This is a genomic window from Pseudomonas sp. C2B4, assembly GCF_013359695.1.
Taxonomy (GTDB): domain Bacteria; phylum Pseudomonadota; class Gammaproteobacteria; order Pseudomonadales; family Pseudomonadaceae; genus Aquipseudomonas.
Map to the genome: position 1 here is coordinate 1 of NZ_JABFMU010000016.1, position 108,525 is coordinate 108,525.

Here is a 108,525-nt window from a genome sequence, read left to right on the forward strand (position 1 = left end):
GTGAGGGTCAGCAGCTCTTCGCCGCTGACCAGCGACACCGGGCAGCCGTGGGTGGTGGTGTGGGCGGCGGTGTCGGCGCTGTCGCCGTTGGGGTTGGTGGCTTGCTTCGGGGCGTCGTCGTGGGGTTCGTCTTTTTTTACGGTGGTATTGTTGCGAGCGCTCCAGCGCACTTGCATCCGGCCTTTTTTCAACCCTGCCGCGACACCCCGGGCAGCAATTTTTTTATAGCGGTCGACGTAGCCGATGAAAGTGCTGATGATCGAGAACATCGCCTCGACCAACCGCCCTACCGCACTGATCAACAGCGCGCCACGGCGTGCCAAACGCATCGTCAGATAAGCAACACCCGCCCCGGCAGCGGCAAAGGTCAGGACAACAGCGATCAAAATGTCGATCAGCAGTTCCACCACCCGCATCGACACGGCCTTGGCGGTTTCACCCGCAATCACGCTGGGTGGCAGCATTTCCAGCCAGAGACTGGCAGTGCGCAACAGCAGACATAGTGCCGCCTCGTCACTGGCCAGCAGCTGGATTTTCGCCATTGCCTCCGGTACTTTTAGCGCCAGGTCCATCAACTGGTCAGCGCTGCTACTCAGTCGATCAATAAACTTGCCTGGATCCTGCAGAATGTCCGACAGCAGATTGATGCTGTCCCATACGCCCTCGATCGCAGCCCAACTGCCGGCCAGCATCCCGTTACCCACCGCCAGTGAAGACGACTTCGACCATTGCGGCCTGAACTCCTCCCACTCACTTCGCAGCCACTTATCCAGTGCCTGCGTCAGCCCGTCATAGGATTGGAACAGCTCTGCCACCTCCTCCGGCGTGACCTCGCTCTGCACCCACACACGGTAGAACTTGCCCGCTTCGCCCCTGAACTGCCCCTTGCCGTTTTCATCCAGCGTGACCGGCGTCGACTGACCGCCATCTATCGCGATCACATCGACCTGAATGTTCCCCAGCGGAACGTCATACACCGACTCGAACTTGCTCTCGATCTGCAGGATCCCGCTCTTCGGGCACTGCGCCACAGTCGAGATAAAGTCGTCATCCGTGCTGCTGACAACCGTACGGGTGTTGCCCAGCGTGATCACCCGCTCCATGCCCATCAGTGAAGGCAGGTCAGCAGCGTGACTGAGCCTGTCGGCGGTCTGGTTGAACCAGCGCGAGAGCTGTTGGCGGTAGAGCGTCAGCGTGTTCTGAAAATGGTCGAGTTCCTGCTCGATCCGGGCGATGTGATCCATCCGCCCACCGACAGGTAAGGCGTTGGGGAAAACCGGGTCGGACATGGGCAATCTCTCGCACAGGAAATAGGGCGCGAGGGACTTTGCGGGGGATCAGTGAGGAAAGAAGTCAGGCGAGGAGGTGTTTCGTGTAGGGCGATTCGCTAAAACTTTTTCACCCAAAAAAAGTGGCGCAGAAGTCTCCTCCTGCGCCACTCGGTTGTGTCAGATAAATCGGCGTTATTGCGTGGAATCGCGGGAAGCCAATTCCTGAAGCTTGATCTGTGCCAGCGGATGCCCAGCCTTAGCGGCAATGCCCCAGAACCGCGCCGCTTCAGCCGGATCCGGCGCCTTGCTCGAGGTCCCGGCGAGGCTGATCACACCCACCTGATAAGCCGCTTTGCCATCACCGGCCAATGCCGCCAGGCGCAGCAAACGAACACCCTCTTCGCGTGCCCCCAGACCGACGCCACGAAAGGTCAGGATGTGGCCATAGAAACTCTGGGCGCCAACATCGCCCAGGTTCGCCATGCGGGCGAACTGGCCTTCAAGCCAGCTCCAGCCTCGGGGTTGGCGTACAAACCATGACCAATGAAACAACCGGCGTGCGAGCCAGTAACTGACCCTCGCCTTGAGTCGAAAAAACACTCAGGCCTCCGCCGATTCGGGGTACTCGTATTCGAACACCCGCACCACTTCCGAGGCATGCCAGGAAGCGGCAGCGACACCATCGGAGGGTCCGGAAAATCGCCCGAGACGCTCCACGCATTCAAAGAAACCCGTGCGTGGCAGGCGACTGGCACCCTGACTGATCACCAGCGAACTGCGCAAGGGTTGTTCGGCCTTGGCGTCAAGCGCCGCCAAATGTTCAAGCGCGGCGGTCAGGGTTTGCATGGCGGGCGTGGGGAGCTGCAAACGCTCCAGCAATGCCCGATAAGTCAGGAGGTGACGCTGACGGCGCGCCTGATCCAGCTCGCCCAGCAATCCGTCCCAATGTTGACGACTGATGCGTACGCTCACGATTCATCCCTCCACCCTGGCACCGTCAATTCCCAGGCCAGGCTGCGGCGAATCGCTGCGTCAGGCTGACGCTCGCCACTCTCGATCATGGCCAGATAAGACGGGCTGATGCCTACCGTGCGGGCGAGCGCCTCGATGGCGATGCCCTTCCCTTCGCGCAAACTGCGTAGTTGATCAAGACCTGGAAGAATCGGGTCCTGGGTTGCCGCAATCGGCGCTGGGGTCGGTTGCGACGGTGCTTCGTTGATGCCTGCTGCTTTCAGTAAAGCCTGATACTGAGCCCACGGCAGAACCGCGTATTCTGGTTCGCCTTCGCGTGTAATTATCTGAATATCCATGACTACCCCGTAGGACAACAACACTTAGCGAGTCGGCACTTTTCCCTAGAAGTGTAATCCTAACAGCGGCCAAGGTCGCGGGGGGTATCTATCTGTGGGTGAGACTTAATCGGCTCAACGTTTTTTCGGTCCCTGAAGCTGAAGTTGTTCAGGCGTATCGGGCAAGCGTTCGACCACGGCGAGCTTTTCGGGTACCTGACGTTTGCGCCAGGCGCGGAAGGCATTGAGTTCATCGTCGAGGACTTTCATCAACCAACCCAGCACAGCGATGTCATCGAGCATGCCGAACATGGGAAGGAAATCCGGAATGGCATCCAGCGGGCTGAGGAAGTACATCAGACCTGCCACAACCGAGATCACGGCCTTGGGACTGATCGCCCGATACTCACCGCGCCAGTACGCCAGGCAAAGGGCCTGCAACAGGCGCAAATCATCCTTGAGCTTGCCCAGTCGGTTACCCTGACTGGCACCTTTGCTTGCCACCGCGAACAACAAGGTCGGCAAGCGCCCACGTGCGAGCAGGCGTCCAGCCAACGGCAGGAAACGAGCAAAATTCCAAGGTGCTTTCATGAGTTCCTCCCGCGCAAATGTTATCCACACAAATTGTGGATAACCTTGTGAACAGAGCTGCTTTTCACGGCTGAAAGCCCCACTGCACAAGGGCTGAGCTTAGATCGGGCGTTTTTTACTCATCAAAAAAAACCCAATATTTCATTGACTTGGCGGTCTGGCGAGGTTAGCGCCGGTCCTACAATGGCTATGACTCCAGCCTGCATCATCTGTTCGTTTTGTTTACCCGTACCGGACGCCAGATGCAACAACGCCCCGCATAAGCGAGGCGTTGTTTTTGAAGCAGACGCTAATTACTTGGCGGCTTCTTCTTTCGCTGGATCTTTGATCGCCAGCAGTTCCAGGTCGAACACCAGCACCGAGTTGGCTGGAATCGCCGGGCTTGGGCTTTGCGCGCCGTAGGCCAGTTCGCTTGGAATGTACAACTTGTACTTCTCGCCGACGTGCATCAGTTGAAGGCCTTCGACCCAACCCGGAATCACACCGCTGACCGGCAGATCGATCGGGCTGCCGCGCTCGACGGAGCTGTCGAAAACGGTGCCATTGGTCAGCTTGCCGGTGTAGTGAACGGTCACTACGTCAGTCGGCTTGGGCTGAGCGCCATCGGCTTTCTTTTCCACTTCATACTGCAGGCCGGAAGCGGTGGTCACGACACCCGCTTTCTTACCGTTTTCCTCGAGGAACTTCTTGCCGGCAGCTGCCGACTCTTCGCTCATCTTGGCCATACGCTCTTCAGCACGCTTTTGCAGTGCAGCGAAGGCTTCAACCAGCTCTTCGTCTTTGAGCTTCTGCTCTTTCTTGCCGACGGCATCTTCGATGCCCTGGGCTACGGCTTTGGAATCCAGGTCATCCATGCCTTCCTGAGCCAGGCTCTTGCCCATGTTCAGGCCAATGCCGTAGGAAGCTTTTTGCGCCGGGGTTTTCAGCTCTACGCTGGTCTGCGAGTCGCAACCCGCAAGTACCAGGCTAACCAGGGCCACCGCCGCCGCCAACCGATGCTGTTTCATGCTATTTCCTTGTTCATTCGCCTAAAGGGCAATCGAGTAAAGCCGCGAGCTTATCAGGCGGCCACGACCAATGGCTACCGGCATGAGAGCCAGAGATTTCTGATAAGTTCAGGTGTTTAAACGCTTTTCGCAGTGTAGATGATGAAACTTCTGTCATCTCGTTCCCACACAAGCAAATTCTCCCCCCTCACATCTGGCGTAATGGCCACTTGCCGCCCACCTGGCGCTCAGGCATAACAGAGTTACAAATCGACAAGGAAGTTCATCTTGCGCCTCTTTCTCCGCTTGCTGGCTCTGATCGTTGCCCTGTTGTTAGTGGGCCTGGCCGTGGTCTTGTACTACGTCGTCAACCCGAAGCTGCCGTTCTGGACGCCCCCACAGCAGGTGCATTACCTGGAGCAATGGAGCGCCGCCGACCGCGAGACCTATTACTTCACGCCCCAAGGCACTCAGGTCAAAGGTCTGCGTTACGAGTGGTTCAAAGCGCTCGAATTGCCCCTCTCAAAACAACGCTTCGCCGCCCCCGAATACCTCGCGCGCTTCGGTTTCCTGATCGACCCTGACCAGAAACCCACACCTAAAAACCCCGACAAGCTGCCGGTGGGCTTCGCCCGGCATCAGAATCCCGGCAGCACGGATACATTTCTGGATATTACCTGCGCCGCCTGCCACACCGGTGAGCTGCGCTTCAAGGGTCAGGCCGTGCGCATCGATGGCGGATCGGCCCAGCATGTTTTGCCCTCCAGCGTTCCTACATTGAAAGGTGGCAGTTTCGGACAAGCCCTGGTGGCGAGTCTGTTCGTGACTTACTACAACCCGTGGAAATTCGAAGATTTCGCACGCGATGTCCTTGGTTCCGACTACGAAGCCCGACACGAAGAACTGCGCAAGGAGTTCAAGAAGTCCCTCGACACCTTCCTGAAAGTCGCCTGGAACGACACCCATCGCGGGCTCTACCCGACCGAGGAAGGCCCGGGACGTACCGACGCGTTCGGACGCATTGCCAACGCCAGTTTCGGTGACGCCATTTCCCCCGCCAACTATCGCGTGGCCAATGCCCCTGTCGACTATCCGCAACTGTGGGACATGTGGACCTTCGACTGGGTGCAATGGAATGGATCGGCGCAACAGCCCATGGCACGCAATATCGGCGAAGCCCTGGGCGTCGGCGCCACGCTGAGCTTTTTTGACAAAAACAGGCAGCCGCTGATGGGCGATGATCGTTATCCGTCCAGTGTCCGAGTGCGCGATCTGCATCTGATCGAAGAAACCCTGCAACGGTTGGAACCACCCGCCTGGCCGGAAGCACTGCTGGGGACAATCGATAAACCCCTGGCTGCCAAGGGCCGGGCACTGTTCGGCGAGAACTGCGCCGGCTGCCACGTACCGCGCGTTACCCAGGGCGAAGGACGATACGTGCAACACCTGAAAATGCTTCCGGTGGACTACATCGGCACCGATCCTGGCGCCGCCAACAACATCGCCGACCACCGCTTCGATCTGACGGCGTTGCAGTGGGATCAAAAAGAACTCGAACAGCTTGATGTTGACCCCAAGCCCACCGAACCGCTGGATTTGAGCCAGATGTCGGTGGCCAAAGGACTGGCTTATGTCACGGCCTTTGTCGAAAACCGGGCGTATCGCGACGCCGGCATCACCCCGGCCGAGCGACCGGAGATGGACGGCTTCGGCCTGCCGATCGGTGTCCGCGAGTTGCGCGCCTACAAGGCTCGCCCCTTGGCCGGTGTATGGGCGACAGCTCCGTTTCTACACAACGGTTCGGTGCCAAGCATCTATCAACTGCTCTCGCCGCAGGATGAGCGCGCGACGACGTTCTATAAAGGCACCTTCGAATACGACCCGAAACACCTGGGTTATCGCACCGAAGCCTTTACCAATGGCTTTGTGTTCGACACGCGCATCACCGGCAATCACAACAGCGGCCACGAATTCCGCTCCGGAAAACTCGGCAACGGCGTGATTGGCCGCCTGCTGCAGCCGCAGGAGCGCTGGGCACTGCTGGAGTATCTGAAAGTCTTGGGCGGGCCATTGGAGTCGCAACTGCCATGATCAAAAGGAATGCCCCATGCTGAAGACTCTCTGGCTGCGCCTGGGCGCTTTTCTTGGCAAGACGCTGCTATGGCTGTTGGGCCTTGGGCTGCTCGGCTGGGCGCTGGCCACCGCGTGGTTCGCCTGGCAACACCGCGGACCGGTATCAGCGCAAGAACTGATCCCGGACGGTGAAGCGGCAATGACTCAGGAGATCATCCAGACTGCCGTGCGCATCGTCGACCAGCACCGTGAAAGCACCCGTTATTTACGCGATGCTCATGCCAAGGCCCACGGTTGCGTGAAGGCTGAAGTCCAGGTGTTGCCGGATCTGGCGGACAACCTTCGCCAGGGTGTTTTCAGTGAGCCCGGTAAAACCTGGCAAGCGACCCTGCGCCTGTCCAATGGCAATGCCTATCCACAGTTCGACAGCATCCGCGATGCCCGGGGCATGGCGATCAAACTGCTCGATGTCCCCGGCAAACAGCTGCTGAGCGATCAGCAACAACGAGGCGAACAGGACTTCGTGATGTTCAGCCATCCGAATTTCTTCGTCAGCGATGTTGCCGAGTATCGTCAGAATGTCGCTGCTCAGGCGGATGGCAAAAAGATGATGGCGTTCTTTCCGGGCTGGGACCCACGTTCGTGGCAGGTTCGCCATTTGTTCATCGCCCTGGCAACGCTGTCCCCCGCCCCACCCAGCCCAACCCAGACCACCTATTTTTCGGTTTCACCCTACAAATTCGGTGAGGCCAATGCCAAGTTTCGCGTGATGCCCGACCCTGAAAGCTGCCCCGGCTACACCTTGCCGGCACAAAATCAGAAGCTGCCGAACTTCCTGCGCAGCGCATTGAATCAGCAGTTATCCACAGATCGGGTGCCTGCGTGCTTCGTGTTGCAGATCCAGCGCCAGGACGCGAACAAGTACATGCCGATCGAAGACACGAGCATCGAGTGGCGCGAAAGCGATTCTCCCTTCCAGACCGTGGCGCGGATCACCGTACCCGCGCAGGACTTCGACACGCCGGCGCTGAACCTGCGATGCGATAACCAGTCGTTCAATCCATGGTTTGGCCTTGAGGCACACCGCCCCATCGGCGGCATCAACCGGTTGCGCAAAGCCGTTTACGAGGCCGTCAGCGATTACCGACACGCTCGCAATGCCGGGCAATAAACCCACTGAAACGAAAAAAGCGACCCAAAGGTCGCTTTCTCATTGAGGCCGGCATGGAAAGCCAAACCCCGGACAGCAAAAAGCCCGCATCAAGCGGGCTTTTTGTGTGGTGACCTGGCGTTCAGTGTTCCATGTTACCGAATATGGCGCAGCGGACGGGACTCGAACCCGCGACCCCCGGCGTGACAGGCCGGTATTCTAACCGACTGAACTACCGCTGCGCGTAGCGTTGAAAGTGGTGGGTGATGACGGGATCGAACCGCCGACATTCTGCTTGTAAGGCAGACGCTCTCCCAGCTGAGCTAATCACCCTTTACCTTCGTTGCGGGGCGCATTGTGCCACAAATTTTCATAAAGTGTTGATTTAATTGATAATTTTTTCAAAAAAATCTGAAAACCGGTGAAACGACGCGTCCTGCAGAAACAACCATCAAACTGCAGACAGAAAAAAACCCGCATCAGCGGGCTTTTCCGTGGTGACCTGGCGTTCAGTGTTCCAGGTTACCGAATATGGCGCAGCGGACGGGACTCGAACCCGCGACCCCCGGCGTGACAGGCCGGTATTCTAACCGACTGAACTACCGCTGCGCGTAACACTGAAAACGAATGGTGGGTGATGACGGGATCGAACCGCCGACATTCTGCTTGTAAGGCAGACGCTCTCCCAGCTGAGCTAATCACCCTTCGCTTCGGTGTGGCGCGCATTCTACGGAGCGACCCTACCTCTGGCAAGCACTTTTTTAATTAATTTTTTCATGCCTTCCAAAGGCTTAGAGAAGGGTTGGCCTATGGCACACGGAGGACAATAATGCCCGCCTTTGTATATAAGGAGAGACTCACCCCATGTGGTTCAAAAACCTGCTTATCTATCGCCTGACCCAAGATCTGCCTGTTGATGCCGAGGCGTTGGAAACTGCACTGGCCACCAAACTGGCGCGCCCATGTGCAAGCCAGGAGTTGACCACCTACGGTTTCGTCGCACCGTTCGGCAAGGGCGAAGATGCACCGCTGGTACACGTCAGCGGCGACTTCCTGCTGATCAGCGCGCGCAAGGAAGAACGCATTTTGCCGGGTAGCGTCGTGCGTGACGCAGTGAAGGAAAAGGTCGAAGAGATCGAAGCCGAGCAAATGCGCAAGGTCTATAAAAAGGAACGCGACCAGATCAAGGATGAAATCATCCAGGCGTTCCTGCCGCGCGCCTTTATCCGTCGCTCGTCGACCTTCGCCGCCATCGCGCCGAAACAGGGCCTGATCCTGGTCAACTCGGCCAGCCCGAAACGCGCCGAAGATTTGCTGTCCACCTTGCGAGAAGTGATCGGTACGCTGCCGGTGCGTCCGCTGACCGTGAAGATGTCGCCGACTGCCACCATGACCGAGTGGGTCACCACCCAGAAAGCCGCGGAGGATTTCTTCGTACTGGACGAGTGCGAACTGCGCGACACCCACGAAGACGGCGGCATCGTGCGCTGCAAGCGTCAGGATCTGACCAGCGAAGAAATCCAGCTGCACCTGAGCACCGGCAAAGTGGTCACTCAGCTGTCGCTGGCCTGGCAGGACAAGCTCTCCTTCGTCCTCGACGACAAAATGGTGGTCAAGCGCCTGAAATTCGAAGACCTGCTGCAAGATCAGGCGGAACAGGACGGTGGCGACGAAGCCCTCGGCCAACTGGATGCCAGCTTCACCCTGATGATGCTGACCTTCGGCGACTTCCTGCCGGCGCTGGTTGAGGCGTTGGGTGGGGAAGAGACACCGCAGGGCATCTGATTGCCTTGATCCTTGGCGTTTGAAAAAGATCGCAGCCTGCGGCAGCTCCTACATAAGGATTCGCATTTCTCTGTAGGAGCTGTCGCAGGCTGCGATCTTTTTTGTAAGCAGCGTATGCTTAGCTCCCTAACGCTTTTCATATAACAAGGATCAAGCCATGCGTGCATTGGCAGCACTGAGCCGTTTTGTCGGCAACACTTTCGCTTACTGGGTTCTGATTTTCGCCGTCGTGGCGTTCCTGCAACCGGCATGGTTCATCGGCCTCAAAAGCGCCATCGTGCCGTTGTTAGGGCTGGTGATGTTTGGCATGGGCCTGACCCTCAAGCTCGAAGACTTCGCCGAAGTCGCTCGCCATCCGTGGCGCGTGGCATTGGGTGTGGTGGCGCATTTCGTGATCATGCCCGGTGTGGCGTGGTTGCTCTGCCAGGCTTTCCATTTGCCACCTGAGATTGCCGTCGGTGTGATTCTGGTCGGTTGCTGCCCAAGCGGCACTTCGTCGAATGTGATGACCTGGCTGGCACGCGGCGACTTGGCACTGTCGGTGGCCATCGCCGCCGTCACCACCCTCCTCGCCCCGCTGTTGACCCCGGCACTGATCTGGCTTCTGGCTTCGGCCTGGCTGCCGGTCTCGTTCATGGAGTTGTTCTGGTCGATCCTGCAAGTGGTGTTGCTACCGATCGTGCTGGGCGTCGTGGCTCAGCGCCTGCTCGGTGAGCGTGTTCGCCACGCTGTTGATGTACTGCCGCTGGTGTCGGTGGTGAGCATCGTGATCATCGTCACCGCCGTAGTGGCTGCCAGCCAGGCGAAAATTGCCGAATCCGGTTTGCTGATCATGGCCGTGGTCATGCTGCATAACAGCTTCGGTTACCTGCTGGGTTACTTCACCGGGCGCCTGTTCAAGCTGCCATTGGCCCAGCGTAAATCCCTGGCCCTGGAAGTCGGCATGCAGAACTCCGGGCTGGGTGCCGCGCTGGCCAGTGCACACTTTTCGCCACTGGCGGCGGTGCCTAGCGCGTTGTTCAGCGTCTGGCACAACATTTCCGGAGCGCTGCTGTCGACGTACTTCCGTCGCATGAGCGAGAAACAGGACCGGGAAATCGCTGCGCAGCACGCCACCGACTGAATCCGAAACTTGATCCCCGGATTAATGCTGGGCACTATATTGCGCAACGCGGGGACGACCTCGCGGCTCGATCGAGTCATTAATCTGGGGACGACCCCGTCAATCGATGGAGGTCTCTCATGTCCTGGATCATTCTGTTTTTCGCCGGCCTGTTCGAAGTCGGCTGGGCCGTCGGCCTGAAGTACACCGACGGTTTCACCCGTCCGCTCCCCACCGCCCTCACGGTTGCGGCCATGGCTGTCAGCCTTGGCCTGCTGGGCCTTGCCATGAAGGAATTGCCACTGGGCACGGCCTATGCGATCTGGACAGGGGTGGGTGCCGTGGGGACGGTGATTGCCGGGATCATTCTGTTTGGCGAATCGATGGCGCTGGTGCGGCTGGCCAGTGTGGCGTTGATCGTGACCGGGTTGGTTGGGCTCAAGGTCAGCGCTTAAGCGACTACCGCTTTCGCGAGCAGGCTCGCTCCCACAAGGGGTTGGGGTGTATCAGCAGTTTTCAACACACCACCGAACCCTGTGGGAGCGAGCCTGCTCGCGAAGAGGCCCACCCATTCACCGACTATCTGACAGTCCCACGCAAATCCCCCACCAACGCCTGCAACCTCGCAGGCTCCGCCACCTCGACCGCCACCGCCGGCCCCGCCACCAACGTCACCCGCGACCACAACCGGCGAAACAGTCCCTTGCCCGGATCACGACTGAAGAAACTCCCCCACAGCCCCTGCAAGGCCAACGGAATCACCGGCACCGGCGTCTCTTCGAGAATCCGCGTCAACCCGCCCTTGAACTCGTTGATCTCACCATCGGCGGTCAATTTGCCCTCCGGGAAAATGCACACCAACTCACCGTCCTTCAGATACCGGGCAATGCGCGTGAAAGCTTGTTCGTAGATCTGGATATCTTCCTGACGTCCCGCAATCGGAATCGTCCCGGCCGTGCGGAAGATAAAGTTCAGCACTGGCAGGTTGTAGATCTTGTAGTACATCACAAAGCGAATCGGCCGACGCACCGCACCGCCAATCAACAAGGCATCGACAAACGACACGTGGTTGCACACCAGCAGTGCCGCGCCTTCATCGGGAATCAGGTCCAGGTTGCGATGCTCCACGCGATACATGGAATGGCTGAGCAGCCAGATCATGAAACGCATGGTGAACTCGGGGACGATCTTGAAGATGTAAGCGTTGACGCCGATGTTCAGCAACGACACCACCAGGAACAACTGCGGGATCGACAGCTTGGCCATGCTGAGCAGGATGATCGAGACGATCGCCGACACCACCATGAACAGCGCATTGAGAATGTTGTTGGCGGCAATCACCCGCGCCCGTTCGTTTTCGACGGTGCGCGACTGGATCAGCGCGTACAGCGGCACGATGTAGAAACCACCGAAAACCCCCAGGCCGAGGATGTCGATCAACACCAGCCAGGTGTGGCCAAACCCGAGTATCTCGATCCAGCCATGCCCCGCAGCGCTGTCCGGAATGCCCCCGGAATGCCACCACAGCAAAAGCCCGAACACGGTCAGGCCAAAGGAACCGAATGGCACCAGGCCGATTTCGACTTTGCGCCCGGAGAGTTTCTCGCAGAGCATCGAACCCACCGCAATACCGACCGAGAACACCGTCAGAATCAACGTCACCACGGTTTCGTCGCCGTGCATCCATTCCTTGGCATACGCCGGGATCTGCGTCAGATAAATCGCCCCGACAAACCAGAACCATGAGTTGCCGACAATCGAGCGCGACACCGCCGGGGTTTGGCCCAGGCCCAACTTCAGCGTGGCCCAGGACTGGCTGAAAATGTTCCAGTTCAGACGCATTTGCGGCGAAGCCGCCGCCGCCCGAGGAATACCGCGACTGGCCAGGTAACCGAGCACGGCGATACCGATAATCGCGGTGGAGACGACCGGTGCGTAGTGAGTGGACGACATCATGATCCCGGCACCGATGGTCCCGGCGAGAATCGCCAGGAAGGTGCCCATTTCCACCAGGCCGTTGCCGCCGACCAACTCGTCTTCACGCAGGGCCTGGGGCAGGATCGAGTATTTCACCGGCCCGAACAGCGCCGAGTGCGTACCCATGGCGAACAGCGCCACCAGCATCAGCGACAGGTGATCAAACATGAAGCCGATCGCGCCGACCGCCATGATGGCGATTTCCCCCAGCTTGATCAGACGGATCAACGCGTCCTTGGCGAATTTTTCCCCGAACTGGCCCGCCAGGGCCGAGAACAGAAAGAACGGCAGGATGAACAACAGCGCGCACAGGTTGACCCAGATCGAACGGTCACCTTCGATCGTCAACTTGTACAGAATGGCGAGGATCAACGACTGCTTGAAGATGTTGTCGTTGAACGCCCCGAGAGACTGTGTCACGAAAAACGGCAGGAAGCGCCGGGTGCGCAGCAAGGTGAATTGCGAGGGGTGACTCATCTTCCATGTGTCCCTGATTTTAGAGTGAGGCCTGGATACAGTGATTGGAATGCCGTACGTCGATCCAGGCCACACATTACCTAAAATCCGCCGGTCATTTCTTCAATCCTGCAATGCACGGCGAGACAAACAGCTCACCCCGCCACGCGCCCTGCACGGTGCGCTTGCCGACAATCAGCCACATCACGGCCAACAACGACACCAATACACAGCCGAAGACACTGAAAAACGCCAGGTGCAACGTGCTGGCCAGTTTCAGCGTTGCCAGAGAATAGACGCCCAACGGGAAGGTGAACCCCCACCAGCCGAGATTGAAAGGAATGCCGGCGCGCAGATAGCGCAAGGTGATCAGCACCGCCATCAGCATCCACCACAACCCGAAGCCCCACAACGTGATGCCGGCGACCAGCCCCAGGCCCGCAGCAATTTCACCCATGCCCGGCAAACCGTTGGCGGCGAATATCGCGGGAGCATCGGCCCCCAGCAGCAACATACCCAACGCTCCGGTGCCAATCGGACCGAGCGCCAGCCAGCTCGAAGCAGCCATGTTTTCGTGGGGCAGTTTATGCAGCGCCATGCGCAGCAGCAGAATGGTCAGGATGCTGAACGCCACCGGCAGGGAAAATGCCCAGAGCACGTAGCTGGTAACCAGCATTACCAGTTGCGCATGGGCATCGGCCAGGTGCGGCGCCAGCAGGCCACCGCTGGCAGCCGCGACTTCCGCCGCCACGACCGGCAACAACCAAACGGCCGTCATCTGGTCGATGCTGTGTTCCTGGCGGGTGAACATCATGTAGGGAATCAGCACCCCGCACGCCAGTGACATCGCCACGTCCAGCCACCACAAGGCTTCGGCCAACTGAATCACGCCATCCCCCCAGCGCGGCAGGCCGAACACAAGGAAGCCGTTGATGATGGTCGCCAGGCCCATGGGGATCGTGCCGAAGAACATCGAAACCGTGGAATGACCGAATATCCGTCGCGCCTCATCGAAAAACAGCACCCAACGTGCCGCGTACAACGCGGTGAACAACAGAAACAGCACGATATTCAGTTGCCACAGGGCCTCGGCAATGGCGTGCACAACGGGATTGGCCAAGGGCAACTGCGCCAATGCCAGTGCCAGTACACCGGTGCCCATGGTGGCTGCGAACCAATTGGGCGTGAATTGGCGGATGACCTCACGCGGGTGCTGCAAATGGCGGAAAGGTTTGATACCGGGTTTGGCGATGTTGGGGCATGTCATGGCGAACTCCTGTCCTCTGGTGAGGTAGAGCCCATCATAGATCCAGATCGAATATCGATATAACGGGTAATATCTCTAACTGTTATCTACTTTGTAGATATAAATATTAGTCCATATCCGTGAATAGCTGCGCCAACCAGTCGATGAAGACCCGCACGCGATTGCTCAAGTGACGGTTGGGTGGGTACAGGACATGAAACGGGTAACGCGCCGGTTGCCAGTCCTGAAGAATCGGCACCAGATCGCCGCGCTCGATGTGGGCCTTCACGGTGTAGGTAAAGGTGTGAATCACCCCGAGGCCTGCCAGTCCCGCCGCCAGGTGTGCATTGCTTTCGTTGACACTGATGATGCCACGCCCCTGGACCTCGATTTTCTCGCCATTGCGCTCGAACCGCGCCGGCATCACCCGCCCGGTGCGGGCCGAGTGATAGCTGATCATGCGGTGATGTTTGTCCAGTTCCCGAGGGTCGCTCGGAATCCCGAAACGCGCCAGATAGGCCGGGGTGGCGCAAGTAGTCCAGGACGACAGGCCCAACGGACGCGCTGCCAGTGACAACTCGACCAAAGGACCGCCGCGAATCACACAATCGACATTTTCGCTGATCAGGTCCACCGGACGATCGCTGACGCCCAGATCGATCTGGATGTCCGGGTAACGCTCATGAAAATCCGGAAGCGCCGGAATGATCAGGATACTGGCCACCGAGCCCCCCACATCGACGCGAATCCGCCCCCGGGGCCGCCCTTGAGCGGCGGCAAAACTGTTATCCAGATCCTCCAGCTCGACCAGCAGTTGCAGGGCGCGCTCGTAGTAGGCCATACCATCGGCCGTGACCGTCAGCCGGCGGGTGGTGCGTTGCAACAGGCGCACACCAAGGTGCTCCTCCAGTTCGGCCACCAGTTTGCTGACCGAGGTTTTCGGCAAATTCAGGGAATCGGCGGCGCGGGTAAAGGACCCTGCCTGTACGACACGGACGAAGACACGCATGGCCAGCAACTGATTCATCGCGAATCCTCAGTGGAAGTGCCCTGAGTATTGTCCACAACCATGTACAAACAAACCTGATTCAGGTGATTTTTCAGCCGAATCTGCCGGCATAGAGTGAGGTCAATGGCGCACATCAGGGCCAAGTAACTCCTCACGACTATCGGAGATTCACCGCATGAGCAGCACTCTCAAAGGCAAAGTTGCACTGATCACCGGCGGCACCACCGGCATTGGCCTGGCCTCGGCCCAAGCCTTCGTCGACCAGGGCGCGACGGTGTTCATCACCGGGCGCCGCCAGGCTGAACTGGATGCCGCGGTCAACAGCATCGGCCAGAACGCCACCGGCATTCAGGGCGACGTGTCGAACCTGGCTGACCTTGACCGGATTTTCGATGTGATCAAGGCCAAGGCCGGCTATCTGGACATCGTCTTCGCCAACGCCGGTGGCGGAGACATGCTGCCGCTGGGCGCGATCACCGAAGAACACTTCGACCGGATTTTCGGCATCAACGTCAAAGGCCTGTTGTTCACCGTGCAGAAGTCGCTGCCACTGCTCAAGGATGGCGGCTCGGTGATCCTCACCGCCTCCACTACCGCAAGCCAGGGCACGGAAAACTTCAGTGTCTACAGTGCCAGCAAGGCGGCGGTGCGTAACTTTGCCCGCTCATGGTTGCTTGACCTGAAGGCACGCAAGATTCGCGTGAATGTGATCAGCCCCGGGCCGATTCACACCCCCGGCCTGAGCGACCTGGCGCCACAAGACCAACAGCAAGGCCTGCTCGATCATTTGGCCAGCCAGGTGCCGATGGGTCGCCTCGGGACGCCATCGGAAGTGGGCAAGGCCGCAGTGTTCCTGGCCTCGGATGACAGCAGCTTCATCAATGGAATCGAGCTGTTTGTGGACGGCGGGTTCGCGCAGATCTGATCCCGGGAAAAGCGGCGCCTTTCAAGGCGCCGCTTTTTTATGACTGGCCCGTAGCGCTGCAAGCACTGACCGTGCGCTGGCGCAGCATCGCGAACAAGGCACTGAGCGACAGGATGATCAGCACCGCGCAATAGCCATCGGTGGTGTTGACCAGGCCAAAGACGCGCGTGAGGTTGCCGGCCAGCAACGACGGCAGGCAAAACGCCAGATAACTGAGCACGTAGTACGCTGACATCAATCCGGCCCGCTCATGAGGTAACGCCAGCGGAACCAGGGTGCGTACCGTACCAAGGAAACCGGCGCCGAAGCCGCAACCGGCGATGAGTGTGCCAATGAAAAACAATGCAAGACTGGCGCTGTGTACGCCGATCAAAATCAGGATGACACCCAGCGGCAACGAGCTGGCGCCCAGCCGCAGGCCCAGGGTCGCCGGCCGATTGCGCAGGGTGAAAATCATCAGGGCGCCGGTCATGGTCAACGTCGCCACGGTCGATCCGCCGATCAGATTCGACGTCGAGCCTGTCGCCGATCGCACCAACGAGGGTGCGAGAGAGGCGAAGAAACCGCCGAGCGCCCAGGTCGCCGTGTTGAGCGGCAGCAACCGCCACAAAGTCGAACGCGCCTGGACCGGCACATGCAGGGTCGGCCGCAATGAAGACCACGCGCCGGGCTGTGGCGAAACGCTTTCCGGCAAACGCCAGACGTACAGGGCCTGCATCACAAACAGGACCAGCAACAGCCAGTAGGTCAGGTGCAACGGTGCCGGTGCGAACTCAGCCAGCAGACCGCAACCCAATCCACCCAACGCCATGCCCATCAAAGGAGCCACGCTATTGACCAGCGGCCCCTGCTGGCGGTCGGTGTCCAGCAGTGTCGCACTCAATACAGCGGTCGCCATGCCGGTGGCAAAGCCTTGCAGCACCCGGGCGCTGATCAGCCAGGCAACACTGTCGGCGTAGATAAACAGCAGCATCGCCACGCTATTGAGCAGCACCGCTGTGAATATCACGGGCTTGCGCCCCAGATAATCAGAAAGCGAACCGACCGTCAGCAGCGCCACCAGCAGACTGAGGGCATACACGCCGAAAATCAGGGTCAGCACGGCCGCCGAGAAATGCAGTTGCTCCTGGTACAAGTGATACAACGGCGTCGGCGCCGTGGAAGCCGCGAGAAAACTGAGTAAGGTGATTGCCAGAAACCACAGGCTGGCACGGTTCGAATGAGGCATCGACATGGGCACGCTCCGCAAAAGCTAATTTTTTGCTTTTGCGGAGTGTGCTACCGGTTTGCGCTTAAAGCAAATTCTTTGTGTTAAGGTCCGATTCATGGCATTTCAGGACCGGAGCTGGCTCCGGTGCAACACAGGAAACACAGGATGACCGCCCCCACATTACGACCCGGTGGCCGCAGCGCCCGGGTGCAGGAATCGATTCATACCGCCGTGCGCGAACTCCTCGAAGAACAGGAACGCGCCACTGTGACGGTGCCGCAGATCGCCGCGCGCGCGGGCGTGACGCCCTCGACTATCTATCGGCGCTGGGGTGATTTGTCGGCATTGCTGGCGGACGTTGCGCTCGCCCGCCTGCAACCGGAAACCGAATCGGCCAAGACCGGCAGCCTGCAAGGCGATGTACGGGCGTGGGCGGAGCAGTATCTGGACGAGATGAGTTCCGCGCCCGGCCGCAACATGCTTCGCGACGTGCAAGCGAGTCTCAAGCCGAGCTATTGCGCAACGATCATTGGCGGGCAACTGCAGGTCATCCTGGATCGATACCCGGATGAGCCCAAACCCAGTGTCGATCGACTGATCAACGTGGTCGCTGCGCCTATCGTGTTCCGCATTCTGTTTTCCGAGGCGCCGATGGACGTCGAGGAATTGCATCGGTTGATCGAGATTGCGCTCAATCAGTGATATCGCTATTCGCGAGCAGGCTCGCTCCCACACTTGACCGGGATCACTGTGGGAGCGAGCCTGCTCGCGAATAGGCCCGCATAAACACTGGAAATCCAACTGACACTCCCACCTGCGACACCCCGCCACGTCACGACCTTGGTCGACACTGACTAACCCCTGCCATCGTGCGAGACTGTCTGTCCGGGCGGGAAGCCCGGGTGTCTTTGGTTGCCGGGAGTTCCCATGTCGCTGTCCAGCGGGCTGATTGCCGCCGTCGCCCTGGCCTATATGGCCATCATGTTCGCCATCGCCTTTTACGGTGACCGGCGCAGCGCGCCTTTGCCGCCGCGGGTGCGTGCCTGGGTGTACAGCCTGTCGCTGGCCGTCTATTGCACAAGCTGGACCTTCTTCGGCGCGGTGGGCCAGGCGGCCGAACAACTCTGGTCGTTCCTGCCGATTTACCTCGGGCCGATCCTGCTGCTGATCGGTGCGCCGTGGGTCTTGCAAAAAATGGTGATGATCAGCAAACAGGAGAACATCACCTCCATCGCCGACTTCATCGCCGCACGCTATGGCAAATCCCAGTCGCTGGCGGTGGTGGTGGCGCTGATCTGCCTGGTGGGCGTATTGCCCTACATCGCCTTGCAACTCAAGGGCATCGTCCTCGGGGTGAACCTGTTGATCGGTGCAGGCGCCGACGCCATGGGGGTTCGTGCGCAGGACACGGCACTGGTGGTGTCACTGGTGCTGGCGTTGTTCACCATTGTCTTCGGGACCCGCAACCTCGACGCCACGGAACACCACCGGGGCATGGTGCTGGCGATTGCGTTCGAGTCGCTGGTGAAGCTGTTCGCGTTTCTGGCGGTGGGTGCCTATGTGACCTTCGGCTTGTATGACGGTTTTGATGACCTGTTCGACCAGGCCATGCTCGCGCCTCGCCTGGAGGAATACTGGAAGGAAACCATCAACTGGCCCTCGATGGTGGTGCAGACCGGGGTGGCGATGATGGCGATCATCTGCCTGCCGCGACAGTTCCACGTCACCGTGGTGGAAAACATCGATCCTCAGGACTTGCGTCTGGCCAAGTGGGTGTTTCCTGCCTACCTCGCCCTGGCGGCCTTGTTCGTCGTCCCCATCGCGTTGGCGGGTCAGATGATGCTGCCCAGCTCAGTACTGCCGGATTCCTTCGTCATCAGCCTGCCGCTGGCCCAGGCCCACCCGGCCCTGGCATTGCTGGCCTTTATCGGCGGTGCTTCAGCGGCCACCGGCATGGTGATCGTGGCCAGTGTCGCGCTGTCGACCATGGTCTCCAACGACATGCTGTTGCCCTGGCTGCTGCGCCGCAACAACGCCGAGCGCCCGTTCGAAGTGTTCCGCCAGTGGATGTTGTCGGTGCGCCGCGTAAGCATCGTGGTGATTCTACTGCTGGCCTACGTCAGCTACCGCCTGCTGGGCTCGACCGCTAGCCTGGCAACCATCGGCCAGATCGCCTTCGCCGCCGTGACCCAACTGGCGCCGGCCATGCTCGGTGCGCTGTACTGGAAACAGGCCAACCGGCGCGGCGTATTCGCCGGTCTCGCCGCTGGCACGTTCCTCTGGTTCTACACCCTGATCCTGCCGATCGCCGCCCATAGCCTGGGCGTTTCACTGAACAGCTTCCCGGGCCTGGCCTGGCTGCACAGCAACCCATTGAACCTGCCGATCACTCCGCTGACCCAGGGCGTTGTGCTGTCCCTCGCCGGTAACTTCACGCTATTCGCCTGGGTCTCGGTGCTGTCGCGTACACGGGTGTCGGAACACTGGCAGGCCGGCCGCTTCATCGGCCAGGAAATCAGCGCTCGCCCCAGCGCGCGTTCGATGCTGGCGGTGCAGATCGACGATCTGCTGCAATTGGCAGCACGTTTTGTCGGCGAGGAGCGCGCCCGCCAGAGCTTTATCCGCTTTGCCTATCGCCAGGGCAAAGGCTTCAACCCGAACCAGAACGCCGACGGTGAATGGATCGCCCATACCGAACGTTTGCTGGCCGGTGTCCTGGGTGCCTCATCGACCCGTGCGGTGGTAAAAGCCGCCATCGAAGGTCGGGAGATGCAGCTGGAGGACGTCGTGCGAATCGCCGACGAAGCGTCAGAGGTGCTGCAATTCAATCGTGCGCTGCTGCAGGGGGCGATCGAGAACATTACCCAGGGCATCAGCGTGGTTGACCAGTCGCTGAAGCTGGTGGCCTGGAACCGCCGCTACCTGGAGCTGTTCAACTATCCGGACGGTTTGATCAGCGTCGGCCGGCCGATTGCCGACATCATTCGCCATAACGCCGAGCGCGGCCTGTGCGGTCCCGGCGAAGCCGAAGTGCACGTCGCCCGCCGTCTGCACTGGATGCGTCAGGGTCGCGCCCATACTTCAGAGCGATTGTTTCCCAATGGCCGGGTGATCGAACTGATCGGCAACCCGATGCCCGGCGGCGGTTTCGTCATGAGCTTCACCGACATCACCCCATTCCGCGAAGCCGAACAGGCGCTGACCGAAGCCAACGAAAGCCTCGAACAGCGAGTGGCCGAACGCACCCACGAACTGTCGCAGCTTAACGTGGCCCTGACGGAAGCCAAGGGCACCGCCGAGGCGGCCAACCAGTCGAAAACACGTTTCCTGGCAGCGGTGAGCCATGACTTGATGCAGCCTTTGAACGCTGCGCGACTGTTCTCTGCCGCCCTGACCCATCAGGAGGATGGCTTGTCCGGCGAGGCGCAAAAACTGGTGCAGCATCTGGACAGCTCACTGCGCTCAGCCGAAGACTTGATCAGTGATTTGCTGGACATTTCCCGCCTGGAAAACGGCAAGATCAATCCTGATGCCAAGCCATTCGCGCTCAATGAACTGTTCGATACCCTCGGCGCCGAATTCAAGGCGTTGGCCCGGGAGCAAGGATTGGAGTTCCGGGTGCGAGGCAGCACGCTGCGCATCGAAAGCGACATCAAACTGTTGCGCCGCATCCTGCAGAACTTCCTGACCAACGCCTTCCGCTATGCCAAGGGCCCGGTATTACTGGGTGTTCGCCGTCGCAAGGGCGAGCTGTGCCTGGAGGTCTGGGACCGCGGACCGGGCATTCCGGAAGACAAGCAGCAGGTGATCTTCGAAGAATTCAAACGCCTCGACAGTCATCAGACCCGCGCCGAAAAAGGCCTGGGGCTGGGCCTGGCGATTGCCGACGGGTTGTGCCGCGTACTGGGCCATACCCTGCGCGTACGTTCGTGGCCGGGGCGTGGCAGTGTGTTCAGCGTCAGCGTACCGCTGGCACGGGCGCAAGCGGCGTTGCCGGCCAAGGCGGCTGAACTCAACGGCAAATTGCTCGGCGGTGCGCAGGTGCTGTGCATCGACAACGAAGACAGCATCCTGATTGGCATGAACAGTCTGCTGACCCGGTGGGGTTGCCAGGTCTGGACCGCACGCAACCGCGATGAGTGCGCGGCGCTGCTCGGCGACGGCGTACGGCCACAATTGGCGCTGGTGGATTACCACTTGGACGATGGCGAAACGGGGACCGAGTTGATGGCCTGGCTGCGTACCCGATTGGGCGAGCCGGTGCCGGGCGTGGTGATCAGCGCCGACGGTCGACCGGAGACGATGGCCCAGGTGCATGCGGCGGGGCTGGACTATCTGGCCAAACCGGTGAAGCCGGCGGCGTTGCGGGCGTTGTTGAGTCGGCATTTGCCGTTGTAGGGTTTACGGTGCGGTGCTGCATCTGACGCCTTCGCGAGCAGGCTCGCTCCCACAGTTGATCGGTGGTACTCACAGAACCAAAGTGGGAGCGAGCCTGCTCGCGAAGCTTTTCCGGTTATTCCGGTAACTCGACCAACCCATCCACATCCGTCATCGCCCGCTCCAGCAAATCCGCCGGCAAGCTTTTGCTGGCCCTCGCCCCGAGCAACTTGAGCTGTTCACTGCGGCTGACCAGATTGCCACGCCCCTCTGTCAGCTTGTTGCGCGCTGCACTGTAGGCTTTATCCAGTTGCTGCAGGCGATTGCCGACTTCGTCCAGATCCTGAATGAACAGCACGAATTTGTCGTACAACCACCCGGCCCGCTCCGCGATCTCCCGGGCGTTCTGGCTTTGTCGCTCCTGTTTCCACAAGCTGTCGATAACGCGCAAGGTCGCCAACAAAGTGGTCGGGCTGACAATCACGATATTGCGATCGAACGCCTCCTGGAACAGGGTCGGCTCGGCCTGCAACGCGGCAGAAAATGCCGCTTCGATCGGAACGAACAGCAGGACGAAATCCAGGCTGTGCAAGCCATCGAGTCGCTTGTAATCCTTGCCGGCCAGCCCTTTGACGTGATTGCGCAAGGACAGTACGTGCTGCTTGATGGCGATCTGGCTGATGCCTTCGTCTTCAGCCGCCACGTACTGTTGATAAGCCGTGAGGCTCACTTTGGAGTCGACCACCACCTGTTTGTCGCCAGGCAAATAGATGATCACGTCCGGTTGAAAACGCTCGCCATCCGGACCTTTGAGATTGACCTGGGTCTGATACTCGCGGCCCTTCTCCAACCCGGCATGCTCAAGCACCCTCTCCAGAATCAGTTCGCCCCAGTTACCCTGGGTTTTCTGGCCTTTCAGGGCTCGGGTCAGGTTGGTGGCTTCATCACTCAGGCGCAAATTGAGTTGTTGCAAGCGCTCCAGCTCCTTGGCCAGCGAAAAGCGCTCCCGGGCCTCAGCCTGGTAACTTTCCTCGACGCGTTTCTCAAAAGACTGGATGCGTTCCTTCAATGGATCGAGCAATTGTCCCAGGCGCTGCTGACTGGTTTCGGCAAAACGCTGCTCGCGCTCATCGAAAATCTTCCCCGCCAGTTCGGCGAACTGCGCGCGCAGCTCGTCCCGCGAGCCCTGCAGATCGTTGAGGCGTTGCTGATGGCTTTCCTGTTGCTCACGCAGCTCGGCGTTGAGCGAGGCGGCCTGGGCGTCCAGGCGCCGCAATTCGGCGTCTTTACCCGCGCGTTCGATATTCCAGGCATGGGAGGCGTCGCGGGCATCGTCGCGTTCGATTTGCAGCAGCTCGACTTCGCGACGCACCGCGGCCAAGTCTGCTTGCCGGGCGGCATTGGCCTGACCGAGATCAGCGATTTCATCGCGACAGGCTTCCAGTTGCGCATTCAAGCCATCCTGCGCCAGATACGCCGTGGCCAGGCGCTCTCCCAGCAGCGCCACCTCGGCCTGCGCCGTGCTCGCCTTGCGTTGAAGTTGCCAGGCCAATACCAGTAACGGCAGAGCAGCGCCCGCCAGACCGAGCAATACGCTGGTCAAGTCCATAGCCATAGCCATTCCTGCCATTGAAATAAAGCTCGAAGGTTAACCAAGGCGCCAGGACTTGGACAGCTCAGTCTTCGATCAGGCCCAGTTCCTGCTGCGCGCGCAGATCCCCTGCCCGAGCGGCCTGACGCAAGAGATCCTGGCCGATCCGGCGGTCTCTCGCATTCCCGCATTCGCGGCACATCAACTGGCCAAGACGACTTTGCGCTTCCACGATCCCTTCACGGGCCGGCTGCTTGAGCAGTCGTCCGGCGATGTGTTTGACGTTCGTACTTTCGCCCAGGCGCGGGCTGTCCAGCAGCCATTCGGCCACGCGCATTGAAATGCGCTTGGGGGGTACAGGGGACGTTTTGGGAGTGGAGGAACCGGAAGGTGTACGAAACTTCATAAAGCACTGTGGGTAGATCGGAAGGCGCGCCACTCTACTCTTTTTTTCTTACAGGTAAAGGTGAAAAATCCCGGCACGCCCGTCCTAGAGCAAGCGCTCGGGACAATCCACAGAAGCTGTGGATAACTCAGTGGACAACCGCCCTTGAAGTCGCTCAAAGCCGTGTGGAATGGGGCCTGCAGTCAAACTGACGATTTTTTCACCAGTAAAAAAAAGCGATGTTTTTCATTGACTTAAATTTTGGTTACAGGCACCCACTGCACTTGAAGGCTAGATGACAGAGCGGTTACAGCCTGCGCAATTAATGTGCACAAGTACCTTCGTGGTGGTTATATCGGTGCCCTTTTTCGACGCATTTTTTTCTCCTGCCTGGGGATAAACCCGGGCAAACCCTTGATCCTGACTGCTCGCCACTGGTCGAATCACCCATACCGCCGGTCGGAATCCGGTCCATTACCGGGCGTTTCTGAAGCCTCTGATCCTGGAAAAATGACTGAGTGCCGATGCAAATGACCTGAGCGACCGATCTTTTTGGCTAACACACTTCCCTTCGACAGTTCAATCCGTTAGTATCCGCGGCGTTAGTACCAAGCTGAAAGTCAATTCTGGTCGAACAAATCCCCCCGGTCAGCCTTCCCAAAGGAAGCCTTCCACCGAACAAGCGGGATCGACCACCTCGATGGTTTCCAGGTAACTCCAGCGCCAACATTGCCTTTGAATCGAAAACAAAGGGTGTTGCAAAGCTCATTACTCTGACCGAACCAACCTGCAAATTGATCAGGATCTTCACCCCGGGCCCAGAACCTTTGCCCTCGATGTGTTGCCTGCCCTCCTAAGTACCTACCTGCCAGCCCAAGCGCGCCAATTATCAGCGCTTCAAACTGGCTGCTTTGTTCCAGTCGGGTTCTTCGTTCGACCAATGGTGGTCGTCGTTACTGGAACGTTTTAATTTTGCACGGCTCTTATCCGTGTCGCTTGTAGGAACACCCATGACTATGTCTACTCAAATCCATGCACAGGATGCCATTCGCACCCTAACCAACGCTTTTGCACCAATGAACTGCCTGATCATGGCCGCTCGCAAAGGCTGCTTCAGCTTTACCCTGGTCAACGAACACGGCATCGCCCGTCACAGCGAACGCCTGTACCCCGATCAATACTCCAGCGCTGAGCCGCTGCAGGCCGTGATCGAGCGTACCCGTCAGGCACTGGTTGCCTGAGACGCCAGCAAGGCTGAAACATAAAGGCCCCGCCCGAAAAGCGGGGCTTTTTGTTGCCCGCGATTTCACATCGCTGACTATCCGGTAAAGCACCAACCGATATAACGGTTATAACTGGAAGCTGGAAATATTTTAAAAACAGGCCTTTACGTAGCGAATATGACACTACACTTCAACTCAAGCGGCCTGTGCCGCTTCCGGCGAGCCTGAGTCGATTCACCGCTGCCAACGCTACCTTCAGGTTTCGCCGCCCATTTCATGTTTCGAGGGTTTTATGGGTATCGCTGCCAGCGAACTGTGCCGCTATGTGATCCGTCCGACCTTGATCTACCTGGGACGCCATAGCGCAACCGCCGAAGCCCTGCTGCTGGGCATTGCCGCCAGCCAGTCAGCCCTGGGTTCAGCACTGCACGACCGGCGTGGACACGGCCTGTACCGCATCGCCGAACCCCGCCATCAAGCACTTTGGGACCACTACCTGGCACTCGACCCCGAGCGCGCCAGCCTGGTTCGTGGCCTGGCCAGCCAGCATGCCTTTCTCAGTGGCCCACACCTGGAATTGACCGTCAACCTGCGTTACGCCACAGCCATTGCCTGGCTGCTGGTCGAAGAACAGAACACTCCCCTCCCCGAAGCAGACGACTTGTTGGGAATGGCCAGAATCTGGCGTCAGACCTTCCAACCCCAGGGTCGCCTGAGAGACTTCACCTACGCCTGGCAAACCTGTGTTTCACCGCTGAATCAGGTAGCCTGCTAACCACCCCTGGATCCAAAGATCGCACAACAGGTCGCGAATCTGGTCGGATTGTCCTACAAAACCGCTCTAAATCAAGCGATACAGCCTATGGCGCTGGGACGAAAATGTTGGTAATTTTCGCCCCGGTGATCACCAGGAGTTCTAATAATGAAAAAAGTAATGCTCAAAACCACCATTAGTCTCGCCGTTGCCATGGCATCCACCCAGATCTTCGCAAGTGGCTTTGCCCTTAACGAACAAAGCATCAGCGGAATGGGTACTGGTTTTGCCGGGCGTTCTTCTTCTGCCGACGACGCATCCACAGTTTTCGGCAACCCTGCCGGCATGTCTCGCCTCAAGCGCGAACAAGTCACCGGCGGTGTTGCATTTATCGACGCACACACCGACATCAGCGATGCCAGCTCCCGTCCGAACGGCGGCACCAACAAAGGCGACATGGTCCCTTTCATGGGCGTGCCGATGGGCTACTACGTCAAGCCAATCGATGACCAGTGGGCGGTCGGTTTCGGCGTCTACGCGCCATTCGGCCTGGTCACCGATTACGAGAACGGCTTTGCCGGCCGTTACTTCGGCAGCAAGAGCGAAGTTCAAATCGTGACCCTGCAGCCAACCGTCAGCTACGCCTTTAACGACAAGGTGTCGATCGGCTTCGGTCCGACCATCAACCGTATCGACGGTAAGCTGGAATCGAGCCTGTCGCTGGATCCTCGCGCACCGGACGGTGAAGTCAAGATCAAGGGTGACGACACCGCACTGGGTTACAACATCGGTATTCTGGTGCAAGCCACCGACAGCACTCGCGTCGGCCTGACCTACCACTCGAAAGTGAAGTACAAGCTCGACGGTGACACCAAGGTCAACTACGGCCTGCTGGCAGCGCTGGGTCAGAACCCGAACCAGAAGTTCGATGCCTCACTCGACATTACGACACCTGAGTCGGTTGACTTCTCTGTGACCCATCAGCTGAACGACCAGTGGACCCTCTATGCAGGCAGCACCTGGACTCGCTGGAGCCGCCTGAAAGAAATCTCTGTCGAAAACGAAGGCGTACCTGCAGCGCTGGCCGCACGCGGGTTTGGCACCATCACTGAAGAGCAGAACTGGCACGACACCTGGGCGCACGCCATTGGTGCTTCCTACCAGCTGAACAAGCAGTGGGTACTGCGTACCGGTCTGTCCGTTGACCAGGCGCCGACCAACAACGAAAACCGCTCCCCTCGTATCCCGACTGGCGATCGCACGATCTTCAGCCTGGGTGCCGGCTGGAGCCCGACCGACGACCTGACCATCGACGTGGCGTATTCGTACCTGAAGGAAGAGGACGTCAAGATCAACAACAGCAACGGTGCTCCTCGCAACCAGAGCTACAGCGCCAAGTATGAAAACTGGGCGAATGGTTTCGGTATCGGTGCAACCTACCGCTTCTGATGATCCTCGGCGAGCCTGAACCCCTCGCCGCCTGAATCGAAAAAGCCCCGCGCTCTTGTACAGAGGCGGGGCTTTTTAGTGGCTGTGTAGGAGCGAGCTTGCTCGCGATGGACGTTAACGATAACGCGTGCTTCTGAATAAACGCGTCGGCCTTGAGTCCATCGCGAGCAAGCTCGCTCCTACAGGGTTTAAGCCGTTTCAGATCATGGAGTGGAAGCCAATGGTGGGGATGCCAGGGCTTTCTCTACAGCCTCGATAAACTCAGGATCATCCGGCTTGGTCAGGCTGGAGAAACTGGCAATCACCTTGCCCTGGCGATCGACCACGTACTTGTAGAAATTCCACTTCGGCGCACTGCTCTGTTTGGCAAGGACCTTGAACAGCGGCGTGGCATCGTCGCCGCGGACTTTCTGCGGCTCGGTCATGGTGAAGGTCACGCCGTAATTGACGTAGCACACCTTGGCGGTCTCGGCGCCATCCTTGGACTCCTGTTTGAAGTCATTGGAAGGCACGCCGATCACCTCCAGCCCCTGGTCCTTGAACCGCTGATTCAACGCCTCGAGGCTTTTGAATTGCGGTGCGAAACCACAAAAGCTGGCGGTATTGACCACCACCAGCGGCTTGCCGGCAAAGCGTTGGCACAAATCGATGGACTCATTGGCGCGCAACTTGGGCAATGAACCTTGCAGCAGCGCCGGGCACTCTGCCGCCTGAGCCAATCCGGTAAACGCTACCAGTAACGCGGGAACTGCAAACCAGCGCATCAGCATGTCGGTGCTTCTCTGTGAGGAATCGTCAGGCTCGAAGTTACTCGCCCTGACATCCTGCTAGCAAGCCTCTGCCTGGCAAGCCCCGTTCTAGCAAGCACCCATGCCCAACTGCATCAAGGCCAGCCCGCCCTGATGCCAGCCCCACCACGCCAGGGCCAGCAGCAAGGCACAGACAGCTAAAAGTGTGATTCGCGGCCAGAGACTGTTCATGTCGCACTCATTGAGGTTTGCAGACGTGCCACCGGTTGCTCACGCACCGGCCAGTTGAGGGCGGCGGCCATCAGGCTCAGGAGAATCGCTACCTGCCAGATCAAGTCATAACTCCCGGTTCGATCGTACACCACCCCGCCCAGCCAGCCGCCGAGGAACGAGCCGAGCTGGTGGAACAGGAAAACTATCCCACCGAGCATGGACAGGTTTCGTACGCCGAACAAGGTCGCGACCGTGCCGTTGGTCAAAGGCACCGTCGACAGCCAGAGGAAGCCCATGGCCATGCCGAACAGATACGCGGTGGTCGTGGTAACGGGTGCCCACAGGAACAACAAAATCACTACCGCCCGTAACAAATAAAGACCTGTGAGCAACCGTGGCTTGGACATGCGCCCGCCCAGCCAGCCTGCGGTGTACGTGCCGAAGATATTGAACAGGCCGATCAGCGCCAACACCGTGGTACCGACGGAGGCTGGCAGATGTTGATCCACCAGGTACGCCGGCAAGTGCACGCCAATGAACACCACCTGGAAACCGCAGACAAAAAAGCCGAACGCCAACAACCAGAATCCCGAATGGGAACAGGCTTCGCGCAGGGCTTCGGACAGGGTTTGCTCATGTCCCAGCACCGGCAGGGGTTTGTCCTTGAGCATGCTCACCAGCGGCACGATCAGCGCCACCAGCAACCCCAGCGCGAGCAGGGCCGCCGACCAGCCGAGCCAGCCGATCAACCCCAGCGTGCCGGGCAACATGGCGAACTGGCCGAACGAACCGGCGGCGCTGGCAATGCCCATGCCCATACTGCGCTTCTCCGGTGGCACCGCGCGCCCGACCACGCCGAGGATGACCGAAAACGAAGTACCCGACAGGCCGATACCGATCAACAGGCCGGCACTCAACGACAAGGTCACTGCCGAATCGGACAAGCCCATGAACACCAGGCCCAGGGCGTAGAAAACACCACCGATGAGTACCACTTTCGCCGCGCCAAAGCGGTCGGCCAGCGCGCCGGTAAAGGGTTGCGCCAGACCCCAGATCAGGTTTTGCAGGGCAATGGCGAAGGCAAAGACTTCACGCCCCCAGCCGAACTCGGCGCTCATTGGCGCCAGGAACAGCCCGAAGCCATGTCGCACTCCCAGAGACAACGCAAGAATCAGCGCACTCCCCAACAGCACCCAACCGCACGTACGCCACATCGATGTCATTCTTGTTCTCCGGTCGCGGGTATATACCCGCTTAAGATCGAACAAACCGGCATCACGCCAGTTCGTCCAGCAACTTCAATAACGTTTCGCGCTTTTCCGCGCCCAGGCGCTCAACCAATCGCTGTTGCGCGGCCTCCCAGGCCGGTAAGGCTGCTTTTAGCCGCTCGGCCCCGGCGTCGGTCAGCAGAACGATGCGATTGCGCATGTCCTCGCCTTCCACCAGCGTCACCAAGCCATCGCCCTCCAGTACCCGAAGATTGCGTCCCAGGGTGCTGCGATCCAGGCCCATGGCTTCGGCCAAAGTGGAAATGCTCGGTTGATTCAGGCGCTGCAGATTGCACAGTAAAGAATACTGCGCGACGTTGATCCCGAAGCCATCGAGAGCGCCGTCGTAATGCCTGCTGACGCCACGGGCGGCGCGACGCAGGTTGATGCATAAACATTGGGAGTCGAGCATGGTGCGTGTATATACCCGCGGTTGAATGAATGCAAATTTATGTTACATCAACCCGCTGTAGGAGCGAGCTTGCTCGCGATGGACGTCAACGATAACGCGTGCTTTCTGAATAAACGCGGTGGTCTTGAGTGCATCGCGAGCGAGCTCGCTCCTACGGGACTAGCGCCAGCCCTACGAGCACCGCCATCTCGAGCAACTCCAGCAAGGCCCCCGCCGTATCGCCTGTCGTTCCACCCAAGCGCCGTAGCATCACTTGCCTCAGCCAGACAGATAGAAGCACCGCCAGCACCACAGCGACAACACCGGCAAAGCCAGCAATCACTACACAAACCACCCCACTGGCCACCAACACCTGCTTGCCCGCCAATCGCGGAAGATGATCGGCCAGCGCCTGCCCCAAACCACCAGGACGCACATAAGGCGTGGTCAGGAACAGTCCCAGCAATGCACTGCGCCCCAGCAATGGAACGATGATCAACGCCACGGCGTGCTGCTGCTCGATCAATGCCAGCAACGCGGCGAACTTCAACAGCAGCACCAACACCAGGGTAACCACCGCGATCGGCCCGCTGCGCGGGTCTTTCATGATGGTCAGTGTGCGCTCACGGTCACCGAAACCGCCCAGCCAGGCATCGGCGCTGTCGGCCAGCCCGTCCAGGTGCAGGGCACCGCTGAGCAACACCCAGACCGTCAGCAACAGCGCGGCATGCAACAACGGCGGCGTGCCCAGCAACAGCCAGTTCGACGCGCACAAGATCCCGCCGAACAACAAACCCACCAGCGGATAAAACAGCAGCGACCGCCCCAACTCCTGCGGTGCCGGCATGCCCGGCAAACGAATCGGCAGGCTACTCAGGAACTGCAGGGCGATCCAGAACGGCAGCATGATCAGTGGACTTCCCTTAACAAACCATTGGCCTGCACCGAAAGCTTGAACAACGCACCATGTCCCACTTCAACATTGAGCAACTGTTCCCGGGGCAAGCCCCGTGCCCGCGCCAGCAACAACCGCATGACCCCGCCATGGCTGATCAGCAACACGCGCTCGCCGGCGTACGCTGTCTGCAAACGCTCGACCGCCGATAACACTCGCTCCGAGAAGTCGGCTACCGGCTCACCCTGAGGCGGGGTGAATGAATAGGGATCAGCCCAGAACAGGCCCAAGGCCTCGGCATCCGTCTCCATCAGCGCCGCGGCGCTCCGCCCTTCCCAGCGACCGAAGTGCAGTTCCTGCAGATTCCGATCGAACGCCACCGGCAAACCCATCTGCCCGGCAAGCTCTTCAGCGAATCGCGCACAACGCTGCAACGGCGAGCTGATCACTCGGTCCCATGGGCCCTGCTCCATCACTGCTGCGCGCATCTGCTGCCAGCCCTTTTCGGTCAGCGCATCGTCGAGGCTGCCGCGCAAGCCGCCCCCCAGTTCGGTTTCACCGTGACGCAGCAGGTCCAGGCGAAAGGTCATGCCGGACGATCCGCAACCGCGGCTTCGGCGAATGTCGCCATTTGCCCGTGCAGGTCGCAGGCCAGGCGCAGCAAGGGCACGGCCAGTGCGGCCCCGCTCCCCTCGCCCAGACGCAAGCCGAGATCGAGCAGCGGCTCGGCGTCCAGGGTTTCCAACACATGACGATGACCTGGCTCGGCGCCACGATGACCGAACAGCAACCACTGTCGGCAGTCAGGATTCAAGCGCACGGCAACCAAGGCCGCGACGCTGCAGATGAAGCCATCCACCAGAACGGCGATGCCCTCCTGGGCGCACGCCAGATAAGCGCCGACCAGTGCGGCGATCTCAAAACCGCCCAGGTTGAACAGGGTTTGCAACGCATCGCCGCGCTGTGCCCCGTGCAGGGCCAATGCGCGCTCGATCACCTCAGCCTTGTGGCTGACCCCCGCCGCATTCAACCCGGTGCCCGGGCCGGTCAGGTGCACCACCGGGCAATCCAGCAAGGCACAGGCCAGTGCACTGGCGGCGGTGGTGTTGCCGATCCCCATCTCGCCACCGATGAATAATTGCGCACCGAGCGCTTTCGCCCGCAGCACACTGTCTCGACCGGCCTGCAACGCCAGTTCGCCTTGAGCCACGGTCATTGCCGGCCCTTGTGCAAAATTCGCCGTGCCCGGGCCGACGTTCAGGTGCCGCACCCCCGGAAGATTCAGCGATGGCGTTACCGTTCCCAGGTCAACCACCTCAAGGGAAGCGCCCAACTGCCGCGCCAACACGCTGATCGCCGCACCGCCGTTGACGAAGTTGTGCAGCATCTGCCCGGTGACTTCCTGGGGAAACGCCGACACCCCTTCGGCCACCACGCCGTGATCGCCGGCGAAAATCGCAATCCATAGCTGATCGAGGCGCGGCTTGACCTGCCCCTGCAACCCGGCCAGTTGCACCGCCACCGCTTCGAGACGACCGAGCGACCCGGCGGGTTTGGTCAGTTGCTGCTGACGCGCCGCAGCCAGTTCGATCGCTACGGCATCCACCGATTTGCACGGGTCCAGCCACCAGGATTGGCTCATAACGCAGTTCCTTTCAAAGTCAGGGGCAGGCCGGCGACGGTCAGGACGACTCGCTGACAACGCTCGGCCAGAGCTTGATGCAGCCAACCGGCTTCATCGACATAGCGGCGAGTCAATTCGCCCAGCGGCACGACACCCATACCGGTCTCGTTGCTCACAAAAATGATTTCCCCCGGCAACGACTCCAGGCACTCCACCAAAGCATCACGCTCAGCGTTCAGACGCTCGGCATCGCCCTGCATCAGCAGGTTGGTCAGCCACAGGGTCAGGCAGTCCACCAACAGGCAATGATCGGCGTGGGCGTTTTCGCGCAGGACTCGGGCCAGTTCCAGAGGTTCTTCGATCAAGGCCCATTCGGCCGGACGACGGGCGCGGTGATGGGCGACCCGCTCGTTCATTTCGCCGTCCAGCGGTTGGCTGGTGGCGATGTAGGTCACCCGGAGTTGGCTGTCTGTTGCCAGTTTTTCAGCCAGGCGACTTTTGCCGGAGCGGGCGCCGCCGAGAATCAGTTGGAGCATGGTTCATTCCTTAAAAGCTTCAGTGTTTCGGCTGCCGCATTCGCGAGCAGGCTCGCTCCCACATTGGAATGCGGTCTACTGTGAGAGCGAGCCTGCTCGCGAAGAGGCCGGAACAGTCACCCTAGATTCCACAGAGCTCCCGCAGCAGTCCGGTATCCAGATGCTTCTCCACCAGATCCGCCAAGCGCTCGATGTCCCGCTCGCGCAATCCGTGGTAATCCACATCCTGCACCGCCTGCAATCCTGCCCAGCGCAACAGCGCACTGCACGCCGCCGGCGACTCGAACAGGCCATGCAGATAGGTGCCGAAAATCTGCCCATCGACACTTTGCGCACCGTCGCAGCGTCCGTCATCCAGTTGCACTGCCGCGTTTTCCAGCGCCGGCCCGGTGGTCACGCCAGCGTGGATTTCATAACCGCTGACGTCAGCGTTTTCCAGCGCCAGGCGCCCGCGCACATTGCGCAGTTGCTTCTCTGCTTCGAGTTGCGTTTCGAACGCCAGTAATCCCAACCCAGTGCTGGAACCCGGTGCGCCTTCAAGGCCCAGCGGATCATGCACCTGCGCGCCGAGCATCTGCAGGCCGCCGCAGATGCCCAGCACTTTTCCACCGTAGCGCAGGTGCCGGGAGATTGCGGTTTCCCAGCCATTGGCCCGCAGGTGCGCAAGGTCGCTGCGCACGCTTTTCGAGCCGGGAAGAATGATCAGGTCAGCCGGTGGGATCGCCTGGCCAGGGCCGATGAATTGCAAGTCCACTTGCGGGTGCAGGCGCAGCGGATCGAAGTCGGTGTGGTTGCTGATACGCGGCAGCACCGGTACTACCACTTTCAACACCTGCTCGGCCTTATCGGTCTGGCGCTGATCGATACCGTCCTCGGCTTCCAGGTGCAGATCCATCACGTAAGGTAAAACGCCGATCACCGGTTTGCCGGTGCGTTGTTCCAGCCAGTCCAGGCCGGGTTGCAACAAGGCAATGTCGCCGCGAAAACGGTTGATGATGAAACCCTTGACCCGCGCCTGCTCGCTGGGCGACAGCAATTCCAGCGTACCCACCAAATGGGCGAACACCCCGCCACGGTTGATGTCTGCGATCAGCACCACCGGGCAATCCACTGCTTCGGCGAAGCCCATGTTGGCAATGTCGCCGGCTCGCAGATTGATCTCGGCAGGTGAACCGGCCCCTTCGACCATCACCACCGGATAGGCCGCACTCAACCGTGCATGGGAGGCCAGCACCGCTTGCATGGCGATGGCCTTGTAGTCGTGATAGGCCACGGCGTTCATGGTCGTGACGGCACGGCCGTGGATGATCACCTGAGCGCCGGTGTCGCTGTTGGGCTTGAGCAGCACCGGGTTCATGTCGGTGTGCGGTTCGAGAAAAGCAGCCTGGGCCTGCACCGCTTGCGCGCGACCGATCTCGCCACCGTCGGCCGTCACCGCGCTGTTGAGGGCCATGTTCTGCGGTTTGAACGGCACCACGCCGACACCCTGACGTGTGGCCCAGCGACATAGCGCAGTCACCAGTGTGCTTTTACCGGCATCCGATGTGGTGCCCTGCACCATCAAGGTGGTCATGAAAATTCCTTGGCAAAATCGTCGAATGCGGCGGCGAGGCGCGCCCAGTCCGTTTCATCGGCCGGCAAGCCGAAACGCAAGCTGCTGTTTTGCGTGAACAGGCGCAGCAGAATGCCGCGTCGTGCCATGAATTCATGCAGCTCTTCGGCGCGCTCGGTGATCAGCCACTGGAACAAGGCACAACCGCCCTGGGGTTTGAAGCCATACTGCTCGAGCAACGACGCCAAGCGTTCGCTGGCGTCCTCGGCGCGCACCCGCTGCCGCGCATGCCCTTCGGTATCGCGCAAGCATGCCTGGCCCAGCACCCGGGTCGGCCCGCTCACCGCCCAAGGCCCGACCTGTTCGGCGAGCAATTTGAGCAACTTGCGCTCGGCCAGGACAAATCCCAGACGCACGCCGGCCAGGCCGAAAAACTTGCCGAACGAACGCAGCACGATCAAACCGACCTGATGGGCAAACGGCGCCACACTCAGGTGCGGCGTGTTGTCCATGAAGGCTTCGTCCACCACCAGCCAGCCACCGCGCTGGGCCAGCCGCGAATGCCAGTCGAGCAATCGGGCGGGGGTCAGGCTCAGCCCCGTGGGATTGTTCGGGTTGACCACCACCAGCACATCGAGGCTGTCGACGAAGAAGTCGACCTCCTGCTCCAGCACTTCGCGCACGATGTAGCCATTGCGGCGCCAGGCTTCGGCATGTTCGGCATAACAGGGGGACAGTACGCCGACCTTGCCTGCACGGCGCAAACGCGGCAGCAACTGGATCGCCATTTGTGAACCGGCCACCGGCAACGCGTGCAGGGTGCCGTAGTAATCGCAGGCGGCCTGCTCCAGCCCGTCATCGGTTTCCGGCAGCCGCGCCCAGGCTCGCAGCGGGATGTCCGGAATCGGAAACGGCCAGGGCGCCAGGCCGCTGGACAGGTCTAGCCAATCGGCTTCCTCGATGCCGTATTCGAGCGCCGCCTTGCGCAACCGTCCACCGTGCTCAAGCATAAAATTCAGCCCCCACGCAGAGAATCAGCAGCCATAACCATACCCCGCGCTGGACCAGTTGCCAGCCGCGGTCGATGGAGTCGGCGTCTGCCGGCACACCTTCGCCCAGTTGCGGACGTTCATGCCGTTCGCCGTGATAAATCGCCGGCCCACCCAACTCGACACCCAACGCACCGGCACCGGCGGCCATCACCGGACCGGCATTCGGGCTGTCCCAGGTCGGGCCCTGGGTGCGCCAGCATTTCAAGGCGAGTCGGGTTTTGCCCAGCAGCGCGTAGGTCAACGCTACCAGCCGCGCCGGAATGTAATTGAGCACATCGTCAATCTTCGCCGCGGCCCAGCCGAAACGCTCGAAGCGTTCGTTGCGATAGCCCCACATCGCATCCAGGGTGTTGCTCAAACGGTAGAGCACCACGCCCGGCGCTCCGGCCACGGCAAACCAGAACAGGGCGGCGAACACGGCGTCACTGCCGTTTTCCAGTACCGACTCGGTGGCGGCACGGGCGACTTCGGTCTTATCCAGCTCACTGGTCTGGCGGCTGACCAGGTAACCGACACGAGTGCGCGCCAGATCAAGATCATCGCTGCGCAAGGCCTTGGCAACCGGTTCAACATGTTCGCCGAGGCTGCGCATGCCGAGGGCGCAATACAGCGCGAGAATCTCGACGACCCAGCCGACATAGGGTGCCCAGGAAAATGTCGTGGCCAACAATGTCAGGGGTAATACGGCGATGACCCACGCGGTGACGCCATGACTGCGCCAACCGCGACCACCACCATTGAAACGCTGCTCGATACGGTCGGCAAAACGGCCGAACGCCACCAGCGGATGCCCGCGCTTGGGCTCGCCCAACAGCGCATCCAGCGCCACGGCGGCGACACTCAACAACGCCACACTCATGGACGCACTCCCCAAAAATTCTCGTACAACAGTTCACTGAGCGGACGCTCTTGCGCCCAGCCTTCAAGCACCAGCATGGGTGCCGGATAAAAGGCCTTGACCGGTCCCAGGCACAAAATGGCCAACGGCTTGGCACCGGGCGGCAGGCCCAGCAAGTCCGCCAGCGCTTGCGGCTCGAACAGCGAGACCCAGCCCATGCCGAGCCCTTCAGCGCGGGACGCCAGCCACAGGTTCTGGATCGCGCAGGACAAGGACGCCATGTCCATTTCCGGCAAAGTGCGTCGACCGAAGATATGCCGTTCGCGATCATCCATCAGCGCGGCCACCAGCACCTCGGCGCAGTCGTTGATGCCTTCGACCTTCAGTTGCATGAATTCGTCGGTACGTTCACCGAGGGCTTCGGCGGTGCGGATGCGTTCTTCTTCCACCAGCCCCTGGATCTTGCCGCGCAAGGTACGGTCGCTGATGCGAATGAAACGCCAGGGCTGCATCAGGCCGACACTCGGCGCCTGGTGCGCGGCTTCAAGCAGGCGACGCAGCAGCTCGGGCTCGACGGTGCCGCCGCTGAAGTGGCGCATGTCGCGGCGTTCGCCGATGGCTCGGTAGATTGCTGCGCGCTCCGCTTCGGAAAATGCGTTGTCGGTCATGGCCTCTTCGCGAGCAGGCTCGCTCCCACATTGGACCGCGTTTCTTCAGTCAGAACACTTTCTACTGTGAGAGCGGCGGTGCGACGATTCGACTTGCTCGCGAAGGCGGCCCCACGGTCAGGCGCAAAGAGCGAGGCAATCGCCGACGGATTGGACGGAAAATAAAAATGTACATAAGAAGCGGTCATCCGCCCCTCACGATAAACCGCCTCCGCCCCACGTCCGCCGTTGGGACTCAAGCCACGGGCAATCGGCGTCAGTTCAGTGGTGGTCAGCGAATGATGATAGGTATGTCCGCGCAGCGAACCTTCCGGCAGTTCGACCGCCTGCAAGGCCAACGCGGCAAGACGTTTTTGCATCACCGCATCGCCGTTCAGCAAACCCACCAGCTCTGCGCGAGTGCCTTCGACATCGGTCAGCGAATCGAGCAGATACAGCATGCCGCCACACTCAGCGAGCAACGGCTTGCCAGCGACGTGATGTGCGCGGATCGCTTCGATCATTGAAGTGTTCTGCGACAGGGCCACATGGTGCAGTTCTGGATAACCGCCTGGCAGATACAGGCTGTCTGCTTCCGGCAAATCGGCATCACGGATCGGCGAGAAAAATCGCAGTTCGGCGCCCATCGCCCGCAGCAAATCGAGACTGGCGCCATAGGTGAAGGCAAACGCTTCGTCCCGAGCCACGGCAATGCGCACGCCGGCCAGCAATGGGTCGGCTGCGATCACATCCGGCGCGGCGAATTCCACCGCCGGTGGCAGCGCGACTTCGCAACTGCTGGCCAAGGCATCGGCCGCCGCATCGAGGCGCGCATCAAGATCGTTCAACTCGCTGGCTTGCACCAGACCGAGGTGCCGGCTCGGCAATTCGATCCCGGTTTCCCTCGACAGGGCGCCATACCAGCGAAGACCTTCGGTGAGGCTGCCCTCAAGCAATTGTGCGTGACGCAAGGTGCCGACGCGGTTGGCCAGGACGCCGGCAAACGGCAAGTCCGGCTGATAGCGCGCCAACCCCAGGGCCAGCGCGCCAAAGGTCTGGGCCATGGCGGTGCCATCGATCACGCCCAGCACAGGTACGCCGAAGTGCCGCGCCAGGTCAGCGCTGGACGGCGTGCCGTCGAACAATCCCATCACCCCTTCGATCAGAATCAGGTCAGCGTCGCCGGCGGCTTCCCACAACAGGCGACGACTTTCCTGCTCGCCGACCATCCACATGTCCAGTTGATACACCGGCGCACCGCTGGCGCGCTCGAGAATCATCGGGTCGAGAAAATCGGGGCCACATTTGAACACGCGAACCTTGCGCCCTTGATTGCGATGCAAACGGGCCAGTGCGGCTGTGACGGTGGTCTTGCCCTGACCGGAGGCCGGCGCGGCAATCAGAACCGCGGGGCAATGACGGGGTTGATTCACAGCTCGACGCCTTTTTGCGCTTTGATTCCGGCCTGGAAGGCGTGTTTGATCATGCCCATCTCGGTGACGGTGTCGGCCAGTTCGATCATCTCTGGCTTGGCGCCGCGACCGGTAACGACCACGTGCTGCATCGGCGGACGCGCCTGCAAATCGCTGAGCACTTGATCGAGATCGAGGTAACCGTGCTTGAGCGCGATATTCAATTCATCCAGCACCACCAGGCCGATGGACGGATCGCGCAGCAGTTCCTGCGACACGGCCCAGGCCGCTTCAGCGGCGGCGATATCACGCTGACGGTCCTGGGTTTCCCAGGTGAAACCCTCCCCCATCACGTGAAAACGCACCTGCTCCGGGAAGCGCCGAAAGAACAACTCTTCACCCGTGCTGTTGCGTCCCTTGATGAACTGCACCACGCCGCATTGCATGCCATGCCCCAGGGATCGGGCGAGCATGCCGAACGCCGAGCTGCTCTTGCCTTTACCGTTGCCGGTCAGCACCAGCAGCAGGCCACATTCGTTCGGGGAATTGGCGATGCGTTCGTCGATCACGGCTTTTTTGCGCAGCATGCGCGCCAGATGGCGTTCGTCGCGATCAGGGATATCAGTCATGGGGGAGCTCTCCGTTGAGGCTGGATAACGGCGGGCAGGCACAAGAATAGACGGCAAGAAGCCTGGCATCGCCCACCGTGATGCCGCTTGGATGGATCAGGCCGGTCTCCGGGCTCATGAGTGGCGTTGGCCGGACTGCGCGCCTTCCCATGTCATCGACACAGTGGCTCAATGCGCAGTTTTCTACTCATTTACCGTTGCGGGGGCAGCGCCGGAATTGCAGGCCTTCGTATTCCGAAGTGCCCCCTCACCGGCTTCCCTGTTTCACTCTGTCGACCCAAGCCACAGAGCACCTGAAACAAGCCGCGAAGGTTAGAGGGTTGGGGGTGGAGCGTCAATTGAAGACGGGGCGTATCCGTGAATAACAGCCGCCCATCCATAAATTGACGTCAATCTTGTGCCACACTCCCAGCAGTGATATCAAAGAGCCATAACCCCAACAACACAATAACAAGGGTGAGCCCAATGCAAGGCATGATCATCAGCAATCCGAAGCTGGAATTCCTGCGCCCGGTGCTGGAGCGCTGGTTCGAGTGTATCGATCGCTACAACGTCGTACGCGGTGACAATGAAACACCGTACTGGCTCGACGAAAAAGCCAATCTCGGCTTGCTCTCGGCCGCCGCCTGGATGGCGGAGACGATCACCCTGCAACAATCGCCCACCCGCAAACAGGTCGAGGAAGGCGAACGCAACGGTCGAGCCGACCTGTTTATCGCCACGCCCGAAGCACGCGCCTGGCTGCAGGCCACGCAACGCTGGCCCCGGGTCAACAGCCTGAATCTGACTCAAGCCCTGCTCGACATCACCAGCACCGCCAGACAAATCAGCTACGCCAGTGACCTGAAGCTCGGCTGCCTGTTCGTCGCACCGCAAAAAGCCCAGCACGGCGCAACGCCGGAAGAACTGCAGGACATGGTCGACGACTTACAAAAGGAGCACACCTGCGCCGTGGCCTGGTATTTCCCTTACGCCTACCGCAAGTTGCGCGATGAAGCGGGCCATTATCATCCGGGCATCGCCGTATTGCTCAAGGAGGCTCGCGGCTGAAGGGTTGAACCATCCTGCTTCCAGGCTTCTCTATGATTAAATCAAGGCATTCATAGGGAAGATCAGCAATGCGCACGTCTCAGCTCGCTTTCGTTATCGCCCTCGCCGGAGGGCTCGCCGCCTGCGGCGAAACCTCCAGCCTGCAAGTCTCCGACGGCACCGGCCCGTCACCCAAGCTGCCCGAACCGAACAAGACGCTGATCCCGACCGTGAACATCGCCCCCGCCATCGGCTGGCCGGACGGCGCAAAACCCGTCGCGGCCGCCGGTACGCAAGTGGCCGCGTTCGCAGAAGGCCTCGATCACCCGCGCTGGCTTTACGTGCTGCCCAATGGCGATGTATTGGTCGCCGAGACCAACGCGCCGCCCAAGCCCGATGACGGCAAAGGCATCAGGGGTTGGGTCATGAAGAAAGTCATGGGGCGCGCCGGGGCCGGGGTGCCGAGTCCGAATCGAATCACCCTTTTGCGGGATACGGACCATGATGGCATCGCCGAAACCCGCACTGTTTTTCTGGAGAATCTCAACTCCCCCTTCGGCATGACCCTGGTCGGCAATGACCTGTACGTCGCCGATACCGACCGCCTGTTGCGCTTCCACTATGAACATGGCGACACGGCGATCAAGTCGCAGCCGATCAAAGTGGTCGACCTGCCGGGTGGCCCCCTGAATCACCACTGGACGAAAAATGTCATCGCTAGCAAGGACGGCAGCAAGCTGTACGTCACGGTCGGCTCGAACAGCAACGTCGGCGAAAACGGCATGGACCAGGAAGAAGGCCGCGCGGCGATCTGGGAGGTGGATCGCGCCACCGGAAACCATCGGATCTTCGCTTCAGGGATTCGCAACCCGAACGGCCTGGCCTGGGAACCCACCAGCGGTGCTCTGTGGACTGCAGTCAACGAGCGGGATGAAATCGGCAGCGACCTGGTGCCCGATTACATCACCTCCGTGAAGGACGGCGGGTTCTATGGCTGGCCTTACAGTTACTACGGTCAGCACGTCGACCTTCGTGTCGAACCGCAGAACCCCGAGTTGGTGGCCAAGGCCATTGCCCCAGACTATGCGGTCGGCCCCCATACCGCCTCGCTCGGCCTGACCTTTGCCGAAGGCAACAGACTGCCGGCGCAGTTCAAGGAAGGCGCCTTTATCGGCCAGCACGGCTCTTGGAACCGTAAGCCCCATAGTGGCTATAAAGTTATTTTCGTGCCCTTCAGCGCAGGCAAACCGACCGGGCAGCCGGTGGATGTGCTCACGGGTTTTCTCAATGATGACGAAAAAGCCATGGGGCGGCCGGTGGGCGTGGTGATTGACCAGCAAGGCGCTCTGCTGGTGGCGGATGATGTGGGGAACAAGGTGTGGCGAGTGTCAGCAACCAAATAGAACCACAAATCACTGTGGGAGCGAGCCTGCTCGCGAATAGGCCAGCTCATTCAACATCAATGGTGCCTGTCGTACCGCATTCGCGAGCAGGCTCGCTCCCACAGAGGCTCAGTGATTACCGCTTACGACAAAGGGTCAGCCCATCCCCCAGCGGCAACAACGACAAATCCACCCGCGAATCATCTTTCAAGGCTCGATTCAGCGCCTGGATAGCGCGGGTATCTTCACTCTCCGGATTAGCCTCAAGCACCCGCCCGCTCCACAGCGTGTTATCGAACACGGCCAGACCGCCCGTGCGCAACAGACGTAACGCATGCTCCAGATAGGCTGGATAGTTGGCCTTGTCGGCATCGATAAAAACCAGATCGAACTGGCCTGACGAGTCCAGTTTGCCCAGGGTTTCCAGCGCCGGCGCCAAGCGCAGATCAATGCGATCGGCTAAACCTGCCTCCTGCCAGTAACGTTGCGCGGTGGCGTTGTAATCGCCCGGAATGTCGCAGCAGATCAGCGAACCGTCTTCCGGCAAGGCCGCCGCCATGCACAGGGCGCTGTAACCGGTGAAGGTGCCGACTTCCAGCACGCGCCTGGCGCCGGTGAGTTTCACCAGCAGCGCAAGAAACTGCCCCTGCTCCGGTGCTACCTGCCAGCGCGCCATGGGCAGCGCCTGGGTTTCGTCGCGCAGGCGCTTGAGCAGCGGCGTTTCACGCAGGGACACATCAAGCAGGTACTGATAGAGCGAATCGTCGAGATTGAGCGTACGAGCGGTCATGACCACGACCTCCGGTTGTTACGGATTTCGCGCCAGGTGCTCCGGTTGCAGGACGCGCTTGGCGCTCAGGTAGGCTTTTTGCCAATACGCCTTGGACAAGCTGTCGAGCTTCACCGTGCCGCCGGTTGCAGGGGCATGGACGAAGCGGCCTTCACCGACATAAATACCGGCATGGCTGACCTGGGAGCCGCCATTGGTGGCGAAAAAAACCAGATCGCCGGTTTGCAGGCCTTCCTTGCCGACATTGGCCGCCTGCATGGAGATCATTTCACGGGTGGTGCGCGGCAAACTGATGCCCGTGACATCACGGTACACGTAGCCGATCAGCCCGCTGCAATCGAATCCGGAATCCGGTGTATTGCCGCCCCAGCGATAAGGCGTGCCCACCAGACCCAACGCGCGGAACAGCACGTCTTCCGCTTCAGGCGAAAAGGCTTGGGAAGGACCGAAAACGATGGGCGCGCGAACCACCGGCGCTGGCGGCGGTGTGCGACTGGCGCAGGCGCTGAGCAGCGCTGCGAAAAGCATGATTGCGAGGCGGGCCGACGTCGACATAGGCAGAGCATCCTGATCTGGCTGCGGCTTTTTTCTGCAAGGGGCGCAGAAAAGAAAACCGCCTGCGCAGTACGCAGGCGGTTTGCCATCATTCATGAATCAGATTCTAGCGCTTATGCGGCGAACTTCAAGTAAGACTTTAACTTAGCCTTACAAAATGTCTGCTTACTTGCGCGCCGTGACGATCGGGCTTGCAGCAGGCGCCATCGCGAGGGCGCGCTTGGCTTCGATGAAGGTCTTGCTCCAGTAGCTGTCGCCCAGGCTGTCGATCCGCACACCACCGCTTTTGCGGCTGCTGGAATGGATGAACTGGTTGTCACCCAGGTAGATCCCGGCGTGACTGACGCGACCGCGACGGCCATTGGTGGCGAAGAACAGCAGGTCGCCCGGCTCCAGCTTGCTGCGAGAGACCAGTGGCGCGTCCACGTTGATCATTTCGCGGGTGGAGCGCGGCAGGTTCATGCCGGCTTCTTCACGAAACAGATAACCGATGAAGCCGCTGCAATCGAAACCGGCTTCAGAGGTACCGCCGAAACGGTAACGGGTACCGATCAGGGACATGCCGCGTTCGAGAATGCTGTCGGCCAGAACCGGAAGCTGATAGGACTTGCCGTCGGCAAAGGCGGCCAGTTCTTTTTCGGTCGCCACTTCTTCCTGGAAAAGAGAATCCTGATAACGAACGGAAGATTGGGCAACAACGGAATTTTGTACCTGCTGTTGTTGTGCTTGTTGAGCCACTGGAGTGTGGGCAGCGCAACCGAACAACAGGGTAACGAGTGCGAGGGGCACGAGGGGTGCAAAGCGCTTTAGCATGGGCACGACCGTGGCTGATAGTTGTAAAGAAGCCGAGACTATGCCCGCTATCAACCTCATTTGCAAATTCAATCGAACTTTTTGTGACTTCCCGGTTTCCCGGCGACATCTAAGCGCTTAAGCCCATTTTGATCATTTGCGTAGCCTGCACCCGGCAGGAAAGCGCATTTTCTGGCGCCTGGAATATGCCGAAAGTCGCTGCAGGCCGCAGATCCAGCGGCCCAGGCTACCAGCCCAGCGTTTCTTTCAGGAAGGGAATGGTCAACTTGCGTTGAGCTTGCAGGGAGGCCTGATCGAGTCTTTCAAGCAACTCGAACAACGCACTCATGCTGCGCGTCCCACGGGTCAAAATGAAATGCCCGACTTCATCCGTCAGGTGCAGGCCGCGACGGGATGCGCGTAACTGCAGCGCACGCAATTTGTCTTCATCGGAGAGCGGGCGCATCTGGAAGATCAAAGCCAGGGTCAGACGGGATTTGAGGTCCGCCAGCTTCACCGGCAGCTCACGCGGGGAGGTCGATGCGGCAATCAGCAGACGCCGACCACTGTCACGCAGACGATTGAACAAATGAAACAGCGCTTCTTCCCAATCCGCCTTCCCTGCCACTGCCTGCAGATCATCCAGGCAAACCAGTTCGTACTGTTCAAGGTTATCGAGAATTTCGACGCCACGATCCATCAACTCGGCCAGCGGCAGATACACCGCCGGTTCACCCATCTGCTCAAAACGCAGGCACGCGGCCTGCAACAGATGCGTACGCCCCACCCCGTGCTTGCCCCAGAGGTAAATCAGGCTTTCGGTCCAGCCGGCGTCGGCTTCGCATAGCCGCTCGACATAGCCGAGTGCAGCGGCATTGGCGCCTGGGTAGTAGTTGATAAAGGTGGCGTCGTCACGCAGACGCACACCTAGGGGCAGCTGAATCGGTTTCATGCTGACTGAACAGTTCCAAAGGAACCGTTAGTGGCCTCTGTGTAAAGTTTGCGAAGTTTATACCCGTGAAGCCGACGGCACAATGCGACACACCACAAGCAAAATCAAAGGTTTGCGATAGCAGCCCGGTTTTATGACGGTTTCTTTGGCGCCGCGGGGATCAACCCGGCATCGAACCGGGTTGCCCGCGATGACGTCTAAAGCTCTGGCTCGTCAACACCACTGTAAATATCCGAATCCTTATACAAATCATGCACATGGCGCACCAGCACCATAATCACGGCCGCCACCGGCAGTGCCAGCAAAACACCGGTAAAACCGAACAGCTCACCACCGGCCAGGATCGCGAAGATCACCGCCACCGGGTGCAAACCGATGCGGTCGCCCACCAGCAAGGGTGTCAGCACCATCCCCTCCAGCGCTTGACCGACCATGAACACCGCGACGATGCCAACCATGGGGTACAGATCGCCACCGAACTGGAACAAGCCCGCAATCAAAGCGGCACCAATACCGATGATAAAGCCCATGTACGGAACAATCGCCGCCAGACCGGCAATCAGACCGATCAACAGCCCCAACTCCAGCCCCACCAGCATCAGCCCCGCGGCGTAGATCACTCCCAACGCCACCATGACCAGCAACTGACCGCGCACGAAGGCTCCGAGCACTTCATGGCATTCGCCAGCCAGCAACACCGCCCGCTCCTCCCGATCACGGGGCAGCAAACCGCGAATCTTGGCCATCATCAGGTCCCAATCCCGCAGCAAGTAAAAACTCACCACCGGAATCAGCACCAGATTCGCCAGCCAGCCAATCAACGCGAGACCGGAAGCCGTGGCCTGACTCAACACCACCCCCACGATATCGGTGGTCTGCCCCATGTGCTCGCTGATGGCAGCCTTGAGTTTGTCGAACTTCCAGAAACCCTCCGACAAACCAAATTTCGACTGCGCCCAGGGCAGCGCGGTGTGCTGCAACCAGTCAAGCATCTGCGGCGCCAGCTCATACAGACGAAACAGTTGCTTGGCGAGCATCGGAACCAATACCAGCAGCAGCGTCGTGAAGATCAAGGTGAACAACGCGAACACCGCGACCACACCCCAAGTCCGTGACAACCCGGCCCTCTCCAGCCGATCCACCAGTGGATCAAACAGATACGCCAACAACAATGCCACCAGGAACGGCGTCAAAATCGGGTGCAACAGCCAGATAAACGCGCAGAGCAGAACCACTCCACCCAACCAGAACCAACGCCGCGTATCGGCCATGAACCACTCCATTGCTTCTATATAAAGAAAGAAAAACTACCAGCGGAAACGTAACTGCGGCGTGGGGGCCGGGGTTGAGGCTACGACCGGCACCGAACCGTCGGCTGCCGGCGTAACAGGCACTGCGGGAATCGGGGCCGGGGTTGCCGCGACTTCTTGCAGCTTCGCCAGCGACAACTGCGCCCGCAACTGATCGGTACTGCCATTGACTCGATAGAGAATCCGGTCGCCGTCGACACTTTGCGGCCGCCCGTTAAAAGGTTCCAGCAAACGCCCAAGGGTCGCATAGCGCTCAAGATTCATGCCCTGCACTTCCAGTAACTGTTGAGCCGACGCTCCTGGCCTGGCGACAAACCGAGGCGCCAGTCGCTCGTTGACTGCCAGCATCACTGCATCAGCCAAGGCAGCCGGATCGGCCCCCTGGGCACTCCCCGACTCTTTCTGATCGCCCAGCCACAACCGCCACTTGGCTTGCCATTGCCCCCCTTCCTCACGGGCATGCACCGCCAGCAAAGCGTCGGCATTGTAACGTTCCGATGCGTTGCGCAGCGGTGCCGGATCGGCACTTTCCAGATTCGGTGCGGTGCCGACGATCTGCTCATTCAAATCCGCCAGTGGCAACCGCAACGGCAAGCCACGGTGTTGCGCCGCACGCCGCAACGGCGCGGCACTGGCCTGACCATCGCCCACCAGGCTTGAACCGTCGGCATAGTCGTTCAGCCACCAACCGAGAATCGATGGTCGATTGGCACCCCACATGGCCAGCCCGGCGCGGCGCAGCGCCTGCTCGGTGGTGCCCGGGTCGAAATCGACTTTCAACACTTCCGGCGGGCCCGCATCGAAGCCGTACTGACTGATGATTTGCTGCGGATCTTTGCGAACCGCCGCCAACCCCGGGCTTTGTGCCGCCTTGGGGTCGCCGGTCAAACGCAGGACCAGGGTGTCGAGGGCGCGCTGAGTCGCTTGTTCACGCTCTTCCGGCGACTGACCATTCACCGGTTCGCGCACCTGGTAGAGACCTTTGACGGTTTCGCCATGACTGGCCAGGCTGACCAGAGACAAACATCCCACAAACAAGAATTTACAAAAACGCATGGAAGATTCCTGGCGACAAGAGCGGCTGGAACAGGCCGCATGAACACGATCGAGCAAGGCTGTGACCATTGCCCGGCGCAAAACATTCACACGTCCTGGGTAAGTTTTCGCACTGTCATAACGATAGACGGTTAATGGCGATACCCTGCGCAGGCCTGAAGAATGCCACCAACCCGCGGCAATGATGGTTTTTTTATGCCGATATGCCCCTGCCGTCGGCCTGAGGATGGCCGCTGCCCTTCAAGCCTGATAAAATCGCGCGCCTTCGCAGACCGGCAACAGCCGGGCACCTCGAAATTCGCGTGAGGCAATCGCCCCCGTCGATTTCGGCGCCCCCGCTGAACTCGGTCGTTACCCAGAAATCCCCCCTAAAGGCCTGGATCATGAGCAAGCAACCCTCCCTGAGCTACAAGGACGCCGGTGTAGACATCGACGCCGGTGAAGCATTGGTCGAACGCATCAAGAGCGTCGCCAAGCGCACTGCGCGCCCGGAAGTCATGGGCGGCCTGGGCGGTTTTGGCGCCCTCTGCGAAATCCCGGCCGGCTACAAGCAGCCTGTGCTGGTTTCCGGTACTGACGGCGTCGGCACCAAGCTGCGCCTGGCACTGAACCTGAACAAGCACGACAGCATCGGCATCGACCTGGTGGCCATGTGCGTCAACGACCTGGTGGTATGCGGCGCCGAGCCGCTGTTCTTCCTCGACTACTACGCCACCGGCAAACTGAACGTCGACACCGCCGCTCAGGTCGTGACCGGCATCGGCGCAGGTTGCGAGCTGTCCGGCTGCTCCCTGGTCGGCGGCGAAACCGCTGAAATGCCTGGCATGTACGAAGGCGAAGACTACGACCTGGCCGGCTTCTGCGTCGGCGTCGTGGAAAAATCCGAAATCATCGACGGCTCCAAAGTTGCAGCCGGCGATGCCCTGCTCGCCCTGCCTTCTTCCGGCCCGCACTCCAACGGCTACTCGCTGATCCGCAAGATCATCGAAGTGTCCGGTGCCGACATCGAAAACACCCAGCTCGACGGCAAACCGCTGACCGACCTGCTGATGGCTCCGACCCGTATCTACGTGAAGCCGCTGCTCAAGCTGATCAAGGAAACCGGTGCCGTCAAAGCCATGGCCCACATCACCGGTGGCGGCCTGCTGGACAACATCCCGCGCGTACTGCCGAAAGGCGCGCAAGCCGTGGTTGACGTGGCGAGCTGGAACCGTCCGGCAGTGTTCGACTGGCTGCAAGAGAAAGGCAACGTCGACGAGAACGAAATGCACCGCGTGCTGAACTGCGGCGTGGGCATGGTCATCTGCGTGGCGCAAGAGCACGTTGAAGCCGCCCTGAACGTTCTGCGTGAAGCGGGCGAGCAGCCTTGGGTCATCGGTCAGATCTCCACCGCTGCCGAAGGCGCGGCCCAGGTTGAACTGAAGAACCTCAAGGCTCATTGATGTCCCAGACCTGTGATGTGGTGGTGCTGTTGTCCGGCACCGGCAGTAACTTGCAGGCCCTGATCGACAGCACGCGGACCGGCGACAGCCCGGTCCGCATCGCTGCGGTGATTTCCAACCGCAGCGACGCCTATGGCCTGCAACGCGCCAGGGACGCGGGTATCGACACCCGCACCCTGGATCACAAGGCATTCGACGGCCGCGAGGCTTTCGATGCCGCGCTGATCGAACTGATCGACGCCTTCAATCCCAAACTCGTGGTACTGGCCGGTTTCATGCGCATTCTCAGCGCGGATTTCGTGCGCCATTACCAGGGTCGCCTGCTCAACATCCATCCTTCGCTGCTGCCCAAATACAAAGGGTTACACACTCATCAGCGCGCACTGGACGCCGGCGATACTGAACACGGCTGCTCCGTGCACTTCGTCACCGAGGAACTCGATGGCGGACCACTGGTCGTACAGGCAGTAATACCGGTAGAGTTGCACGACTCGCCGCAAAGCCTGGCGCAGCGGGTCCATGTTCAGGAACACCTGATCTACCCGATGGCCGTTCGCTGGTTTGCCGAAGGCCGGTTATCGCTCGGCGATCAAGGTGCTTTACTGGATGGAAAGTTACTCGCGGCCAGCGGCCACTTGATTCGAACCTAGGAGATTTTATGCGTCGCGCCCTGCTCTTCGCTTGCGCTCTGTTCGCCTTGCCCTTGGCACAGGCTGCAGACCTTCAACCTTTCTCCGCCAGTTACACCGCCGACTGGAAGCAGCTACCCATGAGCGGCACCGCCGAACGCAGCCTGACCAAGGAAGCCAACGGCGTCTGGAAACTCAGCTTCAAGGCTTCGATGATGATCGCCAGCCTGTCCGAAGAAAGCACCCTGACCGTCGACAAGGACACCCTGCTGCCGCAGTCCTACCACTTCGAACGGGGTGGCCTGGGCAAAGCCAAGAAGGCGGACCTGGACTTCGACTGGGCAGCCAAAAAAGTCACCGGTACCGACCGTGGCGATCCAGTCAACATTCCGCTCAATCGCGGCATGGTCGACAAATCCACCTATCAGCTTGCTCTGCAGCATGACGTGGCCGCCGGCAAGAAAAGCATGAGCTATCAAGTCGTGGATGATGGCGAAGTCGATACCTATGACTTCCGCGTGCTGGGTTCGGAAAAAGTCGACACCAAGGCTGGCCAGATCGACGCGATCAAGGTCGAGCGCGTGCGCGACCCGACACAAAGCAAGCGCATTACCGTGCTGTGGTTTGCCAAGGATTGGGACTACTTGCTGGTTCGCCTGCAACAGGTCGAAACCGACGGCAAGGAGTACAACATCATGCTCCTGGACGGCAAGGTCAACGGCAAGACTGTCAAAGGCAGTTGATCCGCGCTGAGACGTGAAAGCCCCGCCATTGCGGGGCTTTTTTTCGTCTGCCCTTCGAGAAAGAAAGTGGAACGCGCTACAGGTGCAAGGCTCTATACCTTCAAGGTCTTTTTTGATCGAATGACGTTTCCTGTTGCCTGCGAGGTTTCCCATGACTGTTACCGTCAACACCGTCTCCGCCGAAGGTTTTCGACACACCGTTCAGATCGATGACCACGAACTCTTTGCCGACGTGCCCACTACTGCAGGCGGTGAAGGCTCGGCGCCGGAACCCCACGATTACTTCGATGCCGCACTGGGCGCCTGCAAAGCCCTGACCCTGAAACTGTATGCCAGGAAGAAGGACATTCCGCTGACCGGTGTCGGCGTCGAGGTCAAACGCGATAACAGTGAAGAGCAAAAGGGCAAATACGCACTGCACGTCAAATTGACCCTCAAAGGTGTACTCACCGACGCCCAGCGAGAAGAACTGCATCGCGTGGCCGACCGCTGCCCGATCCACAAGCTGATGACCACCAGCGAAGTGAGCATCGAAACCCATCTTTCCGAAGGTGCGTTCAGCCAATAGCGGCAAGGGCTGCGCAAGCGGGTTATGCTCGACCGCATCACCCGCTCAGTCTGGAATGCACCATGAACACTCCGCTCGTGATCCGCCCTCGCGCCGAGGATGTCGAAGGCCAGCCGATTCTTCGCCCGTTGCCATCAGCCAAATGCCGCAATGTCGGGCCCTTCGTGTTCTTCGACCATATGCTGGAAACCCGCTACGCCGCGGGAAACGGCATGAATATCCGCCAGCATCCGCACATCGGCCTGTCCACCCTCACCTACCTCTTTGCAGGGCAGCTCCAGCACAAGGACAGCCTCGGCTCGGATCAAATCGTCAATGCCGGGGATGTCAGCTGGATGACCGCCGGCAGCGCCATCGCCCACGTCGAACGCACGCCTGAAGCCCTGAAAGAAACCGACTTCACGATGCATGGCTTGCAGATCTGGCTGGCCTCGCCCAAAGACCATGAACACGGACCTGGGCATTACAGCCACCATCCCGCATCTACGCTGCCAGTCAGTGAAAATCTTGGTGTGAAGATCCGCATGATCGCCGGGACCGGCTTTTGCCTGGAATCACCGGTCCCGGTGCTTTCTCCAACGCTGTATGCCGAACTGAATCTTCAGTCGGCAACGACGCTGCTGATTCCCACCGAGCATGAAGAGCGCGCGCTGTATGTGTTAAGCGGTGAGGCACAACTGGATGGCGAACCGGTTGAACCGCATTCGCTGGTGGTGCTGCCGGTCGGTCAAGAGATGACGTTGTTCGCCGAGAGCGATTGCCATGCGGCGCTGTTTGGCGGGGCACCGCTGGACGGTCCGCGGCGGATCAACTGGAATTTTGTGGCGAGCGATCCGGCATTGATCGATGAAGCACGCCGGCGCTGGGCGGCCGGGGATTGGCCGACGGTGCCAGGGGAAGTGGAGCGGATCGAACTGCCTTAAGTTCTTTTTTACCCGGTACATCGCCTTCGCGAGCAAGCTCGCTCCCACAGGGGAACGCATTCCATTGTAGGAGCGAGCCTGCTCGCGAAGAGGTCGGTGCTAACACCAATCCATGATCAGCCCTTGAACACTTCATCCAGCAGGTTATGCATCGAAGTGAATGCCCGGGCGGCGATCTTCGCGTCGTACATCATCATCCCCGGCACCTTTGCATGCGGGTCAGTGAACGAGTGGAAAGCACCGCCATAGCTCAGCAACTGCCAGTCCACACCGGCGGCATTCATTTCATCCTCGAACGCCGGCAACTGCTCTTTCGGCACCAATGGGTCGGAAGCACCGTGGAGTACCAATACCGAGCCCTTGATGTTTTTCGCATCGTTGACGTCCGGGGTATCGAGGGTGCCGTGGAACGACACAGCCGCCTTCACCGGTGCACCGGTGCGGGCAAACTCCAGCGCGCAGCAACCGCCGAAGCAGAAACCGAAGGTCGCCAGTTTCGACGTATCGACCTGTGCCTCGCCCTGCTTTTGCAGCTGTTCGAAAGCCACCTGCATGCGCTTGCGCAGCAACGGGCGGTCATTCTTGAGGGGCATCATCGCCGCGCCCGCCTCATCGTTATTCTGCGGACGAACCGATTGGCCGTAGATATCCGCGATCAGCACCACGTAGCCCTTGGCTGCCACTGACTTGGCGATTTCCTCGGCACCGGCACCCACGCCCATCCAGTTCGGCGCCATCAACAGGCCCGGACGTGCGCCTTTATGGTCGGCGTCGAATGCCACGCGGCTTTCGTAAGACTGGCCGTCAATCTGGTAGACCACGGAACGTACAGTGATTTGGCTCATTTCTGACTCCTGATTTTTAAACACCAGAATGAAAAAACCCGCCGAAGCGGGTTTTTCTACAACGCAGTTAAGCCGACAGCTCAACCAACAGCTTGTTCAGTCGACGCACATACGCCGCCGGGTCTTTCAAGCTGTCGCCAGCCGCCAGGGCTGCCTGATCGAAGAGGATGTGCGACAGGTCGCCGAAGCGCTCGTCGCTCTGCTCGTTGTCGAGCTTCTCGATCAGCGGGTGAGCCGGGTTGAACTCGAAGATCGGCTTCGAATCCGGAACCTTCTGGCCGCTGGCTTCCAGGATCTGACGCATTTGCAGGCCCAGGTCTTGCTCGCCGATGGCCAGGATCGCCGGGGAATCGGTCAGGCGATGGGAAACCCGTACTTCAGCAACGGATTCGCCCAGTGCAGTCTTGAGGCGCTCGACCAGACCTTCCTTGGACTTGGCGACTTCTTCCGCGGCTTTCTTGTCCTCTTCCGAGTCCAGGTTGCCCAAGTCCAGGTCACCGCGTGCAACATCGACAAAGCTCTTGCCGTCGAAGTCGCTGAGGTAGCTCATCAGCCACTCGTCGATACGGTCGGTCAGCAGCAGCACTTCGATGCCTTTCTTGCGGAAGACTTCCAGGTGCGGGCTGTTTTTGACCTGAGCGTAGGTTTCGCCGGTCAGGTAGTAAATCTTGTCCTGACCTTCCTTGGCGCGCGCCAGGTACTCGGCCAGACCAACGATCTGCTCACCTTCGTCACCGTTGGTCGAAGCGAAGCGCAGCAGGCCGGCAATTTTCTCTTTGTTGGCGAAGTCTTCTGCCGGGCCTTCTTTCATGACCTGACCGAAATTCTTCCAGAAGCCCTTGTATTGCTCAGGCTCGTTCTTCGCCAGTTTTTCCAGCATATCCAGCACGCGCTTGGTCAGCGCCGACTTCATGGAGTCGATGATCGGGTCTTTCTGCAGGATTTCCCGCGACACGTTCAGCGACAGGTCGTTGGAATCGACCACGCCCTTGATGAAGCGCAGGTACAACGGCAGGAACGACTCAGCCTGGTCCATGACGAACACGCGCTGGACGTACAGCTTCAGGCCCTTTGGCGCTTCACGCTGGTACAGGTCAAACGGTGCACGGGCCGGTACATACAGCAGCGAGCTGTATTCCAGCTTGCCTTCGACCTTGTTGTGGCTCCAGCTCAGCGGGTTTTCGAAGTCGTGGGCGATGTGCTTGTAGAACTCCTGGTACTCCTCGTCCTTAACTTCAGTGCGAGGGCGGGTCCACAGGGCGCTGGCGCGGTTGACGGTTTCCCATTCCAGCGCAGGCTTTTCTTCACCTTCGGCGGCTGCCGCCTCTTTTGGCAACTCGATCGGCAAGGCGATGTGGTCGGAGTACTTCTTGATGATGTTGCGAAGGCGCCAGCCGTCGGCGAATTCGTCTTCGCCGGACTTCAGGTGCAGAACGATGCGGGTACCGCGGTCAGCCTTGTCGATGGTGGCGACTTCGAATTCGCCCTCGCCTTTGGACGACCAGTGCACACCTTCGCTGGCCGGGCTACCGGCACGGCGGCTGAATACGTCGACCCTGTCGGCAACGATGAACGCGGAGTAGAAACCGACACCGAACTGACCGATCAGGTGGGAGTCTTTCTTCTGGTCGCCCGACAGGTTTTTCATGAAGTCGGCGGTGCCGGATTTGGCGATGGTCCCCAGGTGGGTGATCACATCTTCGCGGCTCATGCCGATGCCGTTGTCTTCGAGGGTGACGGTCTTGGCGTCCTTGTCGAAGCTCACACGAATTTTCAGCTCAGCGCCGCCTTCCAGCAATTCTGGTTTGGCCAGCGCTTCGAAACGTAATTTGTCTACAGCGTCAGAGGCGTTCGAGATCAGTTCGCGAAGGAAAATTTCCTTGTTGGAATACAGCGAATGGATCATGAGGTGCAGCAGCTGCTTTACCTCGGTCTGGAAGCCCAGGGTTTCCTTTTGAGTTTCCACACTCATGGTCATCAAACTCCAATCAGATGGCATAAGCCGCGACCAAGAGGGTCAGCGGCGGGTTGTCATCAGAGTTGGGGGCACCGTTCAGGATTTCAAGGGCTCCTCAAGTTTGAAATGCGCCCGGGCCGTGGCAATGGGCTCAGCTTCGGTACTTTGCCATGCCGTAATCGCCACGTTGGCCACCCGGCGCCCCTGTCGGCACACCTGGCAACGGGCCCAGGTATCACGGAACTGCCCGGCGCGCAGGTAATCGAGGGAAAAGTCGATAATCTTCGGCACGCTCGGCGAGCCGGTCGCGATCAGCAGGTGCAGCGCGGCGGCCAATTCCATGAAACCGGCAATCACGCCACCATGGATAGCGGGCAGCAAAGGGTTACCTATGTTGTCCTTGTTGGCCGGCAGTCGAAACAACAGTTCATCCCCCACCCGCGAGCATTCAACCCCAATCAGCGTGGCGTAGGGAATCAGCTGCAACAACGGGGCATAGTCGCCCTGCTCATGGGCTTTTTGCAGTTGCGCCTGGAAACCGTCAGTCATTTCGCACCTCCGGCGATGGCGCCACCAAAGCCTTGAGTGCCCTTGATGCCCTTGCCCATGCGCATGAAGGTCCCCACTACATGGGCGATCGGTTGCTCGGGATCGTCCTGATAGGCAAAGCCGCGCGCGAAGATCACGTCGGTGGTCACGCGGTAACATTGAGCGAAACCATAGACATCCTTATGCGGCTCGGCGGCATGCATGTAGTCGATACGCAGATCCAGGGTCGGGCAGACTTCAAATTCCGGCAGCACGCAGAGCGTAGACATGCCGCAGGCGGTGTCCATCAGCGTGGTCAGTGCGCCGCCGTGAATCACACCGGTTTGCGGGTTGCCGATGATTTGAGGACTGTAGGGCAGCACCACCGTGAGTCCTTCGTCACTGGCGCTGTGAACTCGCAGCCCCAGCACCTGACAATGTCGCAGCGCCGATAGAAATCGTATCGCGCGTTCAAAAACGGGATTTTCGGCCATTTGATAAAAACTCTTATTTAATAGACTGATAGCGCAGTAATGACAATTGGAAAAGTTCCGCGTTAGAACAAACTTATATATCTGAACGAGTTAAGGAACTTAACCCTGATGGCGGCGCTCGAAAGGCCAGTAAGATACTTTCCATCAGGAGAAACACCCCATGCGTAAGACTTTAGCTATTGCCTTGATGTTGACCGCTTCCCTCGGTCTCGCTGCCTGCGATAAAAAATCCGAGGACAAAGCTCAAGACGCTAACCAACATGCTGAGCAAGCCCAGCAAAAAATGAACGAGGCTCAGGATAAAGTGAACGACGCGGCGAAAGAAAACGCCGAAGCCGCCAAAGCTCAGGCTGAATCGAACGAAGCAGCGGCAAAAGAAGCCGCTCCGGAAGCACCTAAGAACTAATCCGGTTTTTAGCGTGACAAAAGAAAACCCGCCAAGTGCGGGTTTTCTTTTGTCTGCGTTTTTTTGTGCTCTCAGCGTTAGAGCAAAATCGTTCGAAAAGTCGGACTAATCATCAACAGTAGAGAACAGATTAAACCCACTAGCCAAACCAGGCTGCGCTGCCAGGCAAGATCTTTCCAGTAACACACCAAGTAGATCACTCGCGTGATCACGAAGATGATCGCCAGCCAGTCAATGAGCCATCCGGCCGTCTGCGTGGTATGCGCCATCAACACACCCACCGCAAACAATATGAATGCTTCGAAACTATTCTGGTGTGCTGCCACCGCTCGAGCACCCAAACCCGTGAGTTGCGCCTGCTGTTGGCGCGGCAGGTGATTGTTGTAACCACCCTGCTCTTTCATGGCCGTGGTCACGGGCATACGTGCCACGTAAATCAGCACGGCACTGATAAACACACACCAGAATGGAATACTCATCAAGCCGCCTCTTTAATCACCTCGGGCAACGGTGCCTCTGTAGGGGTATAGACCATCACGTCGAGAACGTCTGAGTGAAACTCGCGGCGATACAACACGAACACGACGCCGGCACTCATCAACATGAACAACCAGGGACTGACGAACCACGCCAGCATGGTCATCCCGAAATAGTAAGAACGCAGGCCAAAGTTGAACTGGTTCGCGGCCATGGAAATGACGCGCGCTGCCCGGGCGGCAAAGGCTTTGCGCTCCTGCTCGGACACGTGGCGCTCACCGACCATCGGCGCCGAACCCACCAGAATGGCGGCGAAGTTGTACTGACGCATGCACCAGCTGAAGGTAAAGAACGCATAGACGAACACCAGCGCCAGGCACAGCAACTTGATTTCTGACATCCCTTGGGAAGCCTGCTGCACCATCGGAATATCCGCCAGCAACGACACCGCTCTTTCTGACGCCCCGAGCACGGTAAGAATACCGGCCAGGATAATCAGCGTGCTGGAAGCAAAGAACGACGCGTTGCGCTCCAGGTTACCGATCACACTGGCGTCGGCGATGCGGTTGTCGCGCAGCAGCATGCGGCGCATCCAGTCTTCACGGTAAAGATGCAGAACGCTGGCCAGGCACGCCGTGTCGCGGCCCTTCCACGTCGCGTAACGGGTGTAACCACCCCAGCAGATGACGAACCAGAGCGCGGCAAGGATGTGGATCAGGTTGGCTTGGATGAACGACATGCAGGTCCTTGTGATGTAGTAACGGAACACTCAAACCTTGTGGGAGCGAGCCTGCTCGCGAAAGCGGTAGATCAATCAACATTTGCGTTGAATGAAGCGACATCTTCGCGAGCAGGCTCGCTCCCACAAGGTGTTGCAGTGGTTCGACGTTAGCTCAACGGAAAAGACACCGCATCCCTCACAAAAAAAATGCCCCGTATCGATTGATACGGGGCATTTCCATTTTTTGTAGAGAGCAGCTCAAAAGCCCGCTTTTGACGGGCCTGTGAAGCTTAAGCCAAGGCTTCGGCGCGCTTGCCCAACAAGCGATCGCACGCCACGGCGACTACCAGGGTCATCACCGAAGGCACCAACCACGCCAGACCTTGCTCACTCAGCGGCAAGTGGGCCAGTTGCGCCGGCATCCAGTCTGCCAGACCGGCACCCTTGAGGGCGTCGATCAGGCCGAAAATGAACGACACCAGCATCACCGGACCGACGATGCGACCCTGTTCATGCCAGAAGTCCTTGCAGAAGCTCAGGGCCACCAGGGCGATGCATGGCGGGTAGATTGCGGTCAGGACCGGGATCGAAAACGCGATCAGCTTGGTGAGGCCCAGGTTGGACACCAACAGCGAGAACGCCGCGAGGATGATCACCAGGGTCTTGTAGGACAGTGGCAATACACGGCTGAAGTATTCAGCGCAGGCACAAGTCAGGCCGACCGCCGTCACCAGGCACGCCAGGGAGATCAGCACCGCAAGGAAACCACTGCCCAGAGAACCGAAGGTGTGCTGTACATAAGCGTGCAACACCGCCGCGCCGTTAGTTGCGCCAACGGCCACTTCATGGCTGCCCGATCCGAGGCGGAACAGGCTGATGTACACCAGCGCCAGGCCCACGCCGGCAATCAGACCGGCAATGATCGCGTAACGGGTGATCAACGCCGGGGATTCGACGCCACGGGAGCGTATGGCATTGACGATAACGATGCCGAACACCAGAGCGCCGAGGGTATCCATGGTCAGGTAACCATTGATGAACCCCTGGGAAAACGGTGCTGCAACGTATTCAGGCGTTGCATGGCCAATATCACCCGCCGGCAAGGCGAATGCCGCGATGCCGAGTACGGCCAGGGCAATAATCTTCAGCGGTGCGAGGAAACGCCCTACGGTATCCAGCAAACGACCCGGATACAGCGAAATGAAGAACACCAGCAGGAAATACACCGAACTGTAGAGGAACAGTGCCAGCGGACTTTCGCCGGTCAGCGGCGCCAGGCCCACTTCGAAGGACACGGTAGCAGTACGCGGCGTGGCAAACAGCGGACCCACAGCCAGGTAGCACGCAGCGGCCAACAGACCGCCGGCAATCTTGCCGATAGGGCTGCTCAAGGCATCCATGGCGCCACCCACCTTGGCCAGCGCGACAACGGTGATCACCGGCAGACCCACCGCCGTGACCAGAAAGCCCAACGCCGCCATCCAGACATTAGGCCCGGACTGCAAACCGACGATAGGCGGGAAGATGATGTTGCCGGCCCCGACAAACAGGGCAAACGTCATAAAACCAAGTGCCAGGATGTCCTGACCTTTCAACACTTTCATTAAGGAAATACCACACTACTGAATCGGAATTTAGAGAGGGGTTTCCCTTATGGATGAGGGAAATGCAGCCGGTCCGTATGGGACTGACCCGTTAAGCGCGTAGCTGCCTTGTGGGCGGCGGACGCAAAAATGGCGCGTAGCCTAACGAATTTGGGTGAGAAACGCACTGTTAGGGGGCGAACATTCCGATCTACGACATTTTCGTGTCGCGTTTACGTATCTAAATTACACCTCGCACTCTGTGGCGAGGGGATTTATCCCCGTTGGGTCGCGAAGCGGCCCCAGAATCATCATATGCGGTCCATCAGGCACAACAGCACTGCTGGTTTTACGGCTGCTGCACAGCCGAACGGGGCGGTGCGACGATTCGCTAAATCCCCTCGCCACAAAAAGCCCTGCATATCTATCAAACCCCGAAAACGACAAAGGCCACCCGAAGGTGGCCTTTGTTTGGTAAAGCGTCAGCTAAGCGCGAGGCTTACTTGACAGCCCAACCAGTCAGCTCGGCCAGGGCCTTGCCGATGTCTGCCAGCGAACGCACGGTTTTAACGCCTGCGTCTTGCAGAGCAGCGAATTTCTCGTCTGCAGTGCCTTTGCCGCCAGAGATGATTGCGCCAGCATGGCCCATGCGCTTGCCCGGAGGAGCAGTCACACCAGCGATGTAGGAAACAACCGGCTTGGTCACGTGTGCCTTGATGTAGGCAGCCGCTTCTTCTTCAGCCGAACCGCCGATCTCACCGATCATCACGATCGCTTCGGTCTTCGGGTCTTCCTGGAACAGCTTCAGGATGTCGATGAAGTTCGAACCCGGGATCGGGTCACCACCGATGCCGACGCAAGTCGACTGACCGAAACCGGCGTCAGTAGTTTGCTTCACAGCTTCGTAGGTCAGGGTGCCGGAACGGGAAACGATACCGACCTTGCCTGGCAAGTGAATGTGACCTGGCATGATGCCGATCTTGCATTCGCCTGGAGTGATCACGCCTGGGCAGTTAGGGCCGATCAGGGTAACACCCAGCTCGTCGCACTTAACTTTAGCGTCCAGCATGTCCAGGGTAGGAATGCCTTCGGTGATGCAGACGATCAGCTTGATGCCGCCGAAAGCAGCTTCCAGGATCGAGTCCTTGCAGAAAGGAGCCGGAACGTAGATCACGCTGGCGGTGGCGCCAGTGGCAGCTACGGCGTCTTTCACGGTGTTGAACACTGGCAGGCCCAGGTGCTCGGTGCCGCCTTTGCCTGGAGTTACACCACCAACCATCTTGGTGCCGTACTCGATGGCTTGCTGGGTGTGGAAACTACCTTGCGAACCGGTAATACCCTGGCAGATAACTTTGGTGTCTTTATTGATCAGGACGCTCATTATTTGCCCTCCGCAGCTTTGACAACTTGTTGAGCAGCGTCGGTCAGGCTGGTAGCAGCGATGATGTTCAAACCGCTTTCTGCCAGTACTTTAGCGCCCAGCTCAGCGTTGTTGCCTTCAAGGCGAACAACAACCGGGATTTTCACGCCGACTTCTTTCACTGCACCGATGATGCCTTCGGCAATCATGTCGCAACGAACGATGCCGCCGAAGATGTTAACCAGTACTGCAGCGACGTTGGTGTCGGACAGAATGATCTTGAATGCTTCGGTAACGCGTTCTTTGGTAGCACCGCCGCCCACGTCAAGGAAGTTGGCTGGCTTGCCGCCGTGCAGGTTGACGATGTCCATGGTACCCATGGCCAGGCCAGCACCGTTGACCATGCAACCGATGTTGCCTTCCAGCGCTACGTAGTTCAGTTCGAACTTGGCAGCGTGCGCTTCGCGCGGATCGTCTTGCGACGGATCGTGGAAAGTCTTCAGCTTAGGCTGACGGTACATGGCGTTGGCGTCGATGTTGATCTTGGCGTCCAGGCAGTGCAGATCGCCGTCAGCCTTGATCACCAGCGGGTTCACTTCCAGCAGGGCCAGATCGTGATCCTGGAACAGTTTGGCCAGACCTACGAAGATCTTGGCGAACTGGGCAACTTGCTTGCCTTCCAGACCCAGCTGGAATGCCAGCTCGCGACCCTGGAATGGCTGAGCGCCAACCAGTGGATCGATAGTGGCTTTCAGAATTTTTTCTGGAGTGTCGTGAGCGATTTTCTCGATGTCCACGCCACCTTCGGTGGAAGCCATGAACACGATGCGACGGCTCGAACGGTCAACGACAGCGCCCAGGTACAGCTCTTTAGCGATATCAGTGCACGATTCAACCAGGATCTTGGTGACTGGCTGACCATTGGCGTCAGTCTGGTAAGTCACCAGACGCTTGCCCAGCCACTGCTGTGCGAAGGCTTTGGCGTCTTCTTTGTTGCGAACCAGCTTAACGCCGCCCGCTTTACCGCGACCACCGGCGTGGACCTGGGCTTTGACAACCCACTCGCTGCCGCCGATTTTGTCGCAAGCTTCTGCTGCTGCTTCCGGGGTGTCTACCGCGTAACCGGTGGATACTGGCAGGCCGTACTCAGCGAACAGCTGCTTACCCTGATACTCGTGAAGATTCATGCTTATTACCGTCTTCGTTAGGTACTGCGCATTCGGTGCTGCACTTGTTGAAGTGCCGCACCACCTGTGACTGCTGCTTGCGTAGCCTTTCCGGATACCCGGTGCAGCTACGCAAGACTGCGTCCAGCGGACATTCCGCGGTGAGTCTTGCGCGCAAGGCTCACGACGGGCCGATACCGCCGTGGTTTCTTATTGTGTCTTAACGCTTCTTGCGGTTGGCAACGTGGATGGCGCCGCCATTCACTGCCAAGGCAGCTTCGTGCAAGGCTTCGGACAGGGTCGGATGGGAGAAAACCATCATGCCCAGGTCTTCAGCGCTGGTGCCGAATTCCATACCGATTGCGCCCTGCTGAACCAGTTCCGCAGCGCTTGGGCCAATCACGTGGACGCCCAATACGCGGTCTGTCTTGGCATCTGCGATGACCTTGACGAAACCACCGGTATCGTTGGCAGCCATGGCACGGCCAGAGGCTGCGAACGGGAAGGTGCCGACGTTAACTTCTACGCCTTCAGCTTTCAAGGCCTGCTCGGTTTTACCGACCCACGCGATTTCCGGGTGAGTATAAATAACCGAAGGGATCAGATCATAGTTCATCTGAGCCTTGTGACCCTTGATGCGCTCGACAACCATGATGCCCTCTTCCGACGCCTTGTGCGCCAGCATCATGCCGCGAACCACGTCGCCGATGGCGAAAACGCCCGGTACGCTGGTCGCGCAGTGGTCGTCGACGAACACGAAACCACGCTCGTCGATGGTCACGCCGCTGTCGGCAGCCAGCAGATCAGTGGTCACCGGACGGCGACCAACGGCTACGATCAACTTGTCGAAAGTGATGGTCTGCTCACCGTTGGCATCGGTGTAGTTCACAACGACTTCGTCGCCGTTCACTTTGGAACCGGTCACGCGAGCGCCCAACTTGATGTCCAGGCCTTGCTTGGTCAGGGTCTTCAGCGCTTCCTTGGAAACAGCGGTGTCCGCTGCCATCAGGAAGGTGTCCAGGGCTTCCAGGACAGTCACTTCTGCACCCAGACGCGACCAGACCGAACCCAGTTCCAGACCGATCACGCCAGCGCCGATCACGCCCAGACGCTTAGGTACGGTCTGGAATTCCAGGGCGCCAGTGGAGTCAACGATGACTTTCTGGTCGACTGGAGCAGGAGGAATGTCGATCGGACGGGAGCCGGATGCCAGGATCACGTTCTCGGCTTCGATGATTTCCACCGAACCGTCTGGCTTGGTCACTTCGACTTTCTTGCCGGCCAGCAGCTTGCCGTGGCCCTGGATCGACGTAACGCCATTGGCCTTGAACAGGGTGGCGACACCACCGGTCAGGTTCTTGACGATACCGGCCTTGCGGCCAACCATCGCAGCGACGTCCATTTTGACTTCGCCGGTGGAGATACCGTGGACGTTGAAGCTTTCTTTCGCTTCCTTGTATTTCCAGGAGCTGTCCAGCAGTGCCTTGGATGGAATGCAGCCTACGTTCAGGCAGGTGCCGCCCAGGGCCAGCTTGCCTTCGCCATCGGTGTACTTCTCGATGCAGGCAGTGGAAAGGCCCAGTTGTGCAGCCTTGATGGCTGCCACGTAGCCGCCAGGGCCCGCGCCGATCACTACTACGTCAAATTTCTGCGACATTCAAAAAATCCTCTTTAGCGAAAAGCTTCAAGCCACAAGCTGCAAGCCAGGCTGCGGGTTTTCCGACAGCCCGAACTTGCAGCTCATGGCTGCTTCTATCAGATATCCAGCAACAGACGAGCCGGGTCTTCCAGCAGGTTCTTGATGGTCACCAGGAAGGTCACAGCTTCTTTGCCATCGATCAGACGGTGATCGTAGGACAGTGCCAGGTACATCATCGGACGGATAACGACCTGGCCGTTGATTGCCATAGGACGCTGGATGATGTTGTGCATGCCCAGGATGGCTGCTTGTGGCGGGTTGACGATCGGGGTCGACATCATCGAACCGAAGGTGCCACCGTTGGTGATGGTGAACGTACCACCGGTCATTTCTTCCATCGACAGTTTGCCGTCACGGGCTTTCTTGCCGAAAGTCGCGATGCCACCTTCGATTTCAGCCAGGCTCATCAGTTCGGCGTTACGCAGAACCGGTACCACCAGGCCGCGGTCGCTGGAAACAGCAACACCGACGTCAGCGTAGCCGTGGTAAACGATGTCCGCACCGTCGATCGACGCGTTGACAGCCGGGAAGCGTTTCAGCGCTTCGGTGGCCGCTTTCACGAAGAACGACATGAAGCCCAGGCGCACGCCGTTGTGGGACTTCTCGAACAGATCCTTGTACTTCGAACGCAGGGCCATGACTTCGGTCATGTCGACTTCGTTGAAAGTGGTCAGCATCGCCATGTTCGATTGAGCTTCAACCAGACGCTCGGCAACCTTGGCACGCAGACGGGTCATCGGAACGCGTTTTTCAACGCGGTCACCGGCAGCGAATACCGGAGCAGCAGCGGCAGGCGCGGCAGCCTTGGCAGGCGCGGCGGCCGGAGCGGCTTTCTTGGCGGCAACGGCTGCAACCACGTCTTCCTTGGTCACGCGACCGCCTTTGCCGGTACCGGCAACGGAAGCGATGTTGATGCCGTTTTCTTCAGCCAGCTTGCGAGCAGCCGGGGCAGCAACAGGATCGTCTTCGCCTTCGGCAGCCGGGGCAGCGGCTTGAGCAGCGGCAGCCGGAGCAGCAGCTGGAGCAGCGGCAGCAGCGCCGCCTTCAACGATCGAGCCCAGCACTTCGTCGGACAGAACGGTGTCGCCTTCGTTCTTGACGATCGCGCCCAGCACGCCATCAGCAGTGGCCAGAACTTCCAGTACGACTTTGTCGGTTTCGATGTCGACGATCAGTTCGTCACGCTTGACGGCGTCGCCCGGTTGTTTGTGCCAGGTGGCAACGGTGCCATCGGCAACCGATTCCGGGAAAGTGGGGGCTTTGATCTCGATAGCCATTATCTGTGGTTCCTTAAATTCGGTTTCAGGTGCGCGAAGGCATTAAACGGTAAAGGCGTCTTGCAGCAGTTGTTCCTGCTGCTCGGCGTGCATCGATGCGTAACCGCATGCAGGTGCAGCAGAAGCCTCACGGCCCGCGTACTCGAGTACGAGAGACTTGTTGAGGTTGCTGATGCTGCGACGCATGTGGTGCTGGCTGCTGTACCACGCGCCCTGGTTCATCGGCTCTTCCTGGCACCAGACGGCATGCTTGGCGTTGGTGTAAGGAGCCAGGACTTCGTTCAAGTCGTCCTCAGGGAATGGGTACAGCTGCTCGATACGCACGATGGCGATATCGTCACGGCCTTCGGCACGGCGTTTTTCCAGCAGGTCGTAGTAGACCTTGCCGCTGCACAGAACAATGCGCTCGACCTTTTTCGGGTCCAGGGCATCGATTTCCGGGATAACGGTCTGGAACGAACCTTCGGCCAGATCTTCCAGCGTCGAGATGGCCAACTTGTGACGCAGCAGCGACTTCGGAGTCAGGACTACCAATGGTTTGCGCAGCGGGCGAATCACCTGACGGCGCAGCAAGTGGTAGATCTGAGCCGGCGTCGTCGGCATGCACACCTGAATGTTGTGCTCTGCGCACAGTTGCAGGTAACGCTCCAGGCGAGCCGAGGAGTGTTCCGGCCCCTGACCTTCATAACCGTGCGGCAGCAGCATGGTCAGACCGCACAGACGGCCCCACTTGTGCTCGCCACTGGTGATGAACTGGTCGATAACCACCTGGGCACCGTTGGCGAAGTCGCCGAACTGGGCTTCCCAGATAACCAGGGCGTTTGGCGTGGTGGTCGAATAACCGTATTCGAACGCCAGTACCGCTTCTTCGGACAGGAACGAGTCGTACAGGTCGAAGCGTGGCTGACCGTCGTACAGGTTCTGCAACGGCACGTAGGTGCCCGCGTCCTTCTGGTTGTGCAACACGGCATGACGGTGCGAGAACGTACCGCGGCCGATGTCCTGGCCAGTCATGCGGATCGGGTGACCTTCGAACGCCAGGGTCGCGTATGCCATGGTTTCGGCATAACCCCAGTTGATCGGCAGGCCGCCGGCTTGCATCTTCTGACGGTCTTCGTAGATCTTGGCAACCTGGCGCTGAACCACGAAGCCTTCCGGAATTTCCAGCAGCTTGGCGGACAGTTCCTGCAAGGTCTTCAGGTCGAAGCGAGTGTCGTGACGCGCGGTCCAGGCGTGGCCCAGATACGGACGCCAGTCCACGAACAACTCTTTGTTCGGCTCTTTGACCAGGCTTTTCACCACGTGCAGACCGTTGTCCAGCGCGTTGCGGTACTCGTCGACTTTCGCCTGAACGCGCTCTGCGTCCATCACACCGCTCTGGGTCAGACGATCGGCATACAGCTCACGGGTGGTGCGCTGCTTGGTGATCTGCTGATACATCAGTGGCTGGGTGCCGCTAGGTTCGTCAGCCTCGTTATGGCCGCGACGACGGTAGCAGACCAGATCGATCACCACATCACGCTTGAACTGCATGCGGTAGTCGATGGCCAACTGGGTCACGAACAAAACGGCTTCCGGATCATCACCATTTACATGGAGGATCGGCGCCTGGATCATTTTCGCGACGTCGGTAGCGTACTCGGTGGAACGCGAGTCCAACGGGTTGCTGATGGTGAAACCGACCTGGTTGTTGATCACGATGTGCACGGTGCCGCCGGTCTTGAAACCGCGGGTCTGCGACATCTGGAAGGTTTCCATCACCACGCCCTGACCGGCGAATGCCGCGTCACCGTGGATGGAGATTGGCAGAACCTTCTCGCCGGTAGGGTCGTTGCGACGATCCTGACGGGCGCGAACCGAACCCTCGACCACCGGGGAAACGATTTCCAGGTGGGACGGGTTGAATGCCATGGCCAGGTGAACTTCACCGCCGGTGGTCATGACGTTGGACGAGAAGCCCTGGTGGTACTTAACGTCACCGGAACCCAGCTCGACCTTTTTCTTGCCTTCGAACTCGTCGAACAGCTCACGCGGGTTCTTGCCGAAGGTGTTGACCAGCACGTTCAGACGGCCACGGTGGGCCATGCCGATGACGATTTCCTTGGTGCCGTAGGAACCGGAACGCTGGATCAGCTCGTCGAGCATCGGAATCAGGCTCTCGCCGCCTTCCAGACCGAAACGCTTGGTGCCCGGGTATTTGGTACCCAGGTATTTTTCCAGGCCTTCACCGGCAGTGACGCGCTCAAGCAGATGGCTCTTGATGTCGGCGGAGTACGTCGGACGGCCACGCACGCTTTCCAGACGCTGCTGGAACCACTGGCGCTGCTGGGAATCGGTGATGTGCGTGAACTCAGCGCCGATGGTGCGGCAATATGTCTGCTGCAACGCTTCGTGAATTTCGCGTAGGCTCGCTTCCTCTTTGCCGATGAACAGGTCGCCGGCACGGAAGGTCGTATCAAGATCGGCATTGGTCAAGCCGTAATGATTGATCGACAGGTCTGCAGGTGCAGTACGCTGCCACAGCCCCAGCGGGTCAAGCTGGGCTGCCTGGTGGCCACGCATACGGTAGGCCTGGATCAGTCGCAGCACTTCAACTTGCTTCTTCTCGTGCTCACTGCTCACGCTACCGGCGGAAACCGGTTGGGCGCGGCGCTGGTTCTTTGCCAGCAAGACGAAATGATCGCGAATTGTGGAGTGCGAAACATCGGTGGCAGAGTTGCCGTCGGCAGGCAACTTCTGGAAGTAGGTGCGCCACTCTTCTGGCACAGCGTTAGGGTCGTGCAGGTAGAGCTCGTAGAGCTCTTCCACATAGGCAGCGTTACTACCGGATAGGTAGGCGCTGTTCCACATGCGCTGCATCACGCTTTCTTGCATGCTTGGTCACCCTCGGTTAGGGGAACACCACCGGTGTCGACACCGAGCAAACTTGCAGAAGTCCAAATGCAGCGACCAAAACAAGCCACTAGGATCACACTGATAGTCCGGGTACCAGCCCGGATGCCCCTGCTTGTCTCATTTCTTCAAAATAAGAGCCGCAGCCTTTTAAGCTGCTGCTCTGGTTATAGCTACGACGCGGGTTGAAGCCCGCGCCTTAGCCTCTACGTTTACAGCGGTCTTACGGGTACAACAGCTGTATCACACACCGCTCGAGAGCAGCATGTGACGGATGTGACCGATGGCCTTAGTCGGGTTCAGGCCCTTCGGACATACGTTGACGCAGTTCATGATCCCGCGGCAGCGGAATACGCTGAACGGGTCATCCAGCGCAGCCAGACGCTCGGATGTCTTGGTGTCACGGCTGTCTGCCAGGAAGCGGTACGCTTGCAGCAGGGCAGCTGGACCCAGGAACTTGTCCGGGTTCCACCAGAAGGACGGGCAAGAGGTCGAGCAGCAAGCGCACAGGATGCACTCGTACAGACCGTCGAGCTTTTCACGCTCTTCAGGGGACTGCAGACGCTCGATGGCCGGAGCCGGCGTGTCGTTCTGCAGGAATGGCTTAACCTTCTCGTATTGCTTGTAGAAGATGCTCATATCGACGACCAGGTCACGGATAACCGGCAAGCCTGGCAGAGGACGAACGATCAACTTGTTACCTTTTACGACAGCGGACAGCGGCGTGATGCACGCCAAGCCGTTCTTGCCGTTGATGTTCATGCCGTCGGAGCCGCAAACGCCTTCACGGCAGGAACGACGATAGGAGAAACCTTCGTCCTGCTCTTTGATCAGTGCGAGCACGTCCAGCACCATCAGGTCTTTACCACCGGTATCGACCTGGAATTCCTGCATGAACGGCGCAGCGTCCTGATCAGGGTTGTAACGATAAACACTGACTTGCAACATGGCGGGCACCCTTAATAAGTCCGGACTTTAGGTTCGAAAGTCGGAACAGTCTTCGGCGAGAAGTTCACGGCACGCTTGGTGACGCGCTTGTCACCCGGGAAGTACAGGGTGTGGCACAGCCAGTTTTCGTCGTCACGGTCTTCGAAGTCTTCACGGGCGTGAGCACCGCGGGACTCTTTACGTACTTCGGCAGCGATGGCGGTAGCTTCAGCCACTTCCAGCAGGTTTTGCAGTTCAAGGGCTTCGATACGTGCAGTGTTGAACGCCTGCGACTTATCGTTGATCTTGACGTTGGCGATGCGCTTGCGCAGATCGGCCAACTGGGCAATACCCTTCTGCATGTATTCGCCGGTACGGAACACACCGAAGTAGTTCTGCATGCAGCTTTGCAGCTCGCGACGCAGGGTTGCTACGTCTTCGCCATCGGTACGGCTGTTCAGCGCGTTCAGGCGTGCCAGAGCAGCTTCGATATCGGCTTCGGTCGCGTCGTCGTATTCGATACCGTCGGTCAGCGCCTTTTCCAGGTGCAGGCCGGCAGCACGGCCGAAGACCACTAGGTCGAGCAACGAGTTGCCGCCCAGACGGTTGGCACCGTGAACCGATACGCAAGCCACTTCGCCTACAGCGAACAGGCCAGGGATGATGGTGTCGACGCCATCGGCATCCTGAGTGATCGCCTGACCGTGAATGTTGGTGGCAACGCCGCCCATCATATAGTGGCAAGTCGGAACAACCGGAACCGGAGCAACAACCGGGTCAACGTGAGCAAACGTTTTCGACAGTTCGCAGATGCCTGGCAGACGGCTGTGCAGCACTTCCTCGCCCAGGTGGTCGAGTTTAAGCATTACGTGGTCGCCATTCGGACCGCAACCGTTACCGGCAATGATCTCTTTAACCATCGAACGGGCAACAACGTCACGACCGGCAAGGTCTTTGGCGTTCGGAGCATAACGCTCCATGAAACGCTCGCCGTGCTTGTTGATCAGGTATCCACCTTCACCACGGCAACCTTCGGTCACCAGTACACCGGCGCCGGCGATACCGGTCGGGTGGAACTGCCACATTTCAATGTCTTGCACCGGAACGCCTGCACGCAGTGCCATGCCGACGCCGTCACCGGTGTTGATCAGGGCGTTGGTGGTGGAAGCGTAGATACGACCTGCACCGCCGGTTGCCAGAACAGTTGCCTTGGCGCGGATGTAGGTGGTTTCACCGGTTTCGATGCAGATCGCGATCACACCGACAAACTCGCCTTCCTGGTTCTTCACCAGGTCGACAGCGTAGTACTCGTTCAGGAACGTGGTACCGGCTTTCAGGTTGCCCTGATAAAGGGTATGCAGCAGCGCGTGACCGGTACGGTCGGACGCGGCGCAAGTACGGGCAGCCTGCCCGCCTTTACCGTAGTCCTTCGACTGACCGCCGAATGGACGCTGATAGATACGGCCGGTTTCGGTACGCGAGAACGGCAGACCCATGTGGTCCAGCTCGAAAACAGCGGCCGGGCCTTCCTGACACATGTATTCGATAGCGTCCTGGTCACCGATGTAGTCGGAACCCTTGACGGTATCGTACATGTGCCAGCGCCAGTCATCGTTCGGATCGGCCGACGCGATGGCGCAAGTGATGCCGCCCTGTGCCGATACGGTGTGCGAACGGGTCGGGAACACCTTGGTGATCACGGCAGTCTTGTGACCGCCTTGAGCCAGTTGCAGCGCTGCGCGCATGCCGGCACCGCCACCACCAATAATGATGGCGTCGAAAGAAATCGTTGGAATGTTAGCCATGAATCAGATACCCCAGAGAATCTGCACACCCCAGACGAAGTAAGCGAACATCGCGACGCCGCATACTGCCTGGAAAAGGAAACGCACTGCAGTCGCGGACTTGCCCAATGCCATCGGCGTCAGGTAGTCGGTCGCGATGGTCCACATGCCGACCCAGGCGTGAGCGCCCAGGGCAACGAGGGCCAGCAGACTGAAGATACGCATCCCGTTGTGGGCGAACAGGCCGTGCCATTGGTCGTAACCAATGCCCGGGTTCGCTGCGAGGTATCCGATCAGGAAGATGAAATAAGCCGCGAGAACAACCGCAGACACACGTTGTGCCATCCAATCATAGAGGCCCGAACGCGACAGGTTCGTAACGCTGGTTACCATATCCAAACTCCCGCCAGAATGATCAGCACCGCAGATACGGCGATAATGATTTTCGAGCCCAGCGTGCCGCCTTCCAGCGTCTCACCGATGCCCATGTCCATAATCATGTGGCGCACACCGGCTACCAGGTGATACAGGAGAGCGGACAGGAGGCCCCATGCTACGAACTTGGCCAGAGGGCTGGTCAAGGTTGCCTTCACGTCGGCAAAACCTTCCTCGGAACCCAGGGATTTGCCCAATGCATAAAGCATGAAGCCCAGGCCCAGGAAGAGGATGATGCCGGAAACACGGTGAAGAAACGACGTAACGCCGGTGATGGGGAGTTTGATGGTCCTTAGGTCTAGGTTTACAGGTCGTTGGCTTTTCACGGCTTTTTTTTCACACTGAAGAGCCCCTAACAATCAGGGCAAAGTTGTTGGGGAGTGCACTGGTCAGGTAACCACCACCCAGGGATGCGACCCCCAATGAAAGCAAGCCCAAAAGCCCTTGGCGGTCGGTCGCCGAGTATAGACAGTTAGGCTACTAATGACAACGCAAACACCTACCCCAAATAGCGGATTGCACAACTCGCATAAAAGGCGTAAATGGCAGGCAATTTCGAGAAAAAAGTCGGGTTAAAGCCTTCTGGAGCAAGACTTTAGGCAAATTGACATTCGAATTTATCTCACTATAGTGGTGCGGGCCCTGCGTGGGGGGTCTGTCTGATGATTTCAAGCATAAATAGGAGGCCACATGGCTGACAAAAAAGCGCAGTTGATCATCGAGGGCGCAGCCCCCGTCGAGCTGCCCATTTTAACCGGCACCGTTGGTCCCGATGTTATCGATGTTCGGGGCCTGACGGCCACGGGCCGTTTTACCTTTGACCCTGGTTTCATGTCGACCGCCTCCTGCGAGTCGAAGATCACCTATATCGACGGCGACAACGGCATTCTGCTGCACCGCGGCTACCCGATCGAACAGCTGGCTGAAAAGTCGGACTACCTGGAAACCTGCTATCTGCTGCTCAACGGCGAATTGCCGACCGCAGAACAGAAGGCCCAGTTCGTCAGCACCGTCAAGAACCACACCATGGTTCACGAGCAGCTGAAGACCTTCTTCAACGGCTTCCGTCGCGACGCCCACCCGATGGCTGTCATGTGCGGTGTAGTCGGCGCCCTCTCGGCCTTCTACCACGACTCCCTGGACATCAATAACCCGCAGCATCGCGAAATCTCCGCGATCCGCCTGGTTGCCAAGATGCCGACCCTGGCAGCGATGGTTTACAAGTACTCCATGGGCCAACCCATGATGTACCCACGCAACGACCTGTCGTATGCGGAAAACTTCCTGCACATGATGTTCAACACCCCGTGCGAGATCAAACCGATCAGCCCGGTGCTCGCCAAGGCCATGGACCGGATCTTCATCCTCCACGCCGACCACGAGCAGAACGCATCGACTTCCACCGTGCGCCTGGCAGGTTCTTCGGGTGCCAACCCGTTCGCCTGTATTGCCGCCGGTATCGCTGCACTGTGGGGCCCTGCCCACGGCGGCGCCAACGAAGCCGTACTGACCATGCTCGATGAAATCGGCGATGTTTCGAACATCGACAAGTTCATCGCCAAGGCCAAGGACAAGAACGACCCGTTCAAACTGATGGGCTTCGGTCACCGCGTTTACAAAAACCGCGACCCACGCGCCACCGTCATGAAACAGACCTGCGACGAAGTGCTGAAGGAACTGGGCATCACCAACGATCCGCAACTCGAACTGGCCATGCGCCTGGAAGAGATCGCGCTGACCGACCCGTACTTCATCGAGCGCTCGCTGTACCCGAACGTCGACTTCTACTCGGGGATCATCCTCAAGGCGATCGGCATTCCAACCAGCATGTTCACCGTGATCTTCGCCCTGGCGCGGACCGTCGGCTGGATCTCCCACTGGAAAGAAATGCTCTCCAGCCCGTACAAGATCGGCCGCCCGCGCCAGCTGTACACCGGCTACGAGTCGCGTGACATCACCAAGCTGGAAGACCGCAAATAAGACCTGTCTTGCGATAACGTCTTAGCTGCACCGGAAACGGCCTCTATATAGAGGCCGTTTTTGTTTGATCGGCGATTTCATTGTGGGAGCGGGCCTGCTCGCGAAGGCGGCATGACATCCGAAATCCATGCTGGCTGACACACCGCTTTCGCGAGCAGGCTCGCTCCCACAGGGGTGCACTGCTGCTCGCCTTGGCCTTGGCCTTGGCCTCGGCTTTGGCTTTTGATCTTGATCCACCCGCCCCTTCGGAAGGCTGAGTGGAGGCATTCATCCGGGGAGTGGCGCGCAGCGCCGTTCGACGCAGTCGAACACGCTGCATGCAGGTGCAGCGAAGCCAACCGGAGGGCAGTGTCCCCGGATGAATGCCGAAGCGAAGGAACACCGAGCCTTAGCGAGGGGCCGGACGCTCGGGGCGAGCCTTTTTTTGCTTATCTTTTTTTTGGCGTTTGAAAAAAAAGTAAGTCGCCGTAAGGGCGAAACCGCCAGTGGCCGTTACCGCAGCAATGGATATGTACCCGGTCACCACCTCCAAAATCAAACCTCACGCCTATAACGTCCGATAACCGCCCACAAAAAATGCCCCGATCTCACGACCGGGGCATTCATTTTTAACGCAGCTTATATATAAATCGCTGAAGCCTTAGTGCGAAACCGCCCCACTCGCCCCCAGACCAGTCTGCGAACGAACGAACTGCGGGAAGAACAGCGCCCGCTCATTGTCAGCCGCCGTCGACTTGTCGGTAATCGAGAAGAACCAGATCCCGATAAAGGCAATGATCATCGAGAACAGCGCCGGGTATTCATACGGGAAGATTGCCTTTTCGTGATGAAGGATCTGCACCCAGATGGTTGGACCAAGCACCATCAGGCCCACAGCACTCACCAACCCCAACCAGCCGCCGATCATGGCGCCGCGAGTGGTCAGCTTTTTCCAGTACATGGAAAGCAGCAGGACCGGGAAGTTGCAGCTCGCCGCGATGGAGAACGCCAGGCCGACCATGAACGCAATGTTCTGGCTTTCGAACAGGATACCCAGTGCGATTGCCAGCACAGCCAACGCGATGGTGGTGATTTTCGAGACGCGGATTTCATCCTTCTCGTTGGCCTTGCCCTTCTTGATCACGCTGGCGTACAGGTCGTGAGACACCGCCGAGGCACCAGCCAGAGTCAGGCCGGCCACCACTGCCAGAATGGTCGCGAAGGCTACCGCCGAGATGAAGCCCAGGAAGACACTGCCGCCGACCGCATTGGCCAGGTGCACCGCCGCCATGTTGTTACCGCCCAGCAACGCACCGGCAGCATCTTTGAAGGCCGGGTTGGTGCTGACGAGCAGGATCGCGCCGAAGCCGATGATGAAGGTCAGGATGTAGAAGTAGCCAATGAAACCCGTTGCGTACAGCACGCTCTTGCGAGCTTCTTTGGCGTCACTCACGGTGAAGAAGCGCATCAGGATGTGCGGCAGGCCAGCGGTACCGAACATCAGTGCCAAGCCCAGGGAGAACGCCGAGATCGGATCTTTCACCAGGCCGCCCGGACTCATGATTGCTTCAGCTTTCGGGTGAACCTTGATGGCCTCGGAGAACAGCATGTTGAAGTCGAAGTTGACGTGTTTCATCACCATCAACGCCATGAAGGAGGCACCGGACAGCAGCAGTACAGCCTTGATGATCTGCACCCAGGTGGTCGCCAGCATGCCGCCGAACAGCACGTAGGCACACATCAGGATACCAACCAGAATCACCGCTACATGGTAGTCCAGGCCGAACAACAGCTGGATCAGCTTGCCGGCACCGACCATTTGCGCGATCAGGTAGAACGCCACGACCACCAGCGAACCGCAGGCGGACAGCGAACGGATCTGGGTTTGCCCGAGGCGGTAGGACGCCACGTCGGCAAAGGTGTATTTACCCAGGTTACGCAAGCGCTCGGCGATCAGGAACAGAATGATCGGCCAGCCCACCAGGAAGCCGATCGAGTAGATCAGGCCGTCGTAGCCGGAAGTGAACACCAGCGCGGAAATACCCAGGAAGGATGCGGCGGACATGTAGTCGCCGGCAATGGCCAGGCCGTTCTGGAAACCGGTGATCTTGCCGCCAGCCGCATAGTAGTCAGCTGCCGAATTGTTGCGCTTGGAAGCCCAGTAGGTGATGCACAGGGTCGCACCCACGAAAGCGATGAACATCAGGATCGCGGACACGTTAAGCGGTTGCTTCTGCACGGCGCCGGTCAGGGCGTCAGCCGCCCAGGCGCCAGGTGCGAAAGCTGCGATGCTCAAAAGAGCCATTAGACGCCGGATCATTGCTGAGCCTCCTTGAGAATCGCATTGTTCAGGTCGTCGAATTCGCCATTGGCGCGTCGCACGTAAATACCGGTCAGGATGAAGGCCGAAACAATCAGCCCGACACCGATCGGAATACCCCAGGTGATCGAGGACTCAGGGCTGATTTTCGCCCCCAGCACCTGCGGCCCGTACGCAATCAAAAGGATGAATCCGGAGTAAAGCCCTAGCATGATCGCCGAAAGAATCCAGGCGAATCGCTCCCTCTTGCTCACCAGCTCCTTGAATCGCGGACTGTTTTGAATCGAGAGGTAAATGCTGTCGTTCATTGTTTTTATCCTCGCAGCACAGATTGAGTTGGAACGGTATCCACTCTATGCGGCTGCGAAACAGGTTCCAGACGACCTTAGTCTTAGAACCACATGACGTTTTCGCCATTTACCAGCACACCATAAACAACTGTGGGAGCGGGATTGCTCGCGAAGGCGTTTTGTCAGCCAACAACTCAGTCAACTGGCAGATCGCATTCGCGGGCAAGCCCGCTCCCACAGGGTCAAGCGTAAGCTTTGTTATTACTTGGTCCAGTCAGCCACGCGCTCCGGATGCTTGGCCACCCAATCCTTCGCTGCGGCATCAGGCTTGGCGCCTTCCTGGATCGCCAGCATGACTTCGCCGATCTCGTCTTTCGAAGCCCACTGGAAGTTTTTCAGGAACTTGGCCACTTCCGGCGCCTTGGTTGCCAGCTCTTTGCTGCCGATGCTGTTCACGGTTTCAGCCGCGCCATACACGCCTTTCGGGTCTTCGAGGAAACGCAGTTTCCACTTGGCGAACATCCAGTGCGGCACCCAACCGGTCACGGCAATGGATTCGTTTTTCTTCTCGGCACGGGTCAGCTCGGCAATCATGCCGGCGCCGGAACTGGCTTTGTTCTGATAGCCGGTCAGGTCATAGTCCTTGATCGCCTGATCGGTCTTGATCATCACGCCTGAACCGGCGTCGATGCCAACAATGCGTTTCTTGAAGCTGTCGTCGGTTTTCAGATCTTCGATGGACTTGGCCTTGACGTACTCCGGCACGATCAAACCGATCTTCGCGTCCTTGAAGTTCGGACCGTAGTCGACGACTTGATCCTTGTTCTTGGCCCAGTAATCACCGTGAGTCACCGGCAGCCAGGCGGACAGCATGGCATCGAGCTTGCCAGTGGCCACGCCCTGCCACATGATCCCGGTAGCAACGGCTTGTAGCTTCACGTCGTAATTGAGTTTTTGCTTGATTACTTCAGCGGCCACGTGGGTGGTCGCGACACTGTCGGACCAGCCGTCAACGTAACCGATGGTCACTTCCTTGGCGCTGGCGAATGTGGAGCCCATCGCAAATGCCAGAGCGGCACCTGCGCCTAAAAGTCGTCGCATCTTCATCGTTACTTCCCCGAAAGTGCTGCGCTCGACGGGTGCCGAGTCGCTTCAACGTATTGTTATGGTGCACAGCGCCCCCATCACGCCCACCGCAAACTCGTTCGAACATCAGCGCGATTTATCAACCAGGGTACTGACGCCTTCGATAATCAACCTGACGCTCAACGCGACCTTCTCTGCCAGCGACCTCAAGGCATCGAGAAACGACATCAGAACGCCATTAATCCCGCGCCAGACAAACGCTTCGGGTGATCCGCCCGAACTTTGCATGTCAAAATCATGCAGGCCACCAAGCACGCGGAAAATGCAGGTAACATGCGCCGCTTTGCTCCCAGACGGCCTGACCATGCCCGCGACATCCCGCTTTCCTTTTTTTGCCTATCTCTTCGCCTGCCTGCTTGGACTGTTTGCCTTCGGCGGTTTCTGGTACGGCCTCGGTAAACCGGTCATCCTGCCGGACGCCGCCACGCCGACGCACAAGTTGCAATGCGCCTCCTACACCCCGTTCGACAAGGACCAGTCGCCGTTCGATGTGCCGTTCAACTTGCGCCCCGAGCGCATGGACGCCGACCTCGCGCTGCTGGCCAAGAGCTTCGAATGTATCCGCACCTACTCCATGACCGGCCTCGAAGCCTTGCCCGATCTGGCGCGCAAGCACGGGTTGAAGCTGATGATCGGCGCCTGGGTCAACAGCAACCCGGTGGACACCGAGAAAGAAGTCGATCTATTGATCGCCTCGGCCAACGCCAACGCGGACGTGGTAACCGCAGTGATCGTCGGCAACGAAACCCTGCTGCGCAAGGAAGTCACCGGCGCGCAATTGGCCCGGCTGATCACCAAGGTCAAGAGCCAGGTCAAACAGCCCGTTACTTACGCCGACGTCTGGGAGTTCTGGCTCAAGCATCCGGAAATCGCGCCGGCGGTGGACTTCCTGACCATCCACTTGTTGCCGTACTGGGAAGACGATCCCTCGAACATCGATGCGGCCCTGCAACACGTGGCGCAAGTACGCCAGGTGTTCGGCAACAAATTCGCGCCCAAGGACGTGATGATTGGCGAAACCGGCTGGCCGAGCGAAGGCCGCCAGCGTGAAACCGCCCTGCCGAGCCGGGTCAATGAAGCCAAATTCATTCGCGGTTTTGTCGCCATGGCCGAACAGGAAGGCTGGCATTACAACCTGATCGAAGCCTTCGACCAACCCTGGAAACGCGCCAGCGAAGGTGCGGTTGGCGGGTACTGGGGGTTGTTCGATGCCGACCGCCAGGACAAGGGCGTACTGGCAGGTCCCGTGTCGAACGTACCGTACTGGTCTCAGTGGTTGATGGTGGGCGGTTTGATCTTCGTCGGTACGCTGATCCTCGGCGGCCGTGTACGCAGCACTCGCGCGGCATTGGTGCTGCCGTTGCTGGGCGCCTTGGCAGCTTGCTCGATTGGCGCCTGGGGTGATCTGGCCCGCGTCACCACGCGTTTTGCCAGCGAGTGGTTTTGGGTCGCGTTGCTGACGGCGTTGAACCTGTTGGTGTTGGCCCACGCCGCGCTGACCTTGAGCCCTCGCGCCGGTTGGCGTGGATGGACATTCAATGTGCTCGAACGTCGTTCAGGCTGGTTGCTGGCAGTGACGGGGTTTGCGGCGGCAGTGATGATGCTGGAACTGGTCTTCGACCCACGCTATCGCAGCTTCCCGAGCGTGGCGTTCATCATTCCTGCACTGGTTTATCTGTGCCGCCCGGTGAGCGTACCGCGTCGGGAGATTGCTCTGCTGACGTTCATCATCGGCGCCGGCATTGCGCCACAACTGTACCGCGAAGGGTTGGAGAACCAGCAGGCCTGGGGCTGGGCGCTGGTGAGCGTGTTGATGGTGGCGGCGTTGTGGCGCAGCTTGCGGGCTCGCAACGCTTAATCTTTCAGCGAGCTTGCCAACGTCTTCGCGAGCAGGCTCGCTCCCACATTGGATTTTGGTCGTATGCAATAAATGTGCTCGATGGAGATCAACTGTGGGAGCGAGCCTGCTCGCGAAGGCTGACTATCAGGCGCTACGGGGCGCCCTGACCAACCGCAACCCCGCAATCACCACCGCAAACACTGCCAGCGTCGTGTTGTACAACGCCAGCGCCGGTAACCCGAGCACCAGCGCCAACACCGCCAGCCACCACCCTGCCCGTCCTGGCAGCACGAAGCCGATCACTGCGGCGGCCAACGCGCTCCAGCCCAGTACCCCGAAGTGAATCATCAGTCCGAGGTTCGAACGGACCTGGCATTCCCAGCGGCTCGCCTCATCCACGCAGAGGCCCACCCATTGCGCATCCTCCATGAAGCCATAACGCGCGCCATAACTGGCGGCCAGCCATAAAGGCAGCAAAACGAGCAGCAGGATCACGGGCAAACGGCGGGACATGGAGCACTCCAATAAAGCGAAAACGGCGGCCAGCTTAATCGCCCGGCAGCCTTACGCAAGCGCTAACAACAGTTAACTGGTCATCCAATCGCTGCAAAGTGTATCGTCCAGCTACTATTACTTTGAATTAGGCCTGTTTGGTGCCGATGCGTGGCACTTTGGCGCAAATCCAGTGGTCATAGCCTGCGAACTTCATTCGGCACCTTCTCTAAGGGATTTAGTCATGCTCCGTTCCTTGCGCTTCGCCGCGCTGTTTAGCGGCCTTATCCTGAGTGCGTCCGCACTGGCGGTCGACATCGACGCCGCCAGTTATGGCTATCCCTTGACCAACCCGTTCGAAGCGACCATCGCCACGACGCCGCCGGATTTGCGTCCGGAACTGCCGCTGGACGACGACATCGATCAATCGGATCGCAGCGTCACGTTGCGGCCGGAGCGTCAATTCGAGTTGCCCGACAACTTCTGGCCGGTGAAGAAACTCACCTATCGCATCGCCACCCAGGATAAAGCCGCCCCCCTGATTTTCCTGATCGCCGGCACCGGCGCGCGCTACGACAGCAGCCTTAACGAATACCTGAAAAAGCTTTACTACAAGGCCGGCTACCACGTGGTGCAACTGTCATCGCCCACCAGCTTTGACTTCATGAGCGCCGCGTCACGCTTTGCCACGCCCGGCATCACCAAGGACGATGCCGAAGACATGTACCGTGTGATGCAGGCCGTGCGGGCGCAAAACCCGAAGCTGCCGATCACCGATTACTACCTGACGGGCTACAGCCTGGGTGGACTGGATGCGGCATTCGTCGCGCATCTGGATGAAACCCGCCGCAGTTTCAACTTCAAGAAAGTGCTGCTGCTCAATCCGCCAGTCAATCTCTACACCTCGATCACCAACCTCGACAGACTGGTCCAGACCGAGGTCAAGGGCATCACCAACACCACCACCTTCTATGAGCTGGTGCTGAACAAGTTGACCCGTTACTTCCAGCAGAAGGGATACATCGACCTCAACGATGCACTGCTCTACGATTTCCAGCAGTCCAAGCAGCACCTGAGCAACGAACAGATGGCCATGTTGATCGGCACTTCGTTCCGCTTCTCGGCGGCCGACATCGCCTTCACCTCGGACCTGATCAACCGCCGCGGCCTCATCACCCCACCGAAAACCCCGATCACCGAAGGCACCAGCCTCACGCCGTATCTCAAGCGCGCGCTGCAGTGCGACTTCGATTGCTACATCACCGAGCAAGTGATCCCGATGTGGCGTGCCCGCACCGATGGCGGCAGCCTGCTGCAACTGATTAACCAGGTGAGCCTGTATGCGCTCGAGGATTACCTGCGCAACAGCCCGAAAATCGCCGTCATGCACAACGCCGACGACGTGATCCTCGGCCCGGGGGACCTCGGATTCCTGCGCAAGACCTTTGGCGATCGCCTGACCGTTTACCCGCTGGGCGGCCACTGCGGCAACCTTAACTACCGCGTCAACAGCGACGCCATGCTGGAGTTCTTCCGTGGCTAAATACCTCCTGCTAATCGCCGCGTTACTCTGTGCAACCGCTGCCAATGCCGACAACAGCAAAGCCAACGCCCCCGTGGTCGTCGACAGTGACGGCTTCAAGGAGCCACTGAGCAAACTCAAGTTCAACCCAGGGCTGGATCAGCGCGAGTTCGAACGCTCGACCCTCAGCGCGCTGAACGTCTACGACCCGCTGGAAGAGTGGAACCGGCGCGTTTACCACTTCAACTACCGGTTCGATCAATGGGTGTTCCTTCCGGTGGTCGATGGCTATCGCTACATCACGCCAAGCTTCTTGCGCACCGGTGTGAGCAACTTCTTCAACAACATCGGCGATGTGCCGAATCTGCTCAACAGCCTGCTGCAGTTCAAGGGCCAGCGTTCGATGGAAATCACCGGACGGTTGCTGCTCAACACCACCATCGGCATCGCCGGCCTGTGGGACCCGGCCACCGCCATGGGCCTGCCACGGCAGAACGAAGACTTCGGCCAGACGCTGGGCTTCTACGGTGTTCCAGCCGGCGCCTACTTTGTGTTGCCGATCCTCGGCCCATCGAACCTGCGCGACACGGGCGGGCTGGTGGTCGATTTCAGCGCCGAGAACGCGATCAACTTCCTCAACGTTGCCGAGGTCAGCTCCAACCATCCGGAAGTCTGGATCTTGCGCGGCGTCGACAAGCGCTATCAGACCAGCTTCCGCTATGGCCAGCTGAACTCGCCGTTCGAGTACGAGAAGGTGCGTTACGTGTACACCGAATCGCGCAAGTTGCAGATTGCCGAGTAATTACTGCGAGCACAAAACACTGTGGGAGCGAGCCTGCTCGCGAATGGGCTTATCAGTCACCATCATGGTTGTCTGATACACCGCATTCGCGAGCAGGCTCGCTCCCACAGTTGTTATGTGTCGCTGAAGGAAGCAAGCCTCAGCCTTTAAGCGCTTTCCAGATCTTGCTGACAGCCATCACCCCCACCAACACCACTGCCCCCGCCACAATCCCTGCCAGCCCATTAAGCAACGTCGGCACAATAAACCCGGCACCGCCCGCCCCCGCGCTGACACTCTCGATCCAGTGATGCACCACCGGTATGCCGTGGGTGAGGATGCCGCCACCGACCAGGAACATCGCCGCGGTGCCAATCACCGACAGGCTTTTCATCATGTACGGTGCCGCGCGCAAAATCCCCGCGCCGATGCTTTTGGCGATCTGCCCGGGCTTTTGCGTCAGCCACAGCCCCAGGTCATCGAGCTTGACGATACCCGCCACCAACCCATAAACGCCGACGGTCATGACGATGGCGATCCCCGAGAGCACGACCACTTGCTGGGTCAGCGCCGAATCGGCCACGACACCCAGGGTGATGGCGATGATTTCCGCCGAGAGAATGAAGTCGGTGCGGATCGCGCCCTTGATCTTGTCCTTTTCGAACGCCACCAGATCCACAGCAGGGTCGGCCACCGCCTCCACCAGTTCGGCATGCTCGGCCTGATCTTCGGCCTTGCTGTGCAGAAACTTGTGGGCGAGCTTCTCGAACCCTTCGAAGCACAGGTAAGCGCCGCCGAGCATCAACAACGGCGTGACCAGCCACGGAATGAACGCGCTGATGGCCAAGGCCGACGGCACGAGGATCAGCTTGTTGACGAACGAACCCTTGGCGACCGCCCAGACCACCGGGATTTCCCGCTCGGCACGCACGCCACTGACCTGCTGGGCATTGAGCGCAAGATCGTCGCCCAAAACGCCGGCGGTCTTCTTGGCGGCCATTTTGGTCATCAACGCCACATCGTCGAGTACGGCGGCGATGTCGTCGATCAGCACCAGCAAACTGCTTCCTGCCATGAATCGGGTTTCCTTCTGTAATGAATGCCGTGCAGCATAGCGCGGCCCGGCGCCGCACGGAGCTTTCTTGAGCGCCGCCAAAGGCCGGTGCTACCATGCGCAACCGCCAGAACAGGCAAGGAACCACCTGGTTTATGAGCACTATCCGCGAGCGCAACAAACAACTGATCCTGCGTGCCGCCAGTGAAGAGTTTGCCGACAAGGGCTTCGCTGCGACCAAAACCAGCGACATCGCAGCCAAGGCGGGATTGCCCAAGCCCAACGTCTACTACTACTTCAAATCCAAGGAAAACCTCTACCGCGAGGTCCTGGAAAGCATCATCGAGCCGATCCTCCAGGCTTCGACGCCGTTCAATCCTGACGGAGTGCCCAGCGAAGTCCTGAGCGGCTACATCCGTTCGAAGATCCGCATCTCCCGCGACCTGCCGTTTGCTTCCAAGGTATTCGCCAGCGAAATCATGCACGGCGCGCCGCATTTGAGCACCGACCTGGTCGAACAGCTCAACGGCCAGGCCAAGCACAACATCGATTGCATCCAGACCTGGATCGACCGCGGCCAGATCGCCCCCATCGATCCCAATCACCTGATGTTCAGCATCTGGGCCGCGACCCAGACCTATGCCGACTTCGACTGGCAAATCACGGCCATCACGGGCAAGGCCAAGCTGGATGAGGAAGATTATGAAGCGGCGGCGCAGACGATCATCCGGTTGGTGCTCAAGGGGTGTGAGCCGGACAAATAATCCGCCCCCCCATTCGCGAACAAGCCCGCGAATGAAGACAACTCGGTACATCTGTCAAACCCAGATCGCATCCCACAATGGATAGTCGAGCTTTTCCACCAACCCCGCCCGCAATGGATTAGCCACTACATACCGAGCCAGTTTCACCAGATCTTCTTCTTTTCTCAAAGCATGGTCGTGGAAACCCTGCTGCCAAAGACTGCCTGTTCTGCCAGTTGCCGCATTGATTGCTCGGGTGCTCAGAGATTTGGTCTGACACATCAATTGCCCCAGCGAGCCTTTGTTCAGCTGAATCAACCAATGAAAATGATCGGGCATGACTACCCAGGCCAAAGAGTCGGCAAAGCCTTCATCCTGTGCTTGCTTAAAGTGGCGAACAACCAATCTGCCAAGGGTGTAGTCCCAGAACACAGGTTCCCTTTTCAGGGTGTTTGCAGTCAGCAGGTAGATGCGATTTTGCTCGGCATAGCGACCGATGCGCAGGCGGTGTGAAGCAGACAACTCAGGCATTCCTTTGCCCTCTCTCATGTTGAAATCATGGAAAGGCTAGGTCAGCGCCTACAGAATGGTGGAACAGACTTTTAGCTGGATGTGTCTGAGAGATTGCCTTCGCGAGCAAGCCCGCTCCCACATTTGATCGGATTTCTTCAGGTAGATCTCGGTCGAATGTGGGAGCGGGCTTGCTCGCGAAAGCGGTCTATCAATCACTACAGATCAAGCAGCAACCCCAGCATCCGCCCTCAACCCCAACGCCTCGATCGCGTTGATCGCACACTGCTCGTCAACATCCGACAGATCCCCGCTGATCCCCACCGCCCCCAGCACAATCCCGGCCTGATCGCGAATCAGCACGCCGCCCGGTGCTGGCACGACACTGCCCTGTCCCAGGCTATTCAGAGCGGCGATGAATGCCGGGCGTTGCTGGGCATCCAGGGCCAGCAGGCGTGAACCCTTGCCCAGGGCGATGGCGCCCCAGGCCTTGCCGATGGCGACCTGCGGGCGCAGCAGGCTGGCGCCGTCTTCGCGTTGCAGGGTAATCAGATGCCCACCGGCATCCAGTACCGCGATGGTCAGGGGCGCCGCGGAAATGGCGCGCCCCGCATTGATGGCCTCGTTGACCAGGTTGACTGCGACTTTCAAGGTTAAAGCGCTCATGGTGCCGTCCTCATTTTGTTTTTCGGAAAGCCGGTGGATTGCGGTTTTGATCTCACGCTTGTGCCGCAGCCCGATGCAACAAATAGAACACAATGAATTATTTTTTTGTATACAATAATTCTCGAAAAGCGCCACATGCGACGAAAAGCCACAGTGAATAGGGCTTCCGACGAATGAAACGGTTGCTTGAGAAAATGGATTGACCTGCGCCGTCCACCGTGAATACACTCAGCGCAAAGCCACTTGTATACAATTACAAAACGTAAAGAGGCACAAAACCATGAGCAAAATGAGAGCAATCGAAGCCGCCGTTCTGGTGATGCGCCGTGAAGGGGTTGATACCGCTTTTGGCATCCCGGGTGCCGCCATCAACCCGCTGTACTCCGCCCTGCAAAAGGTCGGCGGCATCGATCATGTCCTCGCTCGCCACGTTGAAGGCGCGTCGCACATGGCCGAGGGCTACACCCGCACCAAGGCCGGCAACATCGGCGTGTGCATCGGCACCTCCGGCCCTGCCGGCACCGACATGGTCACCGGGCTCTACAGCGCCTCGGCCGACTCGATCCCGATCCTTTGCATCACCGGCCAGGCACCCCGCGCCCGTATGCACAAGGAAGACTTCCAGGCTGTCGACATCACCAGCATCGTCAAGCCAGTGACCAAGTGGGCGACCACCGTTCTGGAACCGGGCCAGGTGCCTTACGCGTTTCAGAAGGCCTTCTATGAAATGCGCTCCGGCCGTCCAGGCCCGGTGCTGATTGACCTGCCGTTCGACGTGCAGATGGCGGAAATCGAATTCGACATCGACGCCTACCAACCGCTGCCATTGGCCAAACCGAACGCGACCCGCGTTCAGGTGGAAAAGGCCTTGGCGATGCTGGATCAGGCCGAGCGTCCGTTGCTGGTGGCCGGTGGTGGCATCATCAATGCCGACGCCAGTGACCTGCTGGTGGAGTTTGCCGAGCTGACCGGCATTCCGGTCATTCCGACCCTGATGGGCTGGGGCACCATCCCGGACGATCATCCGCTGATGGTCGGCATGGTTGGCTTGCAGACTTCGCACCGCTACGGCAACGCCACCCTGCTCAAGTCCGATGTGGTCCTGGGTGTCGGCAACCGTTGGGCCAACCGCCACACCGGCTCGGTCGACGTCTATACCGAAGGTCGCAAGTTCATTCACGTTGATATCGAACCGACCCAGATCGGCCGCGTATTCACCCCGGACCTGGGCATCGTGTCCGACGCCGCTGCCGCGCTGACCGTGTTCATCGAAGTCGCTCGCGAATGGCAAGCGGCTGGCAAGCTGAAAAACCGCAGCGCCTGGTTGCAGGACTGCCAGCAGCGCAAGGCCAGCCTGCAGCGCAAGACTCACTTCGACAACGTGCCGGTCAAGCCGCAGCGCGTTTACGAAGAGATGAACCAGGTGTTCGGCAAGGACACCTGCTACGTCAGCACCATCGGCCTGTCGCAGATTGCCGGCGCGCAGTTCCTGCACGTCTACAAGCCGCGTCACTGGATCAACTGCGGCCAGGCGGGCCCGTTGGGCTGGACCATTCCGGCGGCACTGGGCGTGGTCAAGGCCGACCCGACCCGCAAGGTTGTCGCACTGTCGGGCGACTATGACTTCCAGTTCATGATCGAAGAATTGGCGGTAGGCGCGCAGTTCAAACTGCCGTACATCCATGTGGTGGTGAACAACTCGTACCTGGGTCTGATCCGCCAGGCGCAGCGCGGTTTCGAGATGGACTACTGCGTGCAGCTGTCCTTCGACAACCTGAACGCGCCGGAACTCAACGGTTATGGCGTCGATCACGTCGCGGTTGCCGAAGGCTTGGGCTGCAAGGCACTGCGTGTGTTCGAACCGTCTGAAATCGCCCCTGCCCTGCGCAAGGCCGAACAGATGATCGAGGAGTTCAAGGTTCCGGTGATCGTCGAGATTATCCTGGAGCGCGTGACCAACATCTCCATGGGCACCGAGATCAACGCCGTCAACGAATTCGAAGACCTGGCGCTGGTCGGCAACGACGCGCCTACTGCGATTTCGTTGCTCGATTAACTGCTGATAGTCCCTCCTGTGGGAGCGAGCCTGCTCGCGAAGGCGTCTTCAAATCCAACATTAATGTTGGCCGACGCTCCGCTATCGCGAGCAAGCTCGCTCCCACAAGGGCCCTCACATATTTACGGGAGACCACCATGCCGCGTTTCGCAGCCAACCTGTCCATGCTGTTCACCGAACAGGATTTCCTCGCCCGTTTCGAAGCGGCCGCCAAGGCCGGCTTCAGCGGTGTCGAATACCTGTTCCCGTACGACTTCAGCTCCGCTGAAATCAAGGCCAAGCTCGATGCCAACGGTCTGACCCAAGTACTGTTCAACCTGCCGGCCGGTGACTGGGCCAAGGGTGAACGCGGTATCGCCTGCCTGCCGGACCGTGTGGAAGAGTTCCGCGCCGGGGTCGACCTGGCCATCGCTTACGCGCAAGTGCTGGGCAACACCCAGGTCAACTGCCTGGCCGGTATCCGCCCACAAGGCGTTGACGATGCCACCGTGGAAAAAACCTTCGTCGCCAACCTCAATTACGCGGCCGACAAGCTGCAAGCGGCGGGCATCAAACTGGTGATGGAAGCGATCAACACCCGCGACATCCCGGGCTTCTACTTGAACAACACGGCGCAAGCCCTGTCGATTCGCGAACAGGTCGGCAGCGCCAATCTGTTCCTGCAATACGACATCTATCACATGCAAATCATGGAGGGCGACCTGGCCCGCACCATGCAATCGCACCTGGGCGAGATCAACCATATCCAGTTGGCCGACAACCCGGGGCGCAACGAACCGGGCACCGGTGAAATCAACTACCGCTTCCTGTTCGAACACCTGGACCGCATCGGTTATCAGGGTTGGGTTGGCTGTGAATACAAGCCACTGACCACCACCGAAGCGGGACTGGGCTGGCTCAAAACCCATAACGCAATCTGAACGAACAATACAAAACCCTGTGGGAGCGGGCTTGCCCGCGATGGCGGCAGCACACAAACAAATAGGTTGCCTGACCCACCGCCATCGCTGGCAAGCCAGCTCCCACAATGAATCTGCTGCGTCTCAAAGACTGCATTGCAGCATCGAAATAAAACGAGGATTTTCTCATGGCTAAAATCGGATTTATCGGCACCGGCATCATGGGCCACCCAATGGCGGCGAACCTGCAGAAAGCCGGTCACAGCCTGTTCCTGTCCGCGCACCACGACGCGGCCCCTGCCGACCTGGTTGCCGCTGGCGCCGTCGCCCTGGCCAACCCGAAGGAAGTGGCCCAGGAAGCCGAATTCATCATCGTCATGGTCCCGGATACCCCGCAGGTCGATGACGTACTCTTCCGTGCCGACGGTGTCGCTGCCGGCATCGGCAAAGGCAAAGTGGTGATCGACATGAGCTCGATCTCGCCAACCGCCACCAAAGCCTTCGCGGCCAAGATCAATGAAAAAGGCGCTCAGTACCTCGACGCGCCAGTGTCCGGCGGTGAAGTCGGTGCCAAGGCCGCGACCCTGAGCATCATGGTCGGCGGCGATGCCGATGCCTTCGAACGCGCCCTGCCGCTGTTCCAGGCCATGGGCAAGAACATCACCCTGGTCGGTGGCAACGGTGACGGTCAGACCGCGAAAGTGGCGAACCAGATCATCGTCGCGCTGAACATCCAGGCCGTGGCCGAAGCCCTGCTGTTCGCCTCGAAAAACGGTGCCGATCCAGCCAAGGTGCGTGAAGCGCTGATGGGTGGCTTCGCTTCGTCGAAGATCCTCGAAGTGCACGGCGAGCGCATGATCAAAGGTACTTTCGATCCAGGCTTCCGCATCAGCCTGCACCAGAAGGACCTGAACCTGGCCCTGCAAGGCGCCAAGGAACTGAACATCAACCTGCCGAACACCGCCAACGCCCAGCAAGTGTTCAGCACCTGCGCGGCCATCGGTGGCAGCAACTGGGATCACTCGGCGCTGATCAAAGGCCTTGAGCACATGGCGAACTTCTCGATCCGCGACAAGAAGTAAGCCCTGCCCCAAACTGCATCAAACCTGTGGGAGCGAGCCTGCTCGCGAAAGCGGTTTCACATTCAACAACTCTGTTGACTGACACCCCGTCTTCGCGAGCAGGCTCGCTCCCACAGGGTCCGCGACAACCCCAATAACAAGAATTCCGGGAGCCCGCCATGTCGGTCGATCCGCAACAATTCCTGCGCGAGCTGTTCGCCACAGCCATCGACGCGGCCCATCCGCAACAAGTCCTCGAAGCCCATCTGCCTGCCGATCGCAGCGGACGGGTGATCGTCATCGGCGCCGGCAAAGCCGCGGCCGCCATGGCCCAGGTGGTCGAGCGTTGCTGGCAGGGTGAAGTATCCGGTCTGGTGGTGACGCGCTACGGTCACGGCGCCCCGTGCGAAAAAATCGAAGTGGTCGAAGCCGCGCACCCCGTGCCTGACGCCGCCGGCCAGGCTGTGGCCAAGCGCGTATTCGAGCTGGTCAGCAACCTGACGGAAAGCGACCGAGTGATCTTCTTGCTGTCCGGTGGCGGTTCAGCGCTGCTCGCCCTCCCGGCAGCCGGCATCACCCTGGCCGACAAACAGTCGATCAACAAGGCCCTGCTCAAATCCGGCGCCTCCATCGGCGAGATGAACTGCGTGCGCAAGCACCTCTCGGCGATCAAGGGCGGGCGCCTCGGCAAGGCCTGCTGGCCGGCAACCGTGTACACCTATGCGATTTCCGATGTGCCGGGCGACCTCGCCACGGTCATCGCTTCCGGTCCCACCGTGGCCGATCCGAGCACGTCGACCGAAGCGCTGGCGATCCTCAAGCGCTACAACATCGACGTGCCAGCCTCCGTGCGCACCTGGTTGCAAAGCCCGGAATCGGAAACCGTCAAACCCGGCGACCCGAGCCTGGCCCGTAGTCATTTCCAGTTGATCGCCCGCCCGCAACAGTCACTGGAAGCGGCGGCGGTGAAATGCCGTCAGGCCGGTTTCAGTCCGTTGATCCTCGGCGACCTGGAAGGCGAATCCCGCGAAGTGGCCAAGGTTCACGCCGGCATCGCCCGACAAGTCGTGCTGCACGGCCAGCCGCTGGCGGCGCCCTGCGTGATTCTCTCCGGCGGCGAAACCACCGTCACCGTGCGCGGCAATGGCCGTGGCGGACGCAACGCCGAGTTCCTGCTGAGCCTGACCGACAACCTCAAGGGCCTGCCGGGCGTCTATGCGCTGGCCGGCGACACCGATGGCATCGACGGTTCCGAGGACAATGCCGGCGCCATCATGACCCCGGACAGCTACGCCCGCGCCGCTGCCCTCGGCCTGAGCGCCAGCGACGAGTTGGACAACAACAATGGCTACGGCTATTTCGAGGCGCTGGACGCATTGATCGTCACTGAGCCGACCCGCACCAACGTCAACGACTTCCGCGCCATTCTGATCCTTGAGAGCCCAAAACCATGACGCCTGACAAAAAGGTCAAAATACTCGCCACCCTGGGCCCTGCCATCAACGGGATCGACGACATCCGCGAACTGGTGCAGGCCGGGGTCAACATCTTTCGCCTGAACTTCAGCCACGGCGATCACGCCGACCACGCCCAGCGTTATCAGTGGATCCGTGAAGTGGAGCGCCAGCTGAATTATCCGTTGGGCATTCTGATGGACCTGCAAGGTCCGAAACTGCGGGTCGGCAAGTTCGCCGAGGGCAAGGTGCAACTGGTCCGCGGTCAGGCCCTGCGCCTGGATCTCGATGCCACGCCGGGCGATGAGCGCCGGGTCAACCTGCCGCACCCGGAAATCATCGCCGCGCTGGAGCCGGGCATGGACCTGTTGCTCGATGATGGCAAGCTGCGCCTGCGGGTGGTCACCAAGTACGCTGACGCCATCGACACCACCGTACTCAACGGCGGTGAGCTGTCGGATCGCAAAGGCGTGAACGTGCCACAAGCGGTGCTCGACCTGAGCCCGCTGACCGCCAAGGATCGCCGCGACTTGAGTTTCGGTCTGGAACTGGGTGTGGACTGGGTGGCACTGTCGTTCGTGCAGCGTCCGGATGACATCCGCGAGGCCCGCGCACTGATCGGCGACAAAGCGTTTTTGATGGCCAAGATCGAGAAGCCATCGGCCGTGACCCAACTGCGGGAAATCGCCGAGTTGAGCGACGCGATCATGGTCGCTCGCGGTGACCTCGGTGTAGAAGTGCCCGCCGAAAGCGTGCCGCAGATCCAGAAGAACATCATCAGCACCTGCCGCCAGCTCGGTAAACCGGTGGTGGTGGCGACGCAGATGCTCGAATCGATGCGCTTCTCCCCGGCACCCACCCGCGCCGAAGTGACCGATGTCGCCAACGCGGTGGCCGAGGGTGCCGACGCGGTGATGCTGTCGGCGGAAACCGCCTCCGGCGAGTACCCGCTCGAAGCCGTGCAGATGATGAGCAAGATCATTCGTCAGGTGGAGAACGGTCCGGACTATCAAGCCCAGCTCGACGTCAGCCGACCGAAAGCCGAAGCCACGGTTTCCGATGCAATCAGCTGCGCGATCCGCCGCATCAGCAACGTGCTGCCGGTGGCGGTGCTGGTCAATTACAGCGAGTCGGGGACGTCGAGTTTGCGTGCGGCGCGGGAGCGGCCGACGGTGCCGATCCTCAACCTGACACCGAACTTGCAGACCGCTCGTCGCTTGACTGTGGCCTGGGGCGTGCACTCGGTGGTCAATGATCGGCTGCGTCAGGTGGATGAAGTGTGTTCGACAGCGCTGGAAATCGCCCAGGCCCAGGGCATGGCGCAGCGCGGCGACACGTTATTGATCACGGCGGGTGTGCCGTTTGGGCAGCCGGGGTCGACTAACTCATTGCGTATCGAGACGTTGATCTAGAGCGCCCATACCGGCCTCTTCGCGAGCAGGCTCGCTCCCACATTAGATTGTGTCGATCACAAATCTAATATTGAACAAAGATTCAATGTGGGAGCGAGCCTGCTCGCGAAGGCGGCGACACGGTTTAACTGACTTTTTAGAACTGCCATGCCTGCCAACCACTTCAACACCCACTGCCCCGACTGGGCCGAGGCTTTGCTCAACGGCTTCAGTCAAATCTTCCTCCAGCGCAATCCGCTGTGCGGACTGCTATGCCTCTCGGCAATCCTGTTCACCGCGCCCGCCTTGCTCGGCGGCGCATTGCTCGGAGGCGTCGCCGGATTGCTCACCGCGCAACGGCGCAACTACGCAAAGGCTGATCGCCAGGCTGGCTTGTTCAGCTACAACGGCGTGTTGCTCGGTCTGTTGCTGAGCCTGTATTTCCCCTGGTCGGCGATGATGCCTCCGCTGATTCTGGCGGCCGGTGGCTTGAGTGCGATGATCACTCAGCAATGGCTCAAGCGCGCCCGCGTCAACCAATGCCTGCCCGCCTACACCGCGCCGTTCGTGGGCCTGAGCTGGTTGCTGCTGTGTTTCGCCGCGCCGTCGGTGCCGACACCCCTGATCGAGCTGAACACACCGAACCTCTTTGCCGCATCGCTCAGAGGGATTGGCCAGGTGATGTTTCTCGACCATCCGCTGGCCGGGGCAATGATTGCCGCCGGTTTGCTGATCGCCGACCGCCGTGCGTTCGGTTGGGCGCTGATGGCCTCGATCCTCGGCCTCTGCTCCAGTCTGTTGCACCATGAGGCCGGCACCGCCCTGCTCGGCCTGGGCGGCTACAACGCCGTACTGGCTGCTCTCGCCTTCAGTGCGCAACGCCAGCAACCCTGGTTGCCACTGCTCGGCATCGTCCTGGCGCTGTTGCTGACGCCCTTGTTTGCCGCCGCCGGCCTGGCCACGCTCACCGCCCCCTTCATCCTCGCTTGCTGGCTGATCCGCGCCGGCATTCAGATGCTCGGCAAAACCGCTGTCGACGCCGCGCCTTGCGCTCACGGGGAGAATCAACCTAGGCTGCGCTGATCATTGAGTCAGGCGTTATCCATGGACAGCAGCAACAAAGATTGGCGTGAACGGCTTTACGTCATGATTTTCCAGACCGACACCAAGGCAGGCAGGCGTTTTGACGGCATTTTGCTGTTGATCATCCTCGCCAGCCTGGTGATCGTGATGCTCGACAGCATCGACACCATCCACAAGAACTACGCCGATGTGCTGGCGTACATCGAGTGGGGCTTCACGGTGATCTTCCTCGGCGAATACATCCTGCGGCTGTATTGCTCGCCCAAGCCTTTGCGCTATGCCTTCAGTTTTTACGGGTTGGTGGATGTACTGGCGATCGTGCCCGGCATCCTCGCGCTGTATTACGCCGATGCCCAGTACCTGCTGATTATCCGGATCATCCGGATGCTGCGGATTTTCCGCGTGCTCAAACTCAGCCCGTACCTGAAACAAGCCCATTACCTGCTTGATGCCCTGCGCGGCAGCAAGCAGAAAATCCTCGTGTTCCTGCTCAGTGTCTGCACCCTGGTGACGGTGTTCGGCACGCTGATGTACGTGGTCGAAGGCCCGGAACGTGGTTTCACCAGCATTCCCAAAAGCATCTACTGGGCTATCGTCACGCTGACGACCGTGGGTTATGGCGACATCGTGCCCAAGACCCCGCTGGGCCAGGTGATTTCATCGCTGGTGATGATCACCGGTTATTCGATCATTGCCGTGCCCACCGGGATTTTCACCGCCGAACTGGCCACCGCCATGCGTGGTGAACAATTGCAACACGACTGCCCGGTGTGCCGGAAAAACAGCCATGAACATGGCGCCGCGTTCTGTTCTCGTTGTGGCAATGCACTCTTTAAGAAATTGGAATAAGCAAAGTACTTTTTAATCTTTAAAGGTCTATGCGAGCCCGGCTATAGTCGCTGCCAAAATGGTATCGCCCTTACACATAACCCACCTGTAGGAGCGAGCCTGCTCGCGATGGACGTCAACGATGACGCGGGCTGCCTGACTGCCCGCGATGTCAGGGCGTTTTTCGCGAGCAGGCTCGCTCCTACAGGTGGGGCGGCAGCTCCTACATACACAGAACAAGGAATTCGCAGTGAAAAAACTCTTTGGCGCCTCACTTCTGGCCGCTGGCCTGGCATTGACCAGCGTGGCTCAGGCCGCACCGACCCTGCTCAACGTTTCCTACGACGTGATGCGCGATTTCTACAAGGACTACAACACTGCGTTCCAGAAGCACTGGCAAGCCGAGCACAACGAAAACATCACCCTGCAGATGTCCTTCGGCGGCTCCAGCAAACAGGCGCGTTCGGTCATCGACGGCCTGCCGGCTGACGTGATCACCATGAACATGGCCACCGACATCAATGCCCTGGCCGACAACGGCAAACTGGTCCCGGACAACTGGGTCACGCGCCTGCCGAACAACAGCGCGCCCTTCACCTCGGCCACCGTGTTCATCGTGCGCAAGGGCAACCCGAAAGCCCTGAAAGACTGGCCGGATCTGCTCAAGGATGGCGTTCAGGTCATCGTGCCGAACCCGAAAACCTCGGGTAACGGTCGCTACACCTATCTGTCGGCCTGGGGCTATGTGCTGAAAAACGGCGGCGACGAAAACAAGGCCAAGGATTTCGTTGGCAAGCTGTTCAAGCAAGCGCCGGTACTAGACACCGGTGGCCGTGCCGCGACGACCACCTTCATGACCAACCAGATCGGCGACGTGCTGGTGACCTTCGAGAACGAAGCCGAAATGATCGCCCGCGAGTTCGGTCGCGACCAGTTCGAAGTGATCTATCCGAGCGTCTCCGCCGAAGCCGAGCCGCCGGTATCGGTGGTCGACAAATCCGTCGACAAAAAAGGCACCCGCGCTGCCGCCGAGGAATACCTGAAGTACCTGTGGTCGCCGGAAGGCCAGGAAATCGCCGCCGCCAACTACCTGCGTCCACGTGATCCGGCGGTGTTGGCCAAGTACACCGACCGTTTCCCGAAAGTGGACTTCCTGTCGGTAGAGAAAACCTTCGGCGACTGGCGCACCGTGCAGAAAACCCACTTCAACGATGGCGGGATTTTCGATCAGATCTATGCCCAGTAAACACTGAGCAGTCATGAAAAAGGCGACCTGAAGAGGTCGCCTTTTTTGTCGGTAAAACACCGAACCACTGTGGGAGCGAGCCTGCTCGCGAAGGACGTCCAGGATAATGCAGGTTGTCTGAGTCAACGCGTTGTCCGGGCGTTTTTCGCGAGCAGGCTCGCTCCCACAGTGGTGGTGCGTATTTCAGCTCGTGTTTCAGCTCAAGTTGCCGCAGAAAATCGCCTGGTGACCATCGGCCGGGCTTTCACGCACAACTAACGCATAGCCGCCGGCTCGTAGCGTCTCGACCGGTACCGGTGCGCTTTTCCAGAAATATTGCATGGACGCTTGCGAATAGAACCGCGCATTAGGGCCATCGTTCATGTCATAGGCGGGTTTCGCACCCAGGCTTGCACAGCTTCCCGGGTAGATATAGGCCTGCAAACGACCTGGCAATGCGCTGCCCATGGACTCGCCACTGACCGCAAACCAGAATACGGTTGCTTGACCATCGGGCATCATGATTGGCCGGGCGATGTTCCCGGCATTAATGGAAGTAGCGTTCAGGGGAACGTTGGTGACCTGGCTGTCAGGCACCGTCGAGCACCCGGAGATCGTCCCAACCGCTACCACCAACGCCAGCGAAGATACGATTTTCATCGTGATACTCCCGCTTTGTAAGGACGCGTTGAAGTGATCCCCCTGTTGATTTTAGCTGTCGCGGGAAAGCGGGCGCTTCTTCGGATGGCCGGTATGTCCTTGTGGGAGCAGGCTCGCTCCCACAGAAATATAAGCACGCCATTACATCGGCGGCGTTACCCCGTCCTTACCTGCCGATATAGATTGGGCCGTCAGCGTTCCATCCGCACTTTGGGTCACGAACGTGACGATTTTCACGCCCACCTTCAGCAAGATGCGATCCCCCGGCACCAGGTTGACGATGGGCACGTCTTCCGGCACCAGAATCTTCTGTTGGCCACCCTTGTAGTTCACGGTCAACACCCGGCCATTGCTGACCACCAGGTCGCCGACGCTGCCGTTGGTCATGCTGCTGCCCTTGACCAGATCGAAAGGCCGATGGCCGTCGCCGCTGCCCGCCAGTTCCGGCGGGAAGACGTGCACCTCCAGCGCCTTCAGGCTGCCATCTTCTTGAGGAATGGCAGCCGAACCGATGTAACTGCCGGGCTTGATGTCTTCGATATTGGCCAGGGTGACGGCGCGAACCTTGGTGTCCCTGGTCAGGTTGATCACTACGTTCTCACCGCTGTTGGCATGGACTTTCAGTACGTCAGGACTCACACCGGTAATTTCGCCGCGTATACCGATACGCATGCCCGGTACATCCTGCGCCTGAGCCAGACCGGTGCTGAACAGGCCGATCAACGTCACAACCGAAACGCCGCGAACAAGGTGACCGAACATCGCATTCATGGGAGCGCCTTCCTGTGATCAAACGTGAAAGAGAACATAAGCACGCTATCGAACAAGATGTAAGTGAATGTATCATCGACCCATGATTTTTTGACGCAACGGTCATCGGCGGACGGCATGCGCGTTCATCACTCATTCCGCAATGGAATGACTGCTATCACTCCAATCTCTCTTCCGCCGCATGGGTCAGGCCCTTAGCCTGCACGCATTCTTTTTTGCTCAGCGAGACACGTTATGAATCCAGCGACCCGGGTGCCCCATGGCACCGCGACAATGACCCGAGGCATGGTGCTGCTGTTCGCTTTTTGCTGCGGCGCCATCGTGGCCAATATCTACTACGCCCAACCGATCATCGGCCTGATTGCGCCGGACGTCGGCCTGACCAGCACCATGGCCAGCTTCATCGTTTCGCTCACCCAGATCGGGTATGCGTTGGGACTGTTTTTCCTGGTACCGCTGGGCGATCTGCTGGAGAACCGCCGGTTGATGATCATCACCACCGTGGTGGCGATTGCCAGTCTGCTGGGCGCAGCATTCACCGATCAGCCGAACGTGTTTTTGCTGATCTCGCTGCTGGTGGGCTTCAGTTCGGTGTCGGTGCAAATCCTGATTCCGCTGGCCGCACACCTGGCGCCGGAAGAGTCCCGTGGCCGCGTAGTCGGCGGCATCATGGGCGGTCTGCTGCTGGGGATCCTGTTGGCGCGGCCGGTTTCCAGCGTGGTGGCCGACCACTTTGGCTGGCGTGCGATGTTTGTGATTGCGGCGCTGCTGATGGCGGCCATCAGCATCGTGCTGGCGGTGACCATTCCCAAGCGCCAGCCTGATCACAGTGCATCGTATGGCCAGTTGCTCGGTTCACTGTGGACGCTGTTGCGAAAGCAACCGGTACTGCGCCAGCGCGCGTTTTACCAGGGTTGCATGTTCGCCACGTTCAGCCTGTTCTGGACCGCCGTGCCACTGGAACTGGCGCGCAATCACGGTTTGTCGCAATCACAGATCGCCATCTTCGCGCTGGTCGGGGCGATCGGGGCCATCGCTGCACCCATCGCCGGTCGCCTGGCCGATGCCGGCCACACCCGCATCGCTTCCTTGCTGGCCCTGCTGTTTGCCAGCCTGAGTTTCCTGCCGGCCTTCATCCATCCGGCTTACAGCGTCATCGGCCTGGCCGTGACCGGCGTGGTGCTAGATTTTTGCGTACAGATGAACATGGTCCTGGGTCAACGTGCGGTCTACGCCCTGGACGCCCAGAGTCGCAGTCGCCTGAATGCGTTGTACATGACCAGCATTTTCATTGGCGGTGCGTTCGGTTCTTCGGTGGCCAGTGCGGTGTATGAGCATGGCGGCTGGTTGTGGATCGTGGTGGTGGGCAGTGCGTTCCCGTTGGTGGCGTTGGTGCGGTTTTTGAGTGTTTCAGAAAAGCGTTCGCTGGCGACGGCATAAACCGCCAAAAGCATCGCGGGCAAGCCTTGCTCCTACAGGTTACTCACTAACCTGTAGGAGCAAGGCTTGCCCGCGATAGCGCTGTGGCTGACACCACTCAATACCGAACCAGCTTCTCCATCGCCGCATCCGCCAGAAACGACGAGCGGCTTTTGACATTGTGTTCGCGCACATAACGGTCGATGCGCTGGATCACGTAGCCCGGCAGGGTCACGTTGACCTTCTCGGTCTTGCCCAGGTACGGCGAGATGTCCAGCTCCAGCATCCCCCAACCCATGTCGGCAAACTCTGGATTGGTTCGATGCTCGGCTGCTGATGTCGGCATCGGAATCGTTGCCCCGTCCGCCGCAATTTCCTGCAGCAGGATGTGGGCAATCTCGACCGCCGCGTTATAGGCGTCTTCAAAAGTATCCCCGGCGGTAACCGCGCCTGGAATATCGGGGATCTGGATACCGATGGCGGTGTTTTCGTCGCCCCACTCGATACAGATTGGATATTGCATTATGGATCTCCTGCGTAACTGACCAGCGGGTAAAAAAGCCCGGCTCGCCTCCTGATGCTCTTGACCGTCCCGACCGGCAAATCCTTTTTCGGGTGAGGAACGGGAATCGTGAACGGGTTGTAACGGTGAATGAAGATGTGATGACTGCCAGTGACACGGTCCAATGTCCAACCTGCTTCCATCAACTCCTTGATCAGTAGCCTGCTCTGCACCATCCGCCTCCTTGCTCTGGCCCGAATAAAAATAACCCTAGAGTTATATTTACTCAAGCACAAAAATCCGCAACGCGACGCTTGGTTGTTTTACAGCATCTGATTGAATACTGCCCTTTGTGGGAGCGAGCCTGCTCGCGAAGACGGCGTAACATTCAACATGGATGCCGACTGACCGGACGCCTTGCGAGCAGGCTCGCTCCCACACTGTCATTTTGTAAAAGGACCCACGATGGATCGCCTCGCCGCTATGGAAACCTTTGTCTACGTGGTGGAAACCGGCTCGTTTTCTGCCACCGCCAGGCGGCTGGATATCGGTCAGCCCGCCGTGTCGAAAACCATCGCGCAACTGGAAAAACGACTCGCGGTCCGACTGCTGCTGCGCTCCACACGAGGCCTCACCCCCACTGAGGCCGGCCTGGCCTTTTTCGAACGGGCCAAGCGCGCCATCGAGGAAGCCGACGAGGCCGATAACGCTGCTCGTGGTTCGGCCAGCGGCCTGAGCGGCAACCTTCGCATCTGCGCCGCCGTGACCTTCGGCCGACAGCACATCGTGCCGCACCTGGGACCGTTTCTGGAGCAGAACCCGCAACTCAACATCGACCTGATGCTCGATGATCGCAACATCAATCTGGTGGAAGAAGGCGTCGACGTTGCGCTGCGCCTGGGCACCTTGAGCGACTCCGGCCTCACGGCGCGCAAGATCGCCGAATGCCGGCGCGTGGTGCTCGGCACGCCTGCCTATTTCGACAAACACGGCGAACCCGCCTGCCCTGCCGATTTGAGTCAGCATCAGGCAATCGTCTACACCTTGGGGGGCGGGGCCAGTTGGACATTCAAAAAGGCTGGCGAAGAACAACCGGTGACCATCAGCGGCAGAATCCGCGTCAACGCCGCCGAGGGCCTGCGTGAAGCGGTACTGGCCCATCTGGGGCTGACCATGGCCTCGGAGTGGATGTTTGCGCCAGAACTGGCCAACGGTTCAGTCAGGGAAGTGATCGCCGATTGGACGCTGCCGAATCAGGACCTGTGGGCGGTCTTTCCAACGGGCAGGATGGCCAGTGCGAAGGCTCGGGCGTTTGTGGAGTATGTGCAGGGGTTGATGTTGAAGGAGGGCTGAACGCAGCCCACAACTGTAGGCGTTCACCTGAGACCAGGTCGGCTGTCAGGTCGTCTTCGCGAGCAGGCTCGCTCCCACAGAAAGCAAACGGCGTCGAAGACGAGGCAGCTCTTCCTACAACACACACCCATCAAACCCCACGCTGACATTCCCCGGCAACTCACCGCGATGCTCGATCAACCACGCATCCAGCGTATGCCCGACATGGGTCAACACCGCTACTTCAGGCTGCAACTCATCAATGCACTGCAACGCCAGGTTCAGGTCGTTGTGATTACGCGGTGCCTGGGGTTGGGGCGGCATCGAGCAGTCGAGCACCAGCGCGTCCAGCGGCTGGCGTTGCAGAAAGGTCACGGTGGCGGGTGGCAGGCCCACGGTGTCGGTCAGGTAGGCGATCCGTCGGCCCTCGCCCTCCAGCAGATAGCCGAGGGTCGGTTTGGAGTGCAGCAACGGCAGCGCGGTAATGCTTAGCACGCCGAATGTGCGGTTTTCAAACGCCTCGAACGGCCGGCTGAAATCGAGGATGCCCGGATGCTTGTAGAGATCCGCCAAGCCTTCCGTGTCCGCCGGCCCATGCACCGGAATCACCAGGCCCTGCCCCCAGCGCAGGTGCAGTAAACCCTGCGCATGGTCGGCGTGGTAGTGGGTCTGGAAGATGCCGTTGAAACTGCGCGGCGGGAAGCGTTCGGTGAGGTCGGGCAGTCCGCTGTCGATCAGCCAGCGCTGGTCACCGCATTCGATCAGTGCGCAGCACGGTCGACGTCGCAGGCGTTCATCGCTAAGGGCGCGAACGCAGGCCTGACATTCGCAACCATAGACCGGCACCTGTCGCGCATCACCGGTGCCCAGCAATGTCAGGCGCATGCTGCGGGCTCGTCGATGCAGGCCAGCAGGCGTTCGACCGTACGTTCCAACGGGCCGGAGTTGTCGAGCAGGTGCACGCTCGGGTCTTCGGCCAGCAGGCGTTCGCCGAAGCGGGCATTGCGCGCCAGCCGCAGATCGATCTCGGCCACGGACTCACGTCCGCGCCCCAGCAGGCGTTGACGCAGCACGACCTCGTCCACGGTCAGCAACACCACCAGTACGTTCGGATAGCGCTCGCGGGTTTGCGGCAGATGCCCCCTCGAGCCATTGATCAGCACGTCGTCGCCCGACGCCAGCCAATCGTCGATTTCCCGCGGGATGCCATAGGCCAGGCCATTGGCCTGCCAGCTCAGGGCAAACGCGCCCCGGGCCTGCATCTCGGCGAACTGCTGCTGGCTGACGCCCAGCGCCGCCTCGCCCACGGCTTCCGCCGAGCGGGTGATGACCCGCCGCACGATGCGGCAGCCGCGTTCGGCCAACCGCGTGCGTGAGGCATCCAGCAGGCTGTCCTTGCCCGAACCGGAAGGCCCGATGAGATAGATCAACCTGCCTGACATCAAAACACCCTCTTCGCTTGTCGCCATACTTGCTGGACCACCGGTAAACCGTCCTGACTGCGCGCCTGCACCAGATCCGCACGCAGGCCCGGGGCGATTTCGCCGCGATCATTCAGTCCTGCTGCCCTGGCCGGGGCCAGGCTGACCATGCGCATCGCGGAGGCCAGGTCGATGCGTTCGCTCTGGGCCGCCAGGGCAAACGCCGCTTGCAGCAGGCTCGCCGGATAGTAGTCGCTGGACAGAATATCCAGCAGCCCCTCAGCCGCCAGGTCGGCGGCCGCCACGTTACCCGAGTGCGAACCGCCACGCACGATGTTCGGTGCGCCCATCAACACCTGCATGCCCTGCTCCCGGCAACCACGCGCCGCTTCGACGGTGGTCGGGAATTCGGCGATGGTCATGCCGTAGCGCGCCGACTCCTCGACGTGGGCCAGGGTCGCGTCGTCATGGCTGGCTACCGACAGGCCACGGGCCAGGCAATGCTCGACAATCGCCGCACGATAGCGGTCGCTGTACTCGCGGGAGTTGGCCATCTGCAAGGTGATGAATTCGTCCATCTGCGTTGTCGTCAGGTGGTATTTGCCCATGTAGTACTCACGGTACTTGGACTCCAGCACAAATTGGCGCTGACCCGGCGAATGGTCCATCACCGACACCAGTTGCACCAGCGGATGCTCCACCAGATCACGAAACACGCTCAGGGTATCCGGGTGGCACAGCTCGCAGCGCAAGTGCAGGCGGTGCTCGGCGCGGGTCAGCCCGGCATCCGAAGCGCTGGAAATCGCTTCGAGCATCGCCGGCAGTTTCTGCATGCGATTGCCCTTGGGGTTCACGTCGCCGATGGACACCGCGTCGAACACCGTGGTGATCCCCGCCGCGACAATCTGCGCATCGTGGCTGAGCACCGCCGAGCGCGATGGCCAGTCCACGCCGGGGCGCGGAGTCATGTGTTTTTCAAGGTTGTCGGTGTGCAGCTCCACCAACCCCGGCAGCAGGTAATCGCCGTTGAGGTCCTGGGCCTGGGGCAAACGACTGGGGCCTTCGGCAACGTCGGCAATCAAGCCGTCGCGCAGCAGCACGGTGCCGTAGAACACGCGGTCAGCGGTGACCAGTTGGGCATTGCTGAGGATCTGTTCAACGGGCATCGGCGTATTCCTTGTCGTTCACAGCACTGGGAGTCATGTCGAGATGGCGATCGGCAACCGCCTCGCGGGCGACGTGGTCGTGGAAGATGCCGATCAGCGCGGCACCGGCTTGCTTGGCTTCGTTCATCAGCTCCAGCACCACCTGGCGATTGTTGTCATCGAGGGAGGCCGTGGGTTCGTCGAGCAGCATCACCGGCCACGCCACCATGAACCCGCGAGCGATGTTGACCCGCTGCTGTTCGCCACCGGAAAAAGTACCGGGCGCCAGTTGCCAGAGACGTTGCGGAATGTTCAGGCGACTGAGCAGCAGCTCGGCGCGGGATTGCGCCAGTGACTTGGACCAGCCACGGGCCAGGGCCGGCTCCATCACCACGTCCAGGCACGCCACTCGCGGAATCACCCGCAGGAACTGGCTGACATAGCCGAGGGTGCGTTGACGCACCTGCAGAATGTCCCGGGGCTCGGCGCCCACCAGTTCCAGCCACTGGCCGTCGTGCTGCACACGGATGCTGCCGCCCGCCGGCAGATAGTTGCCATACAGGGTGCGCAGCAAGGTGCTTTTACCGGCGCCGGACTGGCCGTGCAGCACTAGGCATTCGCCGCCCGCCACGCTGAAATCCACACCGCGCAGCACATTAAGGACTACGCCGTTCTGCTGGTGCAGGGTGAAGGTTTTCGAGAGGTCACGGACCTCGATCAAGGTATTCATCATGGCTGCAACACCGAAGACACCAACAGTTGAGAGTAAGGGTGCTGCGGATCGTCGAGGATCTGATCGGTCAGCCCGGTTTCCACCACCCGCGAGCGGCGCATCACCATCAGCCGATCGGCTAGCAGACGCGCCACCGCCAGATCATGGGTGACGATCACCACCGCCAGATCCAGCTCACGCACCAGCCCGCGCAACAGGTCGAGCAAACGTGCCTGCACCGAGACGTCGAGGCCGCCGGTCGGCTCGTCCATGAACACCAGGCGCGGACTCGACACCAGGTTGCGGGCGATTTGCAGGCGTTGTTGCATGCCGCCGGAAAAGGTCCGGGGCAAGTCGTCGATGCGTTGCGGATCGATTTCCACCTGGCTCAGCCAGTCCAGCCCCGCCCCGCGCAGTTGCTGATAATTGCGCACGCCCTGGGCCATCAAGCGCTCGCCGATGTTGGCGCCGGCCGACACGCCCATGCGCAAACCGTCTCGCGGGTTCTGTTCGACGAAGCCCCATTCAGTGCGCAACAAGGTGCGGCGCTCGGCTTCGCTGGCGCTGTAGAGGTCGAGCCATTGGCCCTGCTTGTCGCGGTAACCGATGCGACCTTTTTGCGGCGGCAGTCGTCCGCTGAGCAGCGAGAGCAAGGTCGATTTACCGGACCCCGACTCGCCGACAATCCCCAAAACCTCGCCAGGATAGAGGTCGAAGCTGACGTCCTGACAGCCCTTTTCCGGGCCGTACAACAATGACAAATCACGCACTTGCAACAAGGGTTCGGTGGACACGGACAGATCGTTTTTCAGCGCCTGGTTCATTGGCCCTGCTCCTGCTGGCTGACGCGCTGGGCGCAGTAATAGGTGTCGGAACAGACGAAGCTCTGGGTACCGGCATCGTCGAGGATCAACTCGTCGAGGAATGACTCGCGGCTACCGCAAATGGCACAGCACTCGTCCCACTTTTGCGCTTCGAACGGGTGATCCTCGAAGTCCAGACTCGTGACGTTGGTGAAGGGCGGTACGGCGTACAGGCGCTTCTCGCGGCCAGCGCCGAACAGCATCAGCGCCGGGCTCATGTCGAGTTTCGGGTTGTCGAATTTGGGGATTGGCGACGGGTCCATCACGTAGCGTTCGTCGACCATCACCGGGTAGGCATAGGCGGTGGCGATGTGGCCGAAGGTGGCGATGTCCTCGTAGAGCTTGACGTGCATCACCCCGTAATCATTGAGGGCGTGCATGGTTCGGGTCTCGGTTTCCGAGGGTTCGATAAAGCGCAGCGGCTCAGGGATCGGTACCTGATAGACCATGATCTGATCGGCGTGCAGCGGCGTTTCCGGGATGCGGTGACGGGTCTGGATCACCGTCGCTTCCGGCGTCGCCTCAGTGGTGGCCACGCCAGCGGTACGGGCAAAAAAACGGCGGATCGACACGGCGTTGGTGGTGTCGTCGGCGCCCTGGTCGATCACCTTGAGCACGTCATCGTCGCCGAGAATCGCGGCGGTCAACTGCATGCCGCCGGTGCCCCAGCCGTACGGCAATGGCATCTCGCGGCCACCGAACGGCACCTGGTAACCGGGGATCGCCACGGCCTTGAGCAAGGCGCGGCGGATCATGCGTTTGGTCTGTTCATCGAGGTAGGCGAAGTTGTACGCCGCGTCGCGCACGGGTACCTGGCTCAGGTCATTCATGGGTGTTGCCCTCGGCAGGCTTGCGCAGTTTGCGGATCAATTCCAGTTCGGCCTGGAAGTCCACGTAGTGAGGCAGTTTGAGGTGGGAAACGAAGCCGGCGGCCTCGACGTTGTCGCAGTGCATCAGCACGAATTCTTCCTGCTGCGCCGGGGACTCGATCTCTTCGTTGAACTCCTTGGCGCGCAAGGCGCGGTCGACCAGCGCCATGCCCATGGCCTTGCGCTCGGCATGTCCGAAGGCCAGGCCGTAGCCGCGGGTGAACTGCGCCAGTTCGGTGGCCGAGCCGACGAACTGGTTGACCATCTCGCACTCGGTGACTTCGATGCTGCCCAGATTGATCGGGAAACCCAGCTCCTCAGGATCGATCCACACCTCCACCTCACCGATGCGGATTTCCCCGGCGAACGGGTGGTTGCGGCCGTAGCCGCGCTGGGTCGAGTAGCCGAGCGCCAGCAGGAAACCTTCATCGCCACGGGCCAGGGCTTGCAGGCGTTCGGCGCGGCTGGCCGGCAACTCCAGCGGGTCACGGATGATGTCCGCGACCGTGTCGTTGTTGTCGGATTCGTTTTTGATCAAACCTTCCTTGGCCAGCAAGCCGAGGACTCGCGGGCAGGCTTCGAGGCTGGCGTTCGGGGTCGTTTGTGGCCCGGGATACTCGCCTTCGGCGAGCAGCGCGAAGTCGAGCAGGCGATGGGTGTAATCGAAGGTCGGCCCCAGCAGTTGCCCACCGGGCACGTCCTTGAACGTGGCGGACAGACGGCGGCTAAGCAGCATGTTCGAGGTGTCGATCGGCAGGCTCGGGCTGAAGCGTGGCAGCGTGGTGCGATAGGCGCGCAACAGGAAAATCGCTTCGACCAGATCCCCAGCCGCTTGCTTGATCGCCAGCGCGGCCAGTTCTTCGTCGTACAGCGAGCCCTCGCTCATCACCCGCGCCACCGCCAGCGGCAGTTGCTGGCGGATCTGCTCGACGCTCAATTCAGTGACCGAGGTATCGCCCCGGCGCTTTTTCGCCAGCAGACGGTGGGCATTGTCGATGGCCTGTTCGCCACCCTTGACGGCTACGTACATCAGGCACGCTCCTGTGTGATGCGAGTGCTGCGCGGCAGGCCGATCAGGTTCTGGTCGGCGGTGAAAAATACATCCAGGCCACGGGGAAATTCGTTGCGGCGTTCACGCTCGCCCCAGAAGCCCTCGGCCACCGGCAGCGCAACGCGGTGTTCGGTCTCGATCCCCGGTCCGCGCCAGGCCAGCCCTGCCCCGCCATCGAGGCTCGGCAGTTGAACCAACAAGCTGCAGGACTGATCGGGGTACCGGTCGTTGCCATGGTCAAAACCGCTCAGGTCGAGCAGATCGTCGGCGGCGAGCAAGGCAAAACAGGCGTCTTCACGATTCGCGGTCAGCGGGCAACCGCAATGGAACGCCAGGTTGGCGCGGATCAGCGGCGTGTCGAACGACGGCGCCAGCCACAGCGGCGTGTCCACATCCAGCAGCGCCAGGCACAGCGCATAGGTCGCCGGCGCCAGGCCTTCGAGGCTCGGCGTGGCGTGCAGGGTCTGGATCAGGCCTGGACCCGCCAGTGCCTTGAGCGCCGCGCGAAACCCGCGCTGAGAATCCAGCACCGGGTCGGCGAATGCCGGTTGCAACAGCTGTGCGCTCATCAGTTTTCTCCTCGCACGAGGGTGAAGAATTCGACTTTGGTGGCGGCGGTGTCCGCCTCTTTCTGCGCCCGGCGTTCGGCCTGGGTCTGGGCCAGCGGCGTGATCATCTGGTCGAGCCAATGGCGCTGCTGCGTGCCTTGCAAATGCGCATCGGCCAAGGCGGCGAGTTCGGCGTGGACCTTGTCGCGCCCCGCCAGGTAGCTGTAGCCGGTGCGGCCATCGGCCAGGCGCACGACGCAACGGGTCACGCTCATTTCGCCAACGTTGAACGGCGCGCCGTTGCCACCCATGCGGCCACGGACCAGGGTCATGCCGATTTCCGGGGCGCGGATCAGTTGGTATTCGACGTCGCGCAGCGCGGCTTCATGGGACTGCAATTCGCTGCGACGAGCGCGGGCCAGCACGCCGATCCAGTGTTGCCGGGCGGTGTGAGAAGCAGGATTCATCGGTTGGTTCTCCATCAGGTGACGACCTGGTACTGGAAGCGATCCGAACGGCTGGTGGACTGGGCCAGCTCCACGGCACGGCCGTCGCGATCGCGGGAAAGGGTGAACACACTCAGGGCCGGCAAATGCCGGGGCATCATCAGCAAAGCCGCCTCTTCGCGGTTGGGCAAACGGGCGCCGATCAGGCTTTGCGTGCGGGTCAGCGGCAGGTCGCGTTCGCTCAGGTATTGGCGCAGGGAGCCACCGGTGTAGTCCGCCAATAGCGGCGCATAACTGGCGCAGTAACGGTGGCGAATCAGGCTGACCGGTTGTCCGTCGAGCTTGCGCAGGGTCTGCAACTCGATCATCGGCGCCATCTCGGCAATGCCCAGATACTCCGCCTCTTCACGACTGGCGAAGCAATAACGGCGCTTGAGCAGCACCGCCTCGACGCCCAAGCCCTGGGCCGACAACGACTGGCTGTAGGCACTGTCGGCGGCCATGGGGTAAATCAGCGGTCGCTCCAGCACTTGCGTGCCTTTGCCCTGACGCCGCAACAGGCTGCCTTCGAACACCAGTTCATCGATGGCCCGGCGCAAGGTGTGGCGGTTGACGCCGAAGCGTTCGGCCAGTTGCACCTCCGCTGGCAGGAAATCCCCGGCGCTGTAGCTCGCCAGTTCCCGACGCAGGATGTCGGCGAGTTCGCGGTACACCGGCTCATCTTGTCTAGACAACTGCATGCTTTAAAAAAAGCGCCCGCAGGCACCCCTCCGAAAAGTCAGATGAACTGCTTGCGCAGGCGTTGCGAGAGGATGTCGATCAGGCTCACGACCACGATGATCACCAACAGCACCGCGCAGGTTTGAACGAACTGGAAGGCGCGGATGTTTTCCCAGAGGATCACGCCAATGCCGCCAGCCCCGACCATCCCCACCACCGTCGCCGAGCGCACGTTGGCCTCGAAGCGGTACAACGCGTAAGACACCCACAGCGGCATCACTTGCGGGATCACGCCGTAGATGACTTCTTGCAAGGCACTGGCGCCGGTGGCACGAACCCCTTCGACAGGCCCCGGATCAATCGCTTCCACGGCCTCGGCGAACAGCTTGGCGAGCACGCCGGTGGTGCTGATCCACAGCGCCAGGACACCGGCGAATGGCCCCAGGCCCACGGCCACCACGAACAACATGGCGAAGACCATTTCATTGATCGAACGAAAGGCGTCCATCACCCGGCGCAGCGGCTGGTGAATCCACCACGGCGTGATGTTTTCCGAACAGAGGATGCCCAGCGGCACCGAACAGACAATCGCCAGCACCGTGCCCCAGAGGGCGATTTGTACGGTGACGATCATTTCCTTGAGGTAGGCGCGCCATTCGTGGAAATCCGGCGGGAAGAAATCCGCGGCGAAGGTCGCCATGTTTCCCGAGTCGCGGTACAGCGCCATCGGGTTCATTTCGGCGCCGTGCCAGGCCCAGGCCAGCAGGACCAGGAACAGGCCCCAACCGGCGTACTGCGGCCAGGTGCGCTTGCCGACAGCTTCAGCGTGCAGAGTGGTCATAAGGGTTCTCTAAATGGCGTAATGCAGAACCTGTAGGAGCGAGCCTGCTCGCGATGGTCGCCAACGATGACGCGGGAAACCGGGAGAAACGCGGTGTCCTTACGTTCATCGCGAGCAGGCTCGCTCCTACAGGGGTTAGCCGTTGGCCGCGGATTTTTTGTCGGCGGTTTTTTCGAGCAAGGTGATGCGCTCTTGCAGCTTGGCCAGTTCGGCATCGATCTCGGCAAGCTTCCTGGTCTTGTCCGCCGCTTCAAGCTTGGTGTCGGCGGCGATCGTAGTGCGCTGCTTGAACAGCTCCAGCTGACGGATCGGCAACAACTGGTCGTCGCTGGATTTCAGGAACTTGCCCAACTGCATGCCCTTGAGCACGGCTTTCTCGGCATCGGTGTCGCCGTAGCTGAAGATGAAATCGCGGATCTTCTGCTTCTCGCTGTCGCTCAGGGCCTTGCTCCACACCAGTGGGTCGGCCGGGATCAGCGGCGACTTCCAGATCACCTTGAGCATCGCCGCCTTGTCAGGCTGGGTGACTTCCAGGCGATCCCAGCTTTCGGTGTTGAAGGTCGCCACGTCCAGTTGTCCCTTGGCCACGCTCAGCGCGTTGACCTCATGGCTGGAGTTGAGGGTGCGCTTGAACGCCGTGGCGGCATCGACGTTGTTCTTGGCAAACACGTAGTAGCCCGGCACCAGGTAGCCGGAAGTGGAGTTCGGATCACCGTTGCCGAAGGTCAGGGTCTTGGCGTTTTTCAGCATGTCGTCGACGGAGTTGATCGGGCTGTCCTTGCGCGCGATCAACACGCTCCAGTAACCGGCTGCACCGCTGGCGGCCGCGGTCTGGGCGAAGATTTCACCGTTGGAACGATCCACCGCTTCGATGGCGGCCTTGTTTCCCAGCCAGGCGACGTCGACCTTGTTGAAGCGCATGCCCTGGATCAGGCCGGCATAGTCGGAGGCGAACGTGGCGTTGATCTTCAGGCCGGTCTGCTTCTGCATGTCATCGAGAAACGGCTGCCAGATGCTCTTGAGATTCTGCGAGGACTCGGTGGACATGATGCCGAAGTTGATGGCTTTTTCTTCAGCCTGGGCGGTGCCCAATACAAAGCTTGCAGCGAGGGCTACACCAGCAAAAACACGACCGATACGGTTCAACATGGAAGGGTTTCCTGAGGGTGAACGGTTGGGAATTGGGAGGGTTATGCGCGAGCCATGACCAGCCGAGGGAGCGCTTCGGCGGGGCGAATCGGGTCGACACAGATCAGGCTGGTGTCGATGTCGGCACCGTACAAATCGTTGAGGAAATGGCTGCTCAACTCGGCGGCCCGGCCATCGAAATGAATGCGCCCGCCTTTGAGCGCTACGGCACGCGGGCAATATCGGGTGGCGTAATCGACTTGATGCAGCGTGACCACTACGGTCTTGCCGTCGCGGCGATTGATGTCGGCGAGGATTTCCATGACCTTGCGCGCCGACTCGGGATCGAGGGAGGCAATCGGCTCATCCGCCAGAATCACTTCGGCCCGTTGGGTCAGCGCCCGGGCAATCGCCACGCGCTGCTGCTGGCCGCCGGACAGGGTCGAAGCCCGCTGCGCCGCCAGATCCGCCAGGCCAACGCGATCCAGGGACTCCAGGGCGAACTGTTTTTCCTCGGCATTGAACAGGCTCAGATTGCCGCGCCAGCGCGGCATGCGCCCCAGGCAACCGAGCAGCACGTTGTCGAGCACACTCAGGCGATTGACCAGGTTGAATTGCTGGAAGATGTAGCCGATATCCGCCCGCAAGCGCCGCACCTTGCCGTTGAGCCGTCCACTGGCCTGCACTTCGCGACCCAGCACCTTGACGCTGCCGCCGTTGTTGCGATCGCAACAGGCCAGGCCCGCGAGGTGGCGCAGCAAAGTGGATTTCCCGGAGCCGGACGCGCCGATCAGCGCGACCATCTCACCGGACGCGATGGTCAGCTCGAGGTCGACCAATGCGCTTTTGCGCGCAAAGGTCTTGTTCAGATGATCGACATGGATAGCTGCGTTCATGGGCTTCTCTGTCTGGTTGAACAGCCGTCCATGGCCGTATTTGAGTTCAACAGACTTTAGGCACGGGGCATGTCAGCCCTATGACTCGCACATGTCTCTGGATTAACTATTTGATGAAGGTTTTGTGAAAGGTTGAGCGGGTGGGGCGATGGAGAACCTGTGGGGAGACCTGTGGGAGCGAGCCGGCTCCGGGCGGCGTTCCGACGAATGGGCCATGCCAGCCAGCATTTATGCTGCATGACACACTGCTTTCGCGAGCAGGCTCGCTCCCACAGGAGACTGCATACACCCGCCAAACAGGTCGAGTGTCAGCTCGCCTCGGGTGCTTTTGATCTGCCCGCCCCTTCGGGAGGCTGAGTGGAGGCGTTCATCCGGGGATGGGCGCGCAGCGCCGTTCGACGCAGTCGAACACATTGCATGTAGGTGCAGCGAAGCCAACCGGAGGGCAAGGTATGACTCACCCACATAGGTAACAAAACAGTTCAAGCACATGGGTAACAGTTT

At 59.8% G+C, this 108,525-nt stretch carries 106 protein-coding genes, 4 tRNA genes, 1 pseudogene and 1 riboswitch; of the genes and pseudogenes, 34 read left to right on the top strand and 77 right to left on the bottom strand.

Annotation, left to right across the window (positions count from 1 at the left end; translation table 11 throughout):
• From HNQ83_RS12925 to HNQ83_RS12950, 6 genes and pseudogenes are all read right to left on the bottom strand, one after another.
• A pseudogene (locus tag HNQ83_RS12925) lies at positions 1 to 1,244 on the bottom strand (type IV secretion protein Rhs); the annotation flags it as partial.
• Positions 1,245 to 1,463: 219 nt separating this feature from the next.
• Positions 1,464 to 1,871, bottom strand: a complete 408-nt coding sequence (locus HNQ83_RS12930) for a sel1 repeat family protein (RefSeq protein WP_175389324.1) — start codon at positions 1,869 to 1,871, stop codon at positions 1,464 to 1,466.
• Entirely contained in the window at positions 1,872 to 2,243 is a 372-nt protein-coding gene (locus HNQ83_RS12935) for a hypothetical protein (protein ID WP_003223109.1), read from the bottom strand. It abuts the gene before it with no gap.
• Positions 2,240 to 2,581: a helix-turn-helix domain-containing protein gene (locus HNQ83_RS12940; protein ID WP_175389325.1), complete on the bottom strand. Its 342-nt coding sequence runs from the start codon at positions 2,579 to 2,581 to the stop codon at positions 2,240 to 2,242. The genes HNQ83_RS12935 and HNQ83_RS12940 overlap by 4 nt, the downstream gene beginning before the upstream one ends.
• A gap of 114 nt (positions 2,582 to 2,695) precedes the next feature.
• A complete protein-coding gene (locus tag HNQ83_RS12945) occupies positions 2,696 to 3,151 on the bottom strand; it encodes a YkvA family protein (RefSeq protein WP_175389326.1) in 456 nt (151 codons plus the stop codon).
• A gap of 293 nt (positions 3,152 to 3,444) precedes the next feature.
• The gene (locus HNQ83_RS12950; protein WP_175389327.1) at positions 3,445 to 4,158 is read right to left on the bottom strand and encodes an FKBP-type peptidyl-prolyl cis-trans isomerase; all 714 of its coding nucleotides are present in this window, start codon (positions 4,156 to 4,158) and stop codon (positions 3,445 to 3,447) included.
• 267 nt (positions 4,159 to 4,425) lie between these two features.
• On the opposite strand from HNQ83_RS12950, the gene HNQ83_RS12955 reads away from it, so the two are divergent.
• Together HNQ83_RS12955 and HNQ83_RS12960 are read left to right on the top strand one after the other, a co-directional pair.
• Positions 4,426 to 6,228: a di-heme-cytochrome C peroxidase gene (locus HNQ83_RS12955; RefSeq protein ID WP_175389328.1), complete on the top strand. Its 1,803-nt coding sequence runs from the start codon at positions 4,426 to 4,428 to the stop codon at positions 6,226 to 6,228.
• Positions 6,229 to 6,244: 16 nt separating this feature from the next.
• The gene (locus tag HNQ83_RS12960; protein WP_175389329.1) at positions 6,245 to 7,381 is read left to right on the top strand and encodes a catalase family protein; all 1,137 of its coding nucleotides are present in this window, start codon (positions 6,245 to 6,247) and stop codon (positions 7,379 to 7,381) included.
• A 144-nt stretch (positions 7,382 to 7,525) separates the two neighbouring features.
• On the opposite strand, the gene HNQ83_RS12965 is transcribed toward HNQ83_RS12960, so the two are convergent.
• The 4 genes from HNQ83_RS12965 to HNQ83_RS12980 all read right to left on the bottom strand — a co-directional run bounded on the left by HNQ83_RS12965 (position 7,526) and on the right by HNQ83_RS12980 (position 8,064).
• Positions 7,526 to 7,602, bottom strand: a tRNA-Asp gene (locus HNQ83_RS12965).
• A gap of 15 nt (positions 7,603 to 7,617) precedes the next feature.
• A tRNA-Val gene (locus HNQ83_RS12970) sits at positions 7,618 to 7,693 on the bottom strand.
• A gap of 199 nt (positions 7,694 to 7,892) precedes the next feature.
• Positions 7,893 to 7,969: transfer RNA gene (locus tag HNQ83_RS12975), tRNA-Asp, on the bottom strand.
• A 19-nt stretch (positions 7,970 to 7,988) separates the two neighbouring features.
• Positions 7,989 to 8,064: transfer RNA gene (locus HNQ83_RS12980), tRNA-Val, on the bottom strand.
• A 160-nt stretch (positions 8,065 to 8,224) separates the two neighbouring features.
• On the opposite strand from HNQ83_RS12980, the gene rdgC reads away from it, so the two are divergent.
• The 3 genes from rdgC to sugE all read left to right on the top strand — a co-directional run bounded on the left by rdgC (position 8,225) and on the right by sugE (position 10,702).
• A complete protein-coding gene (gene rdgC, locus HNQ83_RS12985) occupies positions 8,225 to 9,145 on the top strand; it encodes a recombination-associated protein RdgC (RefSeq protein WP_175389330.1) in 921 nt (306 codons plus the stop codon).
• 157 nt (positions 9,146 to 9,302) lie between these two features.
• Entirely contained in the window at positions 9,303 to 10,268 is a 966-nt protein-coding gene (locus tag HNQ83_RS12990; protein ID WP_175389331.1) for a bile acid:sodium symporter family protein, read from the top strand.
• 119 nt (positions 10,269 to 10,387) lie between these two features.
• A complete protein-coding gene (sugE, locus tag HNQ83_RS12995) occupies positions 10,388 to 10,702 on the top strand; it encodes a quaternary ammonium compound efflux SMR transporter SugE (RefSeq protein WP_095195608.1) in 315 nt (104 codons plus the stop codon).
• 124 nt (positions 10,703 to 10,826) lie between these two features.
• On the opposite strand, the gene HNQ83_RS13000 is transcribed toward sugE, so the two are convergent.
• The 3 genes from HNQ83_RS13000 to HNQ83_RS13010 all read right to left on the bottom strand — a co-directional run bounded on the left by HNQ83_RS13000 (position 10,827) and on the right by HNQ83_RS13010 (position 14,953).
• Positions 10,827 to 12,701 (bottom strand): MFS transporter, encoded by a 1,875-nt coding sequence (locus tag HNQ83_RS13000; RefSeq protein ID WP_175389332.1) that lies wholly within the window; start codon positions 12,699 to 12,701, stop codon positions 10,827 to 10,829.
• Between the two features lie 94 nt (positions 12,702 to 12,795).
• Positions 12,796 to 13,947, bottom strand: coding sequence for a TDT family transporter (locus HNQ83_RS13005; RefSeq protein ID WP_175389333.1), 1,152 nt, complete (start codon positions 13,945 to 13,947; stop codon positions 12,796 to 12,798).
• A 106-nt stretch (positions 13,948 to 14,053) separates the two neighbouring features.
• Positions 14,054 to 14,953 carry a LysR family transcriptional regulator gene (locus HNQ83_RS13010; RefSeq protein ID WP_175389334.1) on the bottom strand — a complete coding sequence of 300 codons (900 nt, stop codon included), beginning with the start codon at positions 14,951 to 14,953 and terminating at the stop codon, positions 14,054 to 14,056.
• 157 nt (positions 14,954 to 15,110) lie between these two features.
• Between HNQ83_RS13010 and HNQ83_RS13015 the strand changes: the two genes are divergently transcribed.
• On the top strand, positions 15,111 to 15,860 hold the full coding sequence (locus tag HNQ83_RS13015; protein ID WP_175389335.1) for an SDR family NAD(P)-dependent oxidoreductase: 750 nt from the start codon (positions 15,111 to 15,113) through the stop codon (positions 15,858 to 15,860).
• Positions 15,861 to 15,897: 37 nt separating this feature from the next.
• On the opposite strand, the gene HNQ83_RS13020 is transcribed toward HNQ83_RS13015, so the two are convergent.
• Positions 15,898 to 17,094 (bottom strand): MFS transporter, encoded by a 1,197-nt coding sequence (locus tag HNQ83_RS13020; protein ID WP_175389336.1) that lies wholly within the window; start codon positions 17,092 to 17,094, stop codon positions 15,898 to 15,900.
• A gap of 141 nt (positions 17,095 to 17,235) precedes the next feature.
• Here HNQ83_RS13020 and HNQ83_RS13025 point away from each other — a divergent pair, with 141 nt between their 5' ends.
• Positions 17,236 to 17,772, top strand: a complete 537-nt coding sequence (locus HNQ83_RS13025) for a TetR/AcrR family transcriptional regulator (protein ID WP_175389337.1) — start codon at positions 17,236 to 17,238, stop codon at positions 17,770 to 17,772.
• A gap of 225 nt (positions 17,773 to 17,997) precedes the next feature.
• Positions 17,998 to 21,468, top strand: coding sequence for a hybrid sensor histidine kinase/response regulator (locus tag HNQ83_RS13030; protein WP_175389338.1), 3,471 nt, complete (start codon positions 17,998 to 18,000; stop codon positions 21,466 to 21,468).
• Positions 21,469 to 21,583: 115 nt separating this feature from the next.
• Here the strand turns inward: HNQ83_RS13030 and rmuC are convergent, their stop codons facing one another.
• On the bottom strand, positions 21,584 to 22,948 hold the full coding sequence (gene rmuC, locus HNQ83_RS13035) for a DNA recombination protein RmuC (RefSeq protein WP_175389410.1): 1,365 nt from the start codon (positions 22,946 to 22,948) through the stop codon (positions 21,584 to 21,586).
• Positions 22,949 to 23,123: 175 nt separating this feature from the next.
• A complete protein-coding gene (locus tag HNQ83_RS13040) occupies positions 23,124 to 23,444 on the bottom strand; it encodes a sel1 repeat family protein (RefSeq protein ID WP_306156413.1) in 321 nt (106 codons plus the stop codon).
• 995 nt (positions 23,445 to 24,439) lie between these two features.
• Here HNQ83_RS13040 and HNQ83_RS13045 point away from each other — a divergent pair.
• From HNQ83_RS13045 to HNQ83_RS13055, 3 genes are all read left to right on the top strand, one after another.
• The gene (locus HNQ83_RS13045; protein WP_003204606.1) at positions 24,440 to 24,664 is read left to right on the top strand and encodes a hypothetical protein; all 225 of its coding nucleotides are present in this window, start codon (positions 24,440 to 24,442) and stop codon (positions 24,662 to 24,664) included.
• A gap of 274 nt (positions 24,665 to 24,938) precedes the next feature.
• Positions 24,939 to 25,421, top strand: a complete 483-nt coding sequence (locus HNQ83_RS13050; protein WP_175389340.1) for a hypothetical protein — start codon at positions 24,939 to 24,941, stop codon at positions 25,419 to 25,421.
• Positions 25,422 to 25,568: 147 nt separating this feature from the next.
• Entirely contained in the window at positions 25,569 to 26,849 is a 1,281-nt protein-coding gene (locus tag HNQ83_RS13055; RefSeq protein ID WP_175389341.1) for an OmpP1/FadL family transporter, read from the top strand.
• Between the two features lie 203 nt (positions 26,850 to 27,052).
• On the opposite strand, the gene HNQ83_RS13060 is transcribed toward HNQ83_RS13055, so the two are convergent.
• The 14 genes from HNQ83_RS13060 to cobO all read right to left on the bottom strand — a co-directional run bounded on the left by HNQ83_RS13060 (position 27,053) and on the right by cobO (position 38,655).
• Entirely contained in the window at positions 27,053 to 27,619 is a 567-nt protein-coding gene (locus HNQ83_RS13060) for a glutathione peroxidase (RefSeq protein ID WP_175389342.1), read from the bottom strand.
• An 87-nt stretch (positions 27,620 to 27,706) separates the two neighbouring features.
• Positions 27,707 to 27,829 (bottom strand): hypothetical protein, encoded by a 123-nt coding sequence (locus HNQ83_RS31185; protein ID WP_256668968.1) that lies wholly within the window; start codon positions 27,827 to 27,829, stop codon positions 27,707 to 27,709.
• Entirely contained in the window at positions 27,826 to 29,034 is a 1,209-nt protein-coding gene (locus HNQ83_RS13065; protein ID WP_175389343.1) for an MFS transporter, read from the bottom strand. Before HNQ83_RS13065 ends, HNQ83_RS31185 begins: the two co-directional genes overlap by 4 nt.
• Positions 29,035 to 29,086: 52 nt before the next feature.
• A complete protein-coding gene (locus HNQ83_RS13070) occupies positions 29,087 to 29,491 on the bottom strand; it encodes a MarR family winged helix-turn-helix transcriptional regulator (protein ID WP_175389344.1) in 405 nt (134 codons plus the stop codon).
• Positions 29,492 to 29,642: 151 nt separating this feature from the next.
• Positions 29,643 to 30,377, bottom strand: a complete 735-nt coding sequence (locus HNQ83_RS13075) for an adenosylcobinamide-GDP ribazoletransferase (protein ID WP_175389345.1) — start codon at positions 30,375 to 30,377, stop codon at positions 29,643 to 29,645.
• A 2-nt stretch (positions 30,378 to 30,379) separates the two neighbouring features.
• Positions 30,380 to 30,955 (bottom strand): alpha-ribazole phosphatase family protein, encoded by a 576-nt coding sequence (gene cobC / locus HNQ83_RS13080; protein ID WP_175389346.1) that lies wholly within the window; start codon positions 30,953 to 30,955, stop codon positions 30,380 to 30,382.
• The gene (gene cobT / locus HNQ83_RS13085) at positions 30,952 to 32,007 is read right to left on the bottom strand and encodes a nicotinate-nucleotide--dimethylbenzimidazole phosphoribosyltransferase (RefSeq protein WP_175389347.1); all 1,056 of its coding nucleotides are present in this window, start codon (positions 32,005 to 32,007) and stop codon (positions 30,952 to 30,954) included. Before cobT ends, cobC begins: the two co-directional genes overlap by 4 nt.
• On the bottom strand, positions 32,004 to 32,525 hold the full coding sequence (gene cobU, locus HNQ83_RS13090; RefSeq protein WP_175389348.1) for a bifunctional adenosylcobinamide kinase/adenosylcobinamide-phosphate guanylyltransferase: 522 nt from the start codon (positions 32,523 to 32,525) through the stop codon (positions 32,004 to 32,006). The genes cobT and cobU overlap by 4 nt, the downstream gene beginning before the upstream one ends.
• Positions 32,526 to 32,646: 121 nt before the next feature.
• Entirely contained in the window at positions 32,647 to 34,098 is a 1,452-nt protein-coding gene (locus tag HNQ83_RS13095; protein ID WP_175389349.1) for a cobyric acid synthase, read from the bottom strand.
• Complete coding sequence (gene cobD, locus HNQ83_RS13100; protein ID WP_175389350.1) at positions 34,095 to 35,087, bottom strand: threonine-phosphate decarboxylase CobD; 993 nt, start codon at positions 35,085 to 35,087, stop codon at positions 34,095 to 34,097. The genes HNQ83_RS13095 and cobD overlap by 4 nt, the downstream gene beginning before the upstream one ends.
• Positions 35,080 to 35,988, bottom strand: coding sequence for an adenosylcobinamide-phosphate synthase CbiB (gene cbiB, locus HNQ83_RS13105; protein WP_175389351.1), 909 nt, complete (start codon positions 35,986 to 35,988; stop codon positions 35,080 to 35,082). The genes cobD and cbiB overlap by 8 nt, the downstream gene beginning before the upstream one ends.
• Positions 35,985 to 36,635, bottom strand: coding sequence for a 5,6-dimethylbenzimidazole synthase (gene bluB, locus HNQ83_RS13110; RefSeq protein WP_175389352.1), 651 nt, complete (start codon positions 36,633 to 36,635; stop codon positions 35,985 to 35,987). The genes cbiB and bluB overlap by 4 nt, the downstream gene beginning before the upstream one ends.
• Positions 36,632 to 38,047, bottom strand: coding sequence for a cobyrinate a,c-diamide synthase (locus tag HNQ83_RS13115; RefSeq protein ID WP_175389353.1), 1,416 nt, complete (start codon positions 38,045 to 38,047; stop codon positions 36,632 to 36,634). The genes bluB and HNQ83_RS13115 overlap by 4 nt, the downstream gene beginning before the upstream one ends.
• On the bottom strand, positions 38,044 to 38,655 hold the full coding sequence (gene cobO, locus HNQ83_RS13120) for a cob(I)yrinic acid a,c-diamide adenosyltransferase (RefSeq protein WP_175389354.1): 612 nt from the start codon (positions 38,653 to 38,655) through the stop codon (positions 38,044 to 38,046). The genes HNQ83_RS13115 and cobO overlap by 4 nt, the downstream gene beginning before the upstream one ends.
• 81 nt (positions 38,656 to 38,736) lie before the next feature.
• Positions 38,737 to 38,967, bottom strand: a riboswitch (cobalamin riboswitch).
• A gap of 153 nt (positions 38,968 to 39,120) precedes the next feature.
• Between cobO and HNQ83_RS13125 the strand changes: the two genes are divergently transcribed.
• Both HNQ83_RS13125 and HNQ83_RS13130 read left to right on the top strand, forming a co-directional pair.
• Positions 39,121 to 39,705, top strand: a complete 585-nt coding sequence (locus HNQ83_RS13125) for a hypothetical protein (RefSeq protein WP_175389355.1) — start codon at positions 39,121 to 39,123, stop codon at positions 39,703 to 39,705.
• Between the two features lie 68 nt (positions 39,706 to 39,773).
• On the top strand, positions 39,774 to 41,087 hold the full coding sequence (locus tag HNQ83_RS13130) for a sorbosone dehydrogenase family protein (protein WP_175389356.1): 1,314 nt from the start codon (positions 39,774 to 39,776) through the stop codon (positions 41,085 to 41,087).
• Positions 41,088 to 41,202: 115 nt separating this feature from the next.
• Here HNQ83_RS13130 and HNQ83_RS13135 read toward each other — a convergent pair whose 3' ends face one another.
• From HNQ83_RS13135 to HNQ83_RS13160, 6 genes are all read right to left on the bottom strand, one after another.
• On the bottom strand, positions 41,203 to 41,856 hold the full coding sequence (locus HNQ83_RS13135) for an O-methyltransferase (RefSeq protein WP_175389357.1): 654 nt from the start codon (positions 41,854 to 41,856) through the stop codon (positions 41,203 to 41,205).
• Between the two features lie 18 nt (positions 41,857 to 41,874).
• The gene (locus HNQ83_RS13140; protein ID WP_175389358.1) at positions 41,875 to 42,411 is read right to left on the bottom strand and encodes a C40 family peptidase; all 537 of its coding nucleotides are present in this window, start codon (positions 42,409 to 42,411) and stop codon (positions 41,875 to 41,877) included.
• 165 nt (positions 42,412 to 42,576) lie between these two features.
• Complete coding sequence (locus HNQ83_RS13145) at positions 42,577 to 43,224, bottom strand: C40 family peptidase (protein ID WP_175389359.1); 648 nt, start codon at positions 43,222 to 43,224, stop codon at positions 42,577 to 42,579.
• Between the two features lie 226 nt (positions 43,225 to 43,450).
• The gene (hda, locus tag HNQ83_RS13150) at positions 43,451 to 44,155 is read right to left on the bottom strand and encodes a DnaA regulatory inactivator Hda (RefSeq protein WP_150772678.1); all 705 of its coding nucleotides are present in this window, start codon (positions 44,153 to 44,155) and stop codon (positions 43,451 to 43,453) included.
• Positions 44,156 to 44,352: 197 nt separating this feature from the next.
• Entirely contained in the window at positions 44,353 to 45,426 is a 1,074-nt protein-coding gene (locus HNQ83_RS13155; RefSeq protein ID WP_175389360.1) for an AI-2E family transporter, read from the bottom strand.
• A 36-nt stretch (positions 45,427 to 45,462) separates the two neighbouring features.
• The gene (locus tag HNQ83_RS13160; RefSeq protein ID WP_175389361.1) at positions 45,463 to 46,521 is read right to left on the bottom strand and encodes a DUF2066 domain-containing protein; all 1,059 of its coding nucleotides are present in this window, start codon (positions 46,519 to 46,521) and stop codon (positions 45,463 to 45,465) included.
• A gap of 383 nt (positions 46,522 to 46,904) precedes the next feature.
• Between HNQ83_RS13160 and purM the strand changes: the two genes are divergently transcribed.
• The 5 genes from purM (at position 46,905) to HNQ83_RS13185 (ending at position 50,826) form a co-directional block, all read left to right on the top strand.
• Positions 46,905 to 47,963 carry a phosphoribosylformylglycinamidine cyclo-ligase gene (purM, locus tag HNQ83_RS13165; protein ID WP_008049708.1) on the top strand — a complete coding sequence of 353 codons (1,059 nt, stop codon included), beginning with the start codon at positions 46,905 to 46,907 and terminating at the stop codon, positions 47,961 to 47,963.
• Positions 47,963 to 48,613: a phosphoribosylglycinamide formyltransferase gene (gene purN, locus HNQ83_RS13170; protein WP_175389362.1), complete on the top strand. Its 651-nt coding sequence runs from the start codon at positions 47,963 to 47,965 to the stop codon at positions 48,611 to 48,613. The genes purM and purN overlap by 1 nt, the downstream gene beginning before the upstream one ends.
• Before the next feature lie 8 nt (positions 48,614 to 48,621).
• Positions 48,622 to 49,335 carry a DUF3108 domain-containing protein gene (locus HNQ83_RS13175; protein ID WP_175389363.1) on the top strand — a complete coding sequence of 238 codons (714 nt, stop codon included), beginning with the start codon at positions 48,622 to 48,624 and terminating at the stop codon, positions 49,333 to 49,335.
• Positions 49,336 to 49,486: 151 nt separating this feature from the next.
• On the top strand, positions 49,487 to 49,903 hold the full coding sequence (locus HNQ83_RS13180) for an OsmC family protein (protein WP_096509646.1): 417 nt from the start codon (positions 49,487 to 49,489) through the stop codon (positions 49,901 to 49,903).
• A 62-nt stretch (positions 49,904 to 49,965) separates the two neighbouring features.
• The gene (locus tag HNQ83_RS13185; RefSeq protein ID WP_175389364.1) at positions 49,966 to 50,826 is read left to right on the top strand and encodes a pirin family protein; all 861 of its coding nucleotides are present in this window, start codon (positions 49,966 to 49,968) and stop codon (positions 50,824 to 50,826) included.
• A gap of 116 nt (positions 50,827 to 50,942) precedes the next feature.
• On the opposite strand, the gene HNQ83_RS13190 is transcribed toward HNQ83_RS13185, so the two are convergent.
• The 4 genes from HNQ83_RS13190 to HNQ83_RS13205 all read right to left on the bottom strand — a co-directional run bounded on the left by HNQ83_RS13190 (position 50,943) and on the right by HNQ83_RS13205 (position 54,650).
• Entirely contained in the window at positions 50,943 to 51,671 is a 729-nt protein-coding gene (locus HNQ83_RS13190) for a dienelactone hydrolase family protein (RefSeq protein WP_175389365.1), read from the bottom strand.
• Positions 51,672 to 51,738: 67 nt separating this feature from the next.
• Entirely contained in the window at positions 51,739 to 53,643 is a 1,905-nt protein-coding gene (gene htpG / locus HNQ83_RS13195) for a molecular chaperone HtpG (RefSeq protein ID WP_175389366.1), read from the bottom strand.
• Between the two features lie 81 nt (positions 53,644 to 53,724).
• Entirely contained in the window at positions 53,725 to 54,177 is a 453-nt protein-coding gene (locus tag HNQ83_RS13200) for a PaaI family thioesterase (protein WP_175389367.1), read from the bottom strand.
• Entirely contained in the window at positions 54,174 to 54,650 is a 477-nt protein-coding gene (locus tag HNQ83_RS13205) for a PaaI family thioesterase (RefSeq protein ID WP_175389368.1), read from the bottom strand. Before HNQ83_RS13205 ends, HNQ83_RS13200 begins: the two co-directional genes overlap by 4 nt.
• Positions 54,651 to 54,810: 160 nt before the next feature.
• Here HNQ83_RS13205 and HNQ83_RS13210 point away from each other — a divergent pair, with 160 nt between their 5' ends.
• Positions 54,811 to 55,056, top strand: coding sequence for a hypothetical protein (locus HNQ83_RS13210; protein WP_175389369.1), 246 nt, complete (start codon positions 54,811 to 54,813; stop codon positions 55,054 to 55,056).
• 77 nt (positions 55,057 to 55,133) lie between these two features.
• Here the strand turns inward: HNQ83_RS13210 and HNQ83_RS13215 are convergent, their stop codons facing one another.
• The 12 genes from HNQ83_RS13215 to sdhC form a co-directional block, all read right to left on the bottom strand.
• The gene (locus HNQ83_RS13215; protein WP_175389370.1) at positions 55,134 to 55,535 is read right to left on the bottom strand and encodes an MAPEG family protein; all 402 of its coding nucleotides are present in this window, start codon (positions 55,533 to 55,535) and stop codon (positions 55,134 to 55,136) included.
• A complete protein-coding gene (locus tag HNQ83_RS13220) occupies positions 55,535 to 56,272 on the bottom strand; it encodes a DUF599 domain-containing protein (protein ID WP_175389371.1) in 738 nt (245 codons plus the stop codon). Before HNQ83_RS13220 ends, HNQ83_RS13215 begins: the two co-directional genes overlap by 1 nt.
• A gap of 272 nt (positions 56,273 to 56,544) precedes the next feature.
• Positions 56,545 to 57,858 carry a branched-chain amino acid transport system II carrier protein gene (brnQ, locus tag HNQ83_RS13225; RefSeq protein WP_175389372.1) on the bottom strand — a complete coding sequence of 438 codons (1,314 nt, stop codon included), beginning with the start codon at positions 57,856 to 57,858 and terminating at the stop codon, positions 56,545 to 56,547.
• Between the two features lie 478 nt (positions 57,859 to 58,336).
• Positions 58,337 to 59,218: a succinate--CoA ligase subunit alpha gene (gene sucD, locus HNQ83_RS13230; RefSeq protein ID WP_003223019.1), complete on the bottom strand. Its 882-nt coding sequence runs from the start codon at positions 59,216 to 59,218 to the stop codon at positions 58,337 to 58,339.
• Positions 59,218 to 60,384, bottom strand: coding sequence for an ADP-forming succinate--CoA ligase subunit beta (gene sucC / locus HNQ83_RS13235; protein WP_003223015.1), 1,167 nt, complete (start codon positions 60,382 to 60,384; stop codon positions 59,218 to 59,220). Before sucC ends, sucD begins: the two co-directional genes overlap by 1 nt.
• A 199-nt stretch (positions 60,385 to 60,583) precedes the next feature.
• Positions 60,584 to 62,020 carry a dihydrolipoyl dehydrogenase gene (gene lpdA / locus HNQ83_RS13240; protein ID WP_175389373.1) on the bottom strand — a complete coding sequence of 479 codons (1,437 nt, stop codon included), beginning with the start codon at positions 62,018 to 62,020 and terminating at the stop codon, positions 60,584 to 60,586.
• Between the two features lie 98 nt (positions 62,021 to 62,118).
• Positions 62,119 to 63,339: a 2-oxoglutarate dehydrogenase complex dihydrolipoyllysine-residue succinyltransferase gene (odhB, locus tag HNQ83_RS13245; RefSeq protein WP_095195651.1), complete on the bottom strand. Its 1,221-nt coding sequence runs from the start codon at positions 63,337 to 63,339 to the stop codon at positions 62,119 to 62,121.
• Between the two features lie 42 nt (positions 63,340 to 63,381).
• Positions 63,382 to 66,213, bottom strand: a complete 2,832-nt coding sequence (locus HNQ83_RS13250) for a 2-oxoglutarate dehydrogenase E1 component (RefSeq protein ID WP_095195652.1) — start codon at positions 66,211 to 66,213, stop codon at positions 63,382 to 63,384.
• A 261-nt stretch (positions 66,214 to 66,474) separates the two neighbouring features.
• Positions 66,475 to 67,179 (bottom strand): succinate dehydrogenase iron-sulfur subunit, encoded by a 705-nt coding sequence (locus HNQ83_RS13255; RefSeq protein WP_175389374.1) that lies wholly within the window; start codon positions 67,177 to 67,179, stop codon positions 66,475 to 66,477.
• Positions 67,180 to 67,190: 11 nt separating this feature from the next.
• On the bottom strand, positions 67,191 to 68,963 hold the full coding sequence (gene sdhA / locus HNQ83_RS13260; RefSeq protein WP_175389375.1) for a succinate dehydrogenase flavoprotein subunit: 1,773 nt from the start codon (positions 68,961 to 68,963) through the stop codon (positions 67,191 to 67,193).
• Between the two features lie 3 nt (positions 68,964 to 68,966).
• Positions 68,967 to 69,335 carry a succinate dehydrogenase, hydrophobic membrane anchor protein gene (sdhD, locus tag HNQ83_RS13265; protein ID WP_007977503.1) on the bottom strand — a complete coding sequence of 123 codons (369 nt, stop codon included), beginning with the start codon at positions 69,333 to 69,335 and terminating at the stop codon, positions 68,967 to 68,969.
• Positions 69,329 to 69,703 carry a succinate dehydrogenase, cytochrome b556 subunit gene (sdhC, locus tag HNQ83_RS13270; RefSeq protein ID WP_083348457.1) on the bottom strand — a complete coding sequence of 125 codons (375 nt, stop codon included), beginning with the start codon at positions 69,701 to 69,703 and terminating at the stop codon, positions 69,329 to 69,331. The genes sdhD and sdhC overlap by 7 nt, the downstream gene beginning before the upstream one ends.
• A gap of 364 nt (positions 69,704 to 70,067) precedes the next feature.
• On the opposite strand from sdhC, the gene gltA reads away from it, so the two are divergent.
• A complete protein-coding gene (gene gltA / locus HNQ83_RS13275) occupies positions 70,068 to 71,357 on the top strand; it encodes a citrate synthase (RefSeq protein ID WP_116263112.1) in 1,290 nt (429 codons plus the stop codon).
• 640 nt (positions 71,358 to 71,997) lie between these two features.
• Here gltA and HNQ83_RS13280 read toward each other — a convergent pair.
• The 4 genes from HNQ83_RS13280 to HNQ83_RS13295 form a co-directional block, all read right to left on the bottom strand.
• Positions 71,998 to 73,656, bottom strand: coding sequence for a cation acetate symporter (locus HNQ83_RS13280; protein ID WP_175389376.1), 1,659 nt, complete (start codon positions 73,654 to 73,656; stop codon positions 71,998 to 72,000).
• A complete protein-coding gene (locus HNQ83_RS13285; RefSeq protein WP_008052644.1) occupies positions 73,653 to 73,964 on the bottom strand; it encodes a DUF485 domain-containing protein in 312 nt (103 codons plus the stop codon). The genes HNQ83_RS13280 and HNQ83_RS13285 overlap by 4 nt, the downstream gene beginning before the upstream one ends.
• Positions 73,965 to 74,207: 243 nt before the next feature.
• Positions 74,208 to 75,053, bottom strand: coding sequence for a glycine betaine ABC transporter substrate-binding protein (locus HNQ83_RS13290; RefSeq protein WP_175389377.1), 846 nt, complete (start codon positions 75,051 to 75,053; stop codon positions 74,208 to 74,210).
• A 105-nt stretch (positions 75,054 to 75,158) separates the two neighbouring features.
• The gene (locus tag HNQ83_RS13295) at positions 75,159 to 75,398 is read right to left on the bottom strand and encodes a hypothetical protein (RefSeq protein WP_175389378.1); all 240 of its coding nucleotides are present in this window, start codon (positions 75,396 to 75,398) and stop codon (positions 75,159 to 75,161) included.
• Between HNQ83_RS13295 and HNQ83_RS13300 the strand changes: the two genes are divergently transcribed.
• Positions 75,355 to 76,950, top strand: a complete 1,596-nt coding sequence (locus HNQ83_RS13300) for a beta (1-6) glucans synthase (RefSeq protein ID WP_175389379.1) — start codon at positions 75,355 to 75,357, stop codon at positions 76,948 to 76,950. The two genes, HNQ83_RS13295 and HNQ83_RS13300, sit on opposite strands and share 44 nt — an antisense overlap.
• A gap of 126 nt (positions 76,951 to 77,076) precedes the next feature.
• Here HNQ83_RS13300 and HNQ83_RS13305 read toward each other — a convergent pair whose 3' ends face one another.
• Complete coding sequence (locus tag HNQ83_RS13305) at positions 77,077 to 77,445, bottom strand: hypothetical protein (RefSeq protein ID WP_175389380.1); 369 nt, start codon at positions 77,443 to 77,445, stop codon at positions 77,077 to 77,079.
• Between the two features lie 223 nt (positions 77,446 to 77,668).
• On the opposite strand from HNQ83_RS13305, the gene HNQ83_RS13310 reads away from it, so the two are divergent.
• Together HNQ83_RS13310 and HNQ83_RS13315 are read left to right on the top strand one after the other, a co-directional pair.
• On the top strand, positions 77,669 to 78,967 hold the full coding sequence (locus tag HNQ83_RS13310; protein WP_175389381.1) for a serine/threonine protein kinase: 1,299 nt from the start codon (positions 77,669 to 77,671) through the stop codon (positions 78,965 to 78,967).
• Positions 78,960 to 79,748, top strand: a complete 789-nt coding sequence (locus HNQ83_RS13315; protein WP_175389382.1) for an MlaA family lipoprotein — start codon at positions 78,960 to 78,962, stop codon at positions 79,746 to 79,748. Before HNQ83_RS13310 ends, HNQ83_RS13315 begins: the two co-directional genes overlap by 8 nt.
• A 139-nt stretch (positions 79,749 to 79,887) precedes the next feature.
• On the opposite strand, the gene HNQ83_RS13320 is transcribed toward HNQ83_RS13315, so the two are convergent.
• Positions 79,888 to 80,802 (bottom strand): DUF808 domain-containing protein, encoded by a 915-nt coding sequence (locus HNQ83_RS13320; RefSeq protein WP_175389383.1) that lies wholly within the window; start codon positions 80,800 to 80,802, stop codon positions 79,888 to 79,890.
• Between the two features lie 134 nt (positions 80,803 to 80,936).
• Between HNQ83_RS13320 and HNQ83_RS13325 the strand changes: the two genes are divergently transcribed.
• Complete coding sequence (locus tag HNQ83_RS13325) at positions 80,937 to 81,545, top strand: TetR/AcrR family transcriptional regulator (RefSeq protein ID WP_175389384.1); 609 nt, start codon at positions 80,937 to 80,939, stop codon at positions 81,543 to 81,545.
• Between the two features lie 54 nt (positions 81,546 to 81,599).
• On the opposite strand, the gene HNQ83_RS13330 is transcribed toward HNQ83_RS13325, so the two are convergent.
• Positions 81,600 to 82,055 carry a transposase gene (locus HNQ83_RS13330; protein ID WP_175389385.1) on the bottom strand — a complete coding sequence of 152 codons (456 nt, stop codon included), beginning with the start codon at positions 82,053 to 82,055 and terminating at the stop codon, positions 81,600 to 81,602.
• Between the two features lie 204 nt (positions 82,056 to 82,259).
• Positions 82,260 to 82,700 carry a heme-binding protein gene (locus HNQ83_RS13335; protein ID WP_175389386.1) on the bottom strand — a complete coding sequence of 147 codons (441 nt, stop codon included), beginning with the start codon at positions 82,698 to 82,700 and terminating at the stop codon, positions 82,260 to 82,262.
• Positions 82,701 to 82,980: 280 nt separating this feature from the next.
• On the opposite strand from HNQ83_RS13335, the gene gcl reads away from it, so the two are divergent.
• The 8 genes from gcl (at position 82,981) to HNQ83_RS13375 (ending at position 92,718) form a co-directional block, all read left to right on the top strand.
• Positions 82,981 to 84,756, top strand: coding sequence for a glyoxylate carboligase (gene gcl, locus HNQ83_RS13340; protein ID WP_175389387.1), 1,776 nt, complete (start codon positions 82,981 to 82,983; stop codon positions 84,754 to 84,756).
• A 137-nt stretch (positions 84,757 to 84,893) separates the two neighbouring features.
• Positions 84,894 to 85,676 carry a hydroxypyruvate isomerase gene (gene hyi, locus HNQ83_RS13345; RefSeq protein WP_175389388.1) on the top strand — a complete coding sequence of 261 codons (783 nt, stop codon included), beginning with the start codon at positions 84,894 to 84,896 and terminating at the stop codon, positions 85,674 to 85,676.
• A gap of 167 nt (positions 85,677 to 85,843) precedes the next feature.
• Positions 85,844 to 86,737 carry a 2-hydroxy-3-oxopropionate reductase gene (locus HNQ83_RS13350; RefSeq protein ID WP_085648499.1) on the top strand — a complete coding sequence of 298 codons (894 nt, stop codon included), beginning with the start codon at positions 85,844 to 85,846 and terminating at the stop codon, positions 86,735 to 86,737.
• Positions 86,738 to 86,895: 158 nt separating this feature from the next.
• Positions 86,896 to 88,170 carry a glycerate kinase gene (locus HNQ83_RS13355; protein WP_175389389.1) on the top strand — a complete coding sequence of 425 codons (1,275 nt, stop codon included), beginning with the start codon at positions 86,896 to 86,898 and terminating at the stop codon, positions 88,168 to 88,170.
• Positions 88,167 to 89,582, top strand: coding sequence for a pyruvate kinase (pyk, locus tag HNQ83_RS13360; RefSeq protein WP_175389390.1), 1,416 nt, complete (start codon positions 88,167 to 88,169; stop codon positions 89,580 to 89,582). Before HNQ83_RS13355 ends, pyk begins: the two co-directional genes overlap by 4 nt.
• A gap of 147 nt (positions 89,583 to 89,729) precedes the next feature.
• Entirely contained in the window at positions 89,730 to 90,644 is a 915-nt protein-coding gene (locus HNQ83_RS13365; protein ID WP_175389391.1) for an urea transporter, read from the top strand.
• A gap of 21 nt (positions 90,645 to 90,665) precedes the next feature.
• A complete protein-coding gene (locus HNQ83_RS13370) occupies positions 90,666 to 91,493 on the top strand; it encodes an ion transporter (protein WP_175389392.1) in 828 nt (275 codons plus the stop codon).
• Between the two features lie 229 nt (positions 91,494 to 91,722).
• Positions 91,723 to 92,718, top strand: a complete 996-nt coding sequence (locus HNQ83_RS13375) for a sulfate ABC transporter substrate-binding protein (RefSeq protein WP_175389393.1) — start codon at positions 91,723 to 91,725, stop codon at positions 92,716 to 92,718.
• A gap of 195 nt (positions 92,719 to 92,913) precedes the next feature.
• On the opposite strand, the gene HNQ83_RS13380 is transcribed toward HNQ83_RS13375, so the two are convergent.
• The gene (locus HNQ83_RS13380) at positions 92,914 to 93,357 is read right to left on the bottom strand and encodes a hypothetical protein (RefSeq protein ID WP_175389394.1); all 444 of its coding nucleotides are present in this window, start codon (positions 93,355 to 93,357) and stop codon (positions 92,914 to 92,916) included.
• Between the two features lie 141 nt (positions 93,358 to 93,498).
• A complete protein-coding gene (locus tag HNQ83_RS13385) occupies positions 93,499 to 94,128 on the bottom strand; it encodes a hypothetical protein (RefSeq protein ID WP_175389395.1) in 630 nt (209 codons plus the stop codon).
• Between the two features lie 234 nt (positions 94,129 to 94,362).
• Between HNQ83_RS13385 and HNQ83_RS13390 the strand changes: the two genes are divergently transcribed.
• Complete coding sequence (locus tag HNQ83_RS13390; protein ID WP_175389396.1) at positions 94,363 to 95,568, top strand: MFS transporter; 1,206 nt, start codon at positions 94,363 to 94,365, stop codon at positions 95,566 to 95,568.
• Positions 95,569 to 95,665: 97 nt separating this feature from the next.
• Here the strand turns inward: HNQ83_RS13390 and HNQ83_RS13395 are convergent, their stop codons facing one another.
• Both HNQ83_RS13395 and HNQ83_RS13400 read right to left on the bottom strand, forming a co-directional pair.
• A complete protein-coding gene (locus HNQ83_RS13395; protein WP_175389397.1) occupies positions 95,666 to 96,070 on the bottom strand; it encodes a type II toxin-antitoxin system HicB family antitoxin in 405 nt (134 codons plus the stop codon).
• Positions 96,070 to 96,282: a type II toxin-antitoxin system HicA family toxin gene (locus HNQ83_RS13400; RefSeq protein ID WP_175389411.1), complete on the bottom strand. Its 213-nt coding sequence runs from the start codon at positions 96,280 to 96,282 to the stop codon at positions 96,070 to 96,072. The genes HNQ83_RS13395 and HNQ83_RS13400 overlap by 1 nt, the downstream gene beginning before the upstream one ends.
• Positions 96,283 to 96,514: 232 nt before the next feature.
• Here HNQ83_RS13400 and HNQ83_RS13405 point away from each other — a divergent pair, with 232 nt between their 5' ends.
• A complete protein-coding gene (locus HNQ83_RS13405; protein ID WP_175389398.1) occupies positions 96,515 to 97,402 on the top strand; it encodes a LysR family transcriptional regulator in 888 nt (295 codons plus the stop codon).
• Between the two features lie 114 nt (positions 97,403 to 97,516).
• Here the strand turns inward: HNQ83_RS13405 and phnP are convergent, their stop codons facing one another.
• The 13 genes from phnP to phnC form a co-directional block, all read right to left on the bottom strand.
• On the bottom strand, positions 97,517 to 98,266 hold the full coding sequence (gene phnP, locus HNQ83_RS13410) for a phosphonate metabolism protein PhnP (protein ID WP_175389399.1): 750 nt from the start codon (positions 98,264 to 98,266) through the stop codon (positions 97,517 to 97,519).
• Positions 98,257 to 98,823 (bottom strand): phosphonate metabolism protein/1,5-bisphosphokinase (PRPP-forming) PhnN, encoded by a 567-nt coding sequence (gene phnN / locus HNQ83_RS13415; protein WP_175389400.1) that lies wholly within the window; start codon positions 98,821 to 98,823, stop codon positions 98,257 to 98,259. The genes phnP and phnN overlap by 10 nt, the downstream gene beginning before the upstream one ends.
• The gene (locus tag HNQ83_RS13420; protein ID WP_175389401.1) at positions 98,823 to 99,968 is read right to left on the bottom strand and encodes an alpha-D-ribose 1-methylphosphonate 5-triphosphate diphosphatase; all 1,146 of its coding nucleotides are present in this window, start codon (positions 99,966 to 99,968) and stop codon (positions 98,823 to 98,825) included. The genes phnN and HNQ83_RS13420 overlap by 1 nt, the downstream gene beginning before the upstream one ends.
• Positions 99,958 to 100,677 (bottom strand): phosphonate C-P lyase system protein PhnL, encoded by a 720-nt coding sequence (gene phnL, locus HNQ83_RS13425; RefSeq protein WP_175389412.1) that lies wholly within the window; start codon positions 100,675 to 100,677, stop codon positions 99,958 to 99,960. The genes HNQ83_RS13420 and phnL overlap by 11 nt, the downstream gene beginning before the upstream one ends.
• Positions 100,677 to 101,483 carry a phosphonate C-P lyase system protein PhnK gene (gene phnK / locus HNQ83_RS13430; RefSeq protein WP_175389402.1) on the bottom strand — a complete coding sequence of 269 codons (807 nt, stop codon included), beginning with the start codon at positions 101,481 to 101,483 and terminating at the stop codon, positions 100,677 to 100,679. The genes phnL and phnK overlap by 1 nt, the downstream gene beginning before the upstream one ends.
• Positions 101,480 to 102,352: an alpha-D-ribose 1-methylphosphonate 5-phosphate C-P-lyase PhnJ gene (locus HNQ83_RS13435; protein WP_175389403.1), complete on the bottom strand. Its 873-nt coding sequence runs from the start codon at positions 102,350 to 102,352 to the stop codon at positions 101,480 to 101,482. The genes phnK and HNQ83_RS13435 overlap by 4 nt, the downstream gene beginning before the upstream one ends.
• Positions 102,345 to 103,421, bottom strand: coding sequence for a carbon-phosphorus lyase complex subunit PhnI (locus HNQ83_RS13440; protein WP_175389404.1), 1,077 nt, complete (start codon positions 103,419 to 103,421; stop codon positions 102,345 to 102,347). Before HNQ83_RS13440 ends, HNQ83_RS13435 begins: the two co-directional genes overlap by 8 nt.
• Positions 103,421 to 104,011, bottom strand: coding sequence for a phosphonate C-P lyase system protein PhnH (gene phnH / locus HNQ83_RS13445; protein WP_175389405.1), 591 nt, complete (start codon positions 104,009 to 104,011; stop codon positions 103,421 to 103,423). The genes HNQ83_RS13440 and phnH overlap by 1 nt, the downstream gene beginning before the upstream one ends.
• Positions 104,011 to 104,457, bottom strand: a complete 447-nt coding sequence (gene phnG, locus HNQ83_RS13450) for a phosphonate C-P lyase system protein PhnG (protein ID WP_175389406.1) — start codon at positions 104,455 to 104,457, stop codon at positions 104,011 to 104,013. The genes phnH and phnG overlap by 1 nt, the downstream gene beginning before the upstream one ends.
• Positions 104,458 to 104,471: 14 nt before the next feature.
• Positions 104,472 to 105,176 (bottom strand): phosphonate metabolism transcriptional regulator PhnF, encoded by a 705-nt coding sequence (gene phnF, locus HNQ83_RS13455; protein ID WP_175389407.1) that lies wholly within the window; start codon positions 105,174 to 105,176, stop codon positions 104,472 to 104,474.
• Between the two features lie 38 nt (positions 105,177 to 105,214).
• On the bottom strand, positions 105,215 to 105,997 hold the full coding sequence (gene phnE, locus HNQ83_RS13460) for a phosphonate ABC transporter, permease protein PhnE (RefSeq protein ID WP_034146313.1): 783 nt from the start codon (positions 105,995 to 105,997) through the stop codon (positions 105,215 to 105,217).
• A gap of 135 nt (positions 105,998 to 106,132) precedes the next feature.
• Positions 106,133 to 107,146 carry a phosphonate ABC transporter substrate-binding protein gene (gene phnD, locus HNQ83_RS13465; protein ID WP_175389408.1) on the bottom strand — a complete coding sequence of 338 codons (1,014 nt, stop codon included), beginning with the start codon at positions 107,144 to 107,146 and terminating at the stop codon, positions 106,133 to 106,135.
• Between the two features lie 41 nt (positions 107,147 to 107,187).
• Complete coding sequence (gene phnC, locus HNQ83_RS13470) at positions 107,188 to 108,021, bottom strand: phosphonate ABC transporter ATP-binding protein (protein ID WP_175389409.1); 834 nt, start codon at positions 108,019 to 108,021, stop codon at positions 107,188 to 107,190.
• Between the last annotated feature and the right edge of the window lie 504 nt (positions 108,022 to 108,525).

Excerpts from the sequence above, each read along its gene's own strand:
- HNQ83_RS12940 (WP_175389325.1), bottom strand. The coding sequence starts at position 2,581 with ATGGATATTCAGATAATTACACGCGAAGGCGAACCAGAATACGCGGTT.
- HNQ83_RS12945 (WP_175389326.1), bottom strand. The coding sequence starts at position 3,151 with ATGAAAGCACCTTGGAATTTTGCTCGTTTCCTGCCGTTGGCTGGACGC.
- HNQ83_RS12950 (WP_175389327.1), bottom strand. The coding sequence starts at position 4,158 with ATGAAACAGCATCGGTTGGCGGCGGCGGTGGCCCTGGTTAGCCTGGTA.
- HNQ83_RS12960 (WP_175389329.1), top strand. The coding sequence starts at position 6,245 with ATGCTGAAGACTCTCTGGCTGCGCCTGGGCGCTTTTCTTGGCAAGACG.
- rdgC (WP_175389330.1), top strand. The coding sequence starts at position 8,225 with ATGTGGTTCAAAAACCTGCTTATCTATCGCCTGACCCAAGATCTGCCT.
- HNQ83_RS12990 (WP_175389331.1), top strand. The coding sequence starts at position 9,303 with ATGCGTGCATTGGCAGCACTGAGCCGTTTTGTCGGCAACACTTTCGCT.
- sugE (WP_095195608.1), top strand. The coding sequence starts at position 10,388 with ATGTCCTGGATCATTCTGTTTTTCGCCGGCCTGTTCGAAGTCGGCTGG.
- HNQ83_RS13000 (WP_175389332.1), bottom strand. The coding sequence starts at position 12,701 with ATGAGTCACCCCTCGCAATTCACCTTGCTGCGCACCCGGCGCTTCCTG.
- HNQ83_RS13005 (WP_175389333.1), bottom strand. The coding sequence starts at position 13,947 with ATGACATGCCCCAACATCGCCAAACCCGGTATCAAACCTTTCCGCCAT.
- HNQ83_RS13010 (WP_175389334.1), bottom strand. The coding sequence starts at position 14,953 with ATGAATCAGTTGCTGGCCATGCGTGTCTTCGTCCGTGTCGTACAGGCA.
- HNQ83_RS13015 (WP_175389335.1), top strand. The coding sequence starts at position 15,111 with ATGAGCAGCACTCTCAAAGGCAAAGTTGCACTGATCACCGGCGGCACC.
- HNQ83_RS13020 (WP_175389336.1), bottom strand. The coding sequence starts at position 17,094 with ATGTCGATGCCTCATTCGAACCGTGCCAGCCTGTGGTTTCTGGCAATC.
- HNQ83_RS13025 (WP_175389337.1), top strand. The coding sequence starts at position 17,236 with ATGACCGCCCCCACATTACGACCCGGTGGCCGCAGCGCCCGGGTGCAG.
- HNQ83_RS13030 (WP_175389338.1), top strand. The coding sequence starts at position 17,998 with ATGTCGCTGTCCAGCGGGCTGATTGCCGCCGTCGCCCTGGCCTATATG.
- HNQ83_RS13040 (WP_306156413.1), bottom strand. The coding sequence starts at position 23,444 with ATGAAGTTTCGTACACCTTCCGGTTCCTCCACTCCCAAAACGTCCCCT.
- HNQ83_RS13045 (WP_003204606.1), top strand. The coding sequence starts at position 24,440 with ATGTCTACTCAAATCCATGCACAGGATGCCATTCGCACCCTAACCAAC.
- HNQ83_RS13050 (WP_175389340.1), top strand. The coding sequence starts at position 24,939 with ATGGGTATCGCTGCCAGCGAACTGTGCCGCTATGTGATCCGTCCGACC.
- HNQ83_RS13055 (WP_175389341.1), top strand. The coding sequence starts at position 25,569 with ATGAAAAAAGTAATGCTCAAAACCACCATTAGTCTCGCCGTTGCCATG.
- HNQ83_RS13060 (WP_175389342.1), bottom strand. The coding sequence starts at position 27,619 with ATGCTGATGCGCTGGTTTGCAGTTCCCGCGTTACTGGTAGCGTTTACC.
- HNQ83_RS31185 (WP_256668968.1), bottom strand. The coding sequence starts at position 27,829 with ATGAACAGTCTCTGGCCGCGAATCACACTTTTAGCTGTCTGTGCCTTG.
- HNQ83_RS13065 (WP_175389343.1), bottom strand. The coding sequence starts at position 29,034 with ATGACATCGATGTGGCGTACGTGCGGTTGGGTGCTGTTGGGGAGTGCG.
- HNQ83_RS13070 (WP_175389344.1), bottom strand. The coding sequence starts at position 29,491 with ATGCTCGACTCCCAATGTTTATGCATCAACCTGCGTCGCGCCGCCCGT.
- HNQ83_RS13075 (WP_175389345.1), bottom strand. The coding sequence starts at position 30,377 with ATGCTGCCGTTCTGGATCGCCCTGCAGTTCCTGAGTAGCCTGCCGATT.
- cobC (WP_175389346.1), bottom strand. The coding sequence starts at position 30,955 with ATGACCTTTCGCCTGGACCTGCTGCGTCACGGTGAAACCGAACTGGGG.
- cobT (WP_175389347.1), bottom strand. The coding sequence starts at position 32,007 with ATGAGCCAATCCTGGTGGCTGGACCCGTGCAAATCGGTGGATGCCGTA.
- cobU (WP_175389348.1), bottom strand. The coding sequence starts at position 32,525 with ATGCTCCAACTGATTCTCGGCGGCGCCCGCTCCGGCAAAAGTCGCCTG.
- HNQ83_RS13095 (WP_175389349.1), bottom strand. The coding sequence starts at position 34,098 with ATGACCACCTTGATGGTGCAGGGCACCACATCGGATGCCGGTAAAAGC.
- cobD (WP_175389350.1), bottom strand. The coding sequence starts at position 35,087 with ATGCTTGAGCACGGTGGACGGTTGCGCAAGGCGGCGCTCGAATACGGC.
- cbiB (WP_175389351.1), bottom strand. The coding sequence starts at position 35,988 with ATGAGTGTGGCGTTGTTGAGTGTCGCCGCCGTGGCGCTGGATGCGCTG.
- bluB (WP_175389352.1), bottom strand. The coding sequence starts at position 36,635 with ATGACCGACAACGCATTTTCCGAAGCGGAGCGCGCAGCAATCTACCGA.
- cobO (WP_175389354.1), bottom strand. The coding sequence starts at position 38,655 with ATGACTGATATCCCTGATCGCGACGAACGCCATCTGGCGCGCATGCTG.
- HNQ83_RS13125 (WP_175389355.1), top strand. The coding sequence starts at position 39,121 with ATGCAAGGCATGATCATCAGCAATCCGAAGCTGGAATTCCTGCGCCCG.
- HNQ83_RS13130 (WP_175389356.1), top strand. The coding sequence starts at position 39,774 with ATGCGCACGTCTCAGCTCGCTTTCGTTATCGCCCTCGCCGGAGGGCTC.
- HNQ83_RS13135 (WP_175389357.1), bottom strand. The coding sequence starts at position 41,856 with ATGACCGCTCGTACGCTCAATCTCGACGATTCGCTCTATCAGTACCTG.
- HNQ83_RS13140 (WP_175389358.1), bottom strand. The coding sequence starts at position 42,411 with ATGTCGACGTCGGCCCGCCTCGCAATCATGCTTTTCGCAGCGCTGCTC.
- HNQ83_RS13145 (WP_175389359.1), bottom strand. The coding sequence starts at position 43,224 with ATGCTAAAGCGCTTTGCACCCCTCGTGCCCCTCGCACTCGTTACCCTG.
- hda (WP_150772678.1), bottom strand. The coding sequence starts at position 44,155 with ATGAAACCGATTCAGCTGCCCCTAGGTGTGCGTCTGCGTGACGACGCC.
- HNQ83_RS13155 (WP_175389360.1), bottom strand. The coding sequence starts at position 45,426 with ATGGCCGATACGCGGCGTTGGTTCTGGTTGGGTGGAGTGGTTCTGCTC.
- HNQ83_RS13160 (WP_175389361.1), bottom strand. The coding sequence starts at position 46,521 with ATGCGTTTTTGTAAATTCTTGTTTGTGGGATGTTTGTCTCTGGTCAGC.
- purM (WP_008049708.1), top strand. The coding sequence starts at position 46,905 with ATGAGCAAGCAACCCTCCCTGAGCTACAAGGACGCCGGTGTAGACATC.
- purN (WP_175389362.1), top strand. The coding sequence starts at position 47,963 with ATGTCCCAGACCTGTGATGTGGTGGTGCTGTTGTCCGGCACCGGCAGT.
- HNQ83_RS13175 (WP_175389363.1), top strand. The coding sequence starts at position 48,622 with ATGCGTCGCGCCCTGCTCTTCGCTTGCGCTCTGTTCGCCTTGCCCTTG.
- HNQ83_RS13180 (WP_096509646.1), top strand. The coding sequence starts at position 49,487 with ATGACTGTTACCGTCAACACCGTCTCCGCCGAAGGTTTTCGACACACC.
- HNQ83_RS13185 (WP_175389364.1), top strand. The coding sequence starts at position 49,966 with ATGAACACTCCGCTCGTGATCCGCCCTCGCGCCGAGGATGTCGAAGGC.
- HNQ83_RS13190 (WP_175389365.1), bottom strand. The coding sequence starts at position 51,671 with ATGAGCCAAATCACTGTACGTTCCGTGGTCTACCAGATTGACGGCCAG.
- htpG (WP_175389366.1), bottom strand. The coding sequence starts at position 53,643 with ATGAGTGTGGAAACTCAAAAGGAAACCCTGGGCTTCCAGACCGAGGTA.
- HNQ83_RS13200 (WP_175389367.1), bottom strand. The coding sequence starts at position 54,177 with ATGACTGACGGTTTCCAGGCGCAACTGCAAAAAGCCCATGAGCAGGGC.
- HNQ83_RS13205 (WP_175389368.1), bottom strand. The coding sequence starts at position 54,650 with ATGGCCGAAAATCCCGTTTTTGAACGCGCGATACGATTTCTATCGGCG.
- HNQ83_RS13210 (WP_175389369.1), top strand. The coding sequence starts at position 54,811 with ATGCGTAAGACTTTAGCTATTGCCTTGATGTTGACCGCTTCCCTCGGT.
- HNQ83_RS13215 (WP_175389370.1), bottom strand. The coding sequence starts at position 55,535 with ATGAGTATTCCATTCTGGTGTGTGTTTATCAGTGCCGTGCTGATTTAC.
- HNQ83_RS13220 (WP_175389371.1), bottom strand. The coding sequence starts at position 56,272 with ATGTCGTTCATCCAAGCCAACCTGATCCACATCCTTGCCGCGCTCTGG.
- brnQ (WP_175389372.1), bottom strand. The coding sequence starts at position 57,858 with ATGAAAGTGTTGAAAGGTCAGGACATCCTGGCACTTGGTTTTATGACG.
- sucD (WP_003223019.1), bottom strand. The coding sequence starts at position 59,218 with ATGAGCGTCCTGATCAATAAAGACACCAAAGTTATCTGCCAGGGTATT.
- sucC (WP_003223015.1), bottom strand. The coding sequence starts at position 60,384 with ATGAATCTTCACGAGTATCAGGGTAAGCAGCTGTTCGCTGAGTACGGC.
- lpdA (WP_175389373.1), bottom strand. The coding sequence starts at position 62,020 with ATGTCGCAGAAATTTGACGTAGTAGTGATCGGCGCGGGCCCTGGCGGC.
- odhB (WP_095195651.1), bottom strand. The coding sequence starts at position 63,339 with ATGGCTATCGAGATCAAAGCCCCCACTTTCCCGGAATCGGTTGCCGAT.
- HNQ83_RS13250 (WP_095195652.1), bottom strand. The coding sequence starts at position 66,213 with ATGCAAGAAAGCGTGATGCAGCGCATGTGGAACAGCGCCTACCTATCC.
- HNQ83_RS13255 (WP_175389374.1), bottom strand. The coding sequence starts at position 67,179 with ATGTTGCAAGTCAGTGTTTATCGTTACAACCCTGATCAGGACGCTGCG.
- sdhA (WP_175389375.1), bottom strand. The coding sequence starts at position 68,963 with ATGGCTAACATTCCAACGATTTCTTTCGACGCCATCATTATTGGTGGT.
- sdhD (WP_007977503.1), bottom strand. The coding sequence starts at position 69,335 with ATGGTAACCAGCGTTACGAACCTGTCGCGTTCGGGCCTCTATGATTGG.
- gltA (WP_116263112.1), top strand. The coding sequence starts at position 70,068 with ATGGCTGACAAAAAAGCGCAGTTGATCATCGAGGGCGCAGCCCCCGTC.
- HNQ83_RS13280 (WP_175389376.1), bottom strand. The coding sequence starts at position 73,656 with ATGATCCGGCGTCTAATGGCTCTTTTGAGCATCGCAGCTTTCGCACCT.
- HNQ83_RS13285 (WP_008052644.1), bottom strand. The coding sequence starts at position 73,964 with ATGAACGACAGCATTTACCTCTCGATTCAAAACAGTCCGCGATTCAAG.
- HNQ83_RS13290 (WP_175389377.1), bottom strand. The coding sequence starts at position 75,053 with ATGAAGATGCGACGACTTTTAGGCGCAGGTGCCGCTCTGGCATTTGCG.
- HNQ83_RS13300 (WP_175389379.1), top strand. The coding sequence starts at position 75,355 with ATGCAGGTAACATGCGCCGCTTTGCTCCCAGACGGCCTGACCATGCCC.
- HNQ83_RS13295 (WP_175389378.1), bottom strand. The coding sequence starts at position 75,398 with ATGGTCAGGCCGTCTGGGAGCAAAGCGGCGCATGTTACCTGCATTTTC.
- HNQ83_RS13305 (WP_175389380.1), bottom strand. The coding sequence starts at position 77,445 with ATGTCCCGCCGTTTGCCCGTGATCCTGCTGCTCGTTTTGCTGCCTTTA.
- HNQ83_RS13310 (WP_175389381.1), top strand. The coding sequence starts at position 77,669 with ATGCTCCGTTCCTTGCGCTTCGCCGCGCTGTTTAGCGGCCTTATCCTG.
- HNQ83_RS13320 (WP_175389383.1), bottom strand. The coding sequence starts at position 80,802 with ATGGCAGGAAGCAGTTTGCTGGTGCTGATCGACGACATCGCCGCCGTA.
- HNQ83_RS13325 (WP_175389384.1), top strand. The coding sequence starts at position 80,937 with ATGAGCACTATCCGCGAGCGCAACAAACAACTGATCCTGCGTGCCGCC.
- HNQ83_RS13330 (WP_175389385.1), bottom strand. The coding sequence starts at position 82,055 with ATGCCTGAGTTGTCTGCTTCACACCGCCTGCGCATCGGTCGCTATGCC.
- HNQ83_RS13335 (WP_175389386.1), bottom strand. The coding sequence starts at position 82,700 with ATGAGCGCTTTAACCTTGAAAGTCGCAGTCAACCTGGTCAACGAGGCC.
- gcl (WP_175389387.1), top strand. The coding sequence starts at position 82,981 with ATGAGCAAAATGAGAGCAATCGAAGCCGCCGTTCTGGTGATGCGCCGT.
- hyi (WP_175389388.1), top strand. The coding sequence starts at position 84,894 with ATGCCGCGTTTCGCAGCCAACCTGTCCATGCTGTTCACCGAACAGGAT.
- HNQ83_RS13350 (WP_085648499.1), top strand. The coding sequence starts at position 85,844 with ATGGCTAAAATCGGATTTATCGGCACCGGCATCATGGGCCACCCAATG.
- HNQ83_RS13355 (WP_175389389.1), top strand. The coding sequence starts at position 86,896 with ATGTCGGTCGATCCGCAACAATTCCTGCGCGAGCTGTTCGCCACAGCC.
- pyk (WP_175389390.1), top strand. The coding sequence starts at position 88,167 with ATGACGCCTGACAAAAAGGTCAAAATACTCGCCACCCTGGGCCCTGCC.
- HNQ83_RS13365 (WP_175389391.1), top strand. The coding sequence starts at position 89,730 with ATGCCTGCCAACCACTTCAACACCCACTGCCCCGACTGGGCCGAGGCT.
- HNQ83_RS13370 (WP_175389392.1), top strand. The coding sequence starts at position 90,666 with ATGGACAGCAGCAACAAAGATTGGCGTGAACGGCTTTACGTCATGATT.
- HNQ83_RS13380 (WP_175389394.1), bottom strand. The coding sequence starts at position 93,357 with ATGAAAATCGTATCTTCGCTGGCGTTGGTGGTAGCGGTTGGGACGATC.
- HNQ83_RS13385 (WP_175389395.1), bottom strand. The coding sequence starts at position 94,128 with ATGAATGCGATGTTCGGTCACCTTGTTCGCGGCGTTTCGGTTGTGACG.
- HNQ83_RS13390 (WP_175389396.1), top strand. The coding sequence starts at position 94,363 with ATGAATCCAGCGACCCGGGTGCCCCATGGCACCGCGACAATGACCCGA.
- HNQ83_RS13395 (WP_175389397.1), bottom strand. The coding sequence starts at position 96,070 with ATGCAATATCCAATCTGTATCGAGTGGGGCGACGAAAACACCGCCATC.
- HNQ83_RS13405 (WP_175389398.1), top strand. The coding sequence starts at position 96,515 with ATGGATCGCCTCGCCGCTATGGAAACCTTTGTCTACGTGGTGGAAACC.
- phnP (WP_175389399.1), bottom strand. The coding sequence starts at position 98,266 with ATGCGCCTGACATTGCTGGGCACCGGTGATGCGCGACAGGTGCCGGTC.
- phnN (WP_175389400.1), bottom strand. The coding sequence starts at position 98,823 with ATGTCAGGCAGGTTGATCTATCTCATCGGGCCTTCCGGTTCGGGCAAG.
- HNQ83_RS13420 (WP_175389401.1), bottom strand. The coding sequence starts at position 99,968 with ATGCCCGTTGAACAGATCCTCAGCAATGCCCAACTGGTCACCGCTGAC.
- phnL (WP_175389412.1), bottom strand. The coding sequence starts at position 100,677 with ATGAATACCTTGATCGAGGTCCGTGACCTCTCGAAAACCTTCACCCTG.
- phnK (WP_175389402.1), bottom strand. The coding sequence starts at position 101,483 with ATGAACCAGGCGCTGAAAAACGATCTGTCCGTGTCCACCGAACCCTTG.
- HNQ83_RS13435 (WP_175389403.1), bottom strand. The coding sequence starts at position 102,352 with ATGAATGACCTGAGCCAGGTACCCGTGCGCGACGCGGCGTACAACTTC.
- HNQ83_RS13440 (WP_175389404.1), bottom strand. The coding sequence starts at position 103,421 with ATGTACGTAGCCGTCAAGGGTGGCGAACAGGCCATCGACAATGCCCAC.
- phnH (WP_175389405.1), bottom strand. The coding sequence starts at position 104,011 with ATGAGCGCACAGCTGTTGCAACCGGCATTCGCCGACCCGGTGCTGGAT.
- phnG (WP_175389406.1), bottom strand. The coding sequence starts at position 104,457 with ATGAATCCTGCTTCTCACACCGCCCGGCAACACTGGATCGGCGTGCTG.
- phnF (WP_175389407.1), bottom strand. The coding sequence starts at position 105,176 with ATGCAGTTGTCTAGACAAGATGAGCCGGTGTACCGCGAACTCGCCGAC.
- phnE (WP_034146313.1), bottom strand. The coding sequence starts at position 105,997 with ATGACCACTCTGCACGCTGAAGCTGTCGGCAAGCGCACCTGGCCGCAG.
- phnD (WP_175389408.1), bottom strand. The coding sequence starts at position 107,146 with ATGTTGAACCGTATCGGTCGTGTTTTTGCTGGTGTAGCCCTCGCTGCA.
- phnC (WP_175389409.1), bottom strand. The coding sequence starts at position 108,021 with ATGAACGCAGCTATCCATGTCGATCATCTGAACAAGACCTTTGCGCGC.